This is a genomic window from Streptomyces sp. NBC_01669, assembly GCF_026339735.1.
In the GTDB taxonomy this organism is placed as follows: Bacteria; Actinomycetota; Actinomycetes; order Streptomycetales; family Streptomycetaceae; genus Streptomyces; species Streptomyces yanii.
On the sequence record NZ_JAPEQG010000001.1, the window covers coordinates 8,997,619 to 9,084,275 of the forward strand.

At 68.0% G+C, this 86,657-nt stretch carries 82 protein-coding genes and 12 pseudogenes (1 of these 94 running past the window's edge); 46 read left to right on the forward strand and 48 right to left on the reverse strand.

All coding sequences use genetic code 11. The annotated features are described in order from the left end of the window. Positions 1-22 carry the start of a helix-turn-helix domain-containing protein gene (locus OG972_RS40370; protein WP_266990049.1) on the reverse strand. Its footprint begins 848 nt before the window's first position, so only the first 22 of its 870 coding nucleotides appear in the window; it begins with the start codon at positions 20-22; the stop codon falls past the left edge of the window. A gap of 155 nt (positions 23-177) precedes the next feature. Here OG972_RS40370 and OG972_RS40375 point away from each other — a divergent pair, with 155 nt between their 5' ends. The 5 genes from OG972_RS40375 to OG972_RS40395 are packed head-to-tail and all read left to right on the forward strand — an operon-like array spanning position 178 to position 3,793. Continuing rightward, positions 178-516, forward strand: a complete 339-nt coding sequence (locus tag OG972_RS40375) for a carboxymuconolactone decarboxylase family protein (RefSeq protein WP_266990051.1) — start codon at positions 178-180, stop codon at positions 514-516. A gap of 32 nt (positions 517-548) precedes the next feature. Further along, positions 549-1,391: an SDR family oxidoreductase gene (locus OG972_RS40380; RefSeq protein ID WP_266990053.1), complete on the forward strand. Its 843-nt coding sequence runs from the start codon at positions 549-551 to the stop codon at positions 1,389-1,391. Positions 1,392-1,424: 33 nt separating this feature from the next. Beyond that, on the forward strand, positions 1,425-1,847 hold the full coding sequence (locus OG972_RS40385; protein WP_266990055.1) for a cupin domain-containing protein: 423 nt from the start codon (positions 1,425-1,427) through the stop codon (positions 1,845-1,847). A gap of 42 nt (positions 1,848-1,889) precedes the next feature. Continuing rightward, on the forward strand, positions 1,890-2,540 hold the full coding sequence (locus OG972_RS40390; protein ID WP_266990057.1) for a zinc-binding alcohol dehydrogenase family protein: 651 nt from the start codon (positions 1,890-1,892) through the stop codon (positions 2,538-2,540). After that, positions 2,537-3,793, forward strand: a complete 1,257-nt coding sequence (locus OG972_RS40395) for a M20 family metallopeptidase (RefSeq protein ID WP_266990059.1) — start codon at positions 2,537-2,539, stop codon at positions 3,791-3,793. Before OG972_RS40390 ends, OG972_RS40395 begins: the two co-directional genes overlap by 4 nt. A gap of 374 nt (positions 3,794-4,167) precedes the next feature. Here OG972_RS40395 and OG972_RS40400 read toward each other — a convergent pair whose 3' ends face one another. Further along, entirely contained in the window at positions 4,168-4,692 is a 525-nt protein-coding gene (locus OG972_RS40400; protein WP_266990061.1) for a glycoside hydrolase family 20 zincin-like fold domain-containing protein, read from the reverse strand. Between the two features lie 264 nt (positions 4,693-4,956). On the opposite strand from OG972_RS40400, the gene OG972_RS40405 reads away from it, so the two are divergent. Beyond that, positions 4,957-7,398 carry a beta-N-acetylglucosaminidase domain-containing protein gene (locus tag OG972_RS40405; protein WP_266990063.1) on the forward strand — a complete coding sequence of 814 codons (2,442 nt, stop codon included), beginning with the start codon at positions 4,957-4,959 and terminating at the stop codon, positions 7,396-7,398. Between the two features lie 85 nt (positions 7,399-7,483). Here the strand turns inward: OG972_RS40405 and OG972_RS40410 are convergent, their stop codons facing one another. Next, on the reverse strand, positions 7,484-7,651 hold the full coding sequence (locus tag OG972_RS40410) for a hypothetical protein (protein WP_266990065.1): 168 nt from the start codon (positions 7,649-7,651) through the stop codon (positions 7,484-7,486). A 67-nt stretch (positions 7,652-7,718) separates the two neighbouring features. Continuing rightward, a pseudogene (locus OG972_RS49680) lies at positions 7,719-7,868 on the reverse strand (winged helix-turn-helix domain-containing protein); the annotation flags it as partial. A gap of 283 nt (positions 7,869-8,151) precedes the next feature. On the opposite strand from OG972_RS49680, the gene OG972_RS40415 reads away from it, so the two are divergent. Together OG972_RS40415 and OG972_RS40420 are read left to right on the forward strand one after the other, a co-directional pair. Continuing rightward, the gene (locus tag OG972_RS40415; RefSeq protein WP_266990067.1) at positions 8,152-8,304 is read left to right on the forward strand and encodes a hypothetical protein; all 153 of its coding nucleotides are present in this window, start codon (positions 8,152-8,154) and stop codon (positions 8,302-8,304) included. Between the two features lie 111 nt (positions 8,305-8,415). Beyond that, a complete protein-coding gene (locus OG972_RS40420; protein WP_266990069.1) occupies positions 8,416-8,889 on the forward strand; it encodes a DUF3995 domain-containing protein in 474 nt (157 codons plus the stop codon). Positions 8,890-9,339: 450 nt separating this feature from the next. Here the strand turns inward: OG972_RS40420 and OG972_RS40425 are convergent, their stop codons facing one another. The 3 genes from OG972_RS40425 to OG972_RS40435 form a co-directional block, all read right to left on the reverse strand. Beyond that, entirely contained in the window at positions 9,340-10,524 is a 1,185-nt protein-coding gene (locus OG972_RS40425) for an alanine racemase (protein ID WP_266990071.1), read from the reverse strand. Positions 10,525-10,583: 59 nt separating this feature from the next. Next, on the reverse strand, positions 10,584-12,002 hold the full coding sequence (locus tag OG972_RS40430) for an amino acid permease (RefSeq protein ID WP_266990073.1): 1,419 nt from the start codon (positions 12,000-12,002) through the stop codon (positions 10,584-10,586). A 112-nt stretch (positions 12,003-12,114) separates the two neighbouring features. Further along, positions 12,115-12,573 (reverse strand): RidA family protein, encoded by a 459-nt coding sequence (locus OG972_RS40435; RefSeq protein ID WP_266991021.1) that lies wholly within the window; start codon positions 12,571-12,573, stop codon positions 12,115-12,117. A gap of 232 nt (positions 12,574-12,805) precedes the next feature. Here OG972_RS40435 and OG972_RS40440 point away from each other — a divergent pair, with 232 nt between their 5' ends. The 3 genes and pseudogenes from OG972_RS40440 to OG972_RS40450 all read left to right on the forward strand — a co-directional run bounded on the left by OG972_RS40440 (position 12,806) and on the right by OG972_RS40450 (position 17,798). Then, entirely contained in the window at positions 12,806-14,464 is a 1,659-nt protein-coding gene (locus OG972_RS40440; RefSeq protein WP_266990075.1) for a CdaR family transcriptional regulator, read from the forward strand. 240 nt (positions 14,465-14,704) lie between these two features. After that, a pseudogene (locus tag OG972_RS40445) lies at positions 14,705-15,352 on the forward strand (IS6 family transposase); the annotation flags it as partial. A 380-nt stretch (positions 15,353-15,732) separates the two neighbouring features. Further along, a pseudogene (locus OG972_RS40450) lies at positions 15,733-17,798 on the forward strand (SpoIIE family protein phosphatase). 80 nt (positions 17,799-17,878) lie between these two features. Here the strand turns inward: OG972_RS40450 and OG972_RS40455 are convergent. Beyond that, positions 17,879-18,340, reverse strand: coding sequence for a pyridoxamine 5'-phosphate oxidase family protein (locus OG972_RS40455; RefSeq protein ID WP_266990077.1), 462 nt, complete (start codon positions 18,338-18,340; stop codon positions 17,879-17,881). Between the two features lie 189 nt (positions 18,341-18,529). Between OG972_RS40455 and OG972_RS40460 the strand changes: the two genes are divergently transcribed. The 3 genes and pseudogenes from OG972_RS40460 (at position 18,530) to OG972_RS40470 (ending at position 19,997) form a co-directional block, all read left to right on the forward strand. Continuing rightward, positions 18,530-18,838 (forward strand): transposase, encoded by a 309-nt coding sequence (locus tag OG972_RS40460; RefSeq protein WP_266366366.1) that lies wholly within the window; start codon positions 18,530-18,532, stop codon positions 18,836-18,838. A 107-nt stretch (positions 18,839-18,945) separates the two neighbouring features. After that, a pseudogene (locus OG972_RS40465) lies at positions 18,946-19,047 on the forward strand (transposase); the annotation flags it as partial. 395 nt (positions 19,048-19,442) lie between these two features. Further along, the gene (locus OG972_RS40470; protein ID WP_266990079.1) at positions 19,443-19,997 is read left to right on the forward strand and encodes a hypothetical protein; all 555 of its coding nucleotides are present in this window, start codon (positions 19,443-19,445) and stop codon (positions 19,995-19,997) included. Between the two features lie 33 nt (positions 19,998-20,030). Here OG972_RS40470 and OG972_RS40475 read toward each other — a convergent pair whose 3' ends face one another. Then, positions 20,031-20,579, reverse strand: a complete 549-nt coding sequence (locus tag OG972_RS40475; protein ID WP_266990081.1) for a MarR family winged helix-turn-helix transcriptional regulator — start codon at positions 20,577-20,579, stop codon at positions 20,031-20,033. 85 nt (positions 20,580-20,664) lie between these two features. Here OG972_RS40475 and OG972_RS40480 point away from each other — a divergent pair, with 85 nt between their 5' ends. Further along, entirely contained in the window at positions 20,665-21,696 is a 1,032-nt protein-coding gene (locus OG972_RS40480; protein ID WP_266990083.1) for an esterase family protein, read from the forward strand. A gap of 438 nt (positions 21,697-22,134) precedes the next feature. Here OG972_RS40480 and OG972_RS40485 read toward each other — a convergent pair whose 3' ends face one another. Further along, positions 22,135-23,091: a YafY family protein gene (locus OG972_RS40485; protein WP_266990085.1), complete on the reverse strand. Its 957-nt coding sequence runs from the start codon at positions 23,089-23,091 to the stop codon at positions 22,135-22,137. A 119-nt stretch (positions 23,092-23,210) separates the two neighbouring features. Here OG972_RS40485 and OG972_RS40490 point away from each other — a divergent pair, with 119 nt between their 5' ends. The 5 genes and pseudogenes from OG972_RS40490 to OG972_RS40510 all read left to right on the forward strand — a co-directional run bounded on the left by OG972_RS40490 (position 23,211) and on the right by OG972_RS40510 (position 27,258). After that, a complete protein-coding gene (locus OG972_RS40490; RefSeq protein WP_266990087.1) occupies positions 23,211-24,245 on the forward strand; it encodes an NADP-dependent oxidoreductase in 1,035 nt (344 codons plus the stop codon). An 86-nt stretch (positions 24,246-24,331) separates the two neighbouring features. Further along, a complete protein-coding gene (locus tag OG972_RS40495; RefSeq protein WP_266990089.1) occupies positions 24,332-25,429 on the forward strand; it encodes a winged helix DNA-binding domain-containing protein in 1,098 nt (365 codons plus the stop codon). A gap of 45 nt (positions 25,430-25,474) precedes the next feature. Then, positions 25,475-26,221, forward strand: a pseudogene (locus tag OG972_RS40500) (DNRLRE domain-containing protein); the annotation flags it as partial. A 43-nt stretch (positions 26,222-26,264) separates the two neighbouring features. Continuing rightward, complete coding sequence (locus OG972_RS40505) at positions 26,265-26,474, forward strand: integrase core domain-containing protein (RefSeq protein ID WP_266990091.1); 210 nt, start codon at positions 26,265-26,267, stop codon at positions 26,472-26,474. 238 nt (positions 26,475-26,712) lie between these two features. Further along, positions 26,713-27,258: an MOSC domain-containing protein gene (locus OG972_RS40510; protein WP_266990093.1), complete on the forward strand. Its 546-nt coding sequence runs from the start codon at positions 26,713-26,715 to the stop codon at positions 27,256-27,258. 15 nt (positions 27,259-27,273) lie between these two features. Here the strand turns inward: OG972_RS40510 and OG972_RS40515 are convergent. Then, positions 27,274-27,372, reverse strand: a pseudogene (locus tag OG972_RS40515) (IS5/IS1182 family transposase); the annotation flags it as partial. 108 nt (positions 27,373-27,480) lie between these two features. Between OG972_RS40515 and OG972_RS40520 the strand changes: the two are divergent. Beyond that, complete coding sequence (locus OG972_RS40520; RefSeq protein WP_266990095.1) at positions 27,481-27,606, forward strand: hypothetical protein; 126 nt, start codon at positions 27,481-27,483, stop codon at positions 27,604-27,606. Between the two features lie 176 nt (positions 27,607-27,782). On the opposite strand, the gene OG972_RS40525 is transcribed toward OG972_RS40520, so the two are convergent. Then, positions 27,783-28,250 carry a hypothetical protein gene (locus OG972_RS40525; RefSeq protein WP_266990096.1) on the reverse strand — a complete coding sequence of 156 codons (468 nt, stop codon included), beginning with the start codon at positions 28,248-28,250 and terminating at the stop codon, positions 27,783-27,785. A gap of 132 nt (positions 28,251-28,382) precedes the next feature. Then, positions 28,383-28,637 (reverse strand): integrase core domain-containing protein, encoded by a 255-nt coding sequence (locus tag OG972_RS40530; RefSeq protein WP_266990097.1) that lies wholly within the window; start codon positions 28,635-28,637, stop codon positions 28,383-28,385. 132 nt (positions 28,638-28,769) lie between these two features. On the opposite strand from OG972_RS40530, the gene OG972_RS40535 reads away from it, so the two are divergent. Then, a complete protein-coding gene (locus OG972_RS40535) occupies positions 28,770-29,336 on the forward strand; it encodes a hypothetical protein (protein ID WP_266990099.1) in 567 nt (188 codons plus the stop codon). Here the strand turns inward: OG972_RS40535 and OG972_RS40540 are convergent. From OG972_RS40540 to OG972_RS40565, 6 genes are all read right to left on the reverse strand, one after another. After that, the gene (locus OG972_RS40540; RefSeq protein ID WP_266990100.1) at positions 29,254-30,084 is read right to left on the reverse strand and encodes an IS5 family transposase; all 831 of its coding nucleotides are present in this window, start codon (positions 30,082-30,084) and stop codon (positions 29,254-29,256) included. The two genes, OG972_RS40535 and OG972_RS40540, sit on opposite strands and share 83 nt — an antisense overlap. A gap of 184 nt (positions 30,085-30,268) precedes the next feature. Beyond that, positions 30,269-30,637 carry a DDE-type integrase/transposase/recombinase gene (locus OG972_RS40545; RefSeq protein WP_266990102.1) on the reverse strand — a complete coding sequence of 123 codons (369 nt, stop codon included), beginning with the start codon at positions 30,635-30,637 and terminating at the stop codon, positions 30,269-30,271. Between the two features lie 104 nt (positions 30,638-30,741). Beyond that, positions 30,742-30,978 carry an IS3 family transposase gene (locus tag OG972_RS40550; protein WP_266990104.1) on the reverse strand — a complete coding sequence of 79 codons (237 nt, stop codon included), beginning with the start codon at positions 30,976-30,978 and terminating at the stop codon, positions 30,742-30,744. Positions 30,979-31,090: 112 nt separating this feature from the next. Beyond that, positions 31,091-31,279, reverse strand: coding sequence for a transposase (locus OG972_RS40555; RefSeq protein ID WP_266990106.1), 189 nt, complete (start codon positions 31,277-31,279; stop codon positions 31,091-31,093). A gap of 152 nt (positions 31,280-31,431) precedes the next feature. Continuing rightward, positions 31,432-32,238 (reverse strand): AraC family transcriptional regulator, encoded by an 807-nt coding sequence (locus tag OG972_RS40560; protein WP_266991023.1) that lies wholly within the window; start codon positions 32,236-32,238, stop codon positions 31,432-31,434. A 106-nt stretch (positions 32,239-32,344) separates the two neighbouring features. Continuing rightward, positions 32,345-33,154, reverse strand: a complete 810-nt coding sequence (locus OG972_RS40565; protein WP_266990108.1) for an alpha/beta fold hydrolase — start codon at positions 33,152-33,154, stop codon at positions 32,345-32,347. Positions 33,155-33,525: 371 nt separating this feature from the next. On the opposite strand from OG972_RS40565, the gene OG972_RS40570 reads away from it, so the two are divergent. Then, complete coding sequence (locus tag OG972_RS40570; RefSeq protein ID WP_266990110.1) at positions 33,526-34,203, forward strand: DUF4232 domain-containing protein; 678 nt, start codon at positions 33,526-33,528, stop codon at positions 34,201-34,203. A gap of 503 nt (positions 34,204-34,706) precedes the next feature. On the opposite strand, the gene tnpA is transcribed toward OG972_RS40570, so the two are convergent. Next, positions 34,707-35,135 carry an IS200/IS605 family transposase gene (gene tnpA, locus OG972_RS40575; protein ID WP_266990112.1) on the reverse strand — a complete coding sequence of 143 codons (429 nt, stop codon included), beginning with the start codon at positions 35,133-35,135 and terminating at the stop codon, positions 34,707-34,709. Positions 35,136-35,184: 49 nt separating this feature from the next. Between tnpA and OG972_RS40580 the strand changes: the two genes are divergently transcribed. The 4 genes and pseudogenes from OG972_RS40580 to OG972_RS49685 all read left to right on the forward strand — a co-directional run bounded on the left by OG972_RS40580 (position 35,185) and on the right by OG972_RS49685 (position 39,534). Beyond that, positions 35,185-36,384 (forward strand): transposase, encoded by a 1,200-nt coding sequence (locus OG972_RS40580; protein ID WP_266990114.1) that lies wholly within the window; start codon positions 35,185-35,187, stop codon positions 36,382-36,384. Between the two features lie 627 nt (positions 36,385-37,011). Then, positions 37,012-38,994: a DNA topoisomerase (ATP-hydrolyzing) subunit B gene (gyrB, locus tag OG972_RS40585; RefSeq protein WP_266991025.1), complete on the forward strand. Its 1,983-nt coding sequence runs from the start codon at positions 37,012-37,014 to the stop codon at positions 38,992-38,994. A 146-nt stretch (positions 38,995-39,140) separates the two neighbouring features. Further along, positions 39,141-39,476, forward strand: a pseudogene (locus tag OG972_RS40590) (ATP-binding protein); the annotation flags it as partial. Beyond that, on the forward strand, positions 39,433-39,534 hold the full coding sequence (locus OG972_RS49685; RefSeq protein WP_353961650.1) for an excalibur calcium-binding domain-containing protein: 102 nt from the start codon (positions 39,433-39,435) through the stop codon (positions 39,532-39,534). The pseudogene OG972_RS40590 and the gene OG972_RS49685, both read left to right, overlap by 44 nt. Before the next feature lie 153 nt (positions 39,535-39,687). On the opposite strand, the gene OG972_RS40595 is transcribed toward OG972_RS49685, so the two are convergent. Then, the gene (locus OG972_RS40595; protein WP_266990116.1) at positions 39,688-40,584 is read right to left on the reverse strand and encodes an AraC family transcriptional regulator; all 897 of its coding nucleotides are present in this window, start codon (positions 40,582-40,584) and stop codon (positions 39,688-39,690) included. An 87-nt stretch (positions 40,585-40,671) separates the two neighbouring features. On the opposite strand from OG972_RS40595, the gene OG972_RS40600 reads away from it, so the two are divergent. Then, positions 40,672-41,682 carry an aldo/keto reductase gene (locus OG972_RS40600; RefSeq protein ID WP_266990118.1) on the forward strand — a complete coding sequence of 337 codons (1,011 nt, stop codon included), beginning with the start codon at positions 40,672-40,674 and terminating at the stop codon, positions 41,680-41,682. A gap of 119 nt (positions 41,683-41,801) precedes the next feature. Here the strand turns inward: OG972_RS40600 and OG972_RS40605 are convergent. Continuing rightward, positions 41,802-42,442: pseudogene (locus OG972_RS40605) on the reverse strand (Tn3 family transposase); the annotation flags it as partial. 223 nt (positions 42,443-42,665) lie between these two features. Between OG972_RS40605 and OG972_RS40610 the strand changes: the two are divergent. Together OG972_RS40610 and OG972_RS40615 are read left to right on the forward strand one after the other, a co-directional pair. Further along, the gene (locus OG972_RS40610; protein WP_266990120.1) at positions 42,666-43,376 is read left to right on the forward strand and encodes a hypothetical protein; all 711 of its coding nucleotides are present in this window, start codon (positions 42,666-42,668) and stop codon (positions 43,374-43,376) included. Between the two features lie 99 nt (positions 43,377-43,475). Beyond that, on the forward strand, positions 43,476-43,961 hold the full coding sequence (locus OG972_RS40615) for a hypothetical protein (RefSeq protein ID WP_266990122.1): 486 nt from the start codon (positions 43,476-43,478) through the stop codon (positions 43,959-43,961). A 23-nt stretch (positions 43,962-43,984) separates the two neighbouring features. Here the strand turns inward: OG972_RS40615 and OG972_RS49690 are convergent, their stop codons facing one another. From OG972_RS49690 to OG972_RS40640, 6 genes are all read right to left on the reverse strand, one after another. Continuing rightward, a complete protein-coding gene (locus tag OG972_RS49690) occupies positions 43,985-44,395 on the reverse strand; it encodes a DUF6262 family protein (protein WP_353961658.1) in 411 nt (136 codons plus the stop codon). Between the two features lie 39 nt (positions 44,396-44,434). Then, complete coding sequence (locus tag OG972_RS40620) at positions 44,435-44,863, reverse strand: hypothetical protein (RefSeq protein WP_266990124.1); 429 nt, start codon at positions 44,861-44,863, stop codon at positions 44,435-44,437. Positions 44,864-44,935: 72 nt separating this feature from the next. After that, complete coding sequence (locus tag OG972_RS49420) at positions 44,936-45,265, reverse strand: tyrosine-type recombinase/integrase (protein WP_323135939.1); 330 nt, start codon at positions 45,263-45,265, stop codon at positions 44,936-44,938. 693 nt (positions 45,266-45,958) lie between these two features. Continuing rightward, positions 45,959-46,627 carry a tyrosine-type recombinase/integrase gene (locus OG972_RS40630; RefSeq protein ID WP_266990126.1) on the reverse strand — a complete coding sequence of 223 codons (669 nt, stop codon included), beginning with the start codon at positions 46,625-46,627 and terminating at the stop codon, positions 45,959-45,961. A 309-nt stretch (positions 46,628-46,936) separates the two neighbouring features. After that, a complete protein-coding gene (locus tag OG972_RS40635; RefSeq protein ID WP_266990128.1) occupies positions 46,937-47,881 on the reverse strand; it encodes a lysylphosphatidylglycerol synthase domain-containing protein in 945 nt (314 codons plus the stop codon). Then, positions 47,878-49,248: a hypothetical protein gene (locus OG972_RS40640; protein ID WP_266991027.1), complete on the reverse strand. Its 1,371-nt coding sequence runs from the start codon at positions 49,246-49,248 to the stop codon at positions 47,878-47,880. The genes OG972_RS40635 and OG972_RS40640 overlap by 4 nt, the downstream gene beginning before the upstream one ends. A 231-nt stretch (positions 49,249-49,479) precedes the next feature. Here OG972_RS40640 and OG972_RS40645 point away from each other — a divergent pair, with 231 nt between their 5' ends. From OG972_RS40645 to OG972_RS40665, 5 genes are all read left to right on the forward strand, one after another. Then, positions 49,480-49,926 (forward strand): hypothetical protein, encoded by a 447-nt coding sequence (locus OG972_RS40645; RefSeq protein WP_266990130.1) that lies wholly within the window; start codon positions 49,480-49,482, stop codon positions 49,924-49,926. Between the two features lie 103 nt (positions 49,927-50,029). Then, the gene (locus OG972_RS40650) at positions 50,030-50,491 is read left to right on the forward strand and encodes a BlaI/MecI/CopY family transcriptional regulator (RefSeq protein ID WP_266990132.1); all 462 of its coding nucleotides are present in this window, start codon (positions 50,030-50,032) and stop codon (positions 50,489-50,491) included. Then, positions 50,467-52,317 carry a phosphatidylglycerol lysyltransferase domain-containing protein gene (locus tag OG972_RS40655; protein WP_266990134.1) on the forward strand — a complete coding sequence of 617 codons (1,851 nt, stop codon included), beginning with the start codon at positions 50,467-50,469 and terminating at the stop codon, positions 52,315-52,317. Before OG972_RS40650 ends, OG972_RS40655 begins: the two co-directional genes overlap by 25 nt. A gap of 309 nt (positions 52,318-52,626) precedes the next feature. Continuing rightward, the gene (locus OG972_RS40660; protein ID WP_266990136.1) at positions 52,627-53,010 is read left to right on the forward strand and encodes a BlaI/MecI/CopY family transcriptional regulator; all 384 of its coding nucleotides are present in this window, start codon (positions 52,627-52,629) and stop codon (positions 53,008-53,010) included. Next, the gene (locus OG972_RS40665) at positions 53,007-53,909 is read left to right on the forward strand and encodes a M48 family metalloprotease (RefSeq protein WP_266990138.1); all 903 of its coding nucleotides are present in this window, start codon (positions 53,007-53,009) and stop codon (positions 53,907-53,909) included. Before OG972_RS40660 ends, OG972_RS40665 begins: the two co-directional genes overlap by 4 nt. A 741-nt stretch (positions 53,910-54,650) precedes the next feature. Here the strand turns inward: OG972_RS40665 and OG972_RS40670 are convergent. Then, positions 54,651-55,142, reverse strand: coding sequence for a GNAT family N-acetyltransferase (locus OG972_RS40670; RefSeq protein ID WP_266990139.1), 492 nt, complete (start codon positions 55,140-55,142; stop codon positions 54,651-54,653). 51 nt (positions 55,143-55,193) lie between these two features. Between OG972_RS40670 and OG972_RS40675 the strand changes: the two genes are divergently transcribed. After that, the gene (locus OG972_RS40675; RefSeq protein WP_266990141.1) at positions 55,194-55,772 is read left to right on the forward strand and encodes a TetR/AcrR family transcriptional regulator; all 579 of its coding nucleotides are present in this window, start codon (positions 55,194-55,196) and stop codon (positions 55,770-55,772) included. 471 nt (positions 55,773-56,243) lie between these two features. Here OG972_RS40675 and OG972_RS40680 read toward each other — a convergent pair whose 3' ends face one another. Both OG972_RS40680 and OG972_RS40685 read right to left on the reverse strand, forming a co-directional pair. Further along, positions 56,244-60,116, reverse strand: a complete 3,873-nt coding sequence (locus tag OG972_RS40680) for a S8 family serine peptidase (RefSeq protein ID WP_266990143.1) — start codon at positions 60,114-60,116, stop codon at positions 56,244-56,246. Between the two features lie 413 nt (positions 60,117-60,529). Further along, positions 60,530-61,462: pseudogene (locus OG972_RS40685) on the reverse strand (integrase core domain-containing protein). A gap of 49 nt (positions 61,463-61,511) precedes the next feature. On the opposite strand from OG972_RS40685, the pseudogene OG972_RS40690 reads away from it, so the two are divergent. Beyond that, positions 61,512-61,883: pseudogene (locus OG972_RS40690) on the forward strand (replication-relaxation family protein); the annotation flags it as partial. Between the two features lie 36 nt (positions 61,884-61,919). On the opposite strand, the gene OG972_RS40695 reads toward OG972_RS40690, so the two are convergent. After that, on the reverse strand, positions 61,920-62,228 hold the full coding sequence (locus OG972_RS40695) for a transposase (RefSeq protein ID WP_323135971.1): 309 nt from the start codon (positions 62,226-62,228) through the stop codon (positions 61,920-61,922). Positions 62,229-62,567: 339 nt separating this feature from the next. On the opposite strand from OG972_RS40695, the gene OG972_RS40700 reads away from it, so the two are divergent. Beyond that, positions 62,568-62,942: a hypothetical protein gene (locus OG972_RS40700; RefSeq protein ID WP_266990145.1), complete on the forward strand. Its 375-nt coding sequence runs from the start codon at positions 62,568-62,570 to the stop codon at positions 62,940-62,942. 58 nt (positions 62,943-63,000) lie between these two features. Here the strand turns inward: OG972_RS40700 and OG972_RS40705 are convergent, their stop codons facing one another. Together OG972_RS40705 and OG972_RS40710 are read right to left on the reverse strand one after the other, a co-directional pair. Beyond that, positions 63,001-63,453, reverse strand: a complete 453-nt coding sequence (locus OG972_RS40705; RefSeq protein ID WP_266990147.1) for a VOC family protein — start codon at positions 63,451-63,453, stop codon at positions 63,001-63,003. Between the two features lie 307 nt (positions 63,454-63,760). Then, complete coding sequence (locus tag OG972_RS40710) at positions 63,761-64,984, reverse strand: IS110 family transposase (RefSeq protein ID WP_266990148.1); 1,224 nt, start codon at positions 64,982-64,984, stop codon at positions 63,761-63,763. A 541-nt stretch (positions 64,985-65,525) separates the two neighbouring features. On the opposite strand from OG972_RS40710, the gene OG972_RS40715 reads away from it, so the two are divergent. Both OG972_RS40715 and OG972_RS40720 read left to right on the forward strand, forming a co-directional pair. Beyond that, a complete protein-coding gene (locus OG972_RS40715) occupies positions 65,526-66,602 on the forward strand; it encodes an IS110 family transposase (protein ID WP_266991029.1) in 1,077 nt (358 codons plus the stop codon). Positions 66,603-66,855: 253 nt separating this feature from the next. Beyond that, positions 66,856-67,053: a hypothetical protein gene (locus OG972_RS40720; RefSeq protein WP_266990149.1), complete on the forward strand. Its 198-nt coding sequence runs from the start codon at positions 66,856-66,858 to the stop codon at positions 67,051-67,053. Between the two features lie 284 nt (positions 67,054-67,337). Here the strand turns inward: OG972_RS40720 and OG972_RS40725 are convergent, their stop codons facing one another. From OG972_RS40725 to OG972_RS40750, 7 genes and pseudogenes are all read right to left on the reverse strand, one after another. After that, positions 67,338-69,791, reverse strand: a complete 2,454-nt coding sequence (locus tag OG972_RS40725) for a GH92 family glycosyl hydrolase (RefSeq protein ID WP_266990151.1) — start codon at positions 69,789-69,791, stop codon at positions 67,338-67,340. Positions 69,792-69,962: 171 nt separating this feature from the next. Further along, positions 69,963-70,220 (reverse strand): hypothetical protein, encoded by a 258-nt coding sequence (locus OG972_RS49695; RefSeq protein WP_353961651.1) that lies wholly within the window; start codon positions 70,218-70,220, stop codon positions 69,963-69,965. A gap of 231 nt (positions 70,221-70,451) precedes the next feature. Further along, positions 70,452-71,543, reverse strand: coding sequence for an integrase core domain-containing protein (locus OG972_RS40730; protein WP_266990153.1), 1,092 nt, complete (start codon positions 71,541-71,543; stop codon positions 70,452-70,454). Positions 71,544-71,662: 119 nt separating this feature from the next. After that, positions 71,663-71,986, reverse strand: a pseudogene (locus OG972_RS40735) (transposase); the annotation flags it as partial. A gap of 352 nt (positions 71,987-72,338) precedes the next feature. Continuing rightward, positions 72,339-73,067: a hypothetical protein gene (locus tag OG972_RS40740; RefSeq protein ID WP_266990155.1), complete on the reverse strand. Its 729-nt coding sequence runs from the start codon at positions 73,065-73,067 to the stop codon at positions 72,339-72,341. An 89-nt stretch (positions 73,068-73,156) separates the two neighbouring features. Then, a complete protein-coding gene (locus OG972_RS40745; RefSeq protein ID WP_266990157.1) occupies positions 73,157-73,306 on the reverse strand; it encodes a hypothetical protein in 150 nt (49 codons plus the stop codon). Positions 73,307-73,787: 481 nt separating this feature from the next. Further along, positions 73,788-73,997: pseudogene (locus OG972_RS40750) on the reverse strand (integrase); the annotation flags it as partial. A gap of 267 nt (positions 73,998-74,264) precedes the next feature. On the opposite strand from OG972_RS40750, the gene OG972_RS40755 reads away from it, so the two are divergent. Next, the gene (locus OG972_RS40755) at positions 74,265-74,489 is read left to right on the forward strand and encodes a hypothetical protein (protein WP_266990159.1); all 225 of its coding nucleotides are present in this window, start codon (positions 74,265-74,267) and stop codon (positions 74,487-74,489) included. A gap of 124 nt (positions 74,490-74,613) precedes the next feature. On the opposite strand, the gene OG972_RS40760 is transcribed toward OG972_RS40755, so the two are convergent. After that, positions 74,614-75,669 carry a metallophosphoesterase gene (locus tag OG972_RS40760; RefSeq protein ID WP_266990161.1) on the reverse strand — a complete coding sequence of 352 codons (1,056 nt, stop codon included), beginning with the start codon at positions 75,667-75,669 and terminating at the stop codon, positions 74,614-74,616. Positions 75,670-75,928: 259 nt separating this feature from the next. Between OG972_RS40760 and OG972_RS40765 the strand changes: the two genes are divergently transcribed. Beyond that, the gene (locus OG972_RS40765; protein ID WP_266990163.1) at positions 75,929-77,023 is read left to right on the forward strand and encodes an integrase core domain-containing protein; all 1,095 of its coding nucleotides are present in this window, start codon (positions 75,929-75,931) and stop codon (positions 77,021-77,023) included. A gap of 782 nt (positions 77,024-77,805) precedes the next feature. Here the strand turns inward: OG972_RS40765 and ltrA are convergent. Continuing rightward, positions 77,806-79,032 (reverse strand): group II intron reverse transcriptase/maturase, encoded by a 1,227-nt coding sequence (ltrA, locus tag OG972_RS40770; protein ID WP_323135972.1) that lies wholly within the window; start codon positions 79,030-79,032, stop codon positions 77,806-77,808. Beyond that, positions 79,029-79,259: a hypothetical protein gene (locus tag OG972_RS49425; RefSeq protein ID WP_323135940.1), complete on the reverse strand. Its 231-nt coding sequence runs from the start codon at positions 79,257-79,259 to the stop codon at positions 79,029-79,031. Before OG972_RS49425 ends, ltrA begins: the two co-directional genes overlap by 4 nt. A 781-nt stretch (positions 79,260-80,040) precedes the next feature. On the opposite strand from OG972_RS49425, the gene OG972_RS40775 reads away from it, so the two are divergent. Together OG972_RS40775 and OG972_RS40780 are read left to right on the forward strand one after the other, a co-directional pair. Continuing rightward, positions 80,041-80,280, forward strand: coding sequence for a hypothetical protein (locus OG972_RS40775; RefSeq protein ID WP_266990164.1), 240 nt, complete (start codon positions 80,041-80,043; stop codon positions 80,278-80,280). Between the two features lie 283 nt (positions 80,281-80,563). After that, positions 80,564-80,689, forward strand: coding sequence for a hypothetical protein (locus OG972_RS40780; RefSeq protein ID WP_266990166.1), 126 nt, complete (start codon positions 80,564-80,566; stop codon positions 80,687-80,689). A gap of 108 nt (positions 80,690-80,797) precedes the next feature. Here the strand turns inward: OG972_RS40780 and OG972_RS40785 are convergent, their stop codons facing one another. Next, on the reverse strand, positions 80,798-81,562 hold the full coding sequence (locus OG972_RS40785) for an aminoglycoside adenylyltransferase family protein (RefSeq protein WP_266990168.1): 765 nt from the start codon (positions 81,560-81,562) through the stop codon (positions 80,798-80,800). Between the two features lie 562 nt (positions 81,563-82,124). Here OG972_RS40785 and OG972_RS40790 point away from each other — a divergent pair. Next, on the forward strand, positions 82,125-82,382 hold the full coding sequence (locus tag OG972_RS40790) for a hypothetical protein (protein WP_266990170.1): 258 nt from the start codon (positions 82,125-82,127) through the stop codon (positions 82,380-82,382). Positions 82,383-82,533: 151 nt separating this feature from the next. On the opposite strand, the gene OG972_RS40795 is transcribed toward OG972_RS40790, so the two are convergent. The 3 genes from OG972_RS40795 to OG972_RS40805 all read right to left on the reverse strand — a co-directional run bounded on the left by OG972_RS40795 (position 82,534) and on the right by OG972_RS40805 (position 85,827). Beyond that, positions 82,534-84,939, reverse strand: coding sequence for a family 20 glycosylhydrolase (locus tag OG972_RS40795; RefSeq protein WP_323135973.1), 2,406 nt, complete (start codon positions 84,937-84,939; stop codon positions 82,534-82,536). 230 nt (positions 84,940-85,169) lie between these two features. Beyond that, a complete protein-coding gene (locus tag OG972_RS40800; protein ID WP_266990176.1) occupies positions 85,170-85,388 on the reverse strand; it encodes a hypothetical protein in 219 nt (72 codons plus the stop codon). Between the two features lie 196 nt (positions 85,389-85,584). After that, complete coding sequence (locus OG972_RS40805; RefSeq protein WP_323135941.1) at positions 85,585-85,827, reverse strand: hypothetical protein; 243 nt, start codon at positions 85,825-85,827, stop codon at positions 85,585-85,587. Positions 85,828-85,984: 157 nt separating this feature from the next. Between OG972_RS40805 and OG972_RS40810 the strand changes: the two genes are divergently transcribed. After that, a complete protein-coding gene (locus OG972_RS40810) occupies positions 85,985-86,632 on the forward strand; it encodes an MSMEG_1061 family FMN-dependent PPOX-type flavoprotein (RefSeq protein WP_266991031.1) in 648 nt (215 codons plus the stop codon). Positions 86,633-86,657: the final 25 nt, after the last annotated feature.

The window sequence follows — 86,657 nt, forward strand, 5'->3', positions numbered from 1 at the left end:
TCAGATGCGGTGTCCCACTCATGCGTCCAGTGTCGCAGCGGAAGCGCCCGGCGTGAGGGGGAAGGATTCTTCCCAGGATGTTCCTTTCCCTGGAACAAATCCTCCTCTGCACGGACGCGCGCATGGGTGCAAGCCTGGAATGGAGCCGGACAGGAAAAAGTGGAAGGAAAGAGCAGCATGCCGGAAAACAAATCCGCGGCACAGCGGGCCGTCGGCGACATCGCCTCCAAGCTCGCCGACCTCACCGATCAGGTGCTGTTCGGCGACATCTGGGAACGTGGCGGCCTGTCTGCACGGGATCGCAGCCTGGTCACCGTCGCGGCGCTGATCGCCCTGTACCGCACTGACCAGCTCGGCTTCCATCTCAAGCTGGCTCTGGAGAACGGGCTGAGCAGGGACGAGCTGAGCGAGGCCATCACCCACCTGGCGTTCTACGCCGGCTGGCCCAATGCCATGGGCGCCGCCTGCCAGCTGAAGGCCGTCCTGGCGTCCGTCGACACCACACAGGACCACTGACACCCCTCTTCACGCAGGAGCACCCCCTTCTCATGAGCAAGGTCATCTTCGTCACCGGTGCGGGCCGCGGCCTGGGCACCGACCTCGCCCGCCAGGCCCTGGCCGTCGGCAACCAGGTCGTCGCCACGGGGCGCCGCCCCGAAAGCGTCCTCGAGTCGCTCGGCGGCGAGCAGGACAACCTGCTGGTCACCGCCTTGGACATCACCAGCGCCGACGCCGCGCAGGCGGCCGTCGACGCCGCCGTGAACCGGTTCGGCCGCATCGACGTACTGATCAACAACGCCGCGAGCTTCCAGGCCGGCTATTTCGAGGAGATCTCCGACGCCCAGATGCGGGCCCAGATCGAGACGAACCTGTTCGGCCCGATGAACATCACCCGCGCCGTCCTGCCCGTCATGCGCACCCAGCGCTCCGGGCACGTCGTCACGATCTCCTCGATCGCCGGGCTGGTCGGCCAGGAGTTCTGCGTCGCCTACGCCGCCTCCAAGTTCGGCGTCGAGGGCTGGATGGAGTCCCTGCGCTACGACGTCGAGCCGTACGGCATCAACACCACGATCGTCGAGCCCGGCTTCTTCCGCACCGAACTCCTGGTGGACGCCTCCACCAACTGGGCGGAACTGTCCATCGACGACTACACCGAGCGCACCAAGACCACCAAGGCGATGTGGCAGTCGATGAACGGCAGGCAGGCCGGCGACCCCGCCAAGCTCGCCGACGCCCTGCTGAAGGTCATCGCCCTGGACACCCCGCCGCTCCGGTTCGTCGCCGGGGACGACGCCATCCCCACCGCCGAGGCCAAGGGCCAGGAGATCACCGCTCAGGCCACCGCCTCCCGCACCCTGGGCACCGGCCTCGCCCACCCCGACGCCGCCTGACCCAGGCACCCGATACGCACCAAGGAGCACGTCATGGAATTCGTCAAGCCTCAGCCCACCGGCAAGGGCCCTGAGGACTGGTTCACCGGAGACGTCTGGTTCGACGTCATCCACGCCGGCCAGGAGCCCTCCCGCATCCGCGCCAACATGGTGCGCTTCGCCCCCGACGCCCGCACCGCATGGCACCACCACGCCGTCGGCCAGACCCTCCACGTCGTCGCCGGCATCGCCCTGATCGGCACCCGCGACGGCACCGTCTACGCCGCCCACCCCGGCGAGACCGTCACCTGCCCGCCCGGCGAGGAGCACTGGCACGGCGCCACCGAGGACCGCTTCATGCAGCACCTCGCCCTGTGGGACGCCACCGCCCCCGATGACGACCGCCCGGAGACGACCTGGCTGGAACACGTCACCGACGCCCAGTACCAGGCCCCACGCACCCGCAACAGCCACTGACCCCGTCCGCACGCGAAGGAGCACCCGATCACGACCGCGACGATGACCGCCCTCTTCGGCGGCACCGGACCCCACTGGACCCCGCGCCAGGTCCCCGTCCCCCAGCCGGGCCCCGGTCAGATCGTGGTGCGCGCGCACGCCGTGGCGCTCAACAACGCCGACGCCGCCATGCTGGAAGCTGCCGACCCCACCGCGGGAGGCAACGGCAACGAATACCAGGCCGGCTACCAATTCGCCGGTGAGGTCACCGCCGTCGGCGAAGGCGTCGACACCACCACCGTGGGCCGGCGCGTGATGGGCACCACCCCCGCGAGCTTCGCCCAGTACGTGCTGGCCGACCACCGGCACGTCCTGCCCATCCCCGACGGCCTCGACGACACCGAAGCCTGCGCGCTGCCCACCGGCCTGCTCACCGAACACGGTGCCCTCATGACCGGCGGCTTCCGCCCCAGCCAGTCGGTGCTGATCACCGGCGCCACCTCCAGCATCGGCCTCATCGGCCTGCAGATCGCCCGCGCCCTGGGCACAGGCCAGATCATCGCCACCACCCGCAGCGCCGCCAAGCACGACCTGCCCAACAGCCTGGACTGGCAGCCCCACTCCAGACTTGCCTCGACGATGCGGCGCCGCTCCGATCCCGCCACCCCAACCGGGGGAGAAGAGCAGTCCCACCCGCCCAAGGAGTCATCATGACCGACCGTGCCCCCACCGTGCTGGCCGGCCTCGACGGCATCCGCTCCAACCTCGAGGACATCTACAAGGACCTGCACCGACACCCCGAACTCGGCCTGCAGGAGCACCGCACCGCGAAGAAGGCGTCCGACGCCCTGCGGGCCTTCGGCTACGACGTCACTGACGGCATCGGCGGCACCGGCGTGATCGGTGTCCTGGCCAACGGCGACGGCCCGACAGTCATGGCCCGCGCCGACATGGACGCCCTTCCGGTACGCGAACAGACCGGCCTGCCCTACGCCTCCACCGTGACCGCCACCGGTCCGGACGGCACCGACCAGCCGGTCATGCACGCCTGCGGACACGACGTGCACGTGACCTGCCTGATCGGCTGCGCACAGCTGATGGCTCAGGCCCAGCACGCCTGGCGGGGCACCTTCGTGGTGCTCTTCCAGCCCTCGGAGGAGAACGGCGACGGCGCCGACGCCATGATCGACGACGGTCTGACGTCCCGCTCGCCCCGGCCCGACGCGGTGCTCGCCCAGCACGTCCTGCCCTATCCGGCCGGCTACGTCGGCACCCGCCCCGGGTCGTTTCTGTCGGCCGCGGACAGCCTGCGCATCACCGTCCACGGACGAGGGGCGCACGGTTCCATGCCCCAGGCCGCGGTCGACCCCGTCGTAATTGCCGCGATGATCGTCGTACGCCTGCAGACCATCGTCTCGAGGGAACTGGCCGCCACCACCCCCGCCGTGGTCACCGTGGGCAGCATCCACGCCGGTACCGGCCCGAACATCATCCCTGACAGCGCCGTCATCCAGCTCAACGTCCGCACCTACGACGACGCCTCGCGCACCCAGGTCCTGGAGGCGATCGAACGGATCGTCAAAGCCGAGTGCAAGGCGTCCCGCTCGCCCAGGGCGCCCGAGATCGAGCGGACCACATCCTTCCCGCCCACCGTCAACGACGAGGCGCCGACCCGGCGCGTCGCCGACGCGTTCGCCGCCCACTTCGGCGACGACGCACACACCATCGACCTGCAGACCGCCAGCGAGGACATGAGCGAGATCCCCAACGCGTTCGGCACGCAGTTCACCTACTGGGGCATCGGCGGCATCGACCCCGACCGCTACGCCGAGGCCGCCAAGAACGGCACCATCGCCCAGGACATCCCGGTCAACCACAGCCCCACCTTCGCCCCCGTCATCCAGCCCACCCTGGACACCGGCGTCAGCGCCATGACCGTGGCCGCCCTCGCCTGGCTCGGCACCTGACACAAGCCCGGCCGTCTGCGGCGCAGGCACGGCAGGCGGTGATCCACACCGGAGCCGGGTTACTCGGAGCCAGACCGTGACACAGCAGTAGATCATGAGGTCCCCATGCCCGGAGCGGTGACGAGCTTCTTTTGCGTGTGGTTACCCGACCTAAAAGCAGCGACTACGGGGCTCAGTGAAAGCCGTCGCCGGTGTTCCTGGCCGCGGATCCCAGCGGATCGGACGGCAATCCGGCCCAGCGCGCAGTCTGCCGACCACTCATGCACTCGACCACCCAAGGGCGCCGTCGCAAATCGCGGGCGTCCGCGATGCTGCGCAAGCCCACCGCTCTGGTAGGGCTCCCGATCCAGGCTGCGCTTCGTGAACTCCCCGGGTCAGCAGGCTGGATGGCCGGGATCGGTTCCTGCCCTTCCGGCTTCTGAATATCGGCCCCTACCAATACGGGGCAGGCCTTCGGCGTCGGGAAGGTAGTGGGCGCGCCGGATCACGGGGGTCGATCCGGTGATCAGGCGGACCCTTGTCGGGAAGCGGTCGGCGAAGCTACCGACGATGTGTTCGGCCCGTTCGCGGGGGCCTTCGAAGACAGTGCGGACCGAGCGCCCGGTCTGCCCCTTCTGCTGCTTGCCGCGACAGCGGGCGTGTTTGCGGCCGACGTCGACCATCAGGCCGCGCTGTGTGTACGTGGGCCAGTCGGTGATGCGGCCGCTCAGCTCGCCCTTTTGGCGGAGGACTTGGAGCAAGGTGCGGGTGCCGTGGAAGACCCCGGCCGCGGAGCTGCCGGTGATCGTCGTGACATCACCGGCCGTCTCGACGCGATACGCCTCGGGGGATGCCGAACCGGGCAGGGATCGTGGGTGGCGCGGATGTGTCCCCGGCCCCCGATGCGTACCCTGCGGCACGCCTCACCTCGGCGGACGCCCGAGCGGCACCCCTGACGCCGCTGAGCAGGGCCGACGTGGTGAGCGCGCCGCAGGGTACGGCCGACCTGCGGTTGATCACAGAGCTCTCCCTTCATCGTGTTTGCCTTGGACTCCGTGGTTGGCTCCAGCGAAACGTAGCGACTCAAGTGGTCTAATCCAATAGGTCGGACCTGTTGACAGTGAACTGAGTTTCAGCAGTAACCTTTTGAGGTCGTCTTGGTCTAGACCACCTTGGAGATTTTCATGGCGAGACGCAGGATCACCACCGGAATGTTCGCAATAGCAAGTGTCATGGTGCTCGGGGTGCTGCCGCACGCCGCCAGTGCCCAGTCGGTCCCGGACGCGGCCTCGGCCGACGCCGGCCCCCTGCCGCCGGTTTCCCCCACCCCGCAGTCCATCTCCCGCGCCGGACGCGACGCGACCGTAACGGGCCGGGTGCTCGTGGTCGCGGACGACCACACGGACGCGGCCGCCCGTGACCGGCTGATCCGCGAAATGAAGAAGCACGGCGCCGCGCGTGTCGATGTCGTCGCCCCCGGCGAAGTCCCCTCGAGTGCAGCCGGTTTGCTCACCATCAGGCTCGGATCCGCCGAACGCCCGGACATCGCACGCGCGCTGGGTGACACCGCCGTGTCCGACCACGCCGAGGGTTACGCCCTGCGCGTGTCGGGACAGGCTTCGCACCAGCAGATCGCCCTCGGGGGCACGGACGCGACGGGCCAGTTCTACGCGGTGCAGACACTGCGTCAGCTCTTCCAACGCCAGGGCGACGACTGGCAGGTGGCGGGCGCACAGGCGAGCGACTACCCCTCGATGCCGCTGCGCGGCACCATCGAGGGCTTCTACGGCCCGCCGTGGACGACGGCCGAACGCCTGGACCACATGGACTTCCTGGGCGACGTGAAGTCCAACACCTATGTCTACGCGCCTAAGGACGACCCGTACCACCGCGACAAGTGGCGCGAGCCCTACCCAGCGGACAAGCTCGCCGAGCTGAGCGACCTGGTCGGGCGTGCCCGGACGAACCATGTGCGCTTCACCTTCGCCGTCTCGCCCGGCGCGTCCATCTGCTACTCCGACCCCGCCGACACCAAGGCGCTCACCGACAAGCTGCGGGCCATGTACGACGTGGGCGTGCGGTCGTTCTCCATTCCGCTGGACGACATCAGCTACACCCGCTGGAACTGTGCCGGCGACCAGGAGAAGTTCGGCTCACCTGGGCGAGGTCCGGCCGCCCGCGCCCAGGTGAGCCTGCTGAACAAGGTGCAGCGCGACTTCGTCGCCCAGCTGGATGGGGCCAACCCGCTGCAGATGGTGCCCACCGAGTACGGCGATCTGACCGACACCGCGTACAAGGAGACGATCCGTTCCACGCTCGACCCCGCGGTGCAGGTGATGTGGACCGGGACTGACGTGGTGCCGAGGGAGATCACGAACGCCCAGGCGTCCAAGGCCGCCGAACTCTTCGGCCGGAAGGTCTTCGTGTGGGACAACTATCCGGTCAACGACTTCGGCCGGACCGCGGGACGGCTGCTGCTCGCGCCGTACGACAAGCGTGAGCCCGGTCTGTCCGACCACCTCAGCGGCATCGTCTCCAACCCGATGAACCAGGAGGCCGCCAGCAAGCTCGCCGTCTTCACGATGTCGGACTTCTCGTGGAACGACCGGGGTTACGACCGGGCCCGCTCCGGACGCCAGGCCGCTCTCCACATCGCCGCGGGCGACCCCGCTACGGCCGACGCGGTGCAGGTGTTCGTCGATCTCAACCACGCGGCCCCGACCTTCGGTTCCGAGCTGTGGCAGCCCCAGGCGCCGGTGTTCAGTGCCCGGCTGGATCGGTTCTGGCAGGACCACGGAACCGACGCGCGTGGGGCCGTAAGGGAGTTCCGTCCGTATGTTCGCGCGGTCACGCGAGCACCGGCCGTTATCCGGGACGGCGTACCCGACAAGCTGTTCCTCTCCGACGCCTCCCGCTGGCTGGACGCCACGGAACTGTGGGGACGGGCGATGGAGCACGGACTGGACGTCCTCGCCGACATCGATGCCGGGAACGCGGCCAAGGCGGCCGAGGAGCGCGAAGCCATGGACTCCCTTGCCGACGCAGCATCGAAGATCACCGTCGACCCGGCGGAGCACCACCAGCACGGGCAGGTGAAGATCGGTGATCCGTTCATCGAGGACTTCGTGACACGCGTACAGGACCTGCACGACGAGTCCGTGGGGCTGCCGCCGCTCCGTGAGCTCGCCCGTGGCAGGACGGCGACGCAGAGCTCGGACTACGACTGGGGCGGGACGTTCCCCTTCAGCGCCGACAAGTCCGTCGACGGTGACCGCTTCGACTTCTCCACCACCAGCGGCAAGGAGGCGCAGCCGTGGTGGCAGGTCGATCTGGGAGCGAGCGCGAACCTGGAGCGGATCAGGATCTACAACCGGACGGACTGCTGCGCGGGGAGGCTCAAGGACTACTACGTGCTGGTGTCTGACCAGCCCTTCTCCGGAACGCTGGCGGACCAGCTCGGTAAGCCGGGCGTCTGGAGCCACCACGAGACGGACCAGGCCGGGAGCCCCACCACCGTCGAGACCACGGCCAGGGGCCGCTATGTGCGGGTGTGGCTCGCCAGTGCGTCCCCCGTCGAGCTAAACATGGCCGAGGTCGAGGTCTTCGGCCGGGTGAAGGAGGGATGACGCCGCCGGGTCATGCGTCGCACGGATCCCTCGGATCGTACGGATCTCACGCGGTCGAGGCGAGCCGGGCGGCGCCGTGCTGAACCTACGGTTTGGTGATCGCTCCGCTGCGGGCGAGCAGGAGATGGGCCGCGCCCCGCGCGTGCTCCGTGTCCCGCCACGGCGACACGGTGATCTCCAGGTTCCGTAGCGGCTCGATCGTCCCGGCGACGGTCGCGGCCGTGAAGGCCGGGCCGAGGAAGGGCCACAGCACGTGGCTGCGGAACGCGGGGGCGTCCCGTCCCCGAGGCGCGGGGCTCCAGCTCGCGGAGGAATCCTTCGCCGATCAGCCGCCGGGTGTGGTCCGTGACGGTGGCGGCGCCCAGGCTCAGCCGGTGTGCGACCTCCGCCCGGCTGAGCGGCCCGGCCGCGCCGAGCAGCGCCAGGATCTCGGTCTGGATCAGATCCCCATGTGCGGGGCGCTTCGCCATCGCATACCCCCAACTTGTCCGTTGGTGCCCTGAGTTAGAGCCCTTGAGGTCCGACCATAGCGACCCTAGCGTCCCACTTTACTCGGGCCCGAAGAAATCCCGTCGCGCCGTTCGCAGCAGGCCACCCATCCCTGATCGGGTGGCCAAATGAGGAGGTCAAGCGATGCGCTTGCGTGTCGCACAGTGGGTCAGCGTGATGGCAGCGGGAGCGCTCGTTGCGCTCGCCGGATGTGGAGGAGGGTCCGCCGAAGGTTCGGGAGGCACGAAAAGGTCGGATGGATCCGTGACTCTGACCTGGCAGATGTGGGCCAGTGGAGCGGACGAGGAGAAGCAGTTGAAGCACCTCACCGACGACCAACTCGACTCGCTGTGCACCGTGCTGGCCCTGGAGCTCGACGGCGAACTCGACCTCTATCGCACGCACACGCGGGACTAGACGATCAAGTCCGATGTGTTCGGTCGCACGTTGTGGCCGACTGGAAGGTGGGCTTGCTGGTTTCTCGCGACGCTGGTGGCGGCGTGCCGCAGCAGTGGCATGCTCCTCGCTATGTATGAAGATCCGCATGACAAGACAACGCTGGGGTTGTGGGGGCGCATAGCGTGTGCCTGGGCGGTCGCTTTCGCCGTGCTCCATTTTTACTGGGCGCTGGGCGGCAGTTGGGGCCTCAGTGTCTCGGCGGGGCCCTTGGCCGAGGAACGCCCCGGGTGGTTCGTGGTGGTGGGCTTGTGGGGCGTGGGATTGCTGTGCCTTGTCGGCGGTGTGCTGGGATGGCTTCTCGCCAGGCCGCGGCCTCGTGGTCTGGCAGGACGGGTGGTCAAGGCCCTGGGGTGGTGTGTCTGTGCTGTGCTGCTAGTACGTGGCATCGCCGTCGAGGTGCTGCTGCTGACCGACGTTACGGGCTCGGAAATAGACGTAAGCCCGGAACAGCGGCTGTGGACGCTGCTGCTGTGGAATCCCTGGTTCCTGGTCGGTGGTCTCGTCTTTGGTTTGGCCGCACGGAGGTCCCGGACGCACGGATAGCCCGAGTAGCGGTGTCGCCTGACGGTGCGATGGGAAATGCGAACGGGGTGTCCAAGATCGTGGCGTGAACGACGAACTGGACACCCTGCTGACCGCGCTGTACGTGAAGATCGACGACGAACCGGAGACCAACCGATGGATGGGCAGGCTGCCGAAGCTCACCGCCTGAAGAAGCGATCTCCGCTCGGTCAACCGGACCGCGACGCCGGGGTGGATGCCGATGCGATGAGGCAGAGAGGTGGACGAGGCCGGCGGTGTGGGGGCCAGGCCGTGGGGTGGATAACAGCGGCCCCTTCCCCGCCCTGTCTCCGTCATCCGCCACCTGGTGCCTAAGCAATCTCCAGGCGAGGTGGGTACGCCCCCGGTGCCAGAGGGGAGCGTCAGGGACAACTGGTGGCGATGCGCGCGGCCCTCGATCGAGCGGACCGTGTATCCGGTTCAAGCGGCTGATTACCGCGCATGAGCTGCCTCTGTTTTTCTCGCCGACTCGCTGAGCGCTGCGGCGATCGACGATCGGCGGAAGTCGGTGCGCCAGACGTCGATCACATCACCGTGGTCGTTGGTGATGAGGTACTCGGGCCACCGGTCAAATGCCGAGCACGGGTGCGAGACCCCGAACTCGACGACATCCGTCACCTCAAGATTCCATGCGTCGGAGAGCACGGTGTGGTGGTCGTACAGCGCGCGCACACGTCCGCGGACATCGGACTTGTCCTGTCCGGCCGCCGTGCTGGCGGACAGAAGGATCGGCATCTCGGTGTCGTAGGGAAGGTCGCGCTTCCCGGCTCCGACCACGGCGGTGCCGTCCTCGGCGGCGGACACGACGACCGCGCGCACGGCCAGGGCTGGGACGAGGCCGGGAATCGGGCTCACGCGGGCGTAGACGCCGTGATCGTGCGTGACATAGCAACCGGACCTGAGCAACCGGATTGTGCCCGGAACGTCGTCGTCCGTCGGGAGGAAGTCGACGACACGGTCAGGAAAGGCCGATCCGCCCATCGAGTACACGGGGCGGTCGGTCTCGAAGAGTCCGGCGACGTCGAGGTAGACGCCGCGGACCCGGCGGCAGTGTTCGTCCACGGCCGCAAGCGTTTCGTCGGTCCTCGTGTTCGGGGCGACGCCTTCGTACCCGGCGACTCCCACGAGCCGGAGTCCGGGAGCCGCTCGGACGAGCTCCGCTGTGCGGCGGGCCTGCTCCGGGTCGCGGATACCGGTGCGGCCACCCGGGGTGCCGATGTCCAAAAGCACCTCGAGAGCGGGGCCGTGCGCGCCGAACACCTGTTTCGCTGCGGCGATCCCGGCCGCGGAGTCGACGAAGCATCGGATCTTCCGTTCCGGTTCGGCGGTGAGCCAGGCCCGAAGTCGCGCCAGTCCGAATGGATCGACGATCTGGTTCGCGATGAGGACGGTGTTGTGTCCCCAGCCGAGCACGGTCGCGACCTGGTCGACGGTGGCAACGGTGACGCCGACGGCGCCGGCCGCGATCTGTTGTTCGATGATGGGAGCGGACATCGTAGTCTTGACGTGGGGAGCAAGCGCGACGTCATGGGTCTTGCACCAGTCGGCCATGACGTGGATGTTGTGATGGAGGGCGGCGGCGTCGAGACGCAGCTGGGGGTATGCGGCGGGAATCACGGCTGTTCCTTCAGGTGGCTGCTCGGCAGTGCGTCAGCGCAAGGGGATGGACTCAGGGCTCACAGCGCGCTCGGTGCCCGAGCCAGGACGTGCTCCTTGCGGGCGGCGTTTCGCGACGACATCCGGTAGCCGCCGATGAGAACCGCTGCCCAGACCGGCAGGGCGTACAAGGCGATGCGCTGGCCCTCGTCGAACGCGAGGAGAATCGTCAGAGCTGCGAGGAAGGCGAGGGTGGCCCAGCACAGGGCCTTGGCGTAAGGGAGCCGGAACGTACTCGCGGGTGCCTCACCGCGTTCGACGCGACGCCGGTAGACGAGGTGGCAGACAACGATGACACCCCAGCTCCAGATTCCTCCGAGGGTGGCGACCGACGAGATGTACGAGAACGCCTTCTCCGGGACGATCGCGTTGACCGCGACGCCGACGAGCATCAGAGTGCCGGAGGCGATGATGGCGGCCGCAGGCACGTGACCACGGCTGGTCTTCTCGAACACCTTGGGTGCGAGCCCGTCCTCGGCGAGCTTCTTGAGCAGGCGTCCGTTGCTGTACAGCCCGGCGCTGCACGCCGACAGAGCGGAGGCGAGGACGACGAAGTTCATGAGGCCGGCGGCCGCGGGAAGACCAATGTGCGAGAAGCTCTTGACGAAGGGGCTCTCGTCCGCGCTGAACTGATCCCAAGGGAACAGCGACATCAGCACGATCAGGGTGCCGACGTAGAAGATCCCGATACGCCAGGGCACGGAGTTGATCGCCTTCGGTATCACGGACTCCCGGTCCTTGGTCTCGGCTGCGGTCATGCCGATGAGTTCGACGCCCTGGTAGGAGAAGACCACGATCTGGAAGGCCAGAAGGACCGCGAGCAGCCCGTGCGGGGCGATGCCTCCGTGATTCCAGAGGTTCTCGATCCCGCCTGCCTGGCCGGCTTTGCCGACGTTGAAGACCAGTGCGAAGATGCCGCCACCGATCAGGGCAAGGATGGTGACGACCTTGATCGATGCGAACCAGAATTCGGCCTCCCCGAAGAATCCGACCTTGGCCAGGTTCAATCCGACGAGTGCGAGCAGCGCGATCAGTGCCGTGAGGTATTGCGGCATCGACGGGAACCAGGACTTGACGAAGACCCCGGCTGCGGTGAGCTCGGCCATCCCGATGATGGTCCAGGTGATCCAGTAACCCCAGCCGGTGACGAAACCGTATGCAGGGCCCAAGAACTCGCGCGCATACTCGGCGAAGCTCCCCGCGACGGGCCGGTACATCAGCAGCTCGCCGAGGGCACGCATGATGATGAAGATGAATACGCCGGTGACCGCGTAGACGCCGATCACGGCCGGCCCGGCGTAGGAGATGCCTTTCCCGGATCCGAGGAAGAGCCCGACTCCGATGGCGCCACCGATCGCGATCATGCGGATGTGTCGTTTGTTGAGTCCTTGCGCGAGGCCGTCCTCGTTCGCCCCTTCGGGGGAGCTGTCGACTGTCATGATGTGTCCTTGTTCGAGGTCAGTGTTTGGACATAGGCTTTTGGGTCGGCGAGGACAGTCGTGGCAGACCGTGCCCGGCGTTGCTCGGTCGGGTCCGGCTGGGTGTCGGGGGTCAGACAACCTCGACGATGAGTTCGACCTCGACGGGGGCGTTCAGTGGCAGTTCGGCGACGCCGACAGCCGAGCGCGCGTGTGTACCGGCATCGCCGAAAACGCTCGCGAGCAGATTCGAGGCGCCGTTGACGACGTCGGGCTGGCCGGCGAAGGCGTCGGCGGAAGCGACGAACCCGGTCACCTTCACGACCCGTACGACCGAGTCGAGGCCGACGAGGGCATCGATCGCAGCAAGTGCATTCAGAGTGCAGATTTCCGCTGCCCTCGACGCGTCCGTCACCGAAACCTCGCGGCCGACCTTTCCCGGTCGTTCGATCGATCCCCGCACCAACGGCAACTGGCCAGAGGTGTAGACCAGATCACCGGTCCGCACCGCCGGAACATAGACGCCGATCGGCGTGGCCGTCGACGGCAGTTCGAACCCGAGCTCGGCGAGGCTTTCCGCCCATGACGACATGGACGACGCGGAGACTGCGCACCGCGCGTCGTCGGATGCACCGGTGGTGGATGGTGTCGCGAACATGTAAATACTGCCCTGCTTTCGGGGGTGGGGCGTCGATGTGCACCAGCGTGCTGTGCGTCACCACGACGTGCATCGTGCGGCCGCACCAATCACAACCGAGGTGTGGTGCGGATTCACGAACGACGTACCGTTGGGTGCAGCAGGAAGCAAACGAAGGGTGCCGATCATGACCAGCCCTGGAGCCAGGCTCGACAACGTCGTGAGCAACCTCGCCGGCACCCTGCTGGAGGTTCTTGCGGGGACCGTCGACGGAACGACGTTGATCACCGACGTCGTCGTCGACGATCCGCGGGAACAGGTACCGGTTCGCCCCGGGGCCATGCTTCTGTGTACCGCCGCCGACGTCCGGGATCTGCCGGCCTTGCTCGATCGTGCGGTCACACGCCAGGCGCCCGCCCTCGTGGTACGTGCGCCGCTGGATCTCGAGCCGGAGCTGCGTGCTCGCATCGAACGCAGCGGTGTGGTCCTGCTCGGCCTCGCCGGCGGAGCAACGTGGGCACAGTTGGTCGTCCTGCTCCGCTCGCTCCTCTCCAGCAGTGCGAGCGGCGAGGAACTGCTGGCCGGTATGCCCGCGGAAGACTCGTTCGCCCTGGCCAACGCGATCGGATCACTACTCGACGCGCCGATCACCATCGAAGATCGCGACTCACAGATTCTGGCGTTCTCCGATCGCCAGAACGAGGCTGATCAAACACGGATCGAGACGATTCTCGGACGTGTCGTCCCCCAGCACGCCCGCCTCGCGCAGGAACGAGCGGGCGTCTTCAAACGGCTTCACGCCGGCGAGAAGCCGATCTTCATCGACACACCGCAGATCGAAGGAGTGCCAGGTCTTCCGCGTGTGGCGATAGCCGTACGAGCAGGTGACCAAGTGCTCGGCTCGATCTGGGCGGCTGTCCCTGGGCCCCTGAGCGACGAGAAGGAGCAAGTACTCGTCGATGCCGCGAAAGTCGTTGCGCTGCAGCTGCTGCGGCACCGTATCGGTGTAGACATCGACCGGCAGGTTCGCGCGGACCTCATCGCAACCGCATTGGCAGGAGGCGCCCCGGCGTCCGGCGCGATCGAGCGCCTTGGACTGGCGCACCGGACCGTGACCGTGCTCGGCCTGTCCCTTCCGATTGGGAACTCGGCCGACACTGCCGTCTCTGGGCAAACGCGACGGCAGACCTTGGAGCGGATCACCGACTCCTTCGCATTTCACCTATCGGTCGCGGCACCTGGCGCGGTTGCCGCATTGGTCGGCGACGTGTGTTATGCGATCGTGCCGGCGCCGATCCGGAAAGGAAAGGAAAACGTCACGGCCATGGCCCAGCGGGTTTCGAACGATTTCCTCGACCGTGCACGGGACAGAGCTGGAGGAGTGGCGATCGGCATCGGTCGCGACGGCTCGTCATCCGATCCGGCCGACCTCGCTCGCTCGCGGCACGATGCGGACAGAACCCTACGTGTCCTGCGCCAGGAACCAGCCGGCCGAGTCGCGATGTTCGCCGACGTCCAACTCAACGCACTCTTGCTGGAGATCGGTGACCAACTGCGCAATGAGGGCGGACTGCTGGACGGCCCCATCGCCCGGCTGCATCACCACGATCGAGAACACGGAACCACGATGGCGGAAACCGTGGCCCAATGGCTCGACCACCTCGGCAACACCCTGAATGCATCTGCGGCCATGGATGTACACCCCAACACATTCCGATACCGCCTTCGCCGAGCGGCAGAAATCGCGCAACTGAACCTGAATGATCCCGGTGAACGCTTTGCGGCGATGCTCGAGTTCCGGCTCACTCGGCAACGACCGTCCGCGGAAGCCACCGCCGCAACTTGACGCTTATCCGCGTGGGACGTCTTGTCAGCGGCGACCGCGCCCGGCCGTGTGCGGGGCCAGGCGAGCGGCCCGCGGGCGCGGATCTTTTTCAGCACGGAGACCGCGCCCCGCCCGGCGGCAGTCAGCCGGGTTTTCATGTCCCCAGTCCGCCGACAGGGGCCGACCTCTCAGTAGGACGCTGTCACGTTGGCTGACAGGGTGAGATGATCTTCAGATTGAGGGCATGGTGGGGGATCGTCCGTGGAGGGCACGTCGCTGTCGTACAGGGGTCACCGGTACCCGGTTGAGGTGATCTCGCACTGCGTGTGGCTGTACTTCCGCTTCCCGCTGTCCTACCGCGAGGTCGAGGAGCTGATGCTCCAGCGCGGCGTCATCGTCTCCTACGAGACCGTCCGGCGGTGGTGCCGGAAGTTCGGGCAGGCCTATGCCGACAGGCTGCGCCGCAGGCTTCCCCGGCCCGGTGACAAGCGGCACCTGGACGAGGTGTTCATCAGGATCAACGGGGAGCTGAAGTACCTGTGGCGGGCCGTCGACCAGGACGGCAACGTCCTGGACATCCTCGTGCAGGGCCACCGGGACAAGGCGGCGGCCAGGCGGTTCTTCCGCAAGCTGATGAAGAAGACGCGTGCGGTGCCGCGGGTGGTCGTCACCGACAAGCTCCGCTCCTACGGCGCCGCCCACCGCGAGGTCACGCCCTCGGTGGAGCACCGATCCCACAAGGGACTGAACAACCGGGCGGAGAACTCCCACCAGCCCACGAGGCAGCGTGAACGCGCGATGAAGGGCTTCCACAGCGTCGGCGGAGCGCAACGCTTCCTGTCCGCGTTCAGCGGCATCTCACCCCACTTCCGGCCCCGCCGGCACCTGATGACCGCGCCCGACCACCGCGCCGAGATGACTGTCCGCTTCGCCATCTGGGACCAGGTCACCGGCGCTGTCGGCCGACCCCACCACGGCCTGAACACAGGCCCGGAACCCGGGCCGCCCCACCCCGACACACCCTCAGACCACCACGTACCCAACAACGTGACAGTGCCTCGGGGGGCGGCTAGCACCGGCGGCGGCAGCCCAGGGCAAGCTCACGACCCCCAGGTCGTCGACCCCACCGCGCCGTGGAAACGTCACACGAAGGCGCCGATAATCATCACATGACCATGTTTCCCCGGCCATGGTCTGCCTGGGATGCTCGGTCCTCGGACAGGCCCGCTCGGAGCCGGCGGCAAAAGGGCGCGCGTTCGCTGCTGAGTGGCCGAAGCGTCGTCGGCCAGATGTTCCTGCTGCAGGTGGCGCTCGTGGTACTGCTTGCCCTCGGAGGCCTTGTCATGCTCGTGCTACAGGCCCAAGACGCGACCAGGCGCAAGGCCAGCAATCGTTCACTCGCTGTTGCTCAGGGTTTTGCCAACTCTCCGGGGCTTGCGGAGGCCCTGCGGTCCCCGACCCCCATGCGGTGCTGCAGCCGCGGGTAGAGGCGGCCGCGCAAGGCTCGGGCGTGGACTTCGTGGGCGTCATGAACCGGGACGGGATCTACGCCGCCCATTCGGTGCTGGCGCTCATCGGCAAACACACCGCTACGGATACGGCCCCCTTGCTGGCCGGAAAGACCGTCCAGGAGGAGGTCGTAGGCACTCTCGGCCCTCAGATCCGGGCCTACGTCCCCGCCAAAGCGCCGGATGGTTCGGTGGTCGGCGCGGTCAACGCCGGGATCACGGTTCAGCACGTCAGCGAGACGGCCGCTGAGCAGCTGCCGGTCCTGCTGGGCGCCACCTTCGGCGCGATGGCCATCACTACGGCGGGAGCTGCTCTGCTCATTCGACGGCTTTCGCGCCAGACCCATGGCCTCGGCCCGGCCCAGATCACTCGGATGTATGAACACCATGACGCGGTGCTGCATTCGGTGAAGGAAGGCGTCCTCATCGTAGACAAGGACGGTCGGCTGCTCCTCGCCAACGATGAGGCACAGCGCCTGCTCGATCTCCACCCAGCAGCGGAGGGCCGGCATGCGGACGAGCTCAACCTCCCACCACGCATCGCCGAACTCCTGACGTCCGGCCGAGAAGCGACCGACGAGGTGCACACGGCAGCAGATCGGCTACTGGTGGTCAACCAGCGGCCCACCGACCGGTACGGAGGCCCCCCGGGCAGCGTCGCGACCGTCCGCGACGCCACCGAGCTGCGCATGGCCGTGACGCTGCAGCGAAGCCTCCTGCCGCACGGCCTCCCCGAGCAGAATGCCCTCGAGGTGGCCCACCGCTATCTGCCCGCCGAGGCCGGGGTCGGCGGCGATTGGTTCGACGTGATTCCCTTGTCCGGCGGGCGCGTCGCCCTCGTCGTCGGTGACGTCGTCGGCCACGGCGTGCATGCCGCCGCCACCATGGGCCGCCTGCGGACCGCCGTGCACAACTTCTCCACCCTGGATCTGCCGCCTCATGATCTCCTGTGGCACCTCGACGAGCTGGTCGACCGGATTGACCAGCAGGAGGCCGGCAATGATGACGCGCTGATCACCGGGGCCACCTGCCTGTACGCCATCTACGACCCGGTGACCGGGCGCTGCTCCCTGGCCCGCGCAGGCCACCCCCCACCCGCCGTCGTCCATCCTGACGGCAACGTCACCTTCCTCGACGTGCCCGCCTGCCCTCCCCTGGGCATAGGGAGCGGCCTGCCGTTCGAAACTACCGACCTCCACCTGCCCGAGGGCTCCCGCCTCGTCCTCTATACGGATGGGCTCATTGAGTACCACCTCCGCGACATCGACACCGGCCTTGCTCTCCTACGCACCGCGCTGACCGGTCAACCGCACCTCTCCCCGGAGGAAACCTGCCAGCACATCCTCGACGTCATGCTGCCCCAGTGCCCCAGCGACGACATCGCCCTGCTGGTGGCCCGCACCTGCCTTCTGGACCCCGCGCAGGTGGCCGAATGGGATGTACCGTCCGACCCTGCCGCCGTTGCCCCCATACGCACCCAGTGCGCGCAGCGGCTGGAGGGGTGGGGACTGGAGGAGATCGCGTTCTCCACCGAGCTGATCCTCAGCGAGCTGATCACCAACGCCATCCGCTACGGCACCCAACCGATCAAAGTGCGGATGGTGTGCGACCTCAGCCTGATCTGCGAGGTCGCCGATGGTTCCAGCACCTCCCCCCACCTGCGCCGCGCCGCTACTTCCGACGAAGGGGGACGCGGCCTGTTCCTCATTGCCCAGTACGCCCAGCACTGGGGCACCCGCTACACCTCCCGCGGCAAGGTCATCTGGACCGAGCAATCCCTCCACGGTGGGGCCACAGAACCCAGCGCCGATCTGGTCGACGCCCTTCTCGACCAGCGGGACGAATAACCTGCGTCGATCTGCTAAGGCTCTTAGTAGTCCAGCTGTAGATCGTGATCCGAGAGAGGCGCGTCGGCGAGGGACGGCCGTTATTCCAGCCACATCCCGTCGCGCATGATGACTCTCCCGCGTAGTTCCGGCTCGCCGCGCCAAGCGCGCACAGTCCTCGGGACCACTCGTATATACAGAAAGGAACCCTCTTCCACGCGTGGATCCCACCCGAACTTGTCGGCGAACGCCTCCGCTGCGCCTCCGGGCACCTCTTGGTCCGGGAAGCACTCCGCCTCACCCTGGAGGAGCACCACGTCGAAGGTGTCCGGTAGCGCCAGGCGCACGCGCGGCTCTTTGCGGACGTTCCGCGCAGTCACGGAAGTGGCGCTGGTGCACATCCACACTGCTCGCCCATCCCACAAGAACCACAGCGGCACCTGGTGCGGCCCGTGATCAGGGTGAGCCGTCGACACCCATACATCCCGCTCGGTAACGAGCCGCTCCAGAGCGTCGCGCATACGCTCCGCCGTCTGGCGGCGAACGATTCCCGTGGTCTCCATGAGGACCGACCCTAGCCAAGCAGGCGCGAAGCGCGCCTGAGGCGCAGGACCTACTCCCAGCGACCGATGAACCCCTCAGCCTTTGGCTCGGGGCGACCAACTTCGGTGCTCAGAGTGGCCTGAGGTTCCCCCGAGATGCGGAAAGAAGTGACAGCGGGTCAGATGGGACTCATGAGAGGAACATCGACCATGGCTGCCCCCAGGAAATACTCGCTCGAGTTGCGTGACCGCGCAGTGCGCATGTATCGCACCGCGGACCCCAAGCCGCAGATCAAGAAGCTCGCCATCGACCTCGGTGTCCATCCCGAGGCCCTGCGCGGCTGGATCCGGCAGGCCGAGGCGGACGCCGGCGAGCGCGACGACCGGCTGACCACCGACGAGCGAGCGGAACTCGCGGCGCTGCGCAAGGAAAACGCCCAGCTCAAGCGGGCGAACGAGGTTCTGCGGACGGCCTCGGCGTTTTTCGCGGCGCAACTCGACCCGACCCGGCCCAGGTGATCGAGCTCCTTACCGAGCATCGAGACCTGGGAGTCGAGTGCGTACTTCGGGAACTGCACATCGCCTCCTCCACCTACTACCGCTGGCGCCGCGCGGAGCGCGAGCCGTGCGAGCGCGTGCGCCGGGACGCCGAGCTGACCGAACAGATCAAGCAGATCCACACCGATTCCGGCGGGATCTACGGCTCGCCGCGCGTCCATGCGACCCTCAAGCGCGAGAAGCGGCTCGGCTACCTCAGTCCGATCGAGTTCGAGGAGAAGTACTACGCCGACCAGGCAACGGCCGAACGAACGAACCTGAAACCCCGTCAACCCCTCCTGACCAGCTGATCAGTATCTCCCGCAGGCCGGGGGAACCTCAACGGGGTCGCCGGACGTGGAACAGGGTGGAAGCCGCCACGGTCCGAACGGTAAGGGGTACGGGGATCGAGCTTCAGGATCTTGGGGGCCTTCGCGTGTCCGTCCGCGACCTTGGGCGATGTTTGTGACGCCGAGCGATCTCATAAATGAGCTCCTGAAGCCGGCGTCCGCTGGAGCAGTGGCTGCAGCACAGCGCCCTGCTGCGCAGGCATGTCCCCGCCGAACTGGCCGAGCATGTGTGGCTGGTGACACGGCAGGGCAGGCCGGCTCGCGCGGTCTTCGAGGAGTACATGATGCGCGGGTGGGTCCAGGCCCACGATCTGCGCGACGATGACGGTGAATTGTTGCGCATCGACCGTCGGCGGCTGCGGACGACCTTCATCGCGCAGCGCGGCCAGCGGCAGTGGTCCCTGCGTGCGGCGATCGATCCGAACCACTCGCCGCAGGCCGAGGGAGATCATTACCTGTCGGCCGCGACACCGGCGCAGAAGGCGGTGGTTGAGGAGATCGCCCGGGACGCGCAGGGCGACCTGTTGCGGCGCGCGAGTGCGGCGCTGGTCGTCGACGAGGCGGCCAGCGCCGCCGGACTCCCGGAGGAAGTACACCGCCTCGGGCTCGCCGAGAACATCCTCGCTGAGCTGCTGTCGGGCCAGCGGACGCGTTCAGCGGGGCCTGCGCCGACCAGTTCGCTGGCCTGCACGGGCCGAAGGGCAAGCCGTGTCGGGCCCGGCCCTGGGTCTGCCTGCTCCGCCCCCTGGCGCTGTTCGCCCCGCGTCACCTGCCGAATCTGCTGCGGCTGAAAGCCTCAGAGCTGACTGAGCCGGTGGGTGCGTTCAATCGAGAGTCGGCATCAGTGGTGGGCCATCTGACTCCGCTGCCAAGGTGACTTTTCGCAGCAGGATCACAAGTTGCTCCCGCTCCGCTTCGCACAGCGGCGCCAGTAGTGCGCGCTCAGTCGCGATCTGATCACCGATCGTGGATGACCAGGCATTGTGTCCCTTTTTGGTCAATGTGACGAGCAGGCTCCTGCGATCTTCCGAGGCATGCTCCCGGGTCACGTAACCGGACTTCGCCAGACGGTCCAGCCGGTTCGTCAGCGTCGCCGGATGGGTGTCCAAAACTTGAGCCAGTCGCGTCGGCGACATCTGGTACGGCTCCCCGGCAGAGCGCAGACGCCAGAGGATCTCGTACTCCCACATCTCCAGCTTGCGCTTGGCGAGCCCTGCCTTCTTACAGCGCTGGAGATGTCGCACCAGCATCTGCATCCGCGTGACGACGCCTTCGATCTTCGGGTCCAGGTCGGGAACCTCGTGCCCCCAGCGAGCAATGTGCCGGTCGATCGAGTCCGCGGATGAGAGCGGACCGTGCTGCGTTGCGTCCATGACGCCAGCATACAACCAGTTATTTCGGATTCATATATTTTGAAATCATAGTAGTGTCGAACCTCTCGCTTCCGAGGAGGTTCTGATGGCTCCATTGCCCACCGCGCTCGCCGGCCGCATCGACGAGCACGTCATCGACAGCACCCTGCTGCGCGACAATCCCCTGGGAGATTCGGCGCAAAGGCCGTTGTGGGTCTACACCCCACCCGGATATGACACCGACCCCGAGCACCGATACCCCGTCACCTATCTGCTGCTCGGCTACGCCGGCACCCTCCCGCTCTGGCGCAACCGCACCCCCTACCGCCAGCCGGTACCCGAACTCATCGACGGAATCTTCGCCCGTGGCGAAGCGCCGCCGATGATTCTGGTGTTCGTGGACGCCTGGACCACATACGGCGGCAGCCAGTACGTCGACTCACCAGGGACCGGCCGATACCACTCGTACCTCTGCGAGGAGATCGTGCCGTGGGTCGATGCCCACTACCGGTCGCTCGCCGACCGCAATCACCGGGCACTGGCGGGGAAGTCCAGCGGCGGGCTCGGCGCGATAATCACATCGATGCTCCGACCCGACCTGTTCGGAGCGTTCGCGACACACTCGGGCGACTCATTGTCGGAGGCCCAGTACATCCCTCATTTCCTCATGGCGGCACGTCACTTGAGGGCGTACGACGGCGACATCCTCCGCTGGTGGGACGACTTCCGCTCACGAGTGGCCTTCACCAAGGATGAGGACCTGCGGCTGCTCGAACTGCTCGGTGTCTCGGCCTGCTTTTCGCCCGCTCCGAACGGCACACCGCAGTTGCCCTTCGATCCACGCACGGGCGCGATCCGGCCGGAGATCTGGCAGTGCTGGCTGGGCTGGGACCCGGTGAGGATGGCGCCGCTGCACGCCGAGGCGTTGCGATCCCAGCGCGCGATCTGGATCGACGCGGGCACCCGCGACGAATGGTTCCTCGACCTGGGTGCACAAGCATTCCGCGACGCCCTCGCCGAGATAGGAGTGGATGAGGATGTCATACGCTTCGAGTTGTTCGACGGAGGACACCATGCCGTGGAATACCGGATGCCGCCCGCACTCGCATGGCTGTCCCAACGGATCGCGCGCCCGTAGCACGTAGCAGGGATCCCTCTCCGGAACCGGGACTTTGACCGGCACCGAGCTGCTGAGGCAGCAGGGCGGCGGGCACCCGCGCAGCAGCGACGTGCAGCTGCGCGACGGGCGCCGGGTGACGATCCGATGCGTTCATGGGGCGTGGCTCGATGCCCGCCCGCCGCGCAGGACGTGTGCGAGGTCGAATCCCCGGCCGTTCCCGCTGGACAACCCCGCGGCTGAGGACATCCAGTCATCTCGATGAGGGCTCCCCGGCACGTCGCCGCCCAGGACCCGGCCGCCCGCCGCCGTCAATCACCTGACCTCCCGAGGTCCGGCCCCGCCCGAGGGACGCGCTGTGCGCCCCCATGGATCCCTCAGGTGCCCTATCCCAAGCTGGCGGAATTCTTCGGCTGTGACTGCCTGCGAAGCCAGGCGGGAAGCCCCGGGCACCAGAAATCACGAGCCGGTGGCACGGGTGAAGCGGGCAGCCCACTCGCGGATGAAGTCGACGAACTCGGGAGGGCCGAGCACCTCGAACTCCGCACCCACATTGCCCAGTGCCTGAGTCGGCCAGTCCAGCGTCTGCGAGGTCATCCGTACCCGGCACCGCTGCCCGTCGACCTCCTCGACCGTCGCCCACGGGCCGATCCGCGTGCGGACAGCCGCCGCAGTGGCGTACACGAGCACTTCGACGCTATGCAGCGCGGGGACACCAGCGCCCCGTGAACGGACGAACGCCGCAGCGTCCTCGGCGGGTAGCTCGCGCTGGCGAAACCGCTCTCCGGTGCTGCGCGGATCGTCGAGGCGATCGAGCCGGAAGTTGCGCCAGTCCTGCCGAGTCAGGTCGTAGGCGACCATGTACCAGCGGTACCCGAGTGAGACCAGCCCGTGCGGCTCGACATGGCGGGCGCTCCGAGCGCCACCGCGGGCGGTGTAGGAGAAGCGAAGCCGTTCCTCGTCCCGGCATGCCTGCGCGATGGCGGTCAGCACGCCGGTCTCGACACTTCCCCCACCACCCTCGACGGAGGGGACGGTCACCACCCGCAGGGCGTCGACCCGTCGGCGCAGTCGCGCCGGCATGACCTGTACGACCTTAGTGAACGCGCGGATCGAGGACTCCTCAATTCCGGTGACCGCGCCCTGGGCAGCTGCACGCAACCCGATGGCGAGCGCTACCGCCTCCTCGTCGTCGAGGACCAACGGCGGCAGGGCGGCGCCTGCCGTGAGCTGGTAGCCGCCTTCGACGCCGCGACTGGCCTCGACCGGGTAGCCCAACTCGCGCAGCCGGTCGACGTCGCGCCGCAGGGTGCGCACGGAAACACCGAGCCTGTCGGCCAGCTCGCCGCCGGACCAGTGCCGGTGGGTCTGGAGCAGGGAGAGCAGCCGCAGAGTCCGGGAGCTTGTGTTCGCCATGACCTCAGGATGGCGGCAATTGAGGTCAGAAAGTGACCGTTATAGCTCGTAGCGTGGATCTCGCGAGGACGGCACAGGCCCCGGGCCGGGTGCGCCGACTGATCGAAACAAGGAGAACGATGACCGACAGCACGATGCCGACGATCACCCGCACGGCGTGGGAAGTGCGGCTGGCCAAGCACCTGAAGACGGAGCTTGGGCTCGACAACTTCGACCTCGTGCAGGTGCAGACGCCCGAACCGGGCGCCGGAGAGGTCTTGGTCCGCACGGACTACCTGGGCCTGTCGGTCGCCTATCTGGAGATGATGCGCGCCGACTCCCATCTGCCGATCCCGCCGTGGCAGGTCGGCCAGCGCATCGGAGGCGGCGCGGTGGGCACGGTCGTGCGCTCCAACAGCGCAGACCTGGCCGTCGGCGACCTGGTCCGCACCATGACGGGGTGGTGCGAGTACTCGGCCGGGCCCGCGGACCAGTACCCCAAGCTGGACCCGGAGTTGTTCCCGAGCCCGGTGCACTACCTCAGCCAGGGGCCCACCGCGTACTACGGGATGGCCGAGATCGCCAAGGTCGGGGCCGATGATGTCGTCTTCGTCTCCGGTGCGGCGGGCGGCGTCGGGTCGCTGGCCGGGCAGATCGCCAGGTGCCGGGGCGCCGCGAAGGTGATCGGCAGCGCGGGAAGCCAGGAGAAGATCGACTACCTGGTCAACAAGCTCGGCTTCGACGCCGCGTTCAACTACCACGACCGCCCCGTCCTCGATCACCTGCGGGAACTGGCACCCGAGGGCATTACCGTCTACTTCGACAACGTCGGCGGCGAACAGTTCGAGGCAGCGGTCGTAGCGGCTGCACCCGGTGCCCGGTTCGCGCTCTGCGGTGCGCTGGCCACCCAGATCGGCGACCACGAGAACCGGTTCCCCGAGCCGGACCTCACCACGGCGACCGCCAAGAGGATCGAGGTCCTGCCGTTCTCCACCTACCACACGCCGGAGCAGGTCGCGGCGTGGACCGAGCACTTCAGCACCTGGTTGGGCGAGAACCGCTTCGTGTTCCCCCACGCGATCGTGGAAGGCGGCGTCACGGCCGCTCCTCAGGCGCTCGTCTCCCTGCTGCAGGGCAACTACAGGGGCAACGTCTCCGTGAAGATCGTCGGCTGAGGCTCAACGCGAACCGCCTGTCACATACTGACGGGCGGCTCGTTTCCTGCAGCGTCCCCACCACATCCAAGGAGATCCGGCACCACATGCCCGATATCCCCGTGCTCTCCACCCGCACCCTGAACCGGACACTGCTCCAACGTCAGTTCCTGGCAGCCCGAACCTCCCGCCCAGCGCTCGACGTCGTCGAGCACCTGGTCGCTCTGCAGGGGCAGGAGCCCAACTGGCCCTACGTGGGCCTGTGGACCCGGCTGGCCGACTTCCGGCACGACGAACTGACGGCACTGCTCCGCGACCGGCGCGTGGTGCGCTCCGCAGTCCTGCGCAGCACCCAGCACCTGACCAGCAGCGACGACTTCCGCTGGCTGCGGCCAGTCGTCCAGCCCGTCCTGGATCGCACCACGCGGGCGCGGTACTTCGCCGCACAGACTGCCGGGCTGGACCTCGACGAAATCGCCGCCACCGGGATGGAGCTGATGGCTGGTCGGACCCTGCAGCGGCACCAGCTCGCCTCGTCGCTCGCCGAGCGCTTCCCCGGCCGCGACGGCCGCGTGCTCGCGGGGGCGGTAGAACTGAGAGTACCGATGGTGCACGCCCCGGCCACCGGCGCGTGGGGAGCCTGGGGTACCCGTGCCGGCATCGCCATCACGGTCGCGGAGCAGTGGATCGGCCGACCGATGGCGGCGCCGCAGGTCGCGAGGCTGATCCGTCGCTACCTGGCGGCGTTCGGCCCGGCCGGTGTGAAGGACATCCAGGCATGGTCGGGGCTGACCCGCCTGCGCGAGACTCTCGACGAGCTGCTGCCGCAGTTACGCGTCTTCCGCGACGAGCAGGGCACAGAGCTCTTCGACCTGCCCGACGCGCCGCTCGCCGACCCGGACCGACCCGTCCCGGTGCGCTTTCTGCCCGCCTTCGACAACATCCTCCTCGGGCACGCGGACCGCGCCCGAGTGATCAGCGAGGCGGATCGTAAGCAGGTGATGCCGGGTCAGGCGATGGTGCGGCCCACCTTCCTGGTTGACGGATTCGTCCACGGCACATGGTCGAAGATGGGCTCCACACTGCTCATCTCCCCGTTCCGGCCGCTGTCGCAGGCAGACACCGCGGCGGTGCTGGACGAGGCCGAGCCGCTTCTCGCCTTCATCGCACCGGATGCCGCCAACCGGAGCGTCACGTTCAGCTGAGATAGGAGTTGCGAATGATCGCTCCGTAGGGAATCGCCAACGAGGGTCACCTTCACCGACGCCAGGACCGGCGAGCAGCGGGCCACCATGCCCGCTCCGGTCATGTGGGACGCCGCCACCGACAAGGTCTCCGGCGCGCACACCCACCGGGCCCGCGTCGACATGAAGGTCGTCAACAAGGGCGCCGGAGAAGTCGACCTGGTGGTCACGCCGTCGGCGGAGTTCCTCGCGGACCCGGCGACGAAGTTCCCGGTCACCGTGGACCCGTCCACCTCCGCGCTGGCGAACACCTTCGACACGTACGTGCAGCAGGGCGAGACCGTCGACTGGTCCACCGACACCGAACTCGACTTCGGCAAACCGGGCACCAAGAACACCGACGGCACCCCGCGCACCGCACGCTCCTTCATTACCTGGAACACCACACCGATCCAGGACGCGCTCATCGTCTACACGAACCTGTCGCTGTGGAACTTCCACTCCGGCAACACCGACTGCAGCGCCCAGAAGTGGACCGTCTGGGACACCAGCGCCCCCTCCACTTCTTCGCGCTGGACAGCGCAGCCCACCTGGAACCAGGAATTCCACTCCTCCACCCAGACCAAGGGCAACCCGGACTGCGCCGCCACCCAGCCCGACGGCTGGATCAACGCCGACGTCGACACCCTCGTCCAGACCTGGGCGTCAGCCAAGGCCACCCGCGGCCACATGGGCCTGCGCGCCGCCACCGACGACACCAAGGCCTGGAAGCGCGTCAACTCCGCGAACAATACGGCGAACCAGCCCAAGCTGTCCGCCGTCCGTCGGCTCAGTCGCGGACTCGTATGACAACTCGATGGCCGAGGCGCTGAACGGCACGTTCAAGGCCGAGCTGATCGAGATGCAGGGGCCCTGGACGGACGTCGACCAGGTCGAGCGGGCGATCTTCCAGTGGATCACGTGGTACAACGAAGAACGCCTCCACTCCGCACTCGACTACGTACCGCCCACCGAGTACGAACACGACTTCTGGCGGAGCCAGGAACAAGTCCCGCAGCCCGCCTGAACCATCAAGATCGGACTCTACGAAACTCGGGGCAGCTCAACGGAGCTCCTCGGGTACAAGCTGTCTTGGTCGACTGCCTGTACCAACGAGCTCCGTTGCTCTACGCCGGGCCCACCTTCAACGGGTTTGCATGACCTGTGGAAACGTTAACTACCCGGCCTTGGGGAAGCTTCACAAGGATGGTTGCACCACCTTTAAGATCGACCGGCCGCAGAACGACAACAGGTGGGAGGGCGTGATGACTGGTCAGGTCGCCGCAGTAAGCCGTAACGAGGTGTACTCGTTCAGCAAGCCCAATCGCGATTCCATCACGCTGCTCACGGGGCTCGGAGTGGAAGGAGACGTTCACGCAGGTGAGACGATCCGCCACCAGTTCCGCATGACCTACGAGCCGGACCTGCCCAACCTGCGCCAGGTCCACCTGATGCACGAGGAACTCTTCGACGAGCTCGCGCTCAAGGGCTTCAAGGTCTCTGCGGGGCAGCTCGGCGAGAACATCACCACGCGCGGGGTGGACCTGTTGGGCCTGCCCACCGGCACTCTGCTCCATCTCGGAGAGCGGGCGGTGCTCGAGGTGACGGGACTGCGTAACCCGTGCTCGAAGATCAACGACTTCCACAGGGGGCTGCTCGGTGAGGTCTTCACCATGGACTCCGTGTCCGGCGAGTTCACATTCAAGTGTGGCGTCATGGCTGTGGTCCGCCGTGGAGGGATCGTCCGCCCCGACGATTCCATCCAGGTCGAAACCCCGCCCCTTCCCCACCGCTCGCTGGAACGGGTCTAGGTTCTTGTTCCGTGGTCATCGGCGTGCCCAGATGAGGATGGCGGCGAGGTGGAGTGCGGCCTGGTAGGCGATGGCGAGCTTGCTGCGACTTGCTGCGGACTTTCGTTCCTTCATCGAAGGCCTGACGTCCGAAGCGTCCTTCGTCAGTGACATCGACGGGGCTTGAAGGCCGAAGCCCAACCTTCACCCCTCGGACCGTACGCGTAAGAAACGGGCGGTTTCGTGGCGTCCGGCCGCCTGGCGCAATTCAACGAGGAGAGGCTCAGTGAGCATCCGCACGGGCCCGTGGTCTGGGTGGTCCGTCGGCTCTCCCAAGAGACCTCGCACCAGCTCGCCAACCTGCCGTGACTGCATCGGGGTCAAGCGAGGTGACGTCTTCACGGTTCGATCATCGGGAAGCTGGACAGGAGTGCCCGCGGCACAAGCTCAAGCGACTCGTCGAGCGCGCCATCCTCGCCGAGCCCGAGCCTGGCCTGTTCAGCCAGCCCCGCCCGTGAGTCCGTGGCAGCTCTTCTCGCGCTGGGTCAGATGTGCTCGGCGATCACATAGACGGAATTGACCCCGCCCGCCCGAGCGACAGCGACGGAAGCGGTGACGGTTCCCTCGGCTGGTCCCTGCGCTCCGCGCCAGGAACTGCCCGGGAAGCTCCAGCCGAAACGCTGCCCTTCCCCGCTGGCGTCCCAGCTGACAGGTAGGCCGGGCGTGAGTGGCCCCACGTTGAGGGTCTGAAGGAGGGACGTCAGGCCGGCGTCGGGAACCTCGAAGTGAAGGAAGAGGGTCCCCTCAGAACCGATCAGCGATTCTTCGTCATGGAAGCGCACGTCCGTCGCCTGGTCGGGCAGGCTCACGCCGTAGTGCGCAAGCACGGTTGCCAGCGAACCGTCGCCATAAACCACGTCGTCCGGCTCCCGGAGATAGTCGTGCGGGTCTGCTTCACCAGGAAGCAGTAGCCAGGCGGCACCCGCCAAGATCGCGATAACGACTACGCTCAACGCGCCATACCGCCAACGGGCCGAGCCCCGCTTCCCCTCCGACATGCACCTATCCAAGCGCGCAATGATCCGGAACGCCACCTAGCCGACGAGTAGACCTGAAGCTTCCCCGTGATCTTGGACACTCGATGCTTACGCCGCGAGGGCGTGGTCCTGTTCGAGGCGATGCCAGGTCTCCAGCGGGGTGAGATAGCCCCAGACCGGATGCCTGCGCAGTCGCTTGCGGTTATAGAAGGTCTCGATGAAGGCAAAGATCTCGGCGCGGGCACTGGCCCTGTGCGGCCACTGGCGGGTGCTGATCTCCTCCTTCAGCAATGCGAAGAACGACTCGGCGGCGGCGTTGTCGAAGCATGAGCCGGTGCGGCCCATGCTCTGCCGAAGTCCCAACCGGACCATCTCAGTGCGTCGTGGCAAAGGGAGTCCCTGTTCGATGAGCAGGGGCTTCTTCGTGTGCAGGGCATGATCGTGGAGGGGTAGGGGCAGGCAGCGGACGGCTTGTTGTTGATCGGGGAGGGTGCGATGCCGTCGGTGCTGGGGTTGATGGAACGGCGTGAGGCGCGGGCAAGGCAGGAGCTGGAGTCCTGGACGGAGGTCCTGGAGCAGGCTCAGGCGGAGGTGGATGCCGCGCGAGAGCGAGTCGAGCGAGCCCGGGTGGGGCGTGAGGAGCTCGTGTCGGTGCTGGCCGAGGAGAGCGCGGTGAATACGCCGGTTTCCGTTCCGTTTGATGGTGGGGCGGTTGCTGCTGGGGGATCGAGCGGCTCCGGCTCGGTGCGTGGCGAGCGGCCGCCGGTGTGGCGGTCGGGCATGGGTGAGGAGGTGCTCAGCGACCTGTATCGGGAGGTGTTCGCCGCGGTGGTGGCCGCGTCGGGGCCGGTGAGCGGGGTGGAGTTGACGCGCATGGTGGGCCGGGATGCGGAGATCAAGAACGAGGTGGAGAAGATCCGTCACCGTGCCTACGCGCTGGAGAAGCGGGGCTGGCTGGTACGGGAGAAGGACGGACGGTTCACACTCGTGTCCGGGGTAGTCGGCCGGGACGCTTCTCCGGCCAGCGCGGGGCATCGCCGGCCATCTGGCGCGACAGCCTGATCACGGCTGCCCACCACACCATCTGCTGGTGGTGATCAGGGCGGCGTTCGTGGTCGCGGTTGAGGCGGCGTGAGCGGGAGAGCCAGCTCAGCGTTCGCTCCACCACCCACCTGCGGGCCAGTACGACAAATCCGCGTTGCCCATCGGATCGGCGCACGACCTCGATCCGGACTCCGTGACGGGCGAACGCCTTCGCCAGCGCCGGACCCTGGTAGGCGCTGTCGACCCACACCAGTTTCAGCAGCCGGCCCGGCTCGTCCATGAATGTCTCCAGCAGTGCGGGGGCGGCCTTGGAGTCGTGGACATCGGCCGTGGTCACGGTCACCTCCAGGAGCAGGCCCTCCGTGTCGGTCAGGATGTGGCGCTTGCGCCCGTCACGTGACTTGCCGCCGTCGTATCCGCGACTGTCCTCACCGACGGTTTCGGAGGCGTCCACCGACTGACTGTCGATGATTCCCGCACTGGGCTCGGCGTTGCGGCCTGTGCGCTCCCTGGCCGAACGTCGCAGGCGTTCGTACAGTTCACGCACGTAGTCGTAGGACCGCCAGCGGCGGAAGAAGTCGTAGACCGCCCGCCAGTAGGGGAAATCGACCGGCAGAGCCGTCCACTTCACGCCGTTGTCGACGAGGTAGCGCACGGCGTCGAGCATCTCGCGGTGGCAAAACGCCTCCGGACGCCCGCCCCGCCTGAGGAGCCACGCCGGCACCGGCATCGCGGAGCGGACCTGGGCCCACTCCGCATCCGTCATGTCGCTCGGATAGCAGCCTGCCCGCCGCCCCGGAGTAATCGAACCGAACCGGTGCACGTAGCAGTCACACCCAGGGGTGACCACGGTGGACGCAGGCACAGAGATACTGCTCAACTGATCAGGCAACGGGCTCCCTTGGTCGTGCTGGTGTCGTAACCGCGTCACTACCAAGGGGCCCGTTCTCTCATGCCCGCGACCGCACCCGAACCTCCGTCCAGATGGTCACCCGCTGCCGCTCGAACAAGATCCGGTTTGCCACAACGCACTCACGCCGGAGTTCGTCGGATGTGTACTCGCTGCCGCGGTCCGAATGCGCAATGCAGCCGGGCTGGAGCCGACCGCGTCTGGCGGCCATGGTCAGCGCGTCCACGACCAGGCCGGCGCGGTGGTGGTCGGCCATCGAGTAGCCGACGATCTCGCAGGTGGCGAGGTCCAGCCAGGTCGCCAGATACAGCCAGCCCTCATCGGTGGGAATGTAGGTGATGTCGCCGACCAGCTTCATCCCCAGTGCACTCGCGGTGAAGTCGCGGCCGATCAGGTCCGGGGCGGGCACCGCCCTTTGGCCGGGCGGGTCAAGCCCTTGCGCCTGCGCCGCGTGACGCCGCTGATGTCGCGTTCACGCATGACGCGCTCGATCCGCTTGCGGTTCACGCGGTGTCAGAGCCGGCGCAGCCCGGCGTGGATACGCGGCACCCCGTAAGTGCCTTTGGAGGCGAGGTGGAGCACGGTGATCTCGTGGGCGAGGGCGTCGTCGGCGGCCTTCCTTGCGCGCCGGGCCTGCTCGCCGGCCAGCCACGCATAGATGGAGGAGCGGGCTACCTTCAGCAGCCGGCACAACAGAGCAACATGGTGGGTGGTCTTCTCCGCCTCGATGAACGCGTACACCTCGCTCATCGATCGCTCTCCTTCGCGAAGAAGACCGCCGCTTTTCGCAGCACCTCGATCGTCTCCGCCTGCTCGGCGGCCAGCCTCCGCAGCCGGCGCAGCTCTTCGCGTTCGGCCGTCGTCAGCTCGCCCGCCGCCCCCGTCCGCGGTCGATCGTGTCCTGCTTGACCCAGGTTCGCAGTCCCTCGGCACTCACCCCGATGTCCCGGGCCACCTCGGTGACGGTCTTCCCGGAGGAGTGCACGAGCGCGACCGCATCCCGCTTGAACTCCTCCGTGTACCGCCTACTGCGGCTGCTCTTGCTTCCCACCTGGCACTACTTCCTCTGGAACTCACGTCCCAGTCTCCAGGTGTCCAAGATCAAGGGGAAGGTTCAAGGGTCGTGGCGGGCGGCTGCGGGTCCTGTCGTACCTGCTCGTGCGACGTCTGCGCACGGCACCACTCCCGTGCTGGAACCTGTGCTCACCTCGCCGGGACCTGACGAAACGCAGACGGCGACGGCGGCAGGTCGGCGAACGAAGTCGGCCACGCGACGTCGTCGATCGCGAGCCACGGCGCAGCGGCTACGGCGGTGGGCGTCACCCCGGTAAACGCCTTGACCTCGCGGTGGAGGTGGGACTGGTCGACGTAGCCGCTTGCGGCCGCCACCCGAGCGGTGGCGTCACCCGCCGCGAGAAGGTGGGCGGCGTGGTCGAAGCGCACCAGCTGGGCGGCACGCTTGGGAGTGAGGCCGATCTGGGACCGGAAGCGGGACCACAGGCGCTTACGGCTCCATCCCACCTCGTTCGCCAGGCTGTCGACCCGCACCTGTCCCCGGCTGGTGAGCATCCGCCACCAGGCAGCAGCGATCTCCGGATCGAGCGGTGGGCGGGCGTCCAGCCGTCGGCCAAGGACATCCGCCGCGATCGTGAACCGTTCGTCCCACGACGTGGCGGCGCGCAGCCTGTCCTCGGCTCGCCCGGCGTCGCGACCCCAGACATCTTCCAGGGAGACCACGGTCCCGACGAGCTCGGTCGATGCGCTGAGCACTGCAGCCGCCACGACCGGCGACAACCGAATCTGGAGGCACTGGCCTGCCTCGGCCGTCCGGCCGCTGATCCGAAGGTTGCCCGGGATCAGCCCGACGACCACGCTGCCGCGTTCGCGCCGGCCGTGGGCGTTGTAGACGAGGCCGTCTCCTTCGCTCAGGTCCACGAACAGGGTGACCGATGGGTGCGCGACCATGGCGATGTCCACGAGCGCCGGGACACGTTGACCGAACCCGGCCATGCTGATCCCGGGCAGTCGCTCTGACTGCCGCGGGATCGCGACCTCCACCGACGTCCAGTCAGGTGGTGACTCTGTGGCCCACACAGCACCAGGGTAGCGATCGGTGTCAGCGGCCTGCCGCCGCGAAGGCCAGCAGCAACTTGCTGGTCGTCTCCGGCGCTTCGAACATGGGGAGGTGTCCGACGTCGGGCAGTTGCTCGACGCGCGCGTTCGGCACCGTGTCGTATTGGTGTGCCGAAGACGGATCCCAGCGGCGGTCGGCAGCGCCGAAGATCACCAGGACCGGGACGTCGAGGGCGGTGAGGCGGTCGGGCACGCTCCGCTCGGCGATGTACGCGGCGTTTCGGCGCAGCACCGTCCTTAACGTGCGATAGCCGATGCCCCGGACCTCGACGACCAGGTCGTCCGGGACGTCCACCGGGCGGTTGCATACCGCGGTCACCCCCCTGCGGAGCATCGCGTCCGAGCGGATCGACCAGAGGAGCGGGCCCAGCGGCGGGGCAATCAGCATCTGAAGGAGGACGGGCTGCGGAAGGAGCGCGTCGGGACTCGGGCCGCTGCTGATCAGCGCGAGCGAACCAACCAGGTCAGGGCGCTGTTCGGCAAGCGCGGTGGCGATGTATCCACCGCTGGAGTGCCCGACCACGGTGATCGGACGAAGGTCGAGCTCGTCGAGCACCGCGGCCAAGCGGCCCGCCTGCTCAGGCACGTCGTACGACGGCGCGGGCGAGGACTGGCCGTGACCCGGGAGGTCGACTCGGATGACGTGATACTGGTCGGCGAGTGCCGGTACCACCGGGCTCCAGGAGCCGCCCGAGAATCCCGATCCGTGGATGAGCACCAGCGGCGGCGCCTGCCGCGGGCCGTAGTGGACCACATGCATCCCGTGCAAGTGCGTGACGTCGTCATGTCCCATGTACGGGACGATGCCTGCGCTGCCCGCTATCAGTCTTGTACAAATGTCGTCGCGAGGCTGACGCTCGCCGGACACCTCTGTCTCCACGGCGAGCGGGACTTCCACGAAAGCCAGGCCGTTTGAGAACGTCAGCCATCGGCAGTCTCCAACCATCTGGCATTCATGCAGGTCAACGAGTCGCTACCTGCCACCTACACCGCGACGGGACACTGGTTCTTCCACTTCGTGATCATGTCACCGGTCTGCGACAGCGGTGTCCTGGAACGAAGACGCCGGGATCTCCTCGGCTCACAGCCCCCTCATAGTGATCAAGCAAGCACCAAGAAGCCGAAACCGCTTCGGCCTCAACCACTGATTACCAAGGGGATTTCATGTCCGGCAACCGTCGCAAGGCCTTCCTCGTCTCCGCAGTCCTCGTCGGCGGCGCCATGCTGATGACGGCGTGCCAGGACTCGGACGCGGCCACGGACACCGGCGCCGCGCAGGGTTCTTCGTCCGCCACTCCGGCCGGCAATGCGGTCACCCCGTCCGGCTCGTCGACCGCGGGCAGTAACCAGGGCACCGGCAAGGGCTCCGACGCGACGGGCAAGGGAACCGCGGACGGGGTCGGGTCCGGCGCCGACACCGGCAACGGCGAGCGGGAGCCGGTCGGGCAGAGCTGCGGCGCCAACGACATCTCCTGGAGCACCAGGTCCGAGACCCAGGCCGGCGGATACATTCTGATCATCGCGAAGGCGAAGTCGGGGATCACCTGCTACCTGCCCGCTGCGCTTCCGACCGTGGCGTTCGGATCCGACGGCACCGAGGCGGGTCCCGCGGAGCAGACCGCCGGCAAGCAGATCAAGCTGAGCGGGAGCACCACCGCCTACGCCGGGGTGAACCCGAAGACCACCAACGCAAACGGTGGCAAGGAACTGGACAGCATCATCGTCGCCATCGGTGACGACGACCCCAACCCGGTTTCCCTGCCGGTCGGCACCATCACTGTCGATCACCCGATCGTCACCAACTGGCACACCGCCCCGAAGGACGCCGTTCCCTTCAGCTGAACGGGAACCGCAGCTCGTGATCCATGCTGGTGACGCGCAGCGTGCCGACCTGGTGACAACCACCGTGCTCTGCCTGATCGAAGCCACAGGTCAATGGACGCCAAGTCTGACAACTAGCGTGCTTCGGCTCAACTGCGCACTTCGGTTGGCGGATTGAGCACTTCAGGTGGCGTGGTCCGCCAGACCGGGCGCCAAGGTGCTGCGACCCCTCTGGCGTCAGGGAAGCGCCACGAGATGATCACCTATGGCGGATGTGGTTTTCTTCGATCTGGGTTCTCGTGGACGAAGCCATTGGCCATCGCGACCGGCTGCGGGGTATCGCCGCCTGGTCACCACCTCTCGGGTGGTGGGCGAAGGCGGGGATGGTTGGGTTCCCCACCCCTCTCCATCCCTCTTCTTCGGAGGGAATCCCCGCCTTCGGGCGGGGAGGGAATCCGATTCTGAACCCTGCGGCGCGGAGCGCCGCAGTTTCGTTCCGGAATGCCTCGCCCGCGGAGCTGCGCTCAGTCGGGCCGCTTCTGGTTCTCGATGTAGTCCTTGACCACGTGGAGGGGTGTGCCGCCGCATGACCCCGCGAAGTAGGAGCCGGACCAGAAGCGGCCGTGCGTGATGGGCTGGTTGGCGTGGCCGGTGAACTCCTGCCTCAGCCGGCGCGAGGACACGCCCTTCAAACTGTTGACCAAGTTCGACAGGGCGACCGTCGGCGGGTAATGCACGAGCAGGTGCACGTGGTCTTCTCCGCCGTTGAACTCGATCAGGTCTGCCTCGAAGTCCTCGCAGACTTTTCGCATGATCTCTTCGCAGCGTGTCAGCATCTCGTCGTTGAAGACGGTCCGCCGGTACCTGGTGACGAACACCAAATGCGCGTGGAGGTGGTGGACGACGTGACGGCCGCGCCGTACGTCGGGGTTTGGTTCCCAACGTGGTGACATGAACCAATGCTACGGTTACGGTCGATTCGAGTCGGAGGGGGTGGACTGAATGATCCGTGCGTACACGTTCCTCCTGCGACCCACCGCCCGGCAGGACCAGGCCCTTCGCGAGATGCTGCGCGATCACTGCTCGCTCTACAACGGCGCGTTGCAAGAGCGCCGTGACGCCTACCGGCACAGCTCGAAGACGACGGTCCGATACGGGCAGCAGTCCGCGCAGCTCAAGGACATCCGGGCGTTCGACCCGGAGCGTCAGGGCCGTTGGTCGTTCTCCAGCCAGCAGGCGACGCTGCGGCGTCTGGACAAGGCGTTCGCGGCGTTCTTCCGCCGTGTCAAGGCCGGTGAGAAGCCGGGCTGTCCGCGTTTTCGCGCAGTGGGCCGGTTCGACACGGTGGAGTTCCCCAGGGACGGAGACGGCTGCCGTTGGGATGCCACTGCGCACGACCCGGTCACGCGTGTGCGTCTGCAAGGTGTCGGGCACGTCAAGGTGCACCAGCACCGGCCCGTGGTCGGCCATGTCAAGACCGTCTCGGTCAAGCGTGAGGGCAAGCGCTGGTATGTGATCCTGACCGCCGAGCGGCCCCGGCCCGAGCCGCTGCCCGCGACCGGCAGCGTGGTCGGCATCGACCTGGGCATTGCCAACTTCCTCGCCGACTCGAACGGCGAGTTCGTGCCCAACCCGCGTCACGGGCGAAAGGCCGCAGCGAAGCTCGAAGCAGCTCAGCAGGCACTGAGCAGGTGCAAGCGCGGAAGCAAGCGCCGCCGCAAGGCAGTGGAGACGGTGGCACGTCTGCACCGCAAGGTGCGGTGCCAGCGCCTCGACCACGCCCACAAGACCGCCCTCGGCCTCGTGCGGGAACACGACCTCATCGCGCACGAAGACCTCAAGATCCGCAACATGAGCAAGGCCCCCGAACCGAAGCCCGACCCCGACCAGCCGGGCAGCTTCCTGCCCAACGGGGCCGCCGCGAAGGCCGGGCTGAACCGCTCGATCGCCGATGCCGGATGGGGGGTGTTCCTGACGATCCTGAACGCCAAGGCAGAATGCGCCGGGCGGGAAGTGATGGCCGTGGACCCCCGCAACACCTCCCGGCGATGCCCCCAGTGTGGGCATACCACCAAGGAGAACCGGCCCACACAGGAGACGTTCCACTGCGTCGCCTGCGGCCACAACGCGCACGCGGACACCGTCGGTGCTCTCAACGTCCTACGGGCCGGGCTGGTCCGTCGCGAAGCCCAACCGGCATAGCGAGAAGCCACCCCGTTCACGGGGCGGAGGAGTCACCTGTGGGGGAACCCTGACGCATGCCGGGCCACACGAGCCTCGGGGCCATCGGGGACTCCGATTCGGCGCCGTCGGCGGAGCGTTGCGGACGCCGCGTGCGGGGCGCGGTGGGCGAGTCGAGGTCCGGGACCCTCGGGCTGGGGCCTTCTCTTCCCACGGGTGGCCTTGCAGGCCCACAGGGGGCAAATCCCGGCCGCGCCCAGGTGCCTTTTTTGACGACAGTCGACCCCGAAGGAGAAGAAGCTGCATGCGGCGTCCTCGGAGCCTTAAACGTGCCATACGTAGGGGGGATCATCTTCACCCCCGATCGGCCGTTGAGGCGCCATACAGGAGACCTATTGCCCTATGAATGGCGGCCGTGTTGGGTATGCTAAACGTAGTTCTCGGTTCTATGGTGAACCTTACGGAGCAGGGCCCGGCCGGTCGGCCGGGCCCTGCCGTCGACCCCTTTTGTCCGATGCCAGCCCGCTTCCACCTCCCGGATGGGAGCGCGGTTTGTCGTGCCAGAAAAGAGAGCGCCCTGTGACCCGTCCCGGCATTCCCTCCGACCTTCCGGCCGACAACGCCGCGCCCGCGCCTGTCCCCGGCAGCGTGGGAGACGCGTCTTACACCGGTGGCGACATCCAGGTGCTGGAGGGCCTGGAGGCGGTCCGCAAGCGGCCCAGCATGTACATCGGCTCGACCGGCGAGCGGGGTCTGCACCACCTGGTCTACGAGATCGTCGACAACTCGGTCGACGAGGCGCTGGCCGGGCACGCGGACCGCATCGACGTGACGATCCTGGCCGACGGCGGGGTGCGCGTCGTCGACAACGGCCGCGGTATCCCGGTCGACATCGTCCCCTCCCAGGGAAAGCCGGCGCTGGAGGTCGTCCTGACGGTGCTACACGCGGGCGGCAAGTTCGGTGGCGGCGGCTACGCCGTCTCCGGCGGTCTGCACGGCGTGGGCATGTCGGTCGTCAACGCGCTGTCCACGCGTGTGGAGGCGGAGGTCCGCTGCGGCGGGCACCGCTGGAGCCAGGACTACGAGAAGGGCGTGCCGACCACGGCGCTCAAGCAGCACGAGGAGGTCACCACCACCGGTACCTCGCTGGCGTTCTGGGCCGACGGGGACATCTTCGAGACGACCGAGTACTCCTTCGAGACTCTCTCGCGCCGCTTCCAGGAGATGGCCTTCCTCAACAAGGGCCTGACCCTCTCCCTGACCGACGAGCGCGAGTCGGCCAAGGCGACCGTCGGCGCGGACGACCCGGACGCGGACGCGGTCGAGCCGGCCGCGCGGACGGTCACCTACTTCTACGAGGGCGGCATCGTCGACTTCGTGAAGTACCTCAACGCGCGCAAGGGCGAGCCGGTGCACCCCTCGGTCATCTCACTGGAGGCGGAGGACACTGAGCGTCTACTTTCGGTGGAAGTCGCGATGCAGTGGAACAGCCAGTTCTCCGACAGCGTGTACTCCTTCGCGAACACGATCCACACGCATGAGGGCGGTACCCACGAAGAGGGCTTCCGCGCCGCGATGACGGGTCTGGTCAACCGGTACGCGCGGGAGAAGAAGTTCCTGCGGGAGAAGGACGACAACCTCGCCGGCGAGGACATCCGCGAGGGTCTGACGGCGATCATCTCGGTCAAGCTGGGCGAGCCCCAGTTCGAGGGTCAGACGAAGACCAAGCTGGGCAACACCGAGGCCAAGACCTTCGTGCAGAAGGTCGTCCACGAGCACCTGAACGACTGGTTCGACCGCAACCCGGTCGAGGCCGCGGACATCATCCGCAAGTCGATCCAGGCGGCCACGGCCCGCGTCGCGGCCCGCAAGGCCCGTGACCTGACCCGCCGCAAGGGCCTGCTGGAGTCGGCGTCGCTGCCGGGCAAGCTGTCGGACTGCCAGTCGAACGACCCGACGAAGTGCGAGATCTTCATCGTCGAGGGTGACTCCGCCGGTGGTTCGGCGAAGTCCGGTCGCAACCCGATGTACCAGGCCATCCTGCCGATCCGCGGCAAGATCCTGAACGTCGAGAAGGCGCGCATCGACAGGATCCTGCAGAACACCGAGGTCCAGGCGCTGATCAGTGCCTTCGGCACGGGCGTGCACGAGGACTTCGACATCGAGAAGCTCCGCTATCACAAGATCATTCTGATGGCGGACGCCGACGTCGACGGTCAGCACATCAACACGCTGCTGCTGACGTTCCTCTTCCGCTTCATGCGGCCGCTGGTCGAGGCGGGGCACGTGTACCTGTCCCGCCCGCCGCTCTACAAGATCAAGTGGGGTCGCGACGACTTCGAGTACGCGTACTCGGACCGCGAGCGCGACGCCCTGGTCGAGCTCGGCAAGCAGAACGGCAAGCGGATCAAGGAAGACTCGATCCAGCGCTTCAAGGGTCTCGGTGAGATGAACGCCGAGGAGCTGCGCGTCACCACCATGGACGTCGACCACCGCGTCCTTGGCCAGGTCACCCTGGACGACGCCGCCCAGGCCGACGACCTGTTCTCCGTGTTGATGGGTGAGGACGTCGAAGCCCGACGCTCCTTCATCCAGCGCAACGCCAAGGACGTTCGCTTCCTCGACATCTGATCCGGCACCAGCTACACCCTCCCGGACCGGGGCCCGCACCGGCGGACCCCGGTCGCCCCACCTCTTCTTCCGCACCTGGAGCGAACGCGTGAGCACCCCGCCCTCCGCCCGTCTCCGCCCGCCGGTCGCCTACGGCTCCGACTACGCGGCACCTGCTCGTCCTCGAAGGGCTGGAGGCTGTTCGCAAGCGACCCGGGATGTACATCGGGTCCACCGAAAGCCGTGGCCTGATGCACTGCCTGTGGGAGATCATCGACAATTCCGTCGACGAGGCCCTGGGCGGCTACTGCGACCACATCGAGGTGATCCTGTACGAGGATGCCTCCGTCGAGGTCCGTGACAACGGCCGCGGCATCCCCATGGACGTGGAGCCCAAGACCGGCCTGTCCGGGCTCGAGGTCGTCATGACCAAGCTGCACACCGGAGGCAAGTTCGGCGGTGGCTCCTACGCCGCCTTCGGCGGTCTGCACGGCGTCGGCGCCTGGCTACGGCCCCCACCTGGACCGTGATGGAGACGGGATCGGGTGCGACTGGGGGTGACCGCGCTGGGCTGGACAGAGGGGCGGCTATGCCGCCCCCAGTTCGTCAGTGGGCTTGCTCTGTGGCGCCCGGTAGGGCGCCCCTGCGGCTTCGCCGCTCTGCACCTTCTCGCCGCTGGGTCCCGTGTGCACACTCGGCGCCTGACTCCAGGACTTATACCCGCCGAGTCGTGGCGGTGCGGGTGTGGGTGAGTCGAGCGCGGAGCCGGGCTGCGTCCTGTCCGGGCGGGAGGCCGTAGGTGCTGCGGTACTCGCGGTTGAACTGGGTTGCGCTCACGTATCCGACCGCCTGCGCGATCTGGGCTGCGGTGGCGTCGCCGGCGGCCAGGCGCCGCCGGGCCGCCTGCAGCCGCAGGTGTTTTTGGTACTTGAGCGGGCTCATACCTGTGGCTGCTTTGAAGTGCCGGTGCAGACTGGCCGGGCTCATGTGCGCGACGGCGGCGATCGCGTCGATGCTGAGCGGCTCTGTATAGCGCTCGCAGATCCATCGGGCCACCTGGCGCACCCGACTTGTGGCCGAGTCGGCCAGCGACCACTGGCGCAGGATGGCGCCGAGAGAGCTGCGCAGCAGTCTGTAGAGGACCTCGCTCTCGATCCGCAGGGCGAGAGGGCGGATGTCCTCAGGGGTGTCGAGGAGTTCGACCCAGCGAGTGACCGCGTTGACGAGTTCCGGTGTCATCGGCGCACTGACCTGCCCTGCTGCGGCCGACGTGGTGGCCGGGCCGGTCTCGTCCAGTTCGATGAGCAGGTCGGCGAGCGCTCGACCGTCGAGTTGCATGACGGCAGACCGGTAGGGCACCTTCTCCAGGTCGACGGTGACAGGCAGGTCGATCGTGGTGAGGAGCATTTCGCCGGCGTGTGCGACCTGGCTTAGATCTCCCGAGGTGGTGCGCTTCGCGCCGTCGGCGACGAAGCAGATCATCGGCTCGTACAGCAGGCCGGTGGGATCGATGGGTTCGTCGGCCGCGACGAGGGAGAGCCGGGGGATCTTGGTGTCCGAGCCCAGTCCCACGCAGTGCCGGTCGATGGCCGCGGCTAGCTGATCCAGCACGACGTACTTCCTTCCTGAGAGGATCAGGCAATTTTACGCGACTAGTGCCCCACGCCTCCGAGATCCCGCGTCCCTAACGTTGAGGGCATGGCACAGCAAACGACAAACCTCCCCCTGCGGACTCTTGGCAGCCAGGGCCTCCGGGCCGGGGCGATCGGCCTCGGCACCATGGGCATGACCATCGCCTACGGGACCCCGGACGACCAGAGCAGCATCGCCACGATCCGCCGCGCCTACGAACTCGGCGTCACCCTCTTTGACACCGCCGAGCTGTACGGCCTGGGCACCGGCAGCAACGAGCAGCTCCTCGGCCGTGCCGTGAAGGAATTCCGCGACGACATCCTGCTCGCCACCAAGTTCGGCTATGACTTCACCGACCCAGCCAAGTTCGGGATCGCTCTCGACAGCCGTCCCAAGCACATCCGTGAGGTCACCGAGAACAGCCTCCGCCACCTCGGCACCGACCATATCGACGTGCTCTACCAGCACCGCGTGGACCCGAACGTCCCCATCGAGGACGTGGCCGGCACGGTCGCTGAGCTGATCGCCGAGGGCAAGGTGCGCTACTTCGGGCTGAGTGAAGCCGGTCCCGGAACAATCCGGCGGGCCCACGCAGTCCACCCGGTCTCGGTGCTGCAGACCGAGTACTCGGTGTTCGAGCGGGGTGTGGAGGCCGACGTCCTGCCGGTGGTCCGGGAACTGGGCATCGGCTTCGTGCCCTACTCGCCCCTCGGCCGGGGCTTCCTCACCGACACCGTCAAACCGGCCGCCGAGTACCCTGCCGACGACATGCGCAGCACGGACGACCGCTGGCAGCCCGGCAACTACGAGAAGAACCTCGCCGCGGTCCGCGAGCTGACCGCCCTGGCAGTGAGCAAGGACATCACGGTTACCCAACTGGCCCTCGCCTGGCTGCTCGCGCAGGGCGATGACATCGTGCCCATCCCGGGCACCCGCAGCCCGCAACGCCTGCAGGAGAACGTGGCTGCCGCGAAGGCCACCCTCACGCCCCAGGACCTCGCCCGTATCGACGAAATCCTGCCGCACGGGGCGGCCGGATCCCGCTACAACGAGGCAATACTGCCCAACTGGCAGTAACCAACGACACAGCTCACAGCCGACAGCAGGACCCCGTCCAAACCAGCCGCGCCCTCCCCCTACCCGCAGGGGGCGCGGTTTTGGTGCTCAGCTGTCCGGCCGAGGGGCGCACCAGCGGCTCACCCTTCCTCGTCGTCAGGCCCGGCCGCGTCCGGGTCGCGCAGTGGCCGCAGGCCGCCGCCGGGCGGGGTAGAGGCGGTGAAGCTGTAGCGAGCCAGCACGTTGAGATTGCGACGCTTGAGCGGGGACAGCCGTGCCACGTCCTCGTCGCGGATCTCGTGGCCCTCGGCCCGCAGCTGGCGACGGCGGCGTCGATGTACCGAGTGGTCCAGAGCACCACGGCGTTGAGGACCAGGCCGAGCGAGCCGAGCTGGTCCTCCATCCCGTCCCGGTACGTTTGGTGGATGGTGCCGCGCTTGCCGTGGCACACGTCGCGGGCCAGCTTGTGCCGCGACTCCTGCACGGTGAGCTGCCCGTTCATCTGCCGACGGTAAGTGTCATCGACCGGGTCGACGACCCGCAGCAGGTGCTCGGTCTTGGCGATCCGCCCGTACTCGGCGAACGCCTGCCCCAAGGGTGTGGGGTGGCCCTCGCGGCCGAACATCCGCAGCAGGTCGTAGGCACGGACCTGGTTGGTGACCAGGGAACCGGCGACCCGCAGCATGCCCGGCCAGTTCGCCGTCGCCATCGGCCTGCTCGGCGAGGCCCCCGACCTGACCGCGCTGACCGCCGGCGCGAGGAGCCCGCCGAAGTCGCGCTGGGGGCGGCAGCAGAGAAGGCGGCTGTTTGTAAGCACTTCTTTGGGCTCCGCTGCGAGAACCCGAAGTGGCCCCAGTGATGTACGAAGTTGATCTGGCTCCAGTGGGCTGTCATCTGCCAGGAGTACGTAAGTGAGTTCTGCCACCGTCGGGCGGAGCGTCCGTCCAGCGGGCAGTGGAAAACCGCTCGACGGATCTATCCGGGGCGGGGCATGCTCCGCACTCGTGACGACGCCGAAGCAGCTCCTGGTCCAGACCGCCGCCCGCAACAACGCCGACTGGTGCGCGGCGATGAGCCGATCGCACGACGTGGCGAGCGAGTTCGGGACACAAGCCTGGACGGCCCCGACCCGCACACCCCTGTACTACCCCGACGCGGTGACGCTGGTGCCGGGTGCCGACCCGGCCGCGCTGGCGGAGCGGATCGACATCACCGCGCCCGGAGCCTCGGTCAAGGACAGTTTCGCCGACCTCGACCTGACGGAGGCTGGCTTCCAGGTGCTGTTCGAGGCGCAGTGGATCCACCGCCCGGCGGGTGCGCCCGCCATCACTTCGGATCTTGTCTGGGACGTGGTGGGTGACCCTGACATGTTGCGCGCCTGGGCGCTCGCCTGGGACGGCGGGGACGGCAGCGCGGGCCTCTTCCGGCCCGAGCTGCTCGACGACCCGGCCACCTTCGTGCTCGCCGGACAGTCACCTGGCGGCAGGGTGATTGCCGGAGCGGTGGCGAGCCGCAGCGACCATGTGGTCGGAATCTCCAATGTCTTCGCCCTGGAAGGCGGCCCTGACGCGGCCTGGCCGGTCGTGCTGGACGCGGTGCACCGACTATTTCCCGGCCTGCCCGTGGTCGGCTATGAGTACGGGCAGGATCTGGCGGTCGCCGTCCGCCACGGCTTCCAGCCGGTCGCTCCGCTGCGGATCTGGCTGCAGGGCTGAACCGGGCCCAGGGCCCCGATGGACACCACTGACACTGCCGTTGCCCAGTTGTAAGTAAGTCGCTGTCCTGTTGGAGTGGTGCATCCGTAGGATCACGTCATGACTGCCGATACCCCGCTCACCCGAGAGTCGTTCCGGCGCCTCCAGCCGATTAACACGCCCAGGCCGGTGTCTCAGTTGCCGGATCGTGTCTGGACTGACGAGGACTGGGACCGGATCCGGCGCGGATATCGGGCCCGGGACATGGATGAGAAGTGGAACGTCTTCGTCGAAGGCGATGTCGTTTTCATGCACAGGAGTTGGACCGGTCACGGCGTCTATGAGGCGTCCTTTGTCCCCGTGGCTGGTGGTGGGAGGAGGATCGCCTCTGCTGTGGTGGAGGCCGATGGCGAGCGCTCTCGCAGCATGGGCGACGAGTACGATCGTCTGATGATGGAGCTGATCATCAGCGCGATCGTCCTTGGTGAGCCAGCCGCCGACCTCCGGGCCGGACTCGTGGAGCTGACTGCTCGGGCTTCGGGGAAGAGCGATCTTCCCTCGGGTGTGGTGGAGCACAGTGCTCTGGGATTGCGTTCTGGATCGTGAGCTCTGGAGCCAGGCGAGTGCTGTCACGGTCTCGGGTTGTGTGACTGGATCACACGTTGCAAGCGCAGGATCTCGCCGTGTGCCGCGGCCAGTCGTTGTTCGAGCTCTTGGACGCGCTCTCGGTGGGTGGTGCGCTCACGGCGGAGGGCTTCGGTAAGGGAATGAATCACTGTGCCGTCGTCGGCTGAGGGTGCCTGCGGGGGAGACTGGTTCTCGGTCCATTGCTGGCCGCGCAAGGTCTCGATGCGTTTGCGCAGGTCGGTATGGGCATAGAGAAAGTCCAGGCTGACGCCGGCCGCGCAGACAACGGTGCGGAAGTTGATCTCCTCGCTCTCCTTGATCAGCCTTCGGATGCCCGCCTCCGCTCGTTGGACGGCCTGCTGGTGCTTGTCCTGTGCGGCCCTGCCGGAGGGCAGCGATCCGCCGGTCAGCAGGAGGCACGGTTTGCGGGGCCGTCTCGTTCGGCTGCTTGCTCATGAGTGTGATGCCCCTTTGCTGTCCGAGGTGTTGGCGGCGTCCTGGTAGCCGGTGCGACCGAGCACGCCGGCCCCGCGGACGACGGCGGTGCTGTCGGTCGGTTGGGCTTCGAGGGCGACGATCTCCAGCTGCATGCTGCGGATCTCCGCGTTGCGCTGTCCCATCCAGACGTTGGTCCCGCTCATCGGCTCGCCGTAGCGTTCGGTGTGCCGCGCCTGCCGGGTGGCGACCAGGGACTGGGTCTCGGCGAATTGGCGCTGGATGTCCGGGAGGAAGGTGCGGTCGGTGGCGAAGTGGTCGCAGCCGTGGCAGGCGTTTCCCTTGTCACAGGACCGGGTGGGCGGCAGCAGGCAGTAGCCGTTGGGCAGGATGCGGTCGGTGCGGCGGTCGAGCTGCACGAGGTCGAGCATGTCGCGGCGGTCCATACCGACCTCGCGCCCGTCGCGCCCGATCTTGGCCAGGGCGAGGAACTCGCGTTCCGCGGTGCTCGCGAGGGTCTATGTGCAACGTATCGTCATCTCCGGGGAGAGGTGGCCGAGGTAGCGCTGGACGACGTGGATGAGGGATCCGGCGTTGATGAGGGTGGTCGCCTTCGTGTGGCGGAGCCGGTGGCTTCGTGAGTAGAGGAGGAGCTCGCCGCGTGAGTCGCGCAGGTCCAGGTGGTGGCTGAAGTCCTTCAGGACATGGTTGTAGTTGCTGGTCTCCCAGGACTTGGTGCCGTGCCGGTTGCCGGTAGTCGTCGGGAACAGGTAGCGGATGGTGTCGGCGGGGCCCAGGTGCCAGTGCTCGCGCACCCATGCCTGCTGTTCCCGGATGATCTCGACCACGTCGCGGCCGACGAGGATGGTGTTCGGTGCCGCGTCGATCTTCGTCTGCTGGTAGTGGAGCCGAACTTGGTCCCGTCCCGCAGCCAGACCGGCGTGATGTCGCCCCAGCGGACGGCGGTGTTGGCGCGCGGCTCGTGCTCGCGCCGCGGGATGCGCGGGTCCAGCCGCAGCGACCAAATGTCGTGCCGCCACCAGTCGACCTCGCTGGCGTACTGCCGCAGCAGCCGCTCCAGCATGCCGCGCAGAGCGTGCTCGGCCCGGAGCCGATGCCCGGGGCAGGCATCCGGCCCCGGTCGGCGTGGAATCTCCGGGCCCAGGCGGTCATCCACTCGGCCAGCGGTCGGTCGGCGAAGGAGGCGACGTGCGGGTGGCGTGCGATGACGTCGGCGGCGGTGACCGCCCAGCGGTTCCACTCGCTGGCGTGGACCTGCCTTTCGCCGGTGCGCGCGCAGGTGGCCAGCCACCAGCCGGCCTCACGGCGCATGACCAGCGGCAAGGCGGTGATGTCCAGCTGGACCTGCCGCGATCCGCGCATGAACACGCCGGCCAGCCGTGGGTCCCGCCCATCGAAGAGTGGCCCGGCGAACACCGGGTCCAAGCCGTCGATCAGCTCGGCGCTCTGCGCGAACCGGTCCGGGCAGGTCGAACCGCCGGCAGGAACTGACGGGAGGTGGTGATCGGTCATGCCGAACTTCACTCCAGGCCACGCCAGTTGGCGGTGAACGACTTCCAGTTCGCCAGGGTCTTCAGCTCGGCGTCCTCAGTGACCCAGCCGTAGAGGGTCAGCGTGGTCTGCACGTCGGCATGGCCCATCCGTCGTATGACCACGTGCTCGTGAGCCCCGGACAGCAGCAGTGCGGTCGCGTGGGTATGGCGCCACCAGTGCGGCGTCCAGGCAGACGGAACCGCCTTCCCCAATCGGCGCTTGAGGCCGTCGACCAGGTCGTAGACGGTCTCCGGCCGCAGCGGCGCGAGCCACTCGCCGCGACGCAGGTTGACGAACACCCACCAGTTCTCCAGGTCCACCGCCCGGTGAGCGTCGGCATCGCACAGTTCCCACACGTACTCGCTGTGCAGACGCTCCAGGTCATCGCTGATGTAGATGCGGCGGAACCGGCCGTTCTTCACCCGCACCCCGGCCGGGTGGTCTTGCCGCGGCACGACCTCGACGAACGGGGTCCCGCCCCGGCCGACGTGCCAGTCGCAGTGCTTGAGCGACAGGCACTCGCCCAGCCGCATCCCGGTCTCACTCAGCGTCGTGAACAGCAGCCGGTCGCGCACCGATCCCGACCACTGCCCCGAGCCGGCGTCGAAGCGTGCGCACCCGTCGAGGATCGCCTCGGCCTGGGCCGGCTTGAGCACCGGTGCCGGTCCCCGATTGCGGGGTCGGACGCGCACCGCCGGGCTCGCATGATCATTTCCACGGTCCAGGTGAGCCAACGCGCCGATGTATCGGCTCTGGGCCCGGCGACCACCGACCCGGTAGAGCCGTCCGGCGACTGCCACCCCGTGTACATCGCTCGCAACCAGCCCGGCGGCGGGCCGTCATCGGCTTCACCCTCGGACCCTCTGCCGGCGCCGAGCACTCCCGTACGCCGGCCGATGTTCACCCCGCGTCGCTGCGCTCGTGACTGGCGTTTCCTCCCCGTGCAACCCTCGGCCGCGGCCGGGTCACAGCACCTTGCGGCGTACCAGGAGAGCCAGCACGAGCAGCCCCGGGACCAACGGCAGCCAGACCGTCAGCAGCCGGTAGCCGAGGACGACCGTCGCGGCTGCGCCGCCCGGGATCCCGGCCGTGACCAGAGCCAGGGCGAGCGCGGCATCCAGGGAACCGATACCGCCGGGGGTGGGCAGCAGGACGGCGGCACTGCTCGCCGCCAGGTACGCCAGGGCGACCCGGGCGGCGGGCAGCGGCATATCGAGGGCCTGGGTGACGGCGTACACGACGAGGGCGTGCGATGCGGCGAAGGCGAGCGAGCCGCCCCACAATGCCGCTGCTCGCGCCGGGAGTTCGTGCACCGCCCTCACCTGCGCGAGCGCCGTCTGGAGCCGGTCGCGGATCCGGGTGCGCAGCAGACGGGAGAGGAGTGCGATGGTCGCCGCGGCGGACACGAGGAGCATGGCGGGGATGCCTGCGGGAAGGTGCGGCAGGTGGAGGATGCCGGGGCAGGCCACGCTGAGCCCGGTGATCAGGGCGGCGCGGGAGGTGGCGCTCGCGGTGGCCTTCAGGGCGAGGGCGGTCGCTGTGTCGGTGGGGGTGAGTCCGCAGCGGGTCAAAAAGCGCCAGTTGACCGCGCCCGCGCCGACTCCGGCGGGCAGGACGTGGTTGGCGGCGGACGCGGCGAACTGGGCTGCCACCAGCCGTCCGGCGGGCAGTGGTTCGGTGACCGTGCCCTGCTGGGCGAGGGCCGCGCAGCCCCACGTCAATGCGGCGGCGGTGGCCGCTACGAGCAGCCAGCCGCGGTCGGCGGCGGCCAACTCCTGCGTCCCGGTGTCGATGACCGTCCAGTGCCGGGCCGCGAGCACGGCCGCGACGAGCAGGACGAGCAGTGTGGCCGCGGTGTGCCAGGAGGCCCGCCTTCCCGAGATGACGGGTGCGTCGGACGGTGTGGTCATCGGCGTCCGCTCTCCGGTGCGGCGGGAGCGACATAGGCGAAAGTGCCGTTGTCCATCCGATACGGATGCCAGCTGCGGGCGTAGGACGGGGGACGTCCCGTACGGGTCGTCAGCACCGCCACCGGCTCCCGCTGGGCCGTCCGGGTGATGGCCGCCTTGGTGGTGTTGGCGTTGGGGCCACTGGTCGCGACGGATGAGCGCCCGGCGTAGAAGGCGATCGGGACCGCTTCGTGCCTGGTGAGTAGGCACGGCGGGTGTATGCCGAGGCGGTGCAGTTCGCCGGTGGCGCGGGCCCAGTCCTGGTGGGCGGCGGTGGTGCGCTCCACGGTGTGCTGGAGCACCGCGTACTGCACCGCCAGATGCCTGGTGAGCCCCACCGCCACAAGGGTTACAGGCAGGGGGCGCCACCTCCGTCTCGGGGCGGTGACCAACCACCCGAGTGTGTCGGCGACCGGGATGGCCAACAGCGCGTAGGCGGGCAGCAGGAAGCGGGGAGCGGCGTACCCGATCAGGAACAGGTACGGGAGCGCCGCCGTCACCGCGCAGGCCAGGGGCAGTAGCGTGGCCGCCGTGCGCCGGGCCTTCATCGCCACCACCAGCCCGACGACCGCGAACACCGGCAGGGCGAACCACCAGGCGAGCAGTGGCTCGGCCGGCATGGTCCCGGTACACGGGCGGCACAGAGTACGTCCGGCCAGGCTGCGCAGCTGGTCGTCGACGGCGTTGTTGAAGCCCAGGCCGCCCTGGATCCGGGAGCCCTTGGTCAGCCGGGCGCCCAGCCCGCCGTAACTGAGGTGCGTCTCGATCACCCACTCGCCCGCCCCGGCCACCAGCCCCGCCACCAGAGCGAACAGCAGCCGCCAGTAGCGCCACCGGCGCACGACAACCAACGCCACGAGCAGCGGCAGACTCATCCATACGGCGTCCGCGGGCCGCATCCACGCCATCAGCGCCGCACTCGCGGCCAGCCCACACACTGCACCGTGCCGGGTGCGGTCGGACTGGGCGCGCAGGAAGCAGCCGACGCCCGCGAGCGCGCCGGTCGCGACCCAGTAGTTGGGCATCGCCTGCGGACCGTAGAGCACGGTCACCCACAGGCTCGCGAACAGGGCACCCGCCAACGCCAGCACCCGTACTGGAGACAGCCCCCGCCAAGCGCGGAGGGCAAGGAACAGTGCGAGGCCGGACAGCAGCGACAGATAGACCCGCAGCAGCGGCGTGGACGACGTCCACGAGGCGATCGGGGCGACCAGCAGGGAGACCCCGCGGGCACGCGGCGCGCTGAAGAACGCGGTCGGTGCGTGGGAGCTGACCTGGCTGACGTAAACCGACTCGTCCCAGCCCAGCCCTATCCCGGGCCGCACCATGACCAATTGCGCCAAGGTGAACGCGCCCGCCACCGCCGCCAGCCACCACTCGCCGCTCCGGTCCCACCACGTGCCCGTGATCAGCGGCGGCTCACGACGGGCGGCACGGTTGAACGTCGTGTTCAGGGTCTTGATCATCACTCGCCCCTCGCGCCCTACAAGATGTAGGGTTTCCAGTACCCTACAGACTGTAGGACCAGGGGCGAATGCCGACGAACGCTAAGGACGAACATGGCCAAACTGACGCGCAGTCCGCAGGAGTGCAGCGCGGAGGTCGACGAGATCTGGCCACGCGACGGACAGATCCTGCTGCGCCTGTCCCTGGCCGGAGCGACGGCCGAGAAGGCTGTCCTCGTCCTCAAGGCCCGCGACGGAAGCCGCGCCGAGATGCGCCTGCCGGCCGACGAATACGGCGGCCGGTTCCAGGTGCGGATCCCGCTGGAAACCCTGGCCACCGCCTGCACCGCCCGGGAATGGATCTGGGACCTGTACCTCGACTGTCACGACGCGGGCATGGGCGAGGAGCCGCTGCGGGTGGGCAGGCATTGGGATGACATCGCCGGCAAGCACAAGTCCTTCGTCTATCCGGCGCAGCGCGCCGCCGGGGTGCGGGTGGAGCCGTACTTCACCGTCAAGGACAACCTGTCGATCGTCTGCGCGCGGGAGCAGGCCGGGTGAGGACCCGTTTCCTGCTGCTGAACGTGTACCCGGTCGGCGGCACCGCGCGCACGGTCGTCGACGGGGAGCGCCTGTGCGCCGACCCGGTAAGGGTGAGACGACCGTGACCGCAGGCCGCGGCGAGCGGCAGGGCACTCGTGAGCTGGAGAGCGAGGTTCTCGCTGCCCTGTGGGCCACCGGCCGGGCGCTGACCGCGGCCGAGATCCAGGCCGAGACCGGCGACGATCTCGCGCGCGACACCCTGCGCGTCATCCTCCAGCACCTTGGCGAGCAGGACCTCGTCCGCCCCGCCCCTGACACCGACCGAGCCTACGAACCCGTGCGGAATGCCGCCGAGATGACCGCCGAGGTCATGCGCCAGGTCCTCGACCGAAAACACGCCGCAGGCCGTGGGGCTCCGTCTCCGGACGCGCCCGCACCCCAACTCGTGCCCCGTCCTCGCCGACGCCCCTGGGGCATTCGTGCCGCACGCAACACACCTGCCCGCCAGTCCCCGTCCCCGCCGGTACCCCCGGCCTCTTGCCAAGGTGATCCCTCACGGTGCCCGCACACCAGCCAGTCCTGATCCCCAAGCAGCGATCCCCGCTCCCGCACCACGCCCCCGCACAGGCCGGACGACCGCATACCTTCCCACGGCTCCGGCCACGGGCAGCCGCGGCCACGGTCTGGTACCTGCGGCTGCTCGCCTTGCTCAACATTGCGGCGGTGGTCTCGCTGCCGTTCCGTGAAGAGGTCCACGAGCACAACGCGGGCGAGTTCTTCACCCCGTACCTGGCCACCGCCGGGCTGGTCTCGGCGGCGCTGGCCCTGTTCCTCGCCGTGGTGATGCGGCGCCGCAAACGGGCCGCGTGGATCTTCAACATGCTGCTCGCGGGCCCTTTGTTCGCGCTCTACGTCCTCGCGCTGACTCAAGACCCGTACCGCCAACATGCGTTCAACTGGCTCTCCGCCCTGCTCACCGGCCTGTTCGTGGCCACGCTGCTGCTCGGCCGCACGGAGTTCCAGGCCATCGGGGACCGCTCCAACCCGAAGCTGGCCATGGCCGTGGGAGTCGTCGGCATCCTGGTCAGCGGCACCATCGGCACCCTCCTCGTCGGCGCCACCAACCGGCTGCCCGGAGGCTCCCTGCGCGACCGCATCGCCTACACCCTGCTGCGCGGCATCAGCATCGGCCCGTTCGCCGACCGCGTCGGGGCCGTGCACGCGCCCCGCTGGGTGGACGTCACGATCAACATTCTGATCGCCGCGACCTTCCTCCTCGTCCTGTACGCCTGCTTCCGCGCCCCGAGGGGCCGCGATCTGCTCGGCGAAGCGGACGAAAAACGCCTGCGCGAACTGCTGGCGAAGCACGGCGAGCGCGACTCCCTCGGCTACTTCGCGCTGCGCCGCGACAAGGCCGTCATCTGCTCACCCAGCGGCAAGGCCGCCGTCACCTACCGGGTGATCGGCGGCGTGACCCTGGCTTCCGGCGACCCGATCGGCGACCCAGAGGCATGGCCCGGCGCCATCGAGGCGTGGCTGGACGAGGCGCGTCGGCACGCCTGGACGCCGGCCGTGATGGGCGCGAGCGAGGAGGCCGGAACGATCTACGCCCGGCACGGCCTGGACGCCCTGGAGCTGGGCGACGAGGCCATCGTGGACCTGGCCGACTTCACCCTCGAAGGGCGCGCCATGCGGGGCGTACGGCAGGCGCACAACCGTGTGCGCCGCGCCGGGTACACCGTGCGCATCCGCTGCCACGGAGACATCCCCGACAGCGACATGACCACCCTGATCGACAAGGCCGACCACTGGCGGGACGGTGGGACCGAACGCGGCTTCTCCATGGCGCTGGGAAGGCTCGGTGACCCGGACGACGGCCGCTGCGTGATGCTGGAGTGCCGCGACAGCCAGGGGGAGCCCCGGGCCCTGCTGAGCTTCGTGCCCTGGGGCGAGCACGGGCTGTCGCTGGACCTGATGCGCCGCGACCGCGCCTGCGAGAACGGCCTGATGGAGTTCATGGTCGTCGAACTCCTCCTGCACGCGACCGAGTTCGGGGTACGGCGGGTCTCATTGAACTTCGCCATGTTCCGGGCCGTCTTCGAACGCGGCGCCCGCCTGGGGGCTGGCCCCGTCCTGAGGGGGTGGCGCTCGGTGCTCACCTTGTTCTCCCGCTGGTGGCAGATCGAGTCCCTCTACCGCGCCAACGCCAAGTACCGCCCCGTGTGGGAGCCCCGCTTCCTGCTGTTCGAGAAGACCAGCGACCTCCCGCGTATCGGCATCGCTAGCGCCCGTGCCGAGGGCTTCCTCACCCCACCGAGCCTGCCTGCCCTCTTCCGCCGCCGACGTACCGCGCACATCGCAGACCAGCCCAACTGCCCGACAGAAACAGCAACTTCCGTGAGAACCTGACTGTGCTTGGAATCCAGTCCTCATCGCAACGGCACTTCTCCTCCTGCGGTTTTGGGCTGTCTCGGCCGACGCCGCGGTCCGGCGCGCCGAGCGATGAGTGAAGTTCGCCTTGTTCCAGTCGCTACGCGCCCATCGTCCCCGCCGAAGCGGGGATCAGTGCGGCCTGCCCGCGCCACGGTCCAGGGTGTCGAGGACATGTTCGCAGCCGGCACTCCGCAGTAAAGCGGGCCAGCCTTGAGCGCCCCGCACCCGGCTCCGCCAGGATCCGCACCGCCTGCCTGAAAACCCTACGCGCTGTAAGGTGAACGAATGACAGGTACATCTCCCCACGGCAGAGCGGACCGGCGCAGTGCGGGTGAACTGGAGAGCGAAGTCCTCGCCGCCCTGTGGGCGACGGAACAGGCGCTGACCCCGGCCGAGATCCAGGCCGAGATCGGTGGCGGTCTCGCGTACAACACCGTGCACACCATCCTCAGGCGCCTGTACGACAAGGGGCTTGTGCTCCGTGACGTGGCCGGACGCCGGGGCACGTACCGGCCGGCGAAGAACGCCGCCGAGCTCACCGCCGAGGCCATGCATCAGGCCCTCGACCGCGGCCCCGACCCGATCGCCGCGCTCCAGCAGTTCGTTACCGGGTTGAGCCCGGAAGAAGAGCGCGCCCTGCGCGACCTGCTCGGCGGGAGCGGCCCGTGAGGATCGACGTCTATATCCCGCTCGTCCTGTCCTTGCTCCTGACCACGGTGGCCCCGCAGGTGGGCCTGCGGGTGGCACCCGCCCTGGCCACCCGCGTCCTGACCGTGGCCGCCGTCCTCACCGCCGCCGCCACCACCTGGGCCCTGATCCTGCTGGCCGCCACCCTCATCAACGAGGCCCCGCCGGTGGCAGCCGAGGCCCGCGAGGACGGACGGCGCTTGTACGAACCGGTCCCCGAGATCATCGCGCTGGCCGCGGTACTGGCCCTCGGCCTCATCGCCCACCGCATCTACCGGGCCCTGCGCACCGAGCACGCCACCCGCCGCACCCTGCACCGCCTGTGCGAGGGCCACCCGGAGGACACCGAACTTATCGTCGCTGCCTCCCCGGTTCCGCAAGCCTTCGCCATCCCCGCCACCTCAAGCGCGCCCGGTCGGATTCTGGTCACCGCCGCCATGCTGGGCGCCCTGCAGCCCGCCGAGCGCCGCGTCCTGCTCGCCCATGAACGGGCCCACCTCACTCACCGTCACGCCCTGTACGCGTACGCCGTCGCTCTCGCCTCCGCGGCCAACCCTCTGCTCAACCCGCTGCGCTCGACTGTCACCTACCTCGTGGAACGGTGGGCCGACGAACAGGCCGCCGAAGCGGTCGGGGATCGGAGCATCACCGCCCTGGCTCTGGCCAAGGCAGCCCTCGTCGCCCAACGGCCGCGGCCCGCCTGCGCTCTGAGCTTTTCCGACCGCGCCGTCACCCGCCGCATCGCCGCTCTTCAGAGCACCCCGCCCCCGTATCTGTGGTCCATCGCTGCGCCCGTCCTTGCGCTCGGTGTTCTCCCCGCTCTCGGTGCCGTGGACGCCACCCGCGACCTGCTTGACCTGCTTGAGCACGTTCTGGTCTGACAGGTGGGGAGGGCACCGCCGCCTCCACGCGGAAGAGGTCTCCCCTGCCCACTTCGGCGGTGTCCCTATGTCGATCGTCTACGACCGGACCAAGACCGTGGTCCGCCGGCACTTCGAGCGGCGGTGGGAAGTCGGCTGCGCCGACGAGCGATCCCGAACTTGTGGTGCGCCGCGCGGTGGACTCCATGAGGCTGGTGGGCCCGAAGGCGGCCAGCCCGAAGGCGGGCGGGCGGTACGTGGTCGGGATGCCGATGTGGATGTGAGTGGCCCCGTCCGCGAGGCACGTCGGCTCGAGCCCCGCCACAGCTGATGAACACGGCACGGCACACCGGCCACGTTGCCTACAGCAACCGGCTGGGGAACGACCAGTGCCGCACTCTGGCCTCCGACCGGGCACCGGGCCTGCTGCCGCCGACCACAACACCGGCCCCGAAGCTGCAAGGCGACTGGTGCCACACGGTGCTGCGCATGGTCGATCTCGGCGTCTGCAGATGCGTCTGACAGGAGGAGCCTGGCGAGTCAAGGCGTACCAAATTGGCCCCTTGAACGTGTTGTTGGCATCGCCGTTCGCGACCGGTTCACGGAGGCGAAGCCGGCAAGCACCTGCAGAGACGTCGAGTTCGACCCGGCCGAAGCCGGTCGCCCTCACTTGCACTCCACGCTCGACCAGCGCCAGAAGATGCGGAAGGCTGTCGGCCCAGCGTTGTCGGGGCGGCCATGGTGCCGGCCCCGGCGGTTCCGCTAGAGGCGGCGCTGCCAGGTCTGGCCGACGAGGTCGTGCCCGAAGCTGTGATGGGGCTCTTCGGCGACGAGCTCGAAGCCCTGCTTCTGGTAGATGCGCCGGGCCGAGCCGAGCACATCGTTGGTCCACAGGGTGATCGACTCGTACTCGGCCTCCCGCGCGAACCGCAGGCACTCCTCGACCAGGCGGGCACCCAGGCCCAGCCCGCGCGCCGCGGGATCGACGAGCAGCAGGCGCAGCTTCGCGGTCCGGTCGTCTGCGCGGACGCAGAAGACGCATCCGGCCCGCACTCCGTCGACCTCGGCGATCCATGCCGCCTGCGGTCCGGGGTCCTTCTGCTCGGCGTAGTCGGCGACGATCCGGGCGACGAGCGCCTCGAAGCTGGTGTCCCAGCCGAACTCGCGGTCGTAGAGCGCGCCGTGCGCCATCACCACCCAGCCCAGGTCCCCGGGCCGGTCCAGCGGCCGGATGACCACCTGACGCTTCTCCACGATGTCCTCACTCCCGCATCACTGAAACGACTGTTTCAGTAGACTAGCCCGGTGACCCGATCCGAACCAAACCCCTCCCCGCGGCGGCAGGAGCTGCTGGAAGCCGCATACGCCTACGCTCTGCGCAGCGGCCTCACCGAACTGTCCCTGCGCCCGCTCGCCGAGGAGATCCAGTCCAGCCCGCGTGTGCTGCTCTACCTGTTCGGCAGCAAGGACGGCCTGATCCGCGCCCTGCTCGCGCGGGCCAGAGCCGACGAGCTGGCCGTCATCAAGGAGATCGCCGGCTCGCAGGATGGGCCCCAGGGGCTGCAACCGGTCGCCCGTGAACTGTGGCGGTGGCTGTCCGACGCCGCTCACCGCGGCCTGCTGACACTGTGGGTCGAAAGCTACGCCCGCTCCCTCATCGACCCGGACGGGCCGTGGGCCGGCTTCGCCCGCGATACGGTCGGCGATTGGCTGGCGCTGCTCGCCTCCGGGCAGCCCGCCGAATTCCGCGATACCGAGGCCGGGCTCGCGCAGCGCACCCTAATTCTCGCAGCCCTGCGGGGAGCGCTGTTGGACCTGCTCGCCACTGGCGATACCGCGCGTACCACCGCGGCGGTGCACCTTCAGTTGACTCAGTCGGGGTGACGCGGGCCGGCACTCAGCAGACCTTCGGGTCGGCGAGGATCGCACTCGGAGCCCCTCGAGATGAGCGCCGCACCTGGTGGGACGGGCCGACTACGGCACTCGGTCACCCGTCCACTTGTGGTCGCCCAGTTGGCACCTGAGCGGCTGAGTTGGCACCACAGAGCATTGGAGTCGGCAGAGTGATGCACGGGGTGGCGATCCAGTGCAGGGTGGCGGGGAGTTGTCCTGGCGCAGTTGCCGAGGCGAGGGGGACCGCGGGTCACGCCAGGGTGACGTGCATCCCGCCCTCGGCCAGGGCGTTGAGGGCTTCCAAGAACGTCGGCACGGCATTCGCGCCGGCGCCCGGTGGACGCCGCCGGGCAGGTGGTCCGGCAGGCGGCAGAGGGCGCGCCGGACATGGAATGGGGCCGCCGCCTCCGCGTGATGCGGAGGACAGCGGCCCCGGTCTCCTGTGGCGCGGTCGGCCAGTCCTTACTTGAGGGCGTAGGCGCGGGTGATGGTCTGGACGGTGCGGTTGCCGGCGGTGTCCCTGACCTCGGTCTTCAGGGTCACGAAGCCGTTGGTGTCAGCGAGCTTGGGGTGCTTGACCACCACCTGGAAGGAGCTGTCGCTCTTGCGCTCGACGTGGGTGGGCTGCCAGGTGGCGCCGTCGTCGTAGGAGACCGAGACGTTGGCGCCGGCCATCGTGGTGGAGCCCGTCCAGCCCTTGTAGCGCCCGCCGTTGACGGTGAAGACGAACGCCTGGCCGGCCGGCGCCTGGTTGAGCACGTTCAGCGACACGTCGTAGCCGATCGAGATCGCCGGCATGGACTCACAGACGGTCGGCTTGGGAGAGTACTTGTCGCAGTCCTTGACGGCCATCGTGGTCGGCGCGACCGAGGTGAAGTTCCACTCGGTATGGACCTTGCCGCCCAGAGTGACGCCTGGGTAGTTCTGGTCCCGCTTGGTGTCCAGGACGAACTGGTAGTCAGCCTGCTCCGGCACCATCAGGTTGCTGATATCAGTGATCGGCTGGCCGTTGCGGTAGAAGCTCCACCTGTTGCTCGGCCCGACCAGGAGGTGCGTGGGGTCGCTGTCGCCGAGGTAGACGGGCGAGGTGTGCATCCAGACGTCACTGCGGCAGAAGCTGCAGTACCCGGACTCGTACGACGACAGATTCACCGGCGCGGCGAACCAGTGCTGCTTGTACCTCTGGCCGGGGGTGGGGTAGGTGAGGCGGGGTGTCTGCATGAACGTGGAGGGCTGGGCGACGCTGGGGTACACGCTCGGCTGGTAGACCAGATCGGGGCTCGCCAGCACGTAGTCGTCCCTGCTGCCGCCCATGTTGAGGCGCTGGATCTGACGGACCGATTGCGGCTGGCCGGGCGACCACGCCGGCAGGATCTCGTAGCCCATGTGCCGGGTCTGGTCGGAGTGGTAGGTGTCCGTGATCTTGGCGAAGTCGCCGGCGTCCGCGGTCTTGGCCAGACTGGCGGGGATGCTGCCGTTGGAGGTGAACTGTGCCGAGTAGGTGTAGCCGGATTCCAGGACGCCGTTCAGCGTGATGTCGACGCTGCCCTTGGTGAGCAGCGAGAGCAGCTTCTGGCCGCTGTCGTAGCCAGTCTGGGCGACCGGGATGGTCAGGTCGCCGGCGATTCCGCTGCCGCGCGGGCCCGGGGTGGACGGCGCCACGATCACCGCCACAGCCCCCGCGGCCGCGGCAAGGCGGACCTGAGCGTTGACGGTCCTGGTGTCGTACGCGGTGATGAGGACCGTCTTGCCCGCGGCGTCGAGGGAAGCGAAGTCCTGCGCGGTGCCGGCGCCGGCGTCGACCAGCTCCACGTCCTTGGCCCCCTCGAACCGCTGGGCGAGCAGCGGGGACTTGAGGGGGATGTCGATGGACTCGGGGCTGGTCACCGACATCTGGACCAGCGGCTCGCGCCGGGTGAGGAACGTGTCCACAGCCAGGGTTCCGGTGGTGGCCGCCTCACTGGGGATGGCGCCGAACTTCTCCTCGGTCCCGTTGCGCAGGCCGGCGAGGGCGAACATGCCGAGGTGGCCCCCGGCCCCGTCGTCACGACGGACGTCCACGGAGTATGAGGCGTCCTCCAGCGGACGCTGCTCGCCGGTGATCTTCATGGTGAGGTCGGTGGCGGTGGTGCCGTCGACGGCGAAGGTCTGGTCGCGGTCGGTGACGTTGATATTCGGCAGGGCGAAAAGATCCGCCGAGTACGGGTCCAGCGGGTTGCCGCCGGGGAACGCGGTGTAGAGGGTGCCCTCGAGCGAGTAGTGGCCGCCGGCCGGCACCGTGAACGTGGCGCTGCCCGTGCGGGACGCAACAGAACTCCGAAAGCTGTTGTCCAGGCCGTGGAGGGTCCCGCCGGCCAACAGGGGGATGTTGCCGAAGCGGTCCTTGAAGTTGACCGTGACCTTGTACTGCTGAGCGTCCTTCGCGACGCCGACCGGAGCGTGCACCGAATCGCCGTTGCCGGCGGTGGCGGTGATGTACCCGCTGTACTGGGACCCGAACGCGAGGAGGTTCGGGTCGAGGGTGACGGTGACCGCGGCGCTGCCGCCTGCCGGCACGGTGAGCTTGCCGCCGCTCAGGCCGGCACCCGAGAAGGTCAGGGCGCCGTCGGCGAGGGCTGCTCCGCTGCTGTCCTTGACCGCGGCGGCGAGGTCCACGGTGGCATCGGCGGACCCGGAGTTACGGAAGGTGAGGGTGCGGGTCTGCTTCGCGTACGTGCTCTGCTGGTACTTGACGAGGCCGAAGTCGGCCCGGCCGGACAGCTCCAGCGTGGAGTCCAGCACGGCGGGGATGTCGACCCGCCCGGATCCCTGCTGGTAGACGGTGCTGTCCGAAGCCTTGGAGTGGGCGGTGAGCGCGTCCTTGATGCGCTGACCAGTCCAGTCGGGGTGGCGCTCGGCCATGATCGCGGCGGCGCCGGCAACGTGCGGGGTGGCCATCGAGGTGCCGCTGACCGCGGTGTAGTACTGGTTCACCGGGGTGCCCATGGTGGTGCCGGCCGCGCGGGCGGCGACGATGTTCACACCTGGGGCGGTGATGTCCGGTTTGATGGCGTTGTCGCCGAGTCGCGGGCCGCGGCTGGAGAAGGACGCCAGCGCATCCGACTTGTCAACGGCGCCGACGGTCAGCGCGGAGTCGGCGATGCCGGGGCTGCCCAGGGTCGAGGTGCCGGGGCCGCTGTTGCCTGCAGCAATGACGAACAAAGTGTGGGAGGTAGTGCTGAGCCAGTCCACGGCGTCGGTCATCGCGTCTCCGCCCGGGGCGGTGACCTGAGCTCCCAAGCTCATGCTGACGACTTCGGCGCCCTGGGCGACCGCCCAGTCCATCCCGGCGAGGATATCCGACTCGGATCCGGAGCCGGCGTTGCTGAGCACCTTGCCGATGAGCAGGTCGGCGCCGGGGGCCACGCCCTTGTACTTGCCCGCGGAGTTGGCGCCGTTGCCCGCGATGGTGTCAGCGACGTGGGTGCCGTGGCCGTGGCCGTCCTGGACCGACTCACCCGAGACGAAGCTCTGACTGGCGGTGATCCTTGGCGCGACGTCGGCGTTGGTCAGGTCGGCGCCGGTGTCCAGGACGGCGACCTTCACCCCCTTGCCGTCATAGCCCTCGGCCCACGCCTGCGGCGCCCCGATCTGCGGCACACTCTGGTCCAGCGTGACCTTCGCCTTGCCGTCGTACCAGACCTTAGCCACCCCGGCGCTCCCGGGCACCACAGCCGCGGCACCGCTCCTGGCCTTCCCGGCCTTCGCCACGGGCCTGACGGCTTGCCAGAACCCCTTCGCCTTGGCCTTGTCGACGTCCACCGCGGTCATCCCCAGCCTGGGCATGACCCTCTCGCGCTTGCTGCCCGGCAGGCCCTTGGCCTTCTTCTGCAAGGCGGCGGCGGAGGGGGTGCCCTGGAAGTCGACGATGGCCGGCACCTCGCCGGTCTTCGCGTCGCCGTAGCCGTCCTTGAGGGCCCGGGTGACGTTGAACAACTCGCGGTCGACCGTCCCCGCCGAGATCGCGGTCAACGCGTCCTCGGGATAGACGTACAGGTCTCCGTCCTGGCCCGTAGAGACCTGGAACTGCTTCGACGTGCCGGATTCGGAGACGATGTTCACCGCCTGCTTGCCGTCGGCCCCGGTCGTCACGGCGACCGTGTCCCCGGTGATCAAGGTCAACGTCGACGCGGTCGACGCCTTCTGCGTGGTGGACACCGCGGGGAGCGGGCCGGCGGCGCCCGGCGACGATGCCGCCACCGCTGCACCGGGCAGGCTCGTCAGCGACACTGCGAGGACCAGCGTCGCTCCGCCGACGGCGACCGATCGCGCTCGTCTCTCATGGAATATACGCATGGAATGTTCCCCTCACAGGCCGGAAATGGGCGCGCCAAGGATCCACCGCCGGATAAGCAGCGGACACGGAACGCCAGAGCGATGTAACGCTGCGCGAAGCCAACTAGCAGACAGCGCCCCACGCCAGACTCAGAGCTGGCGCATAGTCGACTTGTCACAAACTCGCCAATTTCCCAGCACAGGAGCACCGCCACAGGCTGTTCGGCCATGGCGCGCAGGGGCGCCCTTGTTGCCAGTGCTGACGGACCCCGAAGACGACGGCAGGTCAGCAGGTCGCTGTGGGCCGCTGCTTAGCGTGTGCAGATCACGAGTTTTGGCAGCACCTGCACTGGGGGCTCGGGCACTGGCCGGATCCGGAGGAGGGTAACTGACTGCCTGGCTGCCTGTGGGGCTCGGGAAGTCGTCGCTGCAGGTCAGGTGACGTAGCGGTACTCGTTGATGACGCCGCCGAGGACGCAGGTCCGCAGGAGTCGGCGGCCTTCGGACTCGTGCACGGCGATGGACTGCTGGTCGGCGCCGGGCGGCAGTTGGTTGAGGGTCTGGTGGGGGCGGTGTTCGTTGTAGTGACGCTGGTGGGTGGCCAGGAGGTGCCGGGCGTGGGCCTCATTCATGATGAGGACGTGGTCGAGGGCTTCGCGCCGGATAGTTCCGATCACCCGCTCGCAGTGGGCGTTCATCCGGGGCTGCCCGTACTTGCTGTCGCGGTCACGGAGGAGAAAGCGCAAAGACTCCATGCGTGTGCCGAGATCGGTGGCCAGGTTCCGGGCCTGCTGCACCGCCCAGTCGCGGGTGGGGTGGACGGTGACGCCGGCGATGTGCTCGAGGAACGCCAGCGCGTAGAGCCTGCGGCCGAGGACAGTGTCGAGGTGGAAGAAGTGGAAGGCGATGATGCCTTCGGCCTGGTTGGTGAGGAACTCCGTCCAGGTCGGGCCGGTACGGCGCGGGGCCGGGTCGATGCCGGCCGAGTGGAGGATCTTCCAGGCCGTGGAGGCTGCGATCGGATGCCCAAATGGGGCCAGTTCGCCCTGGATCCGTCTGTGTCCCCATGCGGGTTCTCCCGGGCAAGCTGCAAGATCAGCTTCCTGAGGGCGGCACTGGTCGGTGGCCGTCCGGTGCGGGCGCGTCGGGCGCTGTAGTCCCACTTCGCGGCGATGAACCTGTGGGGCGGCCAGCCAGAACCGGTCTGCGGGCTCGTAGCGGACCGGGCCGGCGATCTGACGCCGTAGCACCGCATTCTCCTGCCGGAGCACGAGCAACTCGGCTTCCTTGGAAGTGTCGCGGCCCAGCAGCACCCCGGGAACGGACAGCAGCTTGCGGGCCACCGTGTACAGCATCAAGAGGATCACGGCGGACATGGTCCCAGCCGAGAACGCTCCACCATCCCGACCTGCGGCGATGACTTTACGAGCCCCGCAGGCGACCACCGGCCAGCTCCACGACCTGTTGCGGCCCCACGCGGCACGGCAGACCGTCTCCACGCCGTTGAACAAGCTGCGCCACAAGCACCTGGTGGACTACACGGTGCTGCCGCACTCCAACCGGTCCCGCGCCTGGTACCCGACGAGCGAGGGTGCAAGGCTGACCCGGGACTTCCCCGCGCTGCGCGGCCGCCCCGCCTATCCGATCACCTCGGCCACAGTTGCCTCGCTGAAGACGCCGCACACCCTGACCGTGCTCCGCGCCCACCTGGCGTTCGTCGCCGATGCCCGCAGGCGCGGGGACGAGCACGGCTACCTGGATTGGACGCCCGAGGTCTCTCACCCGCTCAGCTTGACTCTGTCGGAGATCTTGGAATCAGCGGTGTCAACCACCGCTGCTTCTGCAGGACTTCGTCCGGTGGATGTTGTGCTGGTCCAGGAAATTCTGGAAGGCGGTGGGCCGTCGGGGTGGGGGCGCTTCCCCGGTCGGCGGCAGTCCGCTGAGGCGCTCGATGTTGACGGCGATGGCGGTCAGGACGTGCTGGAGGTGGGCCTTGTCCTGGCCTCGGTAGCGGCAGCGGCGCATGCCGTGGCCGTGGGCGAACTCGTTGACGGTGCCCTCCACCCCGGAACGGACCGCGTACCGCGCCTTCCACTCGGGTGTCTGCTGCTCGGTCCGGACGCGGAGTTGCAGGTCGCGGAGTTCTCGCGGGCCCGACGACGAAGCATGAGACGCCGCCTAGCGAGGCCCCAGCAGAGCCGAGGCCGTCCCCGACCTGAGAGGAGACCGGCGCCTGGCCACCCTGGTCGCGTTCGCCGCGGTCATGCCAGAACTCGCCGCGGACGAGGCGATCGAGGTCTTCGACCTGGTGATAGGCGACATCATCCGTAGCTCCGCCACCAAGATGACCAAACAGCGGCTGCGGACCCTCAAGGACCTGGATGCCGCGGCGATCGAGCTGCGCACAGCATGGCTCGCCATCTGCGCCACCGCCGCCGACCCGAGGGCGATCTCCGCGCGACGCTCGACAGGATGGACGTCGGCCCAGTCCACGCGGCGGCCGACACCGTCAAGCTGCTCGCACAGCAGCCCGACGACGGCGCCGAGCAGATGCTCGCCGCCCGCTACAACACCATCGCCCGTTGCTTGCCCGGCCTGCTCAAAACGTTCACGTTCGAGGCGAGCCCGGCCGGCGAGTCGGTCCTGCACGCGATCGGCTTCGTGAAGTCCCTCAAGAAGCAGCACGGAGAAGAAGTTCAAGCCCTGCGGGACGCCCTGGAACAGGCCCACGGCGAGAACCTCCACCTCCGACGCGAACTCGCCCGCCGCGGAGGCGCCGCATCCCACCGCGATCCCAGGCCATCGGTCCGTGCTGACCACGTCGCATCAATCGCAGAACCGTGCTGACCTGCAACAATGCCATCAGATCGCGCTCAACCGGCGATAGCCACCAGTCCGAGTAGGATCACGTTCTCGCGGACGTGCAGGAAGTCGAGCTGTCCGAGGTGCTCGACGGATCCATCCACATGACCTGCCAGCCGTGGCCGTCGAGGTCGAAGAAGCTGCGTGAGTACATGAAGCCGTGGTCCTCGGGGCCATCCGCCTCGGAGCCGCCCGCGGCGAGCGCAGCCTCAGCGACCGTGTCAACCTCATCGCGGGCTGACACGCTGAAGCAGTAGAGCGCCAGCGTGTGCGTGGTGGGATCGGCCGTCGGCAGCTTCGCGAACTGCGCGAACGTCTCGTGGCTGAGCAGCATGACGGAGGCTTGCTCGCCGACCAGCATGCAGGCGGCGGTCTCGTCGGTGAACATCGGGTTGTAGCTGAACCCGAGCCGCGCGAAGAACGCCTTGCTGCGCTCGATGTCCGCCACGGGGATGTTCACGAACAGCATGCGACCGGCGTGTGCGGGAGTGGTCATAGTGGGTCTCCAGTCCAAGGTTCGATGGTGTACGACGGGTAGACCGGCCCAGCCTACGGAACTCATCGGTGGATTTCGGGACTCGCATCGAGCGACAGGCCGAAGCCGGGGGGTGCCCCTATCTGTTTCGTCAACCCTGCCAGGGTCGGTTGATGGGGGTTGGTCATGGTTTTCGGGAGCGTCCCGCGAAGCGGGACGTTCTCGGTGGATCGGGTGCCTGATGGGCAGCCCTGTGGCCGGCAGGGCTGGACTTGCCGTGCCGGTGCGCGGGCGTGACGGGGCCTGGGGGGTAGGGGCGGTGGAGTCGTCAGGCGGCGAGGCCGACGTCGTCGGGGGTGTGTGGTTCGTAGAGGGTGCCGGTGCGGATTATCGCGTGGATGACGTTCACGCGTTGCCGGGCCAGGCGGAGGATCGCCTGGGTGTGGGTCCTGCCGCGTGCTCGCTGACGGTCGTAGTAGATCCGGGAGGACGGGTCGGCTTTGCAGCCGATCGCGGCGAACGCGGCCTGGAACAGGGCACGTTTGAGGAGCCGGTTGCCGCGGTGTGGTGCGTGCTCGCCGCGGATCGAGGTGCCCGAGGACTTCGTGGCCGGGGCGAGTCCGGCATAGGAGGCGAGGTGTCCGGCGGTGGGGAAGCCGGTGCCGTCACCGATCGCGACGATCACCGCGGCCGTGGTCCTGACGCCCATTCCGGGCATGGACGTCAGGAGGTGGAAAAGAGGGAGGGCCTCCAGCAGGGCGGCGATCTCCTGCTCGGTGGCCTGTCGCTGGGTATGGGCAGCGGCGAGCTGGGCGGCCAGGCCCGGCACGATCAGCGCGGACGCCTCGGTGCCGGGAACGACGAGGGTCTGCTCGGCGAGCGCGTTGTAGATCTCGGTGGTGAGGTGGTGGGCCTTGCGCGAGCCGTGTGCTTTCAACAGGGCCTCGCAGCGGGCCCGGCCGAGTTTTTTCAGCTTTGCCGGGGAGCCGTGCCTGGCCAGGAGGGCCTGAACATAGGGGTAGGCCAGGCGCGGGCCGAGCACTCGCTCGAGGGAGGGGTGGATCTGGGAGAGCAGGCCGCGCAGCCGGTTGGTGGTGCGGTTGACCTCGCCGGCCAGGTCGTTGTCGTAGTCGGTGAGCATGGTCAGCTCCGCCAGCACCTCGTCGTCGCGGTCCACCGCACGCAGGGTGTGCGGCATGGTCCGGGCGGTCTCGGCGATCACGAACGCGTCGCCGGCATCGGTCTTGGCCTCGCCTGGGTGCAGGTCGGCGGCCCGGCGCATCGACAACCCGGGCAGGTAGGCGACCCGGCAGCCCGCCGCGCGGGCCACCGTCAACGGCAGCGCGCCGATGTTGGCGACCTGCTCCACGATCACCAAAACGGTGCCGGACTTCGCCACCAGTTTGGTGAACAGTTCCAACAGTTTCGGCTCGGTGTTGGGCAGCCGCTTGTCGTGCACGGTTCTGCCGTCCGCGGTCCTGCCGTGGGCGTGGTGGAACTCTTTGCCCAGGTCCAGGCCGAGGAAGAGGTCTATCGCGGTCGTGTCGACCATGTGCGCGTGCCCCTCGTCTCTCGTCTCCTCAACTCCCGGCCGTCCCTGCGGCACCACACGCCGGCAACCACGTTACGCAGACATGCCACCCCGGGCGGTCCGGCGTTGCGCCGAACCGGAGTGGTCGTCAGGCCCCTCATCAGCGGTCAAGCGGTGCCCCGAAGCCCGGCGGCAACACCCCCCAGGTCATCCCTTCGACAGGGGGCACACAGCCATACCGGACCCGGGGGCCAGGCACCCCATTGCGGGGCCACGAGAAAGGTAACTGTGATAGTCGACCTGCGGCCCGGGTTGGGTTGCTGCCAGGCTGGCGTTGGCGTTCCGGCATGACCCGAAACGGTAACTGGCGGCTCGTCAGAGCTTGCCGTGCCCCCGAGATGTCTGCCGGACGTCGGCGTCGGCCTGGCCCACCCCGTTGGCTTGATCAGCAGCTTGTCCGCCATCTCGACGTGACTCATCACAGTTCTGCCACGCGGTGACTCCACCCAGGCCGGCGCCGACCACGGTCGTCCAGCCCTTGAAGGAGAACAACCGCGTGACCATGCTCGCAGAACAGGTCGACGGCGTCATCGGCGTCGACACGCACCGAGACACCCTTGCCGCAGCGGCCGTCAGCCCCATCGGCGCCGTCCTCGCCAGCACCGATTCGCCCGCCAACGCCAGGGGCTACCAGCAGCTGCTGGACTTCGCCCGCCAGCACATTCCCGGCCGCCGCTGCTGGGCACTGGAGGGTACGGGCTCGTATGGCGCGGGGCTTGCCGCCTTCCTGGACGCGGCTGGTGAAAGCGTCGTCGAAGTGTGCCGGCCCAAACGTCCCGCTATCCGCGGCGGACGCAAGACCGACATGCTTGACGCCGTCCGCGCAGCCAGGGAAGCCCTGGCGACCGAACACCTCATCCACCCACGACGTCGCGGTAAGCGCGAAGCGCTTCGTGTCCTACTCGCCACCCGCCAGAGCGCCGTCCTGGCCTGCACGGCTGCGATCAACCTGCTCAAGGCCCTGATCATCTCGGCCCCGGACGAGCTCCGCGTCGAACTCCGAGGCATGAAGAGCAAGGACCAGGTTGCTCACTGCGCGAAGCTACGGGACCGGCCGACCCAGGACATCGAGCACCGCATGACCGTTCGTGCCCTGCGAAGCGCCGCTCAGCGGATCGAAGCCCTGCGCTCTGAAGCGAAGGAGCTCGAAGCGGAGCTCCTCACGCTCGTTCGTACGGTTGCCCCCGAACTGCTGGCGTTACAGGGCGTCGGGCCGATCAGCGCTGCCCAGATCCTCATCAGCTGGTCACACACAGGCCGCTTCCGGTCCGAGGCCGCGTTTGCGGCCTTCGCGGGCGTCGCTCCAATCCCCGCCTCATCAGGGCTGACCAACCGGCACAGGATCAACCGCAGCGGAGACCGGCAGCTCAACCGGGCACTCCACACGATCACTCTGATCCGCATCCGCCTCGACCCGACCACCCGCGCCTACGTTGCCCGGCGGATCAGCGAAGGAAAGACCGCGAGAGACGCACAACGCTGCCTCAAGCGTGCAATCTGCCGGCAGCTCTTCAAGCTCCTCGAACGAGGAGATCACCCCACGCAGATCACCGCTGAAGATCTCCCTCAGGCAGCTTGACTTCATATAGCAGCCTCGGGGGGCGGGCGGCGAATCATAAGAAGCCACGGACGGCAGACCACTGAAAGCCACACCCGACACCCCTGGGTGAGCCAACCCTACGAATGGCTCGCTCGTCCCGATCAACAAGGTAGGGACCACTGATCACATCGGAATGACTCGTCCAGGTCATGGCTGTCACGGTGGCGGACTGGCGCGGCACGTTGCTGAACCTGGTGGGGGTGAACTGAACAGCCCCCCAGGAGTCACCCCGATGCATCTCGATGTGGAAGAGCTCACCCGGGTCGTCCTGCCGTCGGCGGGACGCCGTCCGCGGGCCCGGCCGGAGGTCGAGGCACGCCTGGGCGCCGTCGTGCCCGAGGACTTCAAGGACCTCGTCGACACCTACGGTGGTGGTGCTCTTCGCGCTCGCTGCCCACGTCATCGTCCGCGCGCTGACCGGCATCGGTGAGGCCGAACGCTCCATTCGCGCCCTCGTCATCGCCGCCGTCGATGTCAAGGAAGGCCGCGCCGCCTGGCAGGGCAAAGGCTGCGGCGCGGTCCCTGCTGCGCCTACAGTCGGGGCAGCCTCTGCGGCAGCGGACGCGTGCCACTGTCCCTCCGGATCCGACTGCTGCTGACGCTCCCGCCCGAGCCCGTATCGGTCGAAGCCACAGTGTGATGGTGACGTCGACCGATACTTGGGCCTCCGATCGAGAGATGAGCGGCCGTCACTCACCGGATGGAATTAGTGGGTCAGTGAGGCAGGGTGCCCGGGTCGGTCGCCCAGCCGGTGTCGGCGCGGTCGCTCAGCTCGAACGACAGGGAGCCGCCTCGGCGCACGAACGAACCGTCCACCCAGGAGGACTCGTGCTTCGCGCCGTCGAGGCTCACCGAGTCTACGTACAGGTTGGTGCGGGATGTCCGCGGAGCGTCGATCGTGATCTCCTCCCGGTCTCCGACGCCCGCGATGACGGCGTGCGGGAAGACCGGAGCGCTCAGCAGCAGGTCGGCCGAGCCGGGCGCCTTCGGGTAGATGCCGAGTGCCGCGAAGACGTACCACGCCGACATGGTGCCGAGGTCGTCGTTGCCGGGGAGGCCGGCGGGACCCGTCCCGTACACGGTGTCGAGGATCTGGCGGACGGTCTCCTGAGTCTTCCACGGCTTGCCGAGCGCGTTGTACAGCCACGGAGCGTGGATGCCCGGCTCATTGGTGGGGTCGTAGCGCAGCGCGTCGCCGCCGCGGACGGACCAGGAGCCGTCGGGCTTGTGGAAGAAGTCATCCAGGCGGGCCGCCGCCTTGTCGCGTCCGCCCATAGCGGTGGCGAGCCCCTGGACGTCCTGCGGCACCATCCACACATAGGTGGCGGCACTGCCCTGGGCGAAGCCGAGACTGGAAGCGGGGCTGAACGGGGCCACCCAGGAACCGTCGGCCTTGCGAGCCTGGATGTAACCGGCCGTCGGGGTGGCCGCGGGGTTGAACACGTTCCGCCAGTAACCGCCGCGCTCGCTCAGCGTCCGGTACTCCTTATCACGGCCCAACAGCTGGGCCCACTGCGCGAGAGCCGCGTCGGCGACGGAGTCCTCGAGTGTCTCGGCGGCGCCGCCCCAGCAGTGGCACTGATCCTGGGCGGCGTAGCCGGACTTCATGTACTGGGCGAGGTTGGGACGATTACCCTCGCACTGGCCCGGGCAGCCGGCGTCCGACAGCCCGGAGGGGTGCGGCACGGTGGCCTGGCGGTAGAGGGAGTCGAAAGCGCCCTGGACGTCGAAGTTGTGCACGCCCATGGCGTAGAACGTCGCCAGGGTGGCCGCCGAGGGGTCGCCGGTCATCACGTGGGTGGCGCCGCTGATGTGCACCCAGCGGTCCCAGACCCCGTCGTTCTGCTGCGCGAAGTTGTACAGCGACTGGGCGAAGTCGCCCGCGACGCGCGGTTCGAGCAGGGCGAGGAGCTGCACCTGGGCCCGGTACTGGTCCCAGCCGGAGAAGTTGCTGTACTGCGCCTTCTGGCCGCGTGCGAGCGCGTGGACCTTGCGGTCCATGCCCACATAGGTGCCGTCGCGGTCGCTGATCAGGTTGGGCTGCTGCAGAGCGTGGTAGAGGGCGGTGTAGAAAGCGGTACGGCGGTCCTTGTCGCCCCCGCTGATCTTCACGGACTTCAGCGCACGGTCCCAGGCACCCTTCCCGGCCTTCGCCACGTCCTCGACGCCCGCGGTCGGGGCGATCTCACCGCGCAGGTTCGCCTCCGCACCGGCCAGGGAGACGTACGAGATCCCGACGCGCATGCGGACATCGTTGTCATTCGACGGGTCGAAAGAGACGTAACCGCCGGAGCCCCGGCCTGCCCGGGCCGCGCCGGTCAGGTAGCCCTCGCCGCCGTCGGCGCTGGTGGACCCGGGGGAGAGCTGGTCGTCGTGCCAGGTCCCCACGCCGGAGAAGCCGCGGTCGAAGGCGGCGGTGAAGTACAGGCGGTAGTAGCTCTTGCGGTTGTTGTTGGGGGTGCCGCCGTTGGCGCGTCGGCCGCAGAACGCGCCGGTCTCCACCCAGCCGGTGACCTTGTTGCGCGCGGTGTCGATGTCGACGTGGGCGTCCTCGCTGCCGTTCAGGGAGTTGGAGACCCGGAACAGCAGGCTGGCGGGCTTGTCCGCGGGGAAGGTGAAGTCGGCCACGCCGGCTCGCTCGCTGACCGCCAGGTCGGTGGTGACACCCGAGTCGAGGCCCACCCGGTAACGGCCCGGATCGGCCGTCTCGTTGGTGTGCGAGAAGTTCGCCGCGTACTTCGCGTCCTTGGTGTCGGCGGTGGGTGAGGAGTCGACAGTGCCGGCGAACGGCATGATGGGCACGTCACCCGCTGCTCCGGGGTGACACCCCGCGCCGTTGACGTGAGTGAGGGAGAAGCCCCGCAGGCGGGTGGCGTTGTAGGAGTATCCGTTGGCGGCGGCGGTGTTGGTCTGGTCGCCCGCGGTGCTGGTGGGCGACCAGGCGATCATCCCGAACGGCACATTGGCGCCGGGATAGGTGTTGCCGCCGTTGCTGGTGCCGATGAGCGGGTCCACGTACTGAACGGGGTGAGGAACCGGGGCCGCCGCGGTGGAGTCGGCGATTGCTGCGGGACTTCCCAGGAGCGGGAGGAGCAGCCCGGCCGAGATCACGGCGACGCCGACGGCAGTGGCCGGACGACGGTCCCGTGTTCTCCGGAACTTTTGCATGATGAAGCACTTCCTTTTCGTGCGTACTTGGTATTCCGGGCTGCCCTTGTGGAGTCCAGTTCCCGGAACGATCGTGAAGATAGAAAGGGCGCGCAGGCACGGCAAGGCCCCTGGTGCTACTTCGGATGAATTCGTCGTGAACCGTGGCATGTCGAGGTGCGAGGGGGCTCGTTAAGGGGTTGCGTGAGCGAGTCCGGCCGTAGCGCGGAACACCTTTCCCTCTCCGCTGAGCCGGAGTGTGTCGCCTGCGGGAGCGTACACAGCGCGGCCGGGACCGAGCCCCACCGAGCGCTTTTCCGAGGCGACGGTCGCTTCACCCCGGACACACAGCACGATCTGGGGCGCGTCGACCGTGAGCGCGCGCGGCGCCTCTGTTCGTACGAGGTCGAACCGCGAGAGTCTGAAGTCGTCGACAGGGGCCGGGTACACGTGCCCCCCGGTCGCCGCGTCCCACCGCGCGGCGACGGCTCGGACAGGGAACGCGTGGACTTGCCGGCGACGTTCTCCCCGCAGATCGCGTGGATCTCGCCTTCTCGGACGACCAGTTGACGTTGGTGAGCGCTTTGACGCCGGGGAAGGTCTTGGTGATCGACCGCATCTCCAGCACGGTCGGAATCTCGGTCATGGGCAGTGCGGGTGCCGATAAATCATCCGGCCTGGTCAAGCGGCATGTCGGTACTCATGCAGGGTTCCGCTGAGTCGGTCTCGTCGGCCGACCTCCAGGTACCTGATCTGTGCTGACACGCTGATCGGTTCGGGTAGCGGGCGGAGCGGTGCGGCTTGGCCCAGGGCTCGGTGCGGCCGATGGCGGTTGTAGAAGGTCTCGAACTCGCGGAGCGCATGCAGGAGGTGCCTCTGGTTCCAGATCAAGGTGCGGTCCAGGAGCTCCCTGCGGCAGGTCTGTATCCAGCGCTCCACGATGGAGTTCATTCGGGGTATCTGGATGCCGGTGGTGACGACTGTCAGTCCGGCGTCGGCCAGCAGGGCGTCGAAGGACTGCGTGAACTTCGAGTCGCGGTCACGAATGAGGAATCGGGCCTGGCTGCCCACGTCCTGGAGGTCCATGAGGAGATTGCGTCCGAGCTGCACGACCCAGTCCGCGGTGGGGTGCGCGGTGGCGCCCAGGATCCGGACGCGCCTGGTGGAGTACTCGATGACGGCGAAGACGTACAGACGCGCCCCGGTGAGGGTTCGGGTCTCGAAGAAGTCGCAGGCGAGCAGCGCGTCGGCCTGGCTGCGCAGGAAGTCGGCCCAGCTCGTGCTCTGCCGTTCGGGCGCGGGTGGGATGCCGTGCTCACGGAGGATCTCCCGGACGGTGGAGGCGGCGACCTTGATGCCCAGGGCCGCGAGTTCGCCGTGGATCCGGCGATAGCCCCACGAGGAATTCTCGTGAGCCAGGCGCAGGATCAGAGCGCGGATCGACCGGACCGTGGGTGGGCGTCCACGCCGCTTCGGTACGCAGGTGGCGGCATGTCGTCGCTCGAGCAGGTTGCGATGCCACCGCATGATCGTGTCCGGGTGTACCAGCAGCAGGAGCTGGTGCAGTTTCTGCCTCGGGAGGTGGTGGAGCAGGCCGGCGAGGACAGCGCGGTCGGTGTCCGTGAGCGTGGGCTTGCCGACCTGGCGTTGCAGGACGAGCAGTTGGTGCCGAAGTGTAAGGATCTCGATGTCTTTGTCCCGGTCGCTCATCGGCAGCAGGCGCAGGAGCGAGAAGGTTTTGGTCGCGGCGAGGTAGGCCAGGCGCAGCAGCACGAGATCATGATGTCGTCCGCGTCTGTGCACGTGAAGACATCGGAGTGGTCGGCGAGCGCGACCTGAGGGGTCAGTCGATCAAGGCCTCCACCTGGGTGGACGATTTATCGGCACCCGCAGTGCTGGTCAGCCCGGACGACCGTGGAGTCCACCGAGACCGTCCAATCGATGTCGTCGTCGGAGGCCGCCGCTGCCAGGACAGCGGCGAGGATCATCTCCCAAGTGCCGTCGACGCCCCACCTGATCAGCCGTTTGTGAGCGGTCTGGAACGGGCCGAGCTCGTCGGGCAGGTCCCGCCAGGGCGAGTTGGTGCGGTACTTCCACGCGATGCCTTCAAGGGTACGGCGGTGGTCGGCCCACCGCCGCCCGCGGACCGGATCGGCCGGCATCAGCGGCTCGGTCCGGTCCAACATCACACCAGTGATCACCAATCGGACGGACACATCCGATCAACTGACCAACCGATCAAAGAGACACGTACTGGCGGCCAATCTCACCGAGTCCTTGGTCGACGATGGACAGAATCAGCGGAGTGGCCGCGGATGGGAAGTACTCCCTTCCTCGCACAGGCTTCAGGCCCTCGTCAGCGAGGGTCAACCGAACGCTGGCTTCCAAGTCGGGTGCGAAATCACCCGGAAGGTCCTGGATGACACGAACCTCGGCAGTGAAGCCATCCTTCGCATGAGTCCGCAGTCTGGGGCGAGGATCTCCGGAAGTGATCCCGAACTTCACGTGGTTCGCGCTCTCTACGACGTAGAACACGTCCCACGTCTTGCCCGCACAACGTCGGCAGATTCATTGCCCTTGCTTGACGCCGCTGGGGATGGTTTTGGTCCGATGACCTTCGCGGCAGATCAGTTGATGTGCGGTTCCGTCGCCCAGCCACGCCGGCTCCACGACGAGGCCGCCGAGCTCCTCCACCCGAGCCTTGAACCACTCCCAACATGCGACAGGGTCGATGCCGACGCACCTAAGGCATCGGCCCGAACTGGTGCGAATATTGTTCGGAGTGGGACTAAATGGATGGCCACTTCTACAGATGATGCGGTGGGGCTTTGCCTTCCCCAGCCACTCCGGCTCCACGACGGTTCCACCGACCTCCTTCACTCGGGTCTTGAACGCCGCCCAGGCTGTAGCCGGATCATTGCCGGAGCACACTGAGCAGATACCCCCACCGCCGCGTAGATAGCCGGGCCGAGGGTTGCACGGATGCCCCTCCGGGCAGATCACCCGGTGGCGCTCATCCTTCCCGAGCCACTTCAGCTCGACGACGGTTCCGCCGAGCTCCTTCACTCGGGTTCTGAACGCTGCCCAGGCTGTAGCCGGATCACTGCCGGAACAAGGTCGGCACATGCCCTGACTCTGTTGCACTCTGTTCGGAATTGCTTCTGTCTCGTGCCCTTTCGGGCATCGAACTCGGTGCTTGGCGGCGCTGCCGAGCCACTTCGGCTCCAGCACCTCGCCGCCCAGTTCCTCGACACGGGCTTTGAACTGCGCCCAGGCCCTTGTTGGTGATCCCCCCATACAGTCAGTCTGCCATCCCCCCTGCCGTGACGGCGGCTGCGATGTAGCCGAGCCTCACCTGGGCCCGACGCTGACCAAAGAGACAGAGCCTAGGCACCGAGGGCCTGCACCTCGAGGTACTTGTCCTCCGCGCCCGAAGCGCTGATCTGGCGGACTCGGTGCAGCAGCGGATCCGTGCGGTCGACGGCGGAGACGACGAGGAGTAGGCGATGACGGTCACCGTGAGCGAGCTGGAGCACTGAGGCGATGGCGCTGCTCTGACCGGCTTCCCGCGGCGAAACGCCGCGAAGCCTACTCGCTGATAGGTGTTCGGGGCACGCCGACGGCGCCGGTCCTTCGGGCCCGCGCCCAGGCCCCCTCGTAGGCGCGTGGCCCTCGCAGCGGGTGAAGGTCCGGGCGGATAGACGCTGCAAGGCTCTCGCGCACGGTCTGCATGGCGTCCTCCGCGGTCTCGCTGAATTCGAGAGGAGGGAAATCGATCGACCGGAACACTTCGGCGGTGACCGGCTGAGGCCAGTCGGCACGCAGAATGGTCAGCCGCGGATCGCTCGTGCTGGGCACGAGCAGGACGGTTGTGGTGAGGCGACAGGCACCCGATGTCGTCGCGCGGTCAGCGTTCACGAACCCGAGGAATTGCCACTGAACGGTCGCCATGAACCATTCTTGATCGCCGATGCGGTACGACTGCAAGGCCTTCACCTCGTCAACAGTGAGGAGCCCTCGGCGGCGCGGTATCAGCGACGACAACGCGGCCGGCCAGAACCGGTCTGCGGGCTCGTAGCGGACCGGACCGCTGAGCTGTCGTCGCAGCACCGCGTTCTCGTGCCGCAGCACCAGCAGTTCGGCGTCCTTGGCCATGTCCCGGCGCAGCAGCACCGCAGGCACGGACAGCAACGCCCGGGTGGCCCGGTACAGGATCGAGATGATCACGGGGTGCAGCATCCCAGCCACCACCGAGGGCCTTGCACGCGGGCTCCCACCAGCAACGATGACTTTACGAGCCCCACAGGTTGCCATCTGCTGGGTTACCAGTTCTGGCGGGGCGGGTGAGCTGGGGTTTTGTCAGGTAACAGGAGCGGTGATCAGTTGCTGTCGGCTCTCCTGGGTCCTGGTCACCTCCACCGATGGTTGATACGTGCCAGCCTGACCTTATCGGGCGCGGCTGCCAGCAGCTGTGTGCCGTTGTTGAGGCCTTGGGTGCGCAGATGCGCGTCGGCGCCGCTGCCGCGTCAGGGGGCGCTGGCCGCAGAACCAGTACGCGCTCGCCTGGGACCGGAGAACATGTCGCCGGGCCGGGCGCGCGCCGAGGCGGAGGCCCTTGCCGCGGAGATCACCAGCTTCCCGCAGGCGTGCCTGCGCGGTGACCGGGCGTCCGTGCTCGACCATGGCGGGCACGGACGAGGAGGCGGCCATGGCCGGTGAACTCCGTTACGGCATCGGTGTGTTGGAGGAGAGCCTGAAGGAGGACGCGCGGTTCGCCTCGGGGCGGGGCGGCACGGGTCGTTCACCGACGTGTGACCCGGTGCCGTCGGCCCTCCTCGGTCGGTCAGGCGGAGGTGTGCAGCGGGACCGTCAGCTGCTTGAGCCAGGTTCCCGTGGTGAAGTCGCGGGCCTTGATGACGACCGCGCGGGGGCCCACCTCGACCTGGAGTCCCTGGTTGAAGGCGCCGCCGAGCGAGACCTCGCCGCCCTTGCCGTCGTCCATCCAGCCCACCTGCACCGCGGCGGTGTTGACAACGGTGAACCCTTCGAGGTTGCCGGTGCCGGGGACCACGCGGCGCACCACCCAGTCGGACAGGTTGAGGTCCCAGTGCGTGTGCCCGGAGAACAGGAACACGTCCTTGTGGCGGCCCAGGATCGACAGGAGCCGGTCGGGCTGGAGGTAGTCGCTCAGGTAGAGCTTGTTGTGCGTGCCCGACACGGTGTTGGGCAGCGGGTGGTGGGTCAGGACCATGACGGGCCTGCGGCGGCGCGTCCAGTACGCGAGGCGGTCCTCGAGCCAGGCGAACTGCTCGTCGCTGATCCACACCTCGTCCCACAGCTTCGCGTCGTGGTAGTGGGAGTAGCGCTCGGTGCCCAGACTGAGGACGGGCACGCCGCCGAACGAGGTCTCCGAGTAGACCTTGCCCCGCTCCGCGAAGTTGTAGAAGCTGCGGAAGAGGGAGTCCTCGGTGGTGCCGTTGGGCCAGGTCGCCTGGGCGAGGGTGTTCGGGTCGCTGTACTTCGGCACGTAGAACTCGTGGTTGCCGATGGCCCACGCCACGTTCTTGGGGTGCGGGTGCTTGTCCAGGGTCTGGCGGACGGCCGCGTACTCGAAGTCGTAGCCGCGCGGGGTGATGTCGCCGGCTATGCCGAGGCCGGCGCTGTCCGGGTTGACCGTGTGCAGGTCGTCGAGGGCCTTGCCGAAGTCGGACAGGTCACCCTGGATGTCGCTGATGATGTTGAACCGCACAGTGCGGCCGTCGCCGGGCCGCTGGGCCGCGGGCTGGGCGGTGGGTGTGGCCTGGGCCGCGGGTGCGGAGGCCAGGATGCCGGTGGCGGCGAGCGCGCCGCCGGCGAGCGACGCGCGCCCCGTCGTGGCCATGAACGATCTGCGATCCATCGGTGTTTCCTCCAAAGCGACTGCCCGCGTGTGCGGGCGGGTCGGAGAGAGCGTTGCCGGTCGACATGGCCTGCCGAGGTACCGGAGGTGACCGCGGCCTTAACTGGTCTAGCCCAGTTACCTGCCCGAGATCACCTCGTCGTCAACCTCCCTGGAACCTCGCTAGTGCCGGATCAGACATTGTGGGGCTCGTAAAGTCATCGTTGCTGGTGGGAGCCCGCGTGCAAGGCCCTCGGTGGTGGCTGGGATGCTGCACCGCGTGATCATCTCGATCCTGTACCGGGCCACCCGGGCGTTGCTGTCCGTGCCTGCGGTGCTGCTGCGCCGGGACGTGGCCAAGGACGCCGAACTGCTGGTGCTGCGGCACGAGAACGCGGTGCTGCGACGACAGCTCAGCGGTCCGGTCCGCTACGAGCCCGCAGACCGGTTCTGGCTGGCCGCGTTGTCGTCGCTGATACCGCGCCGCCGCTGGAGCGGTGTCTTCCCGGTCACGCCGGGGACGCTGCTGGCCTGGCACCGCGGGCTGATCGCCGGCAAGTGGGACTACTCCGACAGACGCCGACGCACCGGGCGCCCTCCCACGGCCGCCGCGCTCAAGAAGCTGGTTCTGCGTCTGGCGCAGGAGAACCCGCGGTGGGGCCACCGGCGGATCCAGGGTGAACCGGCCCGGCTGGGGCATCCAATCGCGCCGTCCACGGTGTGGGAGATCCTGCACGCGGCCGGCATCGGCCCGGCCCCGCGCCGTACCGGCCCGAGCTGGCGCGAGTTCCTCTCCACCCAGGCCGAGGGGATCATCGCGGCGGACTTCTTCCACGTGGACACCGTGATCGGCAGGCGGCTGTACGCGCTGGCGTTCCTTGAGCACGGCACCCGCAGGCTCCACGTCACCGGCGTCACCGGCGTCACCGCCCAGCCCACCGCGCAGTGGGCGACCCAGCAGGCCCGCAATCTCGCCGCCGACCGCGGCACCCGCGTCGAGTCGCTGCGCTTCGTTCTCCGCGACCGCGACAGCAAGTACACCGACTCCTTCGACGCCGTCTTCGAAGCCGAGGACACCGAGGTGCTGCTCAGCGCACCTCGGGCGCCGCGCGTGAATGCCCACTGCGAGCGAGTAATCGGCACGATCCGGCGCGAGGCCCTCGACCATATCCTGATCATGAACGAGGCCCACGCCCGACAGGTCCTCGCCGAGTATCAGGAGCACTACAACTGCCACCGGCCACACCGATCACGAGACCAACGACCACCCGAAGCCCCGGGACAGCCAGCGGTGTTGGACGATCGCGTGCCCCGCAGTCTCCTGCGCACCCGCGTCCTCGGCGGGGTCATCAACGAGTACCGATACGCGGCTTGAGCTGCAGCGATCACTTTTCGAGCCCCACAGGTGACCGCGAAGACCTGGCGCCGGCGTTCGTGCGGGATCAGCCGGGAGAGTGCGGCGAGCCAGATCCGGTCGGTGGGCTCGTAGCAGACCCGGGCGATCTGCCGGCGCTGCACCGCGTTCTCATGCCGGAGCGCGAGAACTTCCGCATCTTTGGCCATACGGCTGCGCAGTACGGCAACGGGCACGGTGATCAGATTCCGGACGAGCGTGGCGACGACCGACAGCGACATCCGCAGATCGTCGCAGGCCAGTCGAGGCCTTGTCGCCAGGATCAGCAAACGTGCAGGCCACAGCCGCGAAATCGTATTTTCGAGCGGGACAGGCTCAGCCAGGGGTCGGGACCGATCCACGGGGACGGGTGACGCGAACTTGCGAAGGGTTCACAACTGCTGGGCAGACACATCGTTTTGGCGAACATGGGGACGATGGGGTGAACGGCGCGACGAGCTGCGGGCATGCCCGGCGGGGTGTGGGTCACGTTCTCGGTGCGATCTGGGACGCCGGGTGTGGCGTCAGCGGTCGGGGCCCCCGTATCACCAGCGAGATGGTTTGGGGCCTCCGCGTCGCCTCCGGCCACACCCATATGGCCAGGTCGTAAGGGATTCCGCCCGCCCGGTTGAGTCGGCCTGAAGCGCGGTTCCGATGTTGCCACCGGCCCGTTTCTCCAGGCCGCTCTCCGAACCCGGCGTACCCGTCTCCGAGTACCGGGCTCTCCACAGTTCCTCTCGTCGGGCTGGTTGTCAGGCTGTGGGTCAGGGGCTGGGGATCGTGTCGCCCCGGTAGCGGTACCGGGTGATCGCCGGTGTCCGCGCCAGGTTGATCAGTTCGACCCCGTCCGCGGTGATCGGCAACCATGATCCGTGAGGGCCAAGGAGCCAGCTGCGAACGTCCTTCCACGACCAGCGGTGCATCGTCTTGAGCCACATGATCACGCGATGCCAGAGGAAGGCCCCGAGCATACGGAACGTGTGCTTCGCGACTGCGTGCCGGAAGTAGTTGGCCCAGCCTCGCGCGATCTGGTTGAGCCGGATCAGCACGTCCCTGGGGTCAGCCTGTGACGTCCTGCGGGTCAGGGCACGGATCTTGTCCTTCACCGAGCGGATGGGCCGCGCGGCAATGAACGCGTAGACGTACCACTTGTTGCTTCCTCGCTTGCGGCGCCGCCGGATGCGAAACCCGAGGAAGTCGAACCCGTCCTCTATGTGCACGATTCGGGTTTTGGCTGGTGACAGCCTCAGTCCCAAGAGTTCGAGCACGGAGGCTACTTCGTCCTGGAGGGCCGCCGCGTCCTCGGCGGAGCCATGCACCATGATCGCGAAATCGTCCGCGTAGCGGACAATTCGCCAGTTGGGCAGGCCGTGCCGACGACGCTTGCGACGCGGGTACTGGCCATCCATCTGCCCGCCGGGCAGCCAGTCGCGGTGCAGGTGCTCGTCGAGCGCCGACAACGCGACGTTGAAGATCAGCGGGGAGAGGATGCCGCCCTGCGGGGTGCCGGTATGAGTGTCCCTTCGCTGGCCGTCCTCGCTGAGGATGCCCGACTTGAGGAACGCCTTGACCAGCGCCAGGACACGCTTGTCCTTGACCCGTTTCCGCACGGCGTCCATGACGGCGCGATGGGAGACGTTGTCGAAGGCCGCTTCGATGTCGGCGTCCAGCACCCAGTGGTATCCCTTGGAGCCGAAACGCTGGATTTCCGCGATCGCGTCCTGAGCCCGCCGTTTGGGCCGGAACCCGTAGGAGACCGGCAGGAAGTCGGCCTCGAAAATGGGTTCGAGCACCAGCTTCAGTGCGGCCTGAACGGTGCGGTCGGCCACGGAAGGAATCCCGAGGCTTCTCACCTTTCCGGCCCCGCCCGGCTTGGGGATCTTGCGCTCCCTCACCGGCAGCGGCCGGAACACGCCGGACTTCACGTCCGAGCGCAGACCGTCCAGGAACCCGAGTGCTCCGATGTCCCGCTCGACGTCGGCGACGGTCATACCGTCCACGCCGGCGGTCCGGGCTCCTGGTTGCCCGCGACCCGGTCGAACGCCACGATGAGCGTCGCCGGGTCGTGAACGAAGCTGAACAAGTCGTCGAACCGGCGGCCGGGGTCGGCCACCGCCCAACGGTGAAGCTTGGCCTGCATCCCCAGTACCCGGCCGAAGGACCCCGCTGGGGAATCTTCTTCCAGAGCGCCGCCGTTCGGCGGTGCGTCTTCTGGCATTACAGCATCCTTCCCTTCATGGAACTGCTGCCGCCCTTCCCCTTGCGCCGGGCTCTCCCCGGCTCCGAGTAATACGGCGGCTCCGCCCCCTCCCGCACCGGTCGACCGACGGTGGGTCCAGCCTCGAACTCCGCGCTGGCGGGGCGGACTCGCGGCGGATGCGGGAGGGTTCCCGTGTTCACTGCTGACCGTTCGTCGCAGGAGGTGCCCGACTCTGTCCCGGCGGCATCGCCACGGTTACGCCGCAGGCTTTCACCGTGGCCTCCCGGGCCTGCAACTCCAGACCTGCCCGGGAGTTCCCCGCTTCCGCACTACGGAAGTGGGTGCGCACCGCCATCCGGCCCAGATCCGCCAGGTTCGAGCCGGTGACTCATTACGGGACGTAAACGCCGGTTCCTCTCGTACACCTCTGCGTCTCGCTCGCCGGACCCGACCCATCTGGCAGTGCTGGACCGTCCCGGCTTTGTCACGGCTGCTCTCGCCCTCCCCGACACCTCTCGGTTCAGGCTGCCGTCAGCTACGCTCGCCCCGCTGCGACGGGGCTCGCGGTGCAGGTCTTCCACCTCCACTCGGTCAAACAGCGCTTTCCACGGCGCACGAAGATTTCAAGTCCAGTGAGACGGTTGTGACGCTATGAAGTTTGTGGTGCGGGTTCTCTGCTGTCCTCGGCGGAGCGACGGGACGTCATCGAGCTGATCCAGGGGTCGCTGCGGCTGGTCCGCAGGGACGTCTTCCTGGACGCCGAGGTGCCCACCGACGGCCAGCTCGCAGTGATCTTCTGATGGCCGGCGCACCAGAGGCCGCACGGGGCCGCATCCACGTCCGCAACGAGTTCGCCGCGGTAGACCTGCACGTTATTCCCTACGGTCGGGGATCGCGGCTGCACATCGACGCAGGACGCACCCAGACCACCGGCGCCATCGACGCGACCGTGCTCGAGGCGCTCACGCTCCTCACGGAGAGCGAACTGATGCAGATCGTCGCCACGGCCACCGACCCCGGACGCCCGGAGGTTCGTTGAACCGGGCAGTGCTTCGTTCAGGGCAGCGCTCCGCGCTGCTGGCGCCAGGCGTTCGGCGGCATCGGTGATACGGATGGTCATCGTCAGGAAGTTGACCCGGCTGGAGGTCCCGCCCAGTGGGAAGTCGAAGCCCTCGTACCGGCCGAGCTCCAGCGCCTGGCGCTCGAAGCTGTGGAGCTCTACATCGACCGCGCGCAACTCGCCCGGCGGCTTGCCGAGGAACGGTGCCGGCGCCGGCGCTTGGCCGAGTTCCTCGGCCTCCTCGGTCTCTTCGGCGGCTGGGATGGCTCATGGCGTCTGGGCAAGCCTGCTGTGGCGCACCCCGTACTTCAAGGACGGTGGCCGCCGCGCCGACGGCCTCGTCGTGGAGTTCACCGAGATCGACTACATCGAGCTCGACTACTCGTGACCGACTTGTCCGAGAAGGGCGCTCACCGTGGAGCACTCTCCCATGGCTGGTCCGGTCTCGCATCGTTCCGCGCAGCTGTATGTGTGGGTGCAGCCGCGTCCTGCCCGTTCACTCCTGCCTGCGGCGCAGGTCGTTGATCCTGGTGAGCACGTCCTCGGCATGCGGGCGGATCTGGGCCTTGAGCTCATCGCTCCATACCTCGTCCTGGTAGTGGCAGGTGAGATACAGGTTCCGTGCGTGCTCCAGGACGGGGCGGTGTTGCGGGGGCAGGCGGGCGAGGGCCCAGTCGGCGGCGGCGTCCTTCGGTTTGATCTCGCCCGTGGCGAGGGTGGTCCAGATGCGTGCGAGGGTCAGCAGGACGTTGCGGGTGTCCTCATCCAGCTCGGCCAGGAGCTCGGGGATGCCCGCGACGCTCGCCCGGACGAGGTCGGCGTGCGGCACCGGGTCGAGCACCTCGGCCGGACGCGGGCCCGTCAGGGGGCGGTCACCCGCCAGCGCCATCGTGATCACCAGGGCCAGGTCCGGCATCGGGCCGGGCTGCGGAATCCCGCCCGCTTCGTATTCCTCGCGCAGCCACTCGCCATAGAGGAAGTCCCCGGCCGGCGGGAACCTCCAGGGGCGGACCTCGGACTGGACAACGACGGTGAGTTCGACCGGCCGGACCGTGGACGTCAGGCCGGAGATCTCCAGCAGCGCCCCCAGCAGGAACCGCCGCTGACGGTCCCCCAGACTCCTGCGTGTGACGGTCAGGACGTCCAGGTCACTGGCCGGGGCGAGACCCCCGAGCACGGCAGACCCGTGGAGGTACGTGCCGACGAGTTCGGGCCCCAGTGTGGCGCGGACGAGTTCGACGGTTTGCTCAAGCTGATCCATTACGTCAGTGTCGTACACGTGCGTTCGCGGCGACCACGCCAGCCTCGGAGCGAGCCTCACCGCCCCGAGGGGAGGGAAGCCCGACAGAGCGCACGAGCAGCCTTGCACGAAATTCCGGCCCTGCATCGTCCGTGAGGTTCAGGAACAGGTTGTGACCTCTCTTTTCAGAGGCTCCGCCCTGCGTGACCGAAAGTGATCTCCTCCTGACGTGTTGTCAGTGGTAGCTGGTTTGATGGGTAGGTTGCGCAAGGGGGCGCAGCCCGTGGGGGAGGGGGAACGGCAATGCCGTGGGTCAACGGGTATATACGGCGGGACGGTACGAAGGTGCGGGGGTACTCGCGCTGGGCGGCGGGGCCCGGAGGGAGATGTCCACCCTGGTGCTGTTCGGGCTGGCGGTCGCCGTGATCGGGAACGCCCCGAACAGCAGTACCGGCGGAAAGAGCGAGTTACCCAGGCCCTCCTCGACCGTGTGCCCGGTCAAGTTCCCCGGCTGGAACAAGACCCCGGTGCCCCGGCCACGGCCCACGGTGTCCTATTCAATCCCGTGGAACCGGAGTAGCCAGTGAGTGGCCGGCGCCCGGCCCGCCGCCGACCGTCCCGCTCACGCGAACGCCGGCAACTGCGCGTTGGCGAGGCGCTGGTGCTCGTCGTTGTCATTCTGTGGGTGGTCGGCCGGCTGTTGCATTGGCTCGCCGGGCACCTCTGGATCGTCCCTCTCACTCTTGTGCCGGTCACTGCGGGCGCTGTCCTGTGGCAGCGCACCAGGATTCAGCAGGCCCGGCAGCACCAGGCGAGCGCCCGCACCTTGCAGGGCGGCTAGCCTCGTATACGAGGTCTAGCCGCCCTGTTTCGATTTCGGCACACCGATGCGGACTCAGGAGATGTTCACGCTCGTGGCTCGTCGTCGCGATCGTCGTTGCGGGACTGTCGAGGACGGGCGAGATCCTGAGCGATGAGCAGTAGGGCCCTCCTCAGCTATGTGTCGGTGGTCCGGCAGGCCGAGGCGCGGGCAGTGTCGGCGCCGCGGGGTAGGTCGCGCAGACAGCCTCGGGACGCTGCGTCCGCACGGAGGACACCTGGTCGGCCGTGAGGCGCTGTGCGTAGATGTCCAGGGCTGCGAGAGTCGTGCCGGACGCGCCGTAGAGCATCCGCGAGCGGGGCAGCGTCAGCTCACTGGTGACGGTGCCGACGCGCTCACCGTTGAGATACAGCGTGACGGTCGAACCGTCGCTGGTGAGAGCGAAGTCGGCCCACTGCCCTGACCCGAGGCCACGACCAAAGCTCTGGGTCACACCGTTCCAGCGCACGGTGACGTCGGTCGGGCTCAGGGTGACCCGGTTCGTGGAGTCGACCTGGCCGAGCAGAGTCACCGTTCCGCTCACCTTGACGGTGCCGGTGACCGACCAGGGTCCGGTCAGGTTGGAAGCCCCGAGCCAGTAGCCGCCGGAGTCGATGACCTTCACCTGGCCCTTGTCCGGGTCGGTGGCTGAGCGCGTCGAGACGAACAGCGGGGTCATCCCGCTGAGGTCGCATCGGTCGATGATTCCGCGCCGGTTGTTCGACGTGTGCGCGTCATAGGTGCCACGGGGGAACTCCGGATCCATGACGTACTGGTGGATCGGTCGGGCGTTCGTGGTGGCGTTGGGCTGCTGGACGCCCGTGTATCCCGGTGCGGTGCCGATGGTCTGCATGGTGGCCTCGTATGCCGCGTACTCCGTCTGGGTGCGCGGGCGGGTGTTCCACTGCCGGTCTGCGACCCGACCTCTCGGCATGATCGACAGCGACTCGAGCCACTGGCCTTCAGCCCAGCCCAAGTCGTCACCCCAGACGTGCATGCCCCACCCGAGGATCTTCGGGTCGGTGGGTGCGGTCCACGTCTGGGCGATGCGCTGCTGGTTGGGGCGGCCTGAACGGGCCGGCACCAGGTAGAGGAAGCTGCCGTCAGCGACGATCTTGTCGTAGGGCTTCAGGTGGGCGGCGGTTCCAGTGCCGGTCCAGTCCATGACGATGACGTTGGTGTCGAGCGGGATGTTGCGCGCCGACGCCTCGGAGCCGTTGTAGACCACCGAGGTGCGGCCCTTGGCTCGAACGTGGTCATTCACCTCATTGATGAACTCCATCTCGACATCGGCCGTCGTGGCGTACTTGCCGTTCGAGTTGGCCACGTAGTCCCGCAGAGCGGGGCAGCTGTTCATGTTCGGGGGCATCTCGTCACCACCGAGGTGGACCCATGGCGAGGAGAACCAGGGGAGGAACTCGTCGAGCATCTCCTGGGAGACCTTGAGGGCCTTCGGGTTCATGAGGTTGAACGTGAAGTCGTCGGTCAGGTGGCTGTAGCTGTAGCCCTGGCAGGTGTTCTGCGGCGTCGCGCCCGTGTCGCGCTCACCGAACCCCGGTTCGACCTCACGCGGGCCGTCTGCCATGCCGACGTGGAAGTAGGCCGACTTGGGTGAAACGTGGGCCGGCAGCTCGAAACCTGGAACGAGGGTCACGTTGTTCTCCCGGGCGATCCGGTCGAGACTCTCGATGTCAGCCCGGTCGTAGCTGAAGCCTGGCTCGGCCAGCCCGGGGTACTTGGGGCTGTTGAGCCGGAAACCCTCGGCGTCATCGAAGTGAAGCACCAGGTAGTTCTGCTTGAGGTACCCCATCTGTCGGATGACGTCGGCCACGGCGCGAGGCTCCCAGTACTCACGGGACACGTCGATCGTGTTCATGCGCACGGTGGTGTTGGCGCGGTCAGTGAGGACACCGGTGGGCAGGGTGCGTTGGTCGGCGCTCCCGACCAGCAGCTGGATCAGGCTGCGCGACCCGTAATAGATGCCACTGGCCGTGGGCGCGGTGAGCCGCACCGTCCGACCGATCTCCAGCCGGTACCCCTCGGGGCCCACCTCGGGTGCGAGAGCCGCATCGAGGGCCACCTGGATGCCGTTGTCGTTTGCACTGTTCGCTTGGGTGAGGGGCAAGCGGACACCCGTGCGGGCCTCGATGTCTCGAGCGGCATACCGTGCGACCTCGCGCAGCGGCCGGGTCGACACAATGGGGTCGGATTCTTTCGTCATGCCCGAGACAACGGTCCAGCGGCTGGCAGTGGCCGGATCGATTACGACCCTGGTCGTGTTCGCCAGGGTGAGCTTCCCCCCTGCGGGCTCCCAGTTCTGCGGAACCGGCAGCAGGGTCGTGCGTGGGTCGGCGACGTCGCTTTGGGCCTCCCCAGGCGTCGTCCGAACAGTAGGTTTCGCGACTGCCTCATTCGCCATTGCGGGCGACACCAGCACCGAGCATGCCGTCAGGGCTGCGAGGCAGCCAGCGAGTCTCGATATTCGCAACTTCGCCGACCCCTGGTGACGAGGGACGGCACGACGACCAGATTTTGACATGATGCCTCCATCAACTGGTCTAGACCGGTTTAGAGTTGATGGGAGTGTGGCCTGTGCGAGCACCACGGTCAAGAGGGGGTGCAGCGTGCAGGACTGACAAGCGGGGGCCAATGTGCAGGACTGACAAGAGGGGCCAGCGTGCAGGACTGACACACCGCCCAAGCCCCTTGGGGGTCTCTACTTTGAGACGGTCATCCGTAAGTACTGGGGTTTTCGGGTCTGGGGTGACGTCAGAGCGGGGTCGGGATCAGTCCGGTCTCGTTGATGAAGCCGTTCAGCAGGCCGGGTTGGTACTGCATCCGTTTCAAGCGGGTGCGGGCCAGCGCGGCGAGTTCGTTGATGCTGCACGGGGCCAGGTTGCCCAGGCTGTTCTTCAGGTGTGCCCACACTCCCTCGGCAGGGTTGAGGCCGGGTGCGTACGGGGGAACCGGAAGACGGTGCTCTGCCATGCGGCGGACGTTCTTCAGCGGCCGTCGCACGGGTCGTCGTCCGCAGACACCGGCTTGGTGTCTGCCGCCAGGCAGGAGGAGTACACCCGCGGCGGCGTGGGCCGCGGCTTCGGTTCCGACGTGGCGCCCACGGCAATGATTGCCCCGGCACCGACGAAGGCTAGCCCTGTCATCGCGGCGAGCCAGGTACCGCGGCTCACTGATCGCCACGGAAGTGGTTACGGAGATCGTCACGGCAGTCGTCCTCGGTGCCGACCTGAACTCGCGAGAAGACCAGCACTCCGTCTCCCTTGCCTTCCTGCTTGGCCTTGGCCAGCTGCGTCTCGATGTCCGCGATGCGCTCGGCGCACTCGGCACTGACGGACTTCTCGGGCTGCGAGTCCGGTGCCGAGGAGGCGTTCAGTTTGGCGGTGGCGGCGAGGCCAGCCGCGCACAGCACCGCCCACGCGGCAACCCACGAGCGGCGGCTCATCCGTATCTGCTTAGGCATCCAGGCATCCTACGAGCGCCGCGGCTGGCTGTCGCCGAATCGGGACTTCCTCGTCGACGAGACCAACGACGGAGCCAGCTGGCGTCGCCGACGAGGGCGACGGTGTCTGACCGGCAGTGCCTTCGACTCGCTCCGCCTCGACGCCGTCCCCGACCAGGAGGCGTTGCGCCGGGTCTACGAACTCCCCAGCGACGCGGCCGTGCGGAAGCAGATGACCGAACTCACCGAGCAGACTCGGCGGTTGATCGGCTGCTCATCGCTGGTCCTGGTCGCCAGCGCGGATGCCGAGGGCAACTGTGACGTCTTCCCGCGCGGTGGCCCCGCCGGGTTCGTCGCCGTCCTGGACGCACGGACGGTGGCGATACCGGACGCGACCGGCAACAAGCGGCTGGACACCCTGCAGAACGTCATCGCCACCGGACGGGCCGGGCTGCTGTTCGTCATCCCGGGGCGCACCACGACGCTCAGGGTGAACGGCCGGGCCTGCGTTTCCACCCGCCCAGACCTGCTGTCGCAGCTGACCGCCGTGGGCAAGCCGCCGGCCAGTGCGCTGGTACTGGGGATCGAGGAGGTCTACCCGCACTGCCCCAAGTCGCTGCTGCGCAGCGGGGCCTGGAAGCCGGAGCAGTGGCTGCCGGCGGACGCCCAGCCGGCCTCGGCCGAGGTGACGCTGGCCCAACTACGGATGCCGGAGCTGACAATCGCCGACATCGAGCAAGCGGAGGCGGACTCGCTGAAGTACCGGTACGAGTAACGGGCCGACCTGCGAGTGAACACCA

What these genes read in the sequence shown, in the direction of transcription:
- OG972_RS40600 (WP_266990118.1), top strand. Translation starts at nt 40,672, where the DNA reads ATGGCACAGCAAACGACAAACCTCCCCCTGCGGACTCTTGGCAGCCAG.
- OG972_RS40550 (WP_266990104.1), bottom strand. Translation starts at nt 30,978, where the DNA reads ATGAGCGAGGTGTACGCGTTCATCGAGGCGGAGAAGACCACCCACCAT.
- OG972_RS40725 (WP_266990151.1), bottom strand. Translation starts at nt 69,791, where the DNA reads ATGCAAAAGTTCCGGAGAACACGGGACCGTCGTCCGGCCACTGCCGTC.
- OG972_RS40405 (WP_266990063.1), top strand. Translation starts at nt 4,957, where the DNA reads ATGGCGAGACGCAGGATCACCACCGGAATGTTCGCAATAGCAAGTGTC.
- tnpA (WP_266990112.1), bottom strand. Translation starts at nt 35,135, where the DNA reads ATGTCACCACGTTGGGAACCAAACCCCGACGTACGGCGCGGCCGTCAC.
- OG972_RS40680 (WP_266990143.1), bottom strand. Translation starts at nt 60,116, where the DNA reads ATGCGTATATTCCATGAGAGACGAGCGCGATCGGTCGCCGTCGGCGGA.
- OG972_RS40430 (WP_266990073.1), bottom strand. Translation starts at nt 12,002, where the DNA reads ATGACAGTCGACAGCTCCCCCGAAGGGGCGAACGAGGACGGCCTCGCG.
- OG972_RS40390 (WP_266990057.1), top strand. Translation starts at nt 1,890, where the DNA reads ATGACCGCCCTCTTCGGCGGCACCGGACCCCACTGGACCCCGCGCCAG.
- OG972_RS40660 (WP_266990136.1), top strand. Translation starts at nt 52,627, where the DNA reads ATGACAGGTACATCTCCCCACGGCAGAGCGGACCGGCGCAGTGCGGGT.
- OG972_RS40440 (WP_266990075.1), top strand. Translation starts at nt 12,806, where the DNA reads ATGACCAGCCCTGGAGCCAGGCTCGACAACGTCGTGAGCAACCTCGCC.
- OG972_RS40565 (WP_266990108.1), bottom strand. Translation starts at nt 33,154, where the DNA reads ATGGGACATGACGACGTCACGCACTTGCACGGGATGCATGTGGTCCAC.
- OG972_RS40395 (WP_266990059.1), top strand. Translation starts at nt 2,537, where the DNA reads ATGACCGACCGTGCCCCCACCGTGCTGGCCGGCCTCGACGGCATCCGC.
- OG972_RS40640 (WP_266991027.1), bottom strand. Translation starts at nt 49,248, where the DNA reads ATGGTGCGGCCCGGGATAGGGCTGGGCTGGGACGAGTCGGTTTACGTC.
- OG972_RS40460 (WP_266366366.1), top strand. Translation starts at nt 18,530, where the DNA reads ATGGCTGCCCCCAGGAAATACTCGCTCGAGTTGCGTGACCGCGCAGTG.
- OG972_RS40375 (WP_266990051.1), top strand. Translation starts at nt 178, where the DNA reads ATGCCGGAAAACAAATCCGCGGCACAGCGGGCCGTCGGCGACATCGCC.
- OG972_RS40570 (WP_266990110.1), top strand. Translation starts at nt 33,526, where the DNA reads ATGTCCGGCAACCGTCGCAAGGCCTTCCTCGTCTCCGCAGTCCTCGTC.
- OG972_RS40560 (WP_266991023.1), bottom strand. Translation starts at nt 32,238, where the DNA reads ATGGCCGGGTTCGGTCAACGTGTCCCGGCGCTCGTGGACATCGCCATG.
- OG972_RS40645 (WP_266990130.1), top strand. Translation starts at nt 49,480, where the DNA reads ATGGCCAAACTGACGCGCAGTCCGCAGGAGTGCAGCGCGGAGGTCGAC.
- OG972_RS40535 (WP_266990099.1), top strand. Translation starts at nt 28,770, where the DNA reads ATGCCGTCGGTGCTGGGGTTGATGGAACGGCGTGAGGCGCGGGCAAGG.
- OG972_RS40705 (WP_266990147.1), bottom strand. Translation starts at nt 63,453, where the DNA reads ATGACCACTCCCGCACACGCCGGTCGCATGCTGTTCGTGAACATCCCC.
- OG972_RS40495 (WP_266990089.1), top strand. Translation starts at nt 24,332, where the DNA reads ATGCCCGATATCCCCGTGCTCTCCACCCGCACCCTGAACCGGACACTG.
- OG972_RS40710 (WP_266990148.1), bottom strand. Translation starts at nt 64,984, where the DNA reads ATGGTCGACACGACCGCGATAGACCTCTTCCTCGGCCTGGACCTGGGC.
- OG972_RS40720 (WP_266990149.1), top strand. Translation starts at nt 66,856, where the DNA reads ATGCATCTCGATGTGGAAGAGCTCACCCGGGTCGTCCTGCCGTCGGCG.
- OG972_RS40505 (WP_266990091.1), top strand. Translation starts at nt 26,265, where the DNA reads ATGGCCGAGGCGCTGAACGGCACGTTCAAGGCCGAGCTGATCGAGATG.
- OG972_RS40485 (WP_266990085.1), bottom strand. Translation starts at nt 23,091, where the DNA reads ATGGCGAACACAAGCTCCCGGACTCTGCGGCTGCTCTCCCTGCTCCAG.
- OG972_RS40540 (WP_266990100.1), bottom strand. Translation starts at nt 30,084, where the DNA reads ATGACGGATGCGGAGTGGGCCCAGGTCCGCTCCGCGATGCCGGTGCCG.
- OG972_RS49425 (WP_323135940.1), bottom strand. Translation starts at nt 79,259, where the DNA reads ATGCCAGAAGACGCACCGCCGAACGGCGGCGCTCTGGAAGAAGATTCC.
- OG972_RS40420 (WP_266990069.1), top strand. Translation starts at nt 8,416, where the DNA reads ATGTATGAAGATCCGCATGACAAGACAACGCTGGGGTTGTGGGGGCGC.
- OG972_RS40635 (WP_266990128.1), bottom strand. Translation starts at nt 47,881, where the DNA reads ATGACCACACCGTCCGACGCACCCGTCATCTCGGGAAGGCGGGCCTCC.
- OG972_RS40580 (WP_266990114.1), top strand. Translation starts at nt 35,185, where the DNA reads ATGATCCGTGCGTACACGTTCCTCCTGCGACCCACCGCCCGGCAGGAC.
- OG972_RS40455 (WP_266990077.1), bottom strand. Translation starts at nt 18,340, where the DNA reads ATGGAGACCACGGGAATCGTTCGCCGCCAGACGGCGGAGCGTATGCGC.
- OG972_RS40715 (WP_266991029.1), top strand. Translation starts at nt 65,526, where the DNA reads ATGCTCGCAGAACAGGTCGACGGCGTCATCGGCGTCGACACGCACCGA.
- OG972_RS40795 (WP_323135973.1), bottom strand. Translation starts at nt 84,939, where the DNA reads ATGTCAAAATCTGGTCGTCGTGCCGTCCCTCGTCACCAGGGGTCGGCG.
- OG972_RS40620 (WP_266990124.1), bottom strand. Translation starts at nt 44,863, where the DNA reads ATGGACCGCCGCGACATGCTCGACCTCGTGCAGCTCGACCGCCGCACC.
- OG972_RS40740 (WP_266990155.1), bottom strand. Translation starts at nt 73,067, where the DNA reads ATGGGGGGATCACCAACAAGGGCCTGGGCGCAGTTCAAAGCCCGTGTC.
- OG972_RS40490 (WP_266990087.1), top strand. Translation starts at nt 23,211, where the DNA reads ATGACCGACAGCACGATGCCGACGATCACCCGCACGGCGTGGGAAGTG.
- OG972_RS40775 (WP_266990164.1), top strand. Translation starts at nt 80,041, where the DNA reads ATGGCCGGCGCACCAGAGGCCGCACGGGGCCGCATCCACGTCCGCAAC.
- OG972_RS40435 (WP_266991021.1), bottom strand. Translation starts at nt 12,573, where the DNA reads ATGTCGTCATGGGCGGAAAGCCTCGCCGAGCTCGGGTTCGAACTGCCG.
- OG972_RS40615 (WP_266990122.1), top strand. Translation starts at nt 43,476, where the DNA reads ATGACTGCCGATACCCCGCTCACCCGAGAGTCGTTCCGGCGCCTCCAG.
- OG972_RS40780 (WP_266990166.1), top strand. Translation starts at nt 80,564, where the DNA reads ATGGCTCATGGCGTCTGGGCAAGCCTGCTGTGGCGCACCCCGTACTTC.
- OG972_RS40385 (WP_266990055.1), top strand. Translation starts at nt 1,425, where the DNA reads ATGGAATTCGTCAAGCCTCAGCCCACCGGCAAGGGCCCTGAGGACTGG.
- OG972_RS40380 (WP_266990053.1), top strand. Translation starts at nt 549, where the DNA reads ATGAGCAAGGTCATCTTCGTCACCGGTGCGGGCCGCGGCCTGGGCACC.
- OG972_RS40800 (WP_266990176.1), bottom strand. Translation starts at nt 85,388, where the DNA reads ATGGCAGAGCACCGTCTTCCGGTTCCCCCGTACGCACCCGGCCTCAAC.
- ltrA (WP_323135972.1), bottom strand. Translation starts at nt 79,032, where the DNA reads ATGACCGTCGCCGACGTCGAGCGGGACATCGGAGCACTCGGGTTCCTG.
- OG972_RS40760 (WP_266990161.1), bottom strand. Translation starts at nt 75,669, where the DNA reads ATGGATCGCAGATCGTTCATGGCCACGACGGGGCGCGCGTCGCTCGCC.
- OG972_RS40700 (WP_266990145.1), top strand. Translation starts at nt 62,568, where the DNA reads ATGGACGTCGGCCCAGTCCACGCGGCGGCCGACACCGTCAAGCTGCTC.
- OG972_RS40475 (WP_266990081.1), bottom strand. Translation starts at nt 20,579, where the DNA reads ATGGACGCAACGCAGCACGGTCCGCTCTCATCCGCGGACTCGATCGAC.
- OG972_RS40480 (WP_266990083.1), top strand. Translation starts at nt 20,665, where the DNA reads ATGGCTCCATTGCCCACCGCGCTCGCCGGCCGCATCGACGAGCACGTC.
- OG972_RS40785 (WP_266990168.1), bottom strand. Translation starts at nt 81,562, where the DNA reads ATGGATCAGCTTGAGCAAACCGTCGAACTCGTCCGCGCCACACTGGGG.
- OG972_RS40510 (WP_266990093.1), top strand. Translation starts at nt 26,713, where the DNA reads ATGACTGGTCAGGTCGCCGCAGTAAGCCGTAACGAGGTGTACTCGTTC.